Source organism: Haloferax namakaokahaiae (assembly GCF_042663225.1).
GTDB classification, from domain to species: Archaea; Halobacteriota; Halobacteria; order Halobacteriales; family Haloferacaceae; genus Haloferax; species Haloferax namakaokahaiae.
Window position 1 is genome coordinate 162,821 of the sequence record NZ_JBHTAA010000001.1, and the last position, 110,626, is coordinate 273,446.

Here is a 110,626-nt window from a genome sequence, read left to right on the forward strand (position 1 = left end):
AACCGCGACCAACACTTCCTCGTGGACGACCGCGTCGTCGATCGAATTCCGACGTACCTTCCGGACGAGGCGGACCGCTCGCACGTCCTCGAAATCGGCGGCGGCCCCGGCGTGCTCACCGACCGCTTGCTTCGTGCCGCCGACCGCGTGACCGTCGTCGAACAGGACGAGACGTTCGCCGCACACCTCCGACGCGAGTTCGCCGAGGAGGTCGAAGCCGACCGGCTCACCGTCGTCGAAGGTGACGCCCTCGACGTCGAACTTCCCGAGTTTACGGCGTGTGTCTCGAACCTTCCCTACAGCATCTCCTCGGAGATTTCGTTCCGGTTGCTTCCGACCGGCAAGCCGCTGGTGTTGATGTTCCAGAAGGAGTTCGGCGAGCGCATGGCCGCCGACGCCGGCACGTCAGAGTACGGCCGTCTCTCGGTGAGCACCCAACACTACGGTGCTGTCGAGGTCTGCGAGCACGTTCCGCGCGAGGCGTTCGCGCCGAAACCGGCCGTCCAGAGCGTCATCGTCCGCATCACGCCTCGGGAACCGGATTACGAGGTGGACGACGAGCAGTTCTTCCTCGATTTCGTCAAGGCGTTGTTCACCCAGCGCCGCAAGACGATTCGCAACGGCATCCGAAACACCGCACACATCTCGGGACTCTCCGACCCCGAGGCGGTCGTCGAGGCGGCCGACGAGGACGTCCTGCGAAAACGCGCGGGCAACATGGCACCCGCCGACTTCGCTCGACTCGCCCGACTCGCCGCCGAAACCGGTTTGTAAGCTATGGCCCTCTTTACCGACATCGCAACGTTGTTCTCGACGACCGAAGCACGCATCGCCGCGACAGTCGTGACGGTCATCGTCGTCGGACTGGTCTGGGCGGTCTCTGCCCGACTCCACGAAAAGGACGTCGAAGCCGTCTCCGGGCCGTTTTGGCACCTCGCGGTGACCTTGCTCCGGCTCTCGACCGTCCTCGGCGGCGGGGTCGTCCTCGTCGGCATCTGGGCGAGTTCGCCTGCCGTCGGTACGTTCGTCTCGCAGTACAACGTCGGGAGCGAGATGGTCGTTCAGGCGGGTCTCTCGGTCGCGTTCGTCGTCGGGGCGTACATCGTCACGTCGGTTCTCGCCAGACTCACGAAGGAAGTTGCGAGCACGCGACCCGAGATATCCGACCACCAGCGCGAGATCATCTACCGAATTTCGCAGGTCGCCGTCTACCTCGTCGTGTTGGTTCTCATCCTCGGCGTCTGGCGGGTTGACCTCGGCGGTTTCCTCGTCGGTGCGGGATTCCTCGGTATCGTCGTCGGGATGGCCGCCCGTCAGACACTCGGTGCGGGTATCGCGGGCTTCGTCCTCATGTTCTCCCGACCGTTCGAAATCGGCGACTGGGTCGAGATTGGAGACCACGAGGGCATCGTGACCGACATCACGGTCGTGAACACTCGCATCCAGACGTTCGACGGCGAGTACGTGATGGTCCCGAACGACGTGGTGAGTTCCGAGAGCCTCGTCAACCGGAGCCGAAAGGGCCGACTCAGACTGGAAATCGAAGTCGGCGTCGATTACGGAAGCGACCTCCAGCACGCCGCGGAAGTCGCCCAAGAGGCGGTCGAAGAACTCGAAGAAGTCCTCTCGGTCCCGAAACCGCAGGTCGTCGCCAAGCGCTTCGGCGATTCGTCGGTCGTACTCGGCGTCAGACCGTGGATAGACCGCCCGAGCGCTCGTCGGCGGTGGCGCGCACAGACGGCCGTCATCGAGGCTATCCACGACGCGTTCGCAGAGGAAGGTATCACCATCCCGTTCCCACAGCGCGAACTCTCTGCGCGCGAGGACTCGGGCCCGGTCTCGCTCACCGAACCCGCATTCATCGGGTCCGAACCGAACGACCGGTCTAGCGGGGGCGAGAACCGATGAGAGACCTCGCAGAACGACGCGGGATGAACATCTCGGTGTACCAACCCGCCGAAGACTCGGGCCTGCTCGCACGGGCCGCAATCGACAGGGTACAGGGGCGGGTCCTCGAAGTCGGCACCGGCTCGGGGTGGGTCGCCGCCCAGATTGCAGAGCGGACCGACGCCGACGTCGTCGCCAGCGACATCAACCCGCACGCCTGTCGGCAGGCGACCGAGCGCGCAGAGAAACTCCGCGCCGAGGGCCAGCGGGGATTCGACGTGGTTCGCGGCAACCTCGTCGAACCGTTCCGTGACGAGGCGTTCGATACGGTCGCGTTCAACCCGCCGTACCTCCCCGAGCACCCGGACGGGACGCCGCAGGACGACTGGATGGAACAGGCGCTCACCGGCGGCGAAGACGGCCGCGCCGTCATCGACCCGTTCCTCGATTCGGTGGGTCGCGTGCTGAAACCCGACGGCGAGGCGCTCTTGCTCGTCAGCAGTCTCTCGGGCTACGACGAAGTGCTCGCCCGCGCCGAGGCGAACGGGTTCGACCACGAGGTCGCAGTCCAGGAGTCGTATCCGTTCGAGACGCTCACGGTCCTCGCCCTGAAATAACTGGCATGCATTTGTTGGGATAGGAAATATTATACTCCGTCATTTCATAGCGGAGAGTGATGACCGAACTCGTCTCGACCACACCGGGACTGTATCCCCTCCCGGATTGGGCGAAACAGGACCTCTCCGACCTCAAAGGTCACCAGAAACACGACCTCATCTCCGGCGACGAAGGCCCGGAGATCGTAGACGTGTACGACCGTGCCCGCGAGGAAGTCGTCTCCGAGCAAGTCGATGCGGGACTCGACCGCATCGTCGAAGGCCAACTGCGCTGGGACGACATGCTGGCACACCCGTTGACCGTACACGAGAACGTCGAGACCGGCGGTATCGTCCGCTACTACGACAACAACAACTTCTACCGCGACCCGCAGGTGAAAGGCGAACTCACCTTCTCCGGCGACGTCGCGGCCGAACTCGACGCGACGAGCGAACTCCTCGACGACGAGGCACTGCAGGCCGTCCTCCCCGGCCCGTACACGCTCGCAGAACTCGCTACGAACGAGTACTACGACGACGACGCTGCCTTCCTCGACGCCGTCGGCGAGTTCCTCGCCGGTGAGGTCGATGCCTTCCCGGAACACGAGACGCTGTTCCTCCTCGAACCCTCGCTCGTCACCGACGCACCCGACGAAGACCTCGACGAACGCGTCCCCGACGCAATCGACCGCATCGTTGATGCGACCGACGCCGACGTGGTCGTCCAGTCCTACTGGGGCGCACTCGAAGAGAAAGTCTACGCGCACCTCATGGACGCGAACGTGGACGCACTCGGCTTCGACTTCGTCGCCGGCGACCGCGACCAGACCCTGTACAACATCAACGAGTACGGCACGAAAGACGACATCGCACTCGGTCTCGTCAACGGGCAGAACACGCTCGTCGAGTCGCCCGAGACCGTCCACGAGCGCGTCGAGTGGACGCTCGACCGCATCGCCAACAAGTCGTTCGACCGCGCGTACGTGACGACCAACACCGAACTGTTCTACCTGCCGGAGAACCGCGCGACCGAGAAACTGACCGCCCTCGCTGAAATCGCCAACATCCCGGAGGTGAAAGCATGAGCCGAGACGTCGAGAACCGCGAGCAGTTCCGCCCCGACGACCACGAATCCGACCACTTCCTCCTGACGACGGTCGTGGGTTCCTACCCGAAACCCAAGTGGCTCAACCGCGCCACCGACCTCGCCGACGACCCGGACTCCAAGTTCACCGACGAGCACCTCCACGAGGCCCACGACGACGCCTGTCGCGTCATCACCCACGAGCACGAACGCGCCGGACTCGACACCGTCGTGGACGGCGAGATGCGCCGCAACGAGATGGTCGAGTACTTCGCCCACCGAATCCCCGGCTACGAGTTCAACGGGCCGGTCAAAGTCTGGGGCCACAACTACTTCGACAAACCATCCGTCGCCGGTGAGGTCGAGTACGACGAACCGTGGCTGGTGGACGAGTTCGAGTTCACCCAGAACGTCGCCTCTCGCCCGGTCAAAGTCCCAATCACGGGACCGTACACCCTCGCCAGTTGGTCGTTCAACGAGCACTACGATTCTGAAGCAGAACTCGCCTACGCGCTCGCCGACCTCGTGAACGAGGAGATAGAGAAACTCGTCGAAGCGGGCGCTCGCTACATCCAAATCGACGAACCCGCGCTGGCGACGACGCCGGACGACCACGCCATCGTCGGCGAGTGTCTCGAACGCATCGTCGCGGGCGTCCCCGACGAGGTTCGCATCGGCCTGCACGTCTGTTACGGCGACTACTCGCGCATCTACCCCGAACTCAACGACTACCCAATCGACGAGTTCGACGTGGAACTCTGCAACGGCGGCTACGAGCAAATCGACGTGTTCACCGAGCCAGAATTCGAACCCGACCTCGCACTCGGCGTCGTGGACGTCCACACCGCCGAAGTCGAGACGGTCGAAGAGATTAAGGAGAACATCAAGCAGGGTCTCAAGGTCGTTCCCCCGGAGAAACTCACCGTCTCGCCCGACTGCGGTGTGAAACTCCTGCCCCGCGAGGTGGCTTACCAGAAGATGGAGAACATGGTCAAAGCCACCCGCGAAGTCGAAGCCGAACTCGACGCGGGCGAAATCGACCTCGCCGCGCCGGTTCCGAAGGCGGACTAAGCCAGTCTCTCTGCGGTTTTTGTTTCATGCCGATTTCGTCGCCCGAATAGACAGCGTCATCGGGATGTCCGGTTCCCCGCCGGGGAAGCGCCACCACCCGTCGTCACCTTCGACGAGATTCGGGAAGCGCTCGTAGCATATCTTCGGGAACTCGTGGACGAACTCGATATCGAGACCAACCCCGATGAGCGCGTTCAGGATATCGCCCGTCGTGTGTGCCCAGAAGAAGGTCGTCCCGTGTTCGATTTTGTCGTCGCTGGCATAGCCCTCGTCGCCTTCGTATCGGTGGACTTCGTCGGAGAACTACGGATACTCGAACTTGGCCCACTGTTCCCTCGTCTCTTCGATCGCGCCGACGACGGGGTGGATTTCGGCGATGTAGAACGTCCCGCCGGGTTTCAGGAAGTGGTCGATGATTTCCGCCCACTGGTCGATATCTGAGAGCCAGCTAATCGCGCCGTAGGAGGTGAACACGACGTCGAACTCGCCATCGAGATTCTCTGGGAGTTCGTACACGTCGCTCTCGACGAACCGGGCTTGGTCGGCGTCGATTCCCGCCTCGTCGCGGAGTTCGCGGGCCATCTCGATTGCCTTCGGTGAGAAGTCGATTCCCGTTACGGTCGCGCCTTCGCGCGCCCACGAGAGCGTGTCCATGCCGAAGTGACACTGGAGGTGGAGGAGGGAGTTACCTTCGACCGAGCCGAGTTCCTCGCGTTCGAGGTCCATCAGGCTCGATTCGCCAGCCAAGAACCCGTCTACGTCGTAGAGCGGTGTGGTGGGATGGAGTTCGGCCAACTCGTCCCAGTGGTCGCGGTTGGTCGCGCGAAAGTCGTCCATACGTCGCCACCGCAACACGGGAATAAGTGCTTTGTCCGGTGTCGAGTGTCCCCGCGGCACACACCGGAAAGACGGATTCGAGACGGTCGAACGAAGAGAGCGCGGACGCGTGCAACCGTAGCGGTTGCTCACGACCGAGAAAAACGGAAAATGCGACGGTAGTCGCGTTCGCTTATTCGTAGAGCCAGCTCGCGTCGATGCGCTCGTAATCGACGAGTTCGTCCTCGTCGAAGAAGAGTGCAATCTCGCGCTCGTTGGCGCCCTCGTCCTCGTGGTCGGAGCCGTGGATGACGTTCCGGCCGAGGTCGAGTCCGTAGTCGCCGCGGATGGTTCCGGGGGCGGACTCTGCGGGGTCGGTCTCGCCCATCATGCGGCGGACCTGTCGCGTCGCGTCCTGTCCTTCCCAGACCATCGCAAAGACTGGGCCGGAGGTGATGAAGTCAACGAGACCCTCGAAGAACGGCTTGCCCTCGTGCTCGCCGTAGTGTTCGTGGGCGAGTTCCTCGTCGATCTGCATGAACTTGCCGCCGACCATCTTCAGGCCGCGGTCTTCGAAGCGAGCGACGATGTCGCCGATGAGGCCGCGCTGGACGCCGTCCGGCTTGACCATCACGAAGGTTCGCTCGTCGGACATCTAGTTGTCCTCCGACCGGCCGCGTGCGCGGCGGCCTGCTTCCGTCCACTCAAGGTCGCGGGCTTCGCGCCCGAGGAAGTAGTTCTTCTCCGCCTTGGAGTCCTTGAAGTGGAGCACGGTACCGTCGTTCTTGACGTACATCGTGCCCGTGCCGGGCTCGATTTCGTCGCCACTGTAGTCGCAGGTACGTTTTTCCACCATGATTACTGTCCTCCGATGGAGTCAGCGTCACGCTGGGTCTCACGGAGCTGCAGGATGTCGCCCTCTCGGACGGGACCCAGCACGTTTCGCGTGATGATACGGCCCTGGTTGGAGCCTTCCTGGATGCGGCATTTGACCTGCATGGCCTCGCCGTGCATCCCAGTCTTTCCAACGACTTCGATGACTTCGGCAGACGTCGAGTCGTTGGCTTGTTCGTCCGCGCTCATGGTCGGTTATCGAAGGTCCTCGACCTTGGTCGCGATGTCTTCGACCTGCTCCGAAGCCTCGCCGGAATCGACGATGGCCGCGGCAGCACTGCCGACTTCGAGGCCGGCGGCGTGGCCGATGTCGTCCTGCGTCTCGACGAAGATGAACGGAATACCCTTCTCGTCTGCAATCTCGGGGAGGTGCATGACGATCTCTTCGGGCGAGACGTCCTCGGCGATGAGCACGAGCTTCGCGTTGCCACGCTCGATGGACTTGGTCGTTTCGTTGGTTCCTTTCTTCACGATACCAGTATCTCGGGCGACCTCGAGCGCCTCGACGGCGCTGTCAGCGAGGTCGGCCGGTACGTCGAAGTCTACGTAGACAGCCATTGTTGTTCACCTATGTTCCTGTTCGCGGGCTCGACTCCCTCGCCGGCGTCACCGGTCGGTCGGTCGCAACCGGTGGGTACGAGTATATCCCTTACGGCGAGGAGATTCATCAACCCCGGACAGGCTGTACCCGTTCCTTACTCAGGACCCCATAAAAGCGCTTTCAAAATCTCATCGCCGTGCGAGAGGCCAACACGCACCGAGAGAAACGCCCTTTTCGGCTGACTCTGTAGCGAACGTATGAACGGTCCCGGCGACGACGCCCGCGACGATACCACGCCTTCTCACATCGGCACCGACGTGGACATCGAAGCGCTCGCAAGCGCCTGTCGTGACGACGCGATGGCGACGAACCAACGCCGCGTACTCGTCTTCGCAGGCGACAGAGACGCCGGTATCGACGCCGCCTTCGATACCGTCCGCGGTGCCGACGTGCCAGACGACGAAGTGACGTTCGTCACGAGTCGAGATGGATTCCGCTTCCACCGAGTCGAACCCGTCCACGCCTCGAAACTCCTCGGCACCACGCGAAGTATCGTCGTCCTCGATTGCCACGACGCCTTCTCGCCAAACGCGCTCGGCCGCGTCGCCGGCGCGGTCGATGGCGGCGGCCTGCTCGTCTTGCTCACCCCCTCGCTCGACGAGTGGCCCGCGCGTCACGACCAGTTCGACGAACGTCTCGCCGTCCCGCCCTACTCGCTCGACGACGTGACCGACCGCTTCCGAAGTCGCCTCGTCGCCACGCTTCGGGATCACCCCGGCATCGCGGTCGTGAACCTCGACACGCACACCCTCGAACGCGACGGAACTCACGAACAGGGACTCCACTTCGACGTGCCCGACGCGTTCGTCCCGACGAAGCACGTCTTTCCCACTCGGGCCTACGAGGACTGTCTCACCGCCGACCAGTCGGAGACGCTCGCCGCGCTCGAAGCCCTTCGAACGCCCGGCAACGCCGTCGTGGTCGAGGCCGACCGGGGGCGAGGGAAATCGAGCGCCGCCGGCCTCGCCGCAGGGAGTCTCGCCGCCGAGGGAAAGCGCGTCGTCGTCACCGCTCCCGGCACGCAGAACGCCGCCGAGGTGTTCGAGCGCGCCGAGCGGCTGCTGGCCGAACTCGGCGAACTCGCATCGAGAGAGCAGTACGGTCTCACTTCGAACGCGGGCGGGCGCGTCCACTTCGTCCCACCGACCGACGTCGAATCCGCGCTCGACGATTGCGACGCGCTCGTCGTGGACGAGGCGGCCGCGCTCTCGGTTCGCTTGCTCACGTCGTTCCTCGACGCTCCTGCCGTTGCATTCTGTACGACCGTCCGCGGCTACGAAGGCGCGGGACGCGGGTTCGCCGTTAGATTTCGTGGCCACCTCGACGACTCCGAATTCGACGTTTCGGACGTTCGACTCGACCACCCGATTCGCTACGCCGCGGGCGACCCGCTCGAATCGTGGACGTTTCGGGCGCTCTTGCTCGATGCCCGGCCCCCAGTCGGCCAACTCGTCGCCGACGCGACGACCGAATCCGTCGAATATCGCACGTTCACGGCCGACGACCTGCTGGCCGACGAGCACCTGCTTCGAGAAGTGTTCGGACTCCTCGTCCTCGCGCACTACCGGACCGAACCCGACGACTTGGCCCGCCTGCTCGACGCGCCGAACCTCACGATTCGGGCGCTCACGCACGAGGGCCACGTCGTCTCCGTGGCGCTCCTCGCACGCGAAGGTGGATTGGACGAGGAGACGCGCGACCACGTGTACTTCGGCGGGCGCATCCGCGGGAACATGCTCCCCGACGTGTTCACCAGCCAACTCCGCGACGAGGACGCCGGAATCCCAGTCGGCTATCGCGTCATGCGCATCGCCACCCACCACGCGGTTCGGAGCCACGGACTCGGCTCTCGACTCCTGACCGAGATTCGCGGCGAGTTCGCAGGCGAGGCGGATTACCTCGGCGTCGGGTTCGGTGCCACACCCGAGTTACTCTCGTTCTGGGAGGACAACGACTACGGCGCGGTGTACCTCTCGACCACCCGCAACGACACCAGCGGCGAGCACTCGGTGCTCATGCTCCGTCCGCTCTCCGAGGCGGGCCGCGAACTCGCCGACCGCCACACGGGCTATTTCGAGACCCGGACCATCGACATGCTCTCGGACCTCCTCTCGAATCTCGACCCCGACGTGGTTCGCGGCGCGCTTCGGGCGACTCGCTCGCCGTACACGCCCGAGCTATCGGCCTACGAGTGGCGAACCGTCGCCAGCGCGGCCTACGGACCGGGACTGTCGAGTATCGCCCTCGGTGCGTTTCGGCGACTCGCCGTCGCGTACCTCACTTCCCCCGGTGAGTTAGACGAGCGCCAAGAGCGCCTCGTCGTTCGAAAAGTCCTCCAAGCCCACTCGTGGGACGACGTCGCCGACGAGTTGGAGTACCACTCCACGAGTCAGGCGATGCGGGCACTCGGGACGGCGTTCCAGCCGATTGTCGATAGATTCGGGACGCCCGAGGCACACGGCGAGCGGGACCGGTATCTGGACTGACTGGGAGCACCCCTGCTTGTCGCACTGCATTTCTGCGGTACAGCGATGTGGCTCCGTGACGAGTATCGACCATGGAGACGTGTAGCGAAGACGACTGCGAGAACCCCGCCGCCGTCAGGCTCTACATCCCGTGGGACGAGGACAGAGACGTCTGTACGGCCCACGGCCGCGTGCTCGCTCAACGAGACGGCGTCGTCGCCGAGCCACTCGACGGCGCAGAAAAGTTCTGGAAGTAGCGGAGAGACCACACGGAGCGACCGATGGCGCGAGTGTACCTCTATCGGAGTGAGACGGCCATCATCACTTCGTTGACGTACTCGTCGTCGATTTTGTAGTGGTCCTCGCGGACCGCTTCGGTCTCCCAACCGTGGTCTTCGAGGAAGGTAATCGCGCCCTCGTTCGTCGATGGGATACTGTTGTAGAGTTTCTCGAACCCGTGGTCGCGCGCCCAGTCGGTCCCTTGAGCGAGGAGTTCTTTCCCGATGCCGTGGCCACGATAGTCGGCGCGGACGCCGACGGTGAGTACCGCCGTGTGGCTCAGTTTCGCGGCTTCTGGCAGGTCGAGGTGAACCCATCCCGCGAGGTCGTCGTCCACGGTGGCGACGAACACCATCCGCGAGGAGAGTTCGTTGTGGCGCAACACGACTTCCTCGTGGTCGAGCACGTCCGCGACGGTCTCGGCTTCGATGTAGGTCCCCTCTTCGGCGACTTCGTTGATGGCGTCGATGAGGCTCTCCAAATCCACGTCCTGGGCCATCCGAATCGTGACGTCGAGGTCGCCTAACTCGACCGTTCGCTCTTCTTCTGTCGCGTAGGCGACTTCGACGTGCTTGCCTACTTTTCTGATGTAGCCGTCGCGGCGCAGAATCGTCAGGTGCGTCCCGAGTGCCGCCGGTTCGAAGTTGAGCGCTCGTCGGACCTCGTCTTCTCGGACGGAGCCGTGTCGCTCGATGTATTCGTAGATGTCTTTGCGGTCCTTGTGGTCGAACGTTAGCGTGTCAGTAACTTCCATGGTATCGTATCACAGGCCTAGTTATTAATTGTTATTCGTGATATTCTAGACAGACACAGCGTTTCGTAGTGGACGACGACCCAACTGCGACGGTCCCTCTCCCGTCAGTTTCGGGCGGGAACGCACGTCAGCAGTTGTGCCGTATCGAGGGCGCTGTGCGTCCTGAGCAACAGTTCTGCGGCCTCTCTGACGGTGAACTCGGGGTCGTACTCGACGCCGTAACACCGAACGTAGAGCGAGAGCCAGTCGTTGAGCGCCCGTTCGAGCAACCGAAACTCCTCGGGGGTGAACTCGACCATTCGCCCGCCGGTTCGCGCCTCGATGTAGAGGGCGACGACCGGGCCGACACCGTCGCGGGCGTAGGCGAGCGCCTTCGACTCGGCTGTACCTTCACCCTCAGTCGCACCTTCGTCCTCTCCGTCGTCCACTGGTGGTTCGAACGACTCGCGCGCCCGTCTGGCCTCGGCGGCCAGCGCTCGCACGCGCTCGCCGAACCGGACGTGTTCCGGGTCGCGGCGTCTCTCTTTCCGCCTCGCGTGCTCATTGTCGGCCATCGTCTTCGACTCAGCCCTCCGTGAAGTCCACGCCCTTGCCACCGCGGGGATGCGTCCACTTCGTCTTGGCGACGATGGCGCACGTCCCACACTCGACGCAGGGTTGGGTGTCGAGGCTGACGACGTGTTCCTCGGAGCCGTTCGTCTTGATGACCTCGTCGCGGTAGCATCCGCCGCCGAATCCGACCGCAGAGACGGGACAGGCCGTGACCGCCGCGCCGCTCACGTCGTAGGAGTTGTCGAGCAGTTCGATGTGCGGCGACCCGATGTCGGTGTCGTATCGCAACTCGCCGATTCTGGCTTCGAGCGTCGGCGGCGTGACGTTACTCGTCTCGCGGATTTGGACGCCGAGTTCCTCGCCGATGACCGTCGGGAGGGTGACGTAGGGCGTCCGCGTGTCCGGAATCAGCGCCGAGAGCGCGGGCGTGTTGTAGAGGCGTTCGAGTTGCCCCGAGAGTCCGCGAATCGCCGCGCGGCCGACGAACGACGTGAGGACCGAATCGACCGTCTCGGTCACGGACTCGTTCTCGGTCAGACCGCGGAGCGTGTCGTAGCCTCTCGGTCGGAGTTTCCGCATGACGCCGTTGTCGCGGAGTTTCTTCGCGTAGAGTTCGCCCGCCCCTTCGGGGTCGTTGCGCGACTTCGCCTGCGCGTAGGCTTCGGCGGCGAGCGCGCCCGCGGTCACGGCGTGGTTCATCCCCTTGATTATCGGGCCTTGGGCCTGCATCTGGCCGGCGGCGTCGCCGACGACCATGAGGCGACCCGCGTGCGGTTCGCGGAGTGCCACCTTCTTCGAGTCGGGGACGAGTTTCGCGCTGTACTCCAGTTCGTGGTAGTCGTCGCCCAACCAATCGGCCAAGAGCGGGTGCGTCAACAGCGCGTCGAGGAGTTCGTGTGGTTCGGCGCGCTCGGCCACGAGGCTGTCGAGGTGGAACACCGTCCCGATAGAGAGGGTGTCCTCGTTCGTGTAGAGGAACCCCCCGCCGCGAACGTCTTCGAACAGGTCGCCCGAGAACAGGTGTGCGACACCTTCGTCGTCGTCGATGTCGAATCGCTCGGCGATGACGTCGTGCGGCATATCGACGACGGCTTTCACGCCCTGGAACCACTCGCTCGGGTCTTCCCAGTCCATCAGGCCGGCGTCTCGCGCGATTTCTGAGTTCACCCCGTCGGCGGCGATGATGACGTCGGCGGTGATGGGGTCGAGTTCGTCCATCGTCACGCCGATTATCTCGCCGTCTTCGCGGAGCAGGCCGTTGACGCGGACGCCCGTGAGGACGCCACCACCCGTCTCGCGTGCGCGTTCGTGGACTCGGTCTTCGAGCCACGAGTCCATCTTCCGGCGGAGGACCGCATCACACCACTCGGTGTCGTGTTCGTGGAGTCGAGTCAGGTCGAACGACTCGACTTTCGTGCCGGCGATGTTGTGGATGCGGTAGTCCGTGACGGGTCGTTCTGCGGCCTCCTCGCGGAATCCGGGAAAGAGGTTGTCGATGGTGTACGGCGAGGACTCCTCGGCGTAGATGAGACCGCCGGAGACGTTCTTCGACCCGGCTTCGACACCGCGTTCGAGGACGAGCGTCTCGATACCGTAGTTAGCGAGCGTTGCCGCGGCCGCCGCGCCGCCGGGACCCGCCCCGACGACGATTGCTTCGTAGTGTTCGTAATCAGTCATTCTGCATCACCTCTTTTTTCGCCGCCGTCGCTCGCAATCGCGGCGCTGAACGTTCCCTGTTTGAGCGCTTCCGTGAGTTGCGGCAGGACCTCGAACAGGTCGCCTTCGATGAAGTAGTCCGAGAAGTCGCGGATGCGGGCGTTCGGGTCGGTGTTGATGGCGATAATCGTATCCGACTCGTCCATGCCGACCTTGTGCTGGACCGCACCGGAGATGCCCGCCGCGATGTAGAGTTTCGGCGCGACGACCTGTCCGGTCTCCCCGATTTGTCTGTCTTCGTGCGTGTACTGCTCGACGTGGCCGTCGAACTTGAACGACCCCGTGACGATGCCGCGCGTGACACCGATTTCGCTGTCTTCGAACTGGTCTGCGAGCTCCTTGACGAGTTCGACGCCGCGAGTCGGGTCGTCGCCGATACCGCGGCCGAACGCGACGATGACCTCGTGGCCCGAGAGGTCGATACCCTCGTCCAATTGGTCGTAATCGGTGACCGAGACGCGGAACCAGTCGGAGTCGAGCGGTGCCTCGTGCGTGACGACGAGTCCCTCGCGGTCCGGGTCAGCCTCGGGAATCGGGAAGCTCCCCGGGATGACCGACGCGCCCTGCGGGTGGAACTCCCGAGTCGGGTTGTCGATACAGAGAATCGTCGAGTACTCGAATCCCGAGAAGTCGGGGCGCTTCATGTGAAGCACGCGGCTGAACTCCTTCTTCTCGCCGGCGACACCGGTCTTGACCGGGTTCGAGATGACCTCTTCCGTGATGTACAGCCCGGAACAGTCGCTGGCGAGACCCGAGTCGAGTTCGGCTTGGACGAGCGCCGACAGGTCGCGGCCGTTGTTCGTCGCCGGGAAGAGGACGTACCGCGGCTTGTCGTAGCTTCGCCACGCTTCGTCGCGGCCGCCGTTGCTCTCGTTTTCGGTGTGGGTCGCGCCGCCGCGCGCCATGTCGCAGAAGATTTCGGTGTACGGTTTGTGCTGGAACCGTTCGAGTCGCGGGTCCTCGCGGACGACGACGACATCCGCCCCGTAGGCGATGGTGTCGGCCACGTGCTTTTCCACGTCTGAGCCGATGAGGACCGCGATGACGCGCTCTTCCGCATCGTAGTCCTCGTTGTACTGGTCCATCAGCGCGCGGGCCTTCCCGAGCATCTCCTTCGACACGTCCACGAGTTCGCCCGCCTGCGTCTCGCAGTAGACCCACATGTCGCGGTAGACGCCGTTGTGGAGCGCGCGGATGTGGCGCTTGTCGCGCGTCGGGTGCGAGAGGTCCGGGTGTCGCTCTTCGGCCGTCTTCTCGATAATCTCCTGTTCTTTCTCCCCCTTGTCGCTCCCTTGGAGGGAGTCGATGCGTTTGTTGATGAGCCGTTTCACCGAATCTCGGTCTTGGCCCGCCTCCTCTCGTTCGACGAGCGATTCGAGGTCGGCGACTTCGTCGATTCCTTGAATCGCGTTCCCGACCTCGGCCGTGCTCATCGAGTCGAGGTCCAATCCCTCCACGTCCTCCGGTTCGTCGTCTTCGGTGAACTTCTCGATTCGACTCTCGATAAGCGCAATCGCGCCCGCGCGGTTCTCACCGCGGTGTTCTGCTTGCAGTATCTCCTCTAACTCGCCGACGTCTTCGATGTCTTTGATAGCCGGGCCGAGTTCCGAGATGTCGTAGTCGCCCGGGTCGAACTCAGTCATCGCCCGCACCTCCTGCGGCCGCGGCGCTCTCGCCACTGGCAGATTGCATCACGTCGAGCACCTCGCTCATCGACTCCACGTCTGCGGGGTCAACCATGGTCGCCTCGCGCTCTGCGGGTGCTTTCGGAATCGGGTCCACCGACGAGACGATGGTGGGTGACCCGTCGAGTCCGATGTAGTCCGGGTCAACGTTGATGTCCGCGTGGTCCCACACCGTCAGGTACTCCTCGAAGTTCGCCGCGCGCTCCTGTGTCTCCGCGCGCAGGTCTTTCAGCGTCAGTCGCTCGCGCGCAGAGCGGTACGAAGCTTCGAACTCGGGGTCGGCGACGACGAACGCCGGCAGCGACGTTTCGACCGTCTCTATCTCCGCGATGTCACCTTCCACGAGTCGTTTCGCGCGAACCGTTCCCTCCGCTTCGTCCACGTCGAGCGAGATGACGTGGGTGAGAAGCGGCATGTCCAGACACCAGTCCGTCTGCGGGCCGGTGTGGCCCGTCTCACCGTCTGCAGTCTTGAAGCCCGCAAACACGAGGTCTGGGACGCCGAGTTTCTCGATAGCCGAACTGAGCGTAATCGCCGTCGCCCACGTGTCCGCGGCGGCCATCTCGCGGTCAGAGACGAGATACAGGTCGTCGGCGTACGCGGACGACATCGCCTCTTGGAGGACCTCTTTGTACCCCGGCGGGCCCATGCTCATGACGCTGATTTTTCCGCCGTGTTGGACGCGCATCTGCAGCGCCGCATCCAACGCGAACTGGTCGTTCGGGTTCATCACCGTCGGCGTCTTCCCGCGCTCCAAGTGTCCTTCTTCGTTGAACGATACCTGTCCCTCTCGAAAGTCCGGGACGCCCTTCGTTAATACCACCATGTGCATTGAGAACAACCTCCATTTAGTGCTAGCTCATATTCATAATAATTGTTTGTGTCTAATGGGAAGAAATTCAGCCGTTGCTGACTACGTATTCGGTCGCAGAAAGAGGGAGTCGCGTTCAGATGCGGCCGGCGCGCCCCGGGTCCACGTCGATGGCATCGACGGGACAGACATCGACACAGAGCATGCAGTCGATACACTGGTCCTCGTGGGTCGGTTCGGCCTTGATTTCTGACTCGGGGTGTCCGGGTGTGTCCACCCACGTGAACACGTCCACGGGACAGTCTTCGAGGCACGCGCCGTCGGCGAGACAGATGTCGAAATCGACCGCGACGTGTGTCCCGTGGATACCCAGTTTCTCCGGTGGGTCAACCGGTCCCCACACGGCTACCGGGCCGTCGTCGTCGATACGCTCTCGGTTCTGCTCGAAATTCGGGTCAATAGCCATGGCGTTTGTTAACGTTCAACTGAGAGAACAATAAATCATACTCCCGCTCGGGCGGGGCGGTGGGGTGATATCCCTCCGACGCGAAGGTGACGACTGATGGAGCCGTTCCTGTGGATTGCGCTCGCCCTACTCGTCCTCGGCGTGGTTGGAAGCATCCTTCCGATGCTCCCCGGCGCGCTGCTCTCGGTCGTCGGTCTCCTCCTCTACTGGTGGTCCACGGGCTACTCCGAACCGGGACTCCTCGCGCTCGTCGGCCTGCTCCTCGTCGGACTGACCGCGATGGCGGCCGACTACGGCGGTGGCGTCATCGCCGCACGGTTCGGCGGAGCCTCGACTAAAACCTCGATTCTCGCGGGCGTCGTCGGACTCGTCCTCCTGTTCGTCCTCGGCCCGCTCGGCATCTTCGTCGGCGTCGCGGGAACCGTGTTCGTCGTGGAGTACCTCGACCACCAGGACGCCGAACGCGGCGTACAGCGCGCGGCAGTCGCAACTGTCGGCGTGCTCGCAACGGCCGTCGTTCAAGTGTTCTTGACGCTCGCCATGCTCGTCGGCTTCGTGCTCGCGGTGGTCGTCTGAGCACGCGCCCCGCCGAGTCCAACTCAGACTTCGGCGACGACCCGCGCCGGCGCGCCATCGGCATCGACCCGAAGCGGCATCACGAACAGGGTGAAGGGACGGCCAGTCGGAAGTTGCGCCAACCCGCATAGGTTTTCCACGATGACGTTTCCCGCCCCCAGTACCGCGTGGTGAACCGGAACGTCGCCGCCGGTCGGGTCGGGACTGAGCGCGTCGATGGCGACCGACCAGTCGCGCTCGGCGCAGATGTCCCCCACGTCGGCCGACAGCGACGGGTGGTCGGTCATTCGGTCGGTCCCCCACTCGGCTTCCCACCCTGTTCGGAAGACGAGGCAGTCGATACTCGAATAGTCGATGTTCGAATCCACGTCCGGCACGTACTCGGGCGTGATTTCTTCGCCCGCGCCGACGCCCCGACAATCGACCACCTGCGCCCGCATCCGCAACTCCTCGACCGAGTACGAATCGAGCGTGTCGCCGTCTGGCTCCGTGTGCGCCGGCGCATCGACGTGCGTCCCCGCGTGGCTCCCCAGTTCGAGTCGTGAGACGCGGTAGCCGTCGGATTCGAACGTCGCGGCCGGTTCGACGGTGACCGCCGGGTCACCGGGATAGGTCGGCATCTCCGACTCGATTGGTCGCGTGAGGTCCACGAGCGTCACGCGTCGGGCCACCGCTCGATGTAGACCGTCTCGTCGGTGTAGAACCGAATCGCGTCGTCGCCCTGGGCGTGCAAGTCGCCGAAGAACGACGCCTTCGCCCCGCCGAAGTGGAAGAACGCCATCGGAGCCGCGGTGCCGACGTTGACGCCGAGGTTGCCCGCGTCCGCCTCGTGGCGGAATCGCTGTGCTTCGCCACCCGAGGTGGTGAACAGACTGGCGGCGTTGCCGAACTCCGAGGCGTTGACGACGGAGAGCGCCTCGTCGAAGTCGGCGACGCGAACCAGCGCGAGCACCGGCCCGAAGAGTTCGTCGCGGGCGAGCGTCGAGTCCGGCGACACGTCGCCGAAGACGGTCGGCCCGAGGAAGTGGCCGCCATCGGGAACCTCGGCCTCCCGCCCGTCGAGCAGGAGCGTCGCACCCGACTCAGTCGCCGCGTCGATTGCGTCGATGATACTCTCGCGGTGCGCGCCGGTCGTAAGCGGTCCCATCTCGGTCTCCTCGTCGAGTCCGTCGCCGACGACCACCTCGCCCGCGCGCTCGACCAGTCGCTCGGCGAACTCGTCGTAGATGCCGTCTTCCACGACGGCGACGGGATTGGCGAGGCATCGCTGACCGGTGTTGGCGAAGGCCGACCCGACGGTTCCCTCGACGGCCGTGTCGAGGTCGGCGTTCGCCGTGACGACGACGTGGTTCTTCGCGCCGCCCTGTGCCTGTACGCGCTTGCCGTGACTCGCGGCAGTCTCGTAGACGTGGCGGGCGATTGGCGTGCTTCCGACGAAGGAGATTCCCGCTACGTCGGGGTGCGAACACAGCGCATCGACGGCGGTCTTGTCACCGTGGACGAGCGAGACGACGCCCTCGGGGAAGCCCGCTTCGTGGGCCAACTCGACCAGTTTCGTCGGTGTGAACGGGTTGCGCTCGCTCGGTTTGAGGACGAACGTGTTGCCGGTGGCGACGGCGTAGGGGAGGAACCACAGCGGAATCATCGCCGGGAAATTAAAGGGAGTAATGGCGGCGAAGACGCCTAACGGCTTTCGTACCGCCGTCTCGTCGATGTCGGGGGCGGCGTGTTGCAGGTGGCCCGCCTGCATCATCGTCGGCGCACCGCAGGCGACTTCGACGTTCTCGATACCCCGCCGAATCTCGCCTCTCGCCTCCGAGAGCGCTTTCCCGTGCTCGCGGACGAGTTCGCGGGCGAGTTCGTCTTGGTGCTCCTCCAGCAGTTGCTTGTACCGAAACAGCGGTTGGAGTCGGTCTTCGATTGGCGTCCGCCGCCACGACTCGAACGCCTCCGCGGCGGCACTTACGGCGTCGTCAACGTCCGACTCCGTACTGAATCGAACCTCGCCGAACTCCTCGCCGGTCGCCGGGTTCTCGACCGGTCGTCCCTCGGCCGACGGCGTGGTCCACGCGCCGCCGACGAAGTTCCGCGCCTGAACGGGTTTGTTATCATCAGTCATGACAAATTGTGCCGCACGTCGAGACAAAGAAGTATCGCTGGCAGTCGAATCAGTCGCTTGTCGCGGAAGAACGAAAAACAGCCCTCCCTAATGTGTAGAATTTGGTGAAAGTGGCGTGATACAGACAGAGGATGAGTTCAGCAAATCGAGAACGGTCTGACCGAGGGTGGGGTCACACCCTCTCGCAGAGAAAACGATTTACAGGTACGTCAGCAACTACGGGCAATGGGTAGCTACGCAACGCCGCCGAATTGGACTGACGACTCGTCCGACAACGACGAACCACGGCTTGGCGACCTACTATCAGGCCGACTTGCAGACGTGGATATCGAACCAATCACACTGGGGTAGTACAAGAAATCACGGCGGGAGGACCAATTCATGACGAATCGAGTTTCCAATCGGCTCGGTTTTTAATCCGACACCCAACTTCTGGTCTTGCCACCAAGAGCCTCAGAACGAGCTATCAGGTTACGTCAAGCCGAAAGTATAACCGATATTTCGTACTGACCGACTCGTGCCCAGTATTCAGTACACTCTCTACAAACCATCAGCGACAGAGGGTTTCAACGGAGCCAAAAGAGCAGCAGTCTGGATAGACTGTCGGACTACTTGTGCGCGAAGTACGTGACCGTCTCGTCGTCGCCTTTGGAATCGACGCGAGCGAAGCCGACGCGCTCGAACTGGACGAGTTCGTCAACGGGAAGGTCACCGAAGTCGGGTTCGGCCACGCCAGTCACGTCGCCGTCCATGGTTCGCAGACGGACGGGGACGCCGTCTTCAGGTGCCCAGTGGATGACGGGAACGTCGCCCTCGCGGACCACGTCTAAGTCGTCGCCCGTGGCGACGAGCGTGTCGTCCTCGCGGCGGACCGCACCGAAGCCCTTCAGCCAGACGCGCTCACCCTCGGCGGGCACGTCGCCGGATTCGAGCAGGACGCTCCCTTCGACCGGAATCGTGCGAGTGCCGCGGTCTTCGTGGTCCGGATGGAGCGGCGGGTGGGCATCGGCTGGACCGCCTTCGACGGCGAACGCCTCAGACGGGCCAGACACAGTCTGGCTGTCCGCCGAGGCTCCCTCGGCGACGTCTCGGACGAAGAAGTAGCGGTTCGCCTCGTCGTCCACGAGGTCGCGGTTGTTGGCGTAGACCGACGACATGGCGAGGTCAACGTCGGAGGTGGACATGCCGAGTTCGACCATCGCGTCCACGATTGCCTGTCCGCGGATTCCGCGCCGGCGGACCGACTGGATGGTCGGTGCGCGCGGGTCGTCCCAGCCGTCGAGTTCGCCCGCGTCGATGAGTTCCTTGATGGTCGAAGTGGACATCTTCACGTCGTAGGCGTCGAGTTGGACGTGACCCCAGTGGAGCACCTCGGGGTACTCCCAGCCGAAGTAGTCGTAGACGAACTGCTGGCGCTTGGCGGAGTCCTGCAGGTCGATACCGCGGATGATGTGGGTGACGCCGGTCAGGTGGTCGTCCACGCCGGACTGGAAGTCGAGCATGGGCCACGCGCGGTAGTCTTCCGCCTCGGGTCGCGGGTGTGGGGTGTCTATCATGCGGAAGGCGACCCAGTCGCGGAGGGCGGGGTTCTTGTGCTCGATGTCGGTCTTCACTCGCAAAACCATCTCGCCCGAGTTGTACTCGCCATCGACCATCGCTTCGAACTCGTCGAGCGTCGTCTCGATGTCCTTGTCGCGGTGGGGACACGGCTTGCCGTCGTTCTTCAGGTTCGAGAACTCCTCGCCCGAGCAGGAACAGGTGTACGCGCCGCCCTTCTCGATGAGGTCGCGGGCGTAGTCGTAGTAGGTCTCGACACGGTCAGAGGCGCGAATCACGTCGTCGGGTTCGAAGCCGAGGAACGCGATGTCGTCGAGGATGGCGTCGTAAGCCGAGAGGTCCGGGCGCTTCGTCTCGGGGTCGGTGTCGTCGAAGCGGACGATGAAAGAGCCGTCGTACATGTCCTTGTACGTCCCGATGACGGCGGGCATCCGCGCGTGGCCCATGTGCCACGGGCCGTTCGGGTTGGGTGCCGCGCGCATCCGAATCTCGTCGTAGTCGTCGGCGTTCGGGAGGTCGGGAAGCAGTTGGTCGTCTTCCTCCTCCTCGGCTTCCATCTCGGCGAGTTCCTCGGGTGCGAGTTCGCCGATTCGCTCGCGCTTCTCGTCGGCCGAGAGTTGGTTAACCTTCGCAACGACGGGGCCGATGAGACCCGGAATCTCGCCGCCGTGCTGTCGGAACTCGGGATTCTCGCCCATCAGCGGACCCATAATCGCGCCCACGTCGGCGTCGCTCTCGTGTTTGACCGCGTTGAGGAGGGCGTGTTTCTCCGCCTCTCGCTCGACGCGCTCTCGAAGGTCGTCGTCCATTATCCTCCGATTCCGCGTCACGCCTAAAAACAGGCCCGGATTGCAGGAAGGGCGTTCCTCTCGCGGGCAGGGGTACGGGCTGTGTTAACACGTCTACACGGTTAGCCGTTGTGGCGCACGGACGTGTATGGATGCATGAGAAGAGTAGTGGGCGAGAAGACGCACTGCCCAAAACGGTGGGCGTGCCGTGATTAGTAGCCGCGGGTGATGAGGTAGTCCGCGATATCACACAGCAGGTCGCGGGACTCGTTGTCCGGCAGCACGTCGAGGCGTGCTTTCGCCTGCTCGGTGAGGTCTTCGGCCATCTCGCGGGCGTAATCGATGCTGCCCGCGTCGTCGAGTTCATCGACGGCGGCCTGTACTTCCGCCTCACTGAGTTCGTCCGCGGTCTTGGCTTCGACCAGATTCTCCACGTCCACGCCCTGTTGACGGGCGTGCAGGAGGATGATGGTCTCCTTGTTCTCGACGAGGTCGGAGCCTCGTTGTTTGCCGAGTTTCTCCGAGGGGACCGTCAGGTCGAGCACGTCGTCTTGAATCTGGAACGCGCTTCCGGACTCGATGCCGTACTGGTAGAGCGCCTCGACGACGTCGTCGTCCGCGCCCATGAGGACCGCCGGAATCGCCGCGGCCGTGCCGTAGAGGACGGCCGTCTTGAGTTCGATCATGTTGAGGTACTCGTCGGGGAGCACCCCGTTCCGGTGTTCGAACTCGATGTCCAGTGCCTGCCCCTCGCAGATGCGGATGCAGGTGGTCGCAAGCCGTCGGACGGCTTCCAGCCCGTTGGCCGGGTCCGCGCCGGTCTGGGTCAGGAGTTCGAACGCCTTGGCGTAGAGCGTATCGCCCGCCAAGATTGCGGTCTCGGTGTCGTACTCCTTGTGAACTGCCGGGACGCCGCGGCGCAGGTCGTCGTCGTCCATGATGTCGTCGTGGATGAGCGTGAACGACTGGATGACCTCGATGCTCGCGGCGGCGGTCATCACGTCGATGGACCCTCCGGCGAGCGTCGGGAACGCGCGGTAATCTTCCGACATCGGCTCAACGTCGGCGAGCGCTTCCGCCGTGAGCAGGGACACCGTTGGCCGCAGGCGCTTGCCGCCCGCTTTGAGTAAGTACCGGGAGGCCTCGTAGAGACGCTCCGGCTCGGCCATCGGGACGTCCGATTCGAGTGCCTCGTTGACGAGTTCGCGCCGCTGGCGAATCGCTTCGAGCACTCGCTGTTCCGTCGCGTCAGGAGTCATCAGTCCACCAGTTGGATCATGTTGCCGTTACGCGTGACGTGCACGTCTCGGCCCAGGGCGTAGCCCTGACTCTCCGCGAGGTCAACGTACGGTGCGAAGCCCTTGAGGTTCTGGTGGGCCGGGATGACGTGCTGGGGCTGAAGCGCCTGCAGCATCTCGTAGTGGCCCTCCTCTCGAAGGTGACCGGAGACGTGGATGTCGTCGAAGATGCGAGCGCCCTGCATGCGCAGGAGACGCTCGGACTGGTAGCGCTGGCCCTCGTTCGTCGGTTCCGGGATGACGCGAGCCGAGAAGATGACTTTGTCACCGTCGTCGATTTCGTACGGCGTCTCGCCGCGGCCCATGCGCGTCAGCATCGCACGAGGCTCGCCCTGGTGACCCGTGACGATAGGCAGGTAGTTCTCCTTGCCCTCTTTCATGATGCGCTTGAAGGTGCGGTCCACGGACTTGCGGTGGCCGTACATGCCGAGGTCGTCGGGGAGGTCCACGAAGCCGAGGCGTTCGGCGGTGCCGGAGTACTTCTCCATCGAACGGCCGAGCAGCACTGGCTGGCGGCCGATGTCGTTGGCGAACTCCACGAGCGAGGAGACACGCGAGATGTGCGACGAGAACGTCGTCGCAACGATACCGCCGTCGTAGTCCTCGACGGAGGTCATCACGTCTTTGAGGTGACGACGAGCGACGGACTCCGAGGGCGTTCGGCCCTTGCGTCCGGCGTTCGTACAGTCCTCGATGTAGGCGAGGACGCCGTTGCCCTCGCGGCCAATCTCGCGGAAGCGCTTCATGTCGATCGGGTCTTCGAGGACCGGCGAGTGGTCCATACGCTTGTCGAGACCGTAGACGATTGCGCCTTCCGGCGTGTGGAGGACCGGGTTGATGGCGTCGATGATGGAGTGGGTGACGTGAACGAATTCGAGTTCGACCTGTCCGGAGTCGCCGATGGACATCGTCTCACCGGCGCTCATCTTGATGAGGTCGTTGTTCACGTTGAACTTGTTCTCTCCCTCGATTTGCTGTTTGACCAGCTCGATGGTGAAGGGCGTCGCCACGACGGGTGCGTCGTAGCGGTGTGCCAGTTTGGAGATGGCACCGATGTGGTCGAGGTGACCGTGGGTGGGGACGATAGCCTGCACGTCACCTTCGAGGTCGCTCATGACCCGGTCGTCCGGGATAGCGCCCATGTCGATGAGGTCGAGGCTATGCATTTTCTCGGTTTCAACGTTGTCGTGGATGAGAACCTGCGAGAGGTTCAGACCCATGTCGAAGACGACAACGTCGTCACCGGCGCGAACGGCCGTCATCTGACGGCCGACTTCTTCGTAGCCGCCAATGGTTGCGATTTCGATTTCCATGGTTGGTAATCTCGATATTCCGAGCATCGAAAGCCACAATGAGTGGCGAGGGTGCTCACGGAAAGACGGGTGTCTGGGGGCCACCGGCCCCGGCGTCTTGCAGCTCGTCGGTCGAATGACCCCGCGTGCGAGACGCCCCGAGTCGTATGATTTCGAGGCATCCGCACTTACCCGCGGGTTTCTGGTAGTTGACCGTACTCACTGGGGTATTAAAAACTACATGGGTTGACCGCGCCCGCGTGGTCGCACCAAGAATGTCATCGTGGAAACACTCATGTGCGTTTACTCGAGACAGTATCGGTAGTCGAACATGAGCGACCAGTCGGCCGAGACCACCATCGCACTCGAATCGATACCAGCGATGTGTGCTATCGTCCGAATGGATGAGGCTCCGTCCTTCGAAGCCTGCAACTCGACGTTCGAAACTGCGCTCGGTGTCGAAGCCGAGTCGCTCACCGGTTCGAATCTGCTGCAGTACGTTCACACGAACGATACCGAACTGGTTAGCGGTGGTCTCTCACGTGCGGTCGCGGGAGACGAAACGAGGTTCGAATGCCGGATTCGACACGCGACCAGTGGGTGGGCCACGTTCGAAGTTCGCGCTCGCCCTCACTCGGAGCGCGTGTTCATCCTCGTGCGCGACGTCACCGACCAAGCACGTCGCCGCGAGCATCTCGGCGTCCTCAATCGCATCCTCCGACACAACGTCAGAAACGACTTCAACGTCATCGACGGCCACCTCGAACTCATCGCCCGGAAGACCGACGATACGCAACTCGAAGACTCGTCCGACGTCGTCCGCGACGCCATCGACCGGTGGTTGCTGCTCACCGAACAGGCGACGCGTATCGAGCAACTGTTCAGCGAAACCGCGGAGCGACAACTCCCGATTGCCCAACTCGTCCAAGGGGTAGTGACCGCTAGCGGTCTCACCTACCCGGATGCAACGTTCTCGGTCTCGGTCGATTCGCAAGTCTCCGGGACGACGTCCTCGCTGCTCGAAGAAGCGGTCCACGAACTCTGTGAAAACGCGGCCAAGCACACCACCGACTCGCCGGTCGTGTCGGTCACAGTTCGACCGGGACCACACCGGAACTCCGCCGAAATCGTCGTCGAAGACGGCGGTGACGGGCTTCCGTTGCACGAGATTTCGGTGCTCGAAACCGGCGAGGAGACGCCACTGGTCCACGGCACGGGTATCGGTCTCCAACTCGTTCGGATGGTCGTCGAGCACGTCGGCGGGACGGTTGCCGTCGATACGGCGGCATCTGGCGGGTGTGTGAGGCTGGTAGTTCCAACAGTTCCGCCGGTAGAGGGCTGAGAGCGGCCAAAATCACGGTCGTTCGTCCGGTTCGGCACATTTAAGATACTAACGAGACGGTTTTCAAGCATGAGCGGCCGACCTCTCGACGTTCTCGAGGCATCTTTGAACGAACCGGTGACGGTTCACCTCAAGGACGGCGACGCATACTACGGCGTACTCGCTGGCTACGACCAGCACATGAACGTCGTGCTCGAAGAAGCGCTTGACGACGAGGCAGTGCCCGGAGATATCGAACTCCGGCAAGTCGAAGACACAACCATTATACGCGGCGATAACGTCGTCACCATCAAAGCATGACGGGTGCAGGAACCCCTAGCCAAGGAAAGAAGAACAAGACGACGCACGTCAAGTGCCGACGCTGTGGTGAGAAATCCTACCACTCGAAGAAGAAAGTCTGTTCGTCCTGTGGCTTCGGTAAATCGAAGAAGCGTCGAAGCTACGCCTGGCAGTCGAAGTCCGGCGACAACTAAGCAACCACTGACGGTCACTTGACCGTCACCCTGTCTTCTGTCTCGTCTCACTGGGGCGAGCATCGACAGCAACCCTCCTGACACCTACTCTGAGCAACCGACCGTGCGATTAGTTCGCAGTCCGCTCGATTTTTCTACTCTACGCTCGATTTTTCTACCGTGCACCGTGCGTAGACGACACGCCGCGAGTCGAGCGCCGACATTATTCTCGCTCGTGTACCGATAGTTCGATGGAAAAAGTCCGGCGGTCGCACTCCACTATGTGTCAACTATTCTGGGTAATGTATGCACAACAGTGCATATCCAAACCCGTGAATACCGGCGGTTACTGCATAAGGACGGGTTTTTTACCCCTTGCATCCCCTACCGACGTGTATGACTCACGGGCGGGACGATTCCCACCATCTCGGCGGACCAACGGAGAAGTGTGGCGTCGTCGGCGTCGCACTCGGAAGCCGAAGCGCCGCACGACCCCTGTACTACTCGCTGTACGCCCTCCAGCACCGAGGCCAAGAGTCGGCAGGTATCGTCACTCACGACGGGTTCCAGCAGCACAGCCACGTCCAGATGGGACTGGTCGGTGATGCGTTCAGCGCCGACGACCTGAACGAACTCAACGGGTCGGCCGGCATCGGCCACGTCCGCTACCCAACCGCGGGCGACGTCTCGAAGTCCTGCGCACAGCCCTTCGCCGTCTCGTTCAAGTCCGGGTCGCTCGGACTCGCACACAACGGAAACCTCGTCAACGCCGACGAACTCCGCGACGAATTGGAGAACTACGGTCACGCCTTTACCTCCACGGGCGACACCGAAGTCATCGCCCACGACCTCGCGCGCAACCTCCTCGAAGAAGACCTCGTTCGCGCCGTCAAGCGAACCATGGAGCGCATCCACGGCTCGTACGCGCTCACCATCATGCACGACGAGACGGTCCTCGGCGTACGCGACCCCGAAGGCAACCGCCCGCTCTGTATCGGGAAACTCGACGACGGCTACGTACTCGCCTCCGAATCGGCCGCCATAGACACGCTCGACGGCGAACTCGTCCGCGACGTGAAACCGGGCGAACTCGTCGTCCTCGCCCCCGACGGCTCCGGGTTCGACTCGTACCAGCTCATTGAACAGGAGAACACGGCCCACTGCTTCTTCGAACACATCTACTTCGCCCGCCCGGACTCCGTGATGAACGACTCGCTCGTCTACGAAGTTCGCCGCGGACTGGGGCGCAAACTCTGGGAGGAGAACGGCGTTGACACCGACGTGGTCATGCCCGTTCCCGACTCCGGGCGTGCGTTCGCCTCCGGGTACGCCGAGGCCGCCCAAGAAGACGACGCGACGGTCGAATTCGCCGAGGGCCTGATGAAGAACCGCTACGTCGGCCGAACGTTCATCATGCCCACGCAGGACGAGCGCGAGCGCGCGGTCCGTCTGAAGCTCAACCCAATCAAGAGCACCGTCGAAGGCCGGTCCGTGACCATCATCGACGACAGCATCGTCCGCGGAACCACCTCGAACCAACTCGTCGAACTACTCCGTGAGGCAGGTGCCGAAGAAGTCCACATGCGCATCGGCGCGCCGCCGATTATCGCCCCGTGTTACATGGGCATCAACATGGCCACCCGCGAGGAACTCATCGCCTCCGACAAGTCCGTCGAGGAGGTCCGCGAGACGATTGGCGCAGACAGTCTCGCGTATCTCTCTATCGACGCCGTCTCGGACGTGCTGGAAAAGTCGCGCTCCGACCTCTGTCTCGGCTGTGTCACCGGCGAGTATCCGTACGATATCGACGGCGAGACCACCGACCGCGACGTGAGCCGACCGGTCGTCGGGAGCAACGCGCCGACGCAGTAAGCAGCGCCCGTGTTCAATTCTGCCCGTCTTCAGTACACCACGTAAAGCAACAGATAGACGACGTTGCCGAGGACGAACGAGACGAGCCACAGTGACGCCGCGATTCGGCCGACGCGGGCGTGTTTCGTCCCGAAGACTTCGGAGAGTGGTCGCGTCAGCGCGAGCAACATGACGTAGTAGAGGAGCGGAATGCAGGCGATTGCCAACAGCATGTGAATCGCCAGCGTCGGGAGGTAGACGAACGTGTAGACCGCTTCGGGGCCGAGGAATTCGCTCGTCCCCTTCACCGCCACCTTGTATAGATAGAGCACGAGAAACGACGCGAACAGGACGAACGAGGTGAGCATCATGCGCTGGTGTTTCTCGGGTTCGCCGCGTCGGATGTACCGGACGCCGGCGACGATGGTCACGATTGCGACGGTGCTGATGACGGCGTTGACGTGCGGAATCGCATCGAAGACGGCATCCGACGCCTGCGGAATCGCGGTCCGGGGAATCGCCCCGAGCACCGCGCCGAAGACGAGCGCGAGCGAGACGAGAGTGAGGAGGGCCGTGAGACCGTTGACGTGGTTGCGTGCGCGAAACTCCATGGACGTAGTGGGGAACTGCCGAGGCAAAACCGTTCGGTCGAATACCGCGGTACGGTGCCTGCAAACGCCCGACATTGTCGAGCCGAAAGGAAAGTCATTTAAATTACCGCGGGATAACTGAGAGTGCACACAAGACACAGCGGGCGTGGGTAGCCAAGCCAGGCCAACGGCGCAGCGTTGAGGGCGCTGTCCTGTAGAGGTCCGCCGGTTCAAATCCGGTCCCACGCATCGCATGTGCGGACTCACAGTCCGCAATGAGGCGACACCGTCGCCGAATGATGCAGGTGATTTCCTACAAGGACATCACCCACGCACAATCCTTCAGCACACTACAACCCACGAGAGACAGCTCTCTGTGGGTTTGCTGTCTACATTTCGCTGAGCGACGGCGCTGTCCTGTGGAGGTCCGCCGATGAGAATCCGACGTGTCGGATTCGAGTAGACCAACGCGACTCGGGAGGGCCACAACTGTCACCCAGCCACCAAATTAATCATCGACTGCTGTGACCTGGTTCGTAGCATTACGCCAGAATATGCCCAACCCAGCCGAATCTCTCAGCCTTCTCGTCGTGCTCGAATTCGTCGTCGTGGCGTCGATAGTGCTGCTGTTGGTTCCGTTCGACGTTGCAGCGCCGTTCGTTCCGCTTCTGTTGTTCTTCGTCGTCGTACTGTACCTGTATCGCACCTGAACCACTCGCGGTGGACGGTGTGGCTAAAACCGTAGCGCGGAGCGTATTTCGCCCCGCAGTGCCGCGAGTTTAAAAGGGTCGAACGTGTAACACGGCACATGGCCAAATATTCCACAAACCGTGGTGGTGGCGGTTCCGATGGTGAGAACTGCGAACTCTGTGGCCGAGCCTCCGGGAAACTCCGCCGCGCGAACGTCGCGGGCGCGGACTTGCTGGTCTGTCCCGACTGCGCCCCGCACGGCGAGAATCGCAACCGCGACAAGAAGCACGCCGACACGCAGCACACGCGCGACAACTCCGAGCGCAACCGTCGCAAGCGCGCCGCCCAGCGAACGGCGAAGATGTACGACCAAGCGAAGGGGAACGCGAAACACTGGGAAGAGAAGGGGACGAACTACGAGAAAGACCGGCTCCCCTATCTCGTCTCTGGCTACGGCGGTCTCGTCGAGTCCGCTCGGCAGGACGCCGGCCTCCAACTCGGTGACCTCGCCGAGGAACTCGAAATCAAAGAGAACCAGTTGCTCGCAGTCGAGCAGGGCCGCGCCACGAGCGCGAACATCGGTGGCTCCGTCATTCGCGCGCTCGAAGACCGACTCGACGTTCGCCTCGTAGACGAGTAGCACGATTTTTCTCCTCGGGGCGTCTCGACGCCCTCATGACACACTCTCTCGCGCCAGCACACCCCACGGTGCGGACCTTCGACGCGACGGTCACCGCTCTCGACGGCCGCGAAGTCACGCTCGAAGAGACCTACTTCTACCCCGAAGGTGGCGGTCAGCCCGCAGACAGAGGCGTCCTCGGCGGCGTCGATGTCGAACACGTTCGGTCGGTCGAAGGAGACGTCGTCCACGAACTCGCCGCAGAACCCGAGTTCGCCGTCGGCGACGAGGTGGCCGGCGTCATCGACGACGACTTCAGAACGTACTGCATGCGCGCTCACACTGCGAGCCACGCACTCTACGGCGCGGCACGCCACATCTTCGACGACCTCGGTTACGGCGGGTTCGACATCTCCGACGAGAAGGTGCGCGTCGATTTCGAGACGAGTACGACCGTAGACGACGACGCGCTCGCCGAACTCGGCCGTCTGGTCAACCGCGCCGTGTGGGACTCACGCGAGGTGTCGTGGGAGGAGATTCCGGTCTCTGAGGCCCGCGAGCGCGAGGAAATCGCGTTCAACGTCAAGACCGAAGAGGGCGTCTTCGCCGACGAAGACGAGGTCCGAATCGTCACCATCGACGGCTGGGACTGGGGTGCCTGCGGCGGGACGCACGTCGCCAACACCATCGAAATCGGTCCCGTCGAAATCTACGGCCGGTCGAACCCCGGCGAGGGGCTGACTCGCGTCGAATTCGCCGTCGGTCCCGCGGCAATCGACCACCGAGCGACGGTCGAGGCGCAAGCCCGCCGTGCGGCCGCGACGCTCGACTCGAACCTCGAATCACTCGGCGAAGCAGCCACCGACGCACGTTCGACGCGCGCCGACCTCGAAGCGGAACTCGCATCGCTCAAAGGCGACGTGCTCGAAACCCGACTCGCCCAATTCGAGACCGTCGAACGCGACGGCGTCACGTGGAAAATCGGGTCGCTCTCCGGGTTCGAGGCGAACGACGTGGGCGAGGCCGCGAAAGCCGCCCGCGACGGCGTTGACGTGCTCGTCGCCGTCGGCGAATCGAGTGCGCCCTTCATCGTCGTCGCCAGCGCGGGAGACGTCTCGGCGGGCGACGTCGTCGCAGAGGTGACCGACGAGTTCGGCGGCGGTGGCGGCGGGAGTCCGACCTTCGCACAGGGTGGCGGACTCGGCACGACTGCCGACGAAATCGTGACGTATCTCCGCTCCTGAACGGCAGAGTCGTCGGTGCGCTGACGTTCGGTCGGCGATTCAATCATCTTTTTCAATTATCGTTCGAACATTTGAGCATGGAACGCACAGGGTTTGCTTCGGGCCTGACCGACGAACAACGGGCGATTCGGGACGTCGTCCACGAGTTCGCACTCGAAGAAGTTCGGCCGACGGCACACGAGGCAGACGACAAGGAATCCTTCCCCGAGGACGTGTGGGACGGTCTCGCGGAACTCGACCTCACCGGTCTCACGGTCCCCGAGGAGTACGGTGGGTTCGGTGCCGACCGAACGACCTACGCCCTCGTCAACGAGGAAATCGCCTACGGCCAACTCGCCGTGGCGACGGCGCTGTCGGTTCACTGTCTCGCAACCGAGTGTATCGCCGAATTCGCCTCCGACGAGCAGAAAGAAGAGTGGCTTCCGAAGATGGCGAAGGGCCGCCCGATCGGGATGTTCGCCCTCTCCGAACCGGAGGCGGGGTCGAACCCCGCCGAGATGTCCACGGTCGCCACGAAGGACGGCGACGAGTACGTCATCAACGGCAAGAAGCAGTGGATTACGAACGGCCAACGCGGCGGCGTCTGCATCCTCTTCGCCAAGACCGACCGCGACGACCCCGGTTCGGTCACGCAGTTCTTGGTCCCCAAGGAGGCGGGCTACGAAGTCGGCAAGAAGGAAGAGAAGATGGGTCTGCGCGCGTCTGACACCACCTCGCTCATCTTCGACGACGTTCGCATCCCGGCAGAGAACCGCCTGACTGAGGAAGGAAAGGGTCTCTCCGCGGCGTTCCACATCCTCACCGGTGGCCGAATCGGTATCGCGTCGCAGGCGACGGGTCTCGCGCAGGCCGCCCTCGACGACGCCGTCGAGTACGCCAACGAGCGCGAACAGTTCGACAAGCCCATCTCGAAGATTCAGGCGGTGCGCCACAAAATCGCCGACATGGGAACGCAGGTCCACACCGCCCGGACGCTGGTCCGCGAGGCCGCCCGCGTCGCGGACGCCGGCGAAGACCCGCGTATTCCCGCGTCGATGGCGAAGTACTACGCCAGCGAGGCGGCAGTGGACGTGACGAACGAGGCCGTCCAAGTCCACGGAGGCTACGGCTACACGACCGACTTCGACGTCGAACGCTACTACCGCGACGCCAAAATCACGACCATCTACGAGGGGACGAGCGAGATTCAGAAGGAAATCATCGCGCGTTCGTTGCTCGACTGAGCACTCCCGCGTACGACGTTTTTACACGAGCCGTGTGTCTATGAGACTGTTTCTCACATAGGAGCGCTAATGAACCTCGCATCTGTATTCGGCGCCAATGCTGGTCCCTGACCTCTCCGAGTTCGACGCCATCGTCTACGACCTCGATGGCACGCTCGTAGACCTCCGCGTCGATTGGGACGGGGCGATGGCCGAGATGGCGTCGGCGCTCCAAGACGCCGGTGTCGATACTCGGTCGATGGGCGTCTGGTCGATGGTCGATCACGCATCGCACGTTGGGCTTGGCGAGCGAGTCGAACGTATCCTCGACGGTTACGAGCGAGCGGGTGCGCTGAAGTCGAAGTGTCTTCCAGCCGTTGACGTGCTTCAGTCAGACGGCGTCTCCTCGGGCGTCTGCTCGCTCAACTCCGAAGGTGCGTGCTGGACCGCGCTCGACGTCCACGACCTCGACGACCACGTCGATGCCGTCGTCGGCCGCGACACCGTCGCAGCGCGCAAGCCCGACCCCGAACCGCTCTTGGCGACGCTCGATAGAATGGGCGTCGGGACCGAGTCGGCGGTGTTCGTGGGCGACTCGTACCGTGACGAACTCACCGCTCGGCGGGCAGGCGTCGCCTACAGATACGTCGGATGGCGTTCTATCGGCGTCCTCGATACGGTGGTGAAGACACTGCTCGGACAGGAGCGCTAATCCACAGATTACGCCCGAAACGCCTTCCCGTCCGGGTTTCCATTGCTCGGATATGACACACACCGAGTTCGCCGACTTCGAGGCAATCGTCTACGACCTCGACGGCACGCTCGTTGACCTCCGAGTCGATTGGAACGAGACGGCGAACGACGCCGTCGCCGTGCTTCGAGACCACGGTATCGACGCTCGCTCGATGGACCTCTGGCGAATGCTCGACGTCGCCGACGAGGAGGGGCTTCGAGACGAAATCGAGACGGTTCTCGCGCGTCACGAACGCTCGGGGGCGCGCGAATCCGACCGCCTCCCGCTCGCAGACTTCCTGCCGGACGACGACGTGCCGTCGGGCGTCTGCTCGCTCAACTGCGAAGCGTCGTGTCTCGTCGCACTGGACGTCCACGGCCTCGACGACCACGTCGATGCCGTCGTCGGCCGCGACACCGTTGCGACTCGCAAACCCGACCCCGAACCGCTCTTGGCGACGCTCACGCGGATGGACGTATCTCCCGAATCGGCGGTGTTCGTCGGCGACTCGCACCGCGACGAGGTGACCGCCGACCGTGCGGGCGTCGCGTTCCGCTACGTCGATGGCGGACCATCGGGTCAGTAGGAGAGACGGATGTCGGTGGGGCGGACAGGCGACACGTGGGGTTCCGTGGAGCGGTGTGTCGCACACCCGCGGTTCGCCCCACGACAGTTCTCAACGCATAGCGGGGCTGGTCCCGGCTTCGGGTATAAACCTCAGCACCCGTCGGCGAGAGGGTTAAACCGGCCGAGNCACCCGTCGGCGAGAGGGTTAAACCGGCCGAGTCCTACGCTCTCGACATGGGATTTCCGGTCTCGTACTACTGCCCCCATTGCGGTGCAGTCGTCGAACTCGAACGCGATGGCTACCTCGCCGACAAGTCGGTGACACCGTACCCGCTCGAAGGGTGGAACTACGCCGACCCGGACGACTCGTTCGAGGACGCGGAGGGCGTCCACTTCGTCTGCGGCGAGAGCGAGGCGACTGGTGTGAACTGGACCAGCGACGTGAGCGAGGCCGACGACGTGGAGAACCCGATGCTCGACTCGCCCTGTGGCCGCGAGTTCTACCTCTCGTTCGTGAAGTACGAAGACGGCCGCGAAGTCGAAGCGGTTCCCGAGAGCGACTACGTGACTATCGGCGGGCAGGGACCGGCGACGACTCGTGGTCCGTCCGGTCCGCGCGGGCCGACTGGAAGATAGTTCACCGATAGCACGCCTCCCTGCGAGTTCATCGTCTCAACGAGCGAATGTGATGGCGTGAACCCACTACAGATTACAGAGATGTTCGAGGGGTTGATTTTCTTCCTCCCGTTCGTCCTGCTCGTAGTGGTGATGCTCGCATTTCTCGCCGGCATCGCCTACTTCGAACACAAGAAAGAGATGGCGCTCATCGAGAGCGGCCAGTACCTCGCTGCCGACCGCGACCCGCGCGCGTGGATTCTCGCCGGCGGTCTTGTCGTGCTCGCACTCGGTCTCGGCGACGTCGTCTCGTCGCTCCTCTCGGGGACCGACTTCAGCGGCGGCATCACCGCTGTCTTCCTCGGTATCGCCGCGCTCGCGTACTACTTCTACAAACGCCGCGCGCTCGCCGCGACGACCGTCGCGTAAAAACTGGGTGGGTCTCAGCCTTTGATGTTGCAGACGGGGAACGTCCGGGCGACTTTGTCACCGATGCCGAGTTCGTCGGAGACGCGGACGACTTCGTCAACGTCTTTGTAGACGCCGGGTGCTTCCTCTGCGACCGTCGCGCCGGACTGCGCTTTCACGTAGATTTTCTCCTGCTCGCGGAGTTCTTCTTGGACAGTCTCGCCCCAGTACTCTTGCTTTGCTTTCGTTCGGCTCATGAGGCGACCCGCGCCGTGGGCCGTCGAACCGAACGTGAGGTCCAGCGAGTTCTCGCCGCCGCGAAGGACGTAGCTTCCCGCACCCATGCTACCGGGGATGATGACGGGTTGCCCAACGTCTGCGTATGCCGGTGGGAGTTCGGGTCGCCCGGCTGGGAACGCTCGGGTCGCACCCTTTCGGTGGACGTAGAGTTCGCGTTCCTCACCATCGACGTCGTGGACTTCCTTCTTGGCGATGTTGTGCGCCACGTCGTAGAGGAGGTCCATCTCCATGTCCTCCCAGTCGCGCTCGAAGACGTTCTCGAAGACCTGCCGGGTGCGGTACATGATGAGTTGGCGGTTCACCCACGCGAAGTTGATGGCCGCGCACATCGCGCCGTAGTACTCCTCGGCGAGTTTCGACCCGGCGGGTGCGGCGGCGAGTTCGCGGTCCGGGAGCGATTCGAGCAGGTCTTGGTGTTCTTTCTCGATGCGCCGGAGGTAGTCGGTACACGTCTGGTGGCCGAGTCCGCGAGAGCCACAGTGGATGAGGACGACGATTTGGTCTTCTTCGAGACCGAATTTTTCCGCAACGTCGTCGCGGTAGATGTCGGTGACGCGCTGGACTTCGAGGAAGTGGTTGCCAGAGCCGAGACTCCCGATTTGGTTGCGGCCGCGGTCCTTCGCTTTCTTCGAGACGTACTCGGGTTTCGCGTCGTCGCGGAAGCCTTCGTCCTCGCAGTGCGCGAGGTCGTCTTCGGTCGCCCAGCCTTCGTCGAGCGCCCACTGCATCCCGCGTTCGAGGATGCCCTCGATGGTGTCCATGTCGCCTTTGACGACACCGCCGCCGCCGAGACCGGACGGAATCGCACGGAAGAGCGCGTCTACGAGTTCTTCTTCTTTCCCCTGCAGGTCCTCGTAGGTGAGGTTCGTCTTCATCATCCGCACCCCGCAGTTGATGTCATAGCCGACCGCGCCGGGGGAGATACACCCGTCTTCGCAGTCGGTCGCGCCGACGCCGCCGACGGGGAAGCCGTAGCCTTGGTGGCCGTCGGGCATGCAGATGGCGTACTTGCTGATTCCGGGGAGGTGCGTCGCGTTCTGCAACTGTTCGAGCGTCTTGTCTTGGCCGATTTGCTCCAGGAGGGCTTCGGAGGCGAGCACCCGTGCCGGTGCCCGCATCTCGTCCGATTCCGGGATTTCCCACACGTTCTCTCGAACCTGTCGCAGTTCGATATCGCCGAACTCGCGCGTCGTCATGGTAGAAAGTTCGAGACGGCGACTGAATAGGATTCCGTCCTGTGTCGCTCACTCGACGGTCGGCCGCGACGGCCGCACCGACTCCTCGTCGCTGTGGAGTAGCGCATCCACAGAGAACGGACCACCGCCCGCAATCAACAGCGCCGAGACGAGACCGAACAGCGAGACGTGTGCGAGCACGGGGTCGTCCGGGAGACCGAACAGGGTGGTAGTAAAGAGCAGAATTGCGACTGCCGAGGCCGCCCGCGTGAAGGCCCCGGCGATGAGGAGGACGCCGACGAGCGCCTCGGTCAGGCCCGCGCCCACGACCCACAACTCGGGTGCGACGGGGACGACTGCCGTGAGGTCGTACTTTGCCACGACCGCCAGCGCGTCGCCGGGGGCCATAATCTTCTGCGTGATGCCGAGGTAGATGAACGCGATGCCGAGACCGATACGGACGATAGTCGGCACGAACGCGGTGAGGTGACTCGTCCGTTCGACGAACGGTTCGGCGACGCGGCGATAGAACGGGTCGATCTTCGAGTAGAGCGTTCGGTCGTCCGCGGCCATCGAGGCGATGACGTGGTCGGCGCTCGGTTTCCCCCCGCCGACGAGGGCGATAGCGAGGAAGCCGGGGACGTACTCGAATGCGAGCAAGAGCGCGGGTTCGAGCGCGAGACCGACGAGGTAGGCGAGGAGACCCACGCCTGCGACGAGGCGGGTCCCGAACCCGAAGAGGATGAGGAAGCCGACGGTGATGCCGAACAGTCGCGTGAACGTCGGCGACCCGGTCTGCACGATGGGCGAGAAGAAGTAGCCCGCGAAGCCAGCGCCGACCAGCGGCAGCCCTACCGAGAGTCGAAGGAGCCACGGCACGAGGTTCTGGTACGAACTCATCGTCTCTCTGAAGGTCCGCACGTCGTTCGGGAACGGTCGGAGTTGGAGGTAGACGCCACCGAGTCCGGCGACTGTCACCGCCCCGCCGAGAAGGACTGCGACCGCGAAGGGGTCGGTCAGCACCGACTGGACGAACTCGGCGACGGCCACGGGGTCGCTTCCGGGCGTGACGTACTTCACGTGGGCGCTCGCTCGCCCCACCGCGACGAGAACGAGTGCCATCGCCCCGGCGAGTGCGGCCGCACCGCGAACACGACTGGACATACTCGACGTTGCTCGTCGTGGGGGATAACAGCCACGGATAGATTCTCCGAAGAACTGGTGATAGAAGGTATGAAACGATTGAATTCGTGGTTTACACGTCGAAAACGACGTAGGCTTCCCACCCGTCTTCGCCAGCTTCGATGCGCATCTCGGAGTACGTCACCGCCTTCACGTCGCGGGCGACCACGTCGGCCAGCGGAACGCCGCGGTACGTCGCTTCGACGACCCACTCGTCGCCGTCTTGGCGCACGCTCGCGGCGTGGTCGGTCGGGAGCACGGCGCGCACGTCGCGCTCGTAGATGAGTTCGTCGAGGTAGTCGAAGAGGGCGGCCTCGCGGTTCTCAGCGCGGACCGAGAGGGCGAACTCGTCGCCCACGTCGGGGATGTCGTCGCACATCGCGGCGGTGAGTCCCGCGGCGACGGCGGCGAACGCGTCGCCGAGCGTGTCGCCGCTGGCTTCCACCGCGACGTCGGCGGTGTGTTCGCGGAGCGAAAATTCCATACCTGACAGAGTGCGGTGGGGAACCCTCGTCCTTTCGGTCTGGGCGTCAAAACGGACGGTGGAGTTATATTCTCGCTCCGGTTACCTCCGACTGTGAGCGTCAACGTGGAGATGCGGGTTGACGGTGCCGGCGACGCCGAGTACGGGGAGGCGGCGTGGGACCTCAAAGAACGCATCCGAATCAACGAGGGGCTGTTAAAGCAGCGTCGCGGATTCTTCATGGACGCCTACCGCCGTTCGACGACGTATCTCCTCTTCGAGAACGACACGCTCGTCGCCTTCGCATCGACGCGGCGCGACGGCTACATCCTCTTCTTAGCCGTCGCACAGGAGGCACGCGGTCAAGGCTACGGGAAGCGACTCGTCGCAGAAGTCGCCGACAAACATCCCGTCGTGACCTGCCACGCACGAACGACCAACACCAGCGCAATCGACTTCTACGAACGAGTCGGCTTCACCATCCGCCGCCGCATCGACAACTACTACGAAGACGGCGGTGCCTCGTACTACCTCCGACTCGGCGAGGAAGCGGGCTTGCGAGAGCGACTCTCTGAGTTCTTGCGGCGATAGCCACCGACTTCTTTCGATAACGTTCCCTGCTTGCAGATATCCTTAATTTTTATTCGCTTCGTAGTTGTAGCCTTGCGTATGTACATCGGAGTGCTCACTGTCCCACTCGGGAACGAATCGCTCGACGACGCGCTCGACTATCTGTCGGGTATCGGCGTCGAGGGCGTCGAACTCGGCGTCGGCGGCTGGCCGGGCGAAGACCACGTTGACCGTTCTGCCGTCCTCGCGGACGAAGACGCGCAGGCCGACCTGCGAGAGGCCGTCGAATCGCGCGACATGCAAATCAGCGCGCTGGCGACCCACAACAACCCGCTCCACCCCGACGAGGAGACCGCGGCCGAAGCGGACACGGAACTCCGCGAGGCTATCGAACTCGCCGACGCGCTCGACGTGAACACCGTCACCTGTTTCTCCGGTCTCCCGGCCGGCGGCCCGAACGACGAGGTGCCGAACTGGATTACCGCGCCGTGGCCGACCGAGCACGCCGACGCTCACGAGTACCAGTGGGACGTCGCCATCGACTACTGGTCCGACCTCGCCGCGTTCGCCGACGACCACGGCGTCGATATGGCCATCGAGATGCACCCGAACATGCTCGTCTACGAACCGACGGGCATGCTGAAACTCCGCGAGGCGACGAACGAGCGCGTCGGCGCGAACTTCGACCCCTCGCACCTCTACTGGCAGGACATCTCGATTACGGACGCCATCCGATTCCTCGGTGAACAGGACGCCATCCACCACTTCCACGCCAAGGACACGAAAGTCTACGAACCCAAGTCGCGCGTGAAGGGCGTCCTCGACACCACCTCCTACGCCGACACCGCCGACCGCTCGTGGCTCTTCCGCTCTATCGGCTACGGTCACGGCGAAGAACACTGGAAGGACGTGGTCTCCACGCTCCGGATGGTCGGCTACGAAGGCGCGCTCTCCATCGAGCACGAAGACGCGCTCACCTCCTCGAACGAAGGTCTGGAAAAGGCCGTGGACGTACTCGGCCGCGCCGTCTTCGAAACGCAACCCGGCGAAGCATACTGGGCTGAATAACGATGAGCAACGATACCTCCGAACCCCTCAAAGTCGGCGTCTTGGGTTACAGATTCATGGGCAAGGCGCACTCGAACGCGCTCGCGCGCCTGCCGATGTTCTTCCCCGAAGCGCCGGAAATCGAACGCACCGTCATCGTCGGCCGCGACGAGGAGGCGCTCGCGGACGCCGCCGAGCGATTCGGCTTCGAATCGACCGCGACCGACTGGGAAGACATCATCGACGACGTGGACGTGTTCTACAACCTCGGCCCGAACCACCTCCACGTCGAACCCTCCGTGGCCGCGCTCGAAGCGGGCGTCCACGTCTTCTGTGAGAAACCGCTCGCGCCGACGCTCGAAGGCGCGCGCACGATGCGCGACGCCGCCCGCGACGCCGATGTCGTCGCCGGGTGTGCCTTCAACTACCGCTTCGTTCCGGCCATCCAGTACGCCAAGGGACTCATCGAAGACGGCGAACTCGGCGAGATTCACCACGTCCGCGGACGCTACCTCCAAGACTGGCTCGTGGACCCCGAAGCGCCGTGGGCGTGGCGCATGGAGAAGGAGTACGCGGGTTCCGGCGCGCTCGGCGACCTCGGCGCGCACACCGTGGACCTCGTACGGTTCCTCGTCGGCGACACAGCCGGCGACATCGAGCGCATCTCCGGCCACCTCCAGACGTTCGTAGACGAGCGCCCCGTTCCCGGCACGGACGAGTACAAGCCCGTCACCGTGGACGACGCCTACACCGCGCAGGCCGAGTTCGCCAATGGGGCCATCGGCTCGTTCGAAGCCTCGCGCTTCGCCAACGGCCACAAGAACGACCACACCATCGAGATTCACGGCTCCGAGGGGAGCCTGAAGTTCTCGCTCGAACGCCTCAACGAGCTAGAGGTGAAGACGGGCGACTCCCGCGGCTACGAGACCGTGCTCGTCACGGACGAGAGCGACCCCTACATTGAACACTGGTGGCCGCCGGGCCACGTCATCGGCTGGGAACACACGTTCGTCCACGAGAATGCGGACTTCCTGACGGCAGTGGCAGAAGACGGCGAGTTCCACCCGTCGTTCGAGGACGCCTACGAAGTCCAAGAGATTCTCGACGCCATCGAGCGCTCCGACGACGAGGGCGTCTGGGTCGATACCGAGTAGTCGGCACTCAGCGCCACGGTTTCTTTTTGCAAAACAGTGAGCGTCCGCGTTAGCAGTGAGCGACGGCCTCAGAACTCCACGACGCCCGTGTCGGTGATGACCCGGTCGATGAGGTCCACGGGTGTCGCGTCGTAGGCGGGATTTTCCAACTCGATGCCTTCGACGGGTTCGAGCATGACCTCGCTGGGCGAGCGAATCTCGTTCTCGAAGCGGAAGCCGCCATCGACGATTTTCGCGCTGGAACCGACGACGGTGACGGGGACGCCGACGCGGTTGGCGGTGGCGACGAGCGGGAACGTCCCGACGCGGTTGTAGAGCGTGCCATCGACGATGCAGTCCATGCCGATGACGACGTGGTCGCACTCGGGGAGGAAGAAGCCCGATGCGCCATCGACGATGAGGTGCGGTTCGACGTCGTCGAGGGCGGCGAGTTCGCGGGCGAACTTTCGGCCGAGGAACCGCGGGCGCGCTTCGGTGACGAACGCGCGCATCGACGCGCCGCCCTCTACCGCGAGTTCGACGGACTCCTTGACCGTCGAAGAGTAGTCGTGGGTGAGGAACGTCTGGCCGTCTTCGAAGATTTCGGCGGCGTTCGAGGCGGCGCGGCGCTTGCCCATCTCCACGTCTTCGACGACGCGCTCGATGGTGTCGAGTGTGAGCGTCCGAGCGTCTTCGAGACCGTCGGCTTGGCCTTGGACGCTCGAAAGCACCTCTTGGAGCGCGTTGTAGAGAGAGGCGTGGGATGGATTCGCGCGCTTGAGTGCCCCGACGTTTCGTTCGAGGTCGCGCTCGAACTCCTCGACGGTGGCGTAGTCGCGCTCGGTCAACTCCGCGAGCGCCTGCGTCGCCTTGACTGCGACGACCGAGGAGCTGTGCGTCTGCATCTCACGAATCTCCTCGATGGTCTCGTCTATCATACGCGAACGTCGCCGTATCGGCTGAAAGAGTTTCCGGCACCGACTCGGCCGCGTCCCAGACAGTTCCAGCGCGTCGGCTACGCCTCGGACCCGCTCTCGGCGTCGGATGCGATTTCGTCCGGGTCCGAGCCGCCGTCGCCCGCGTTGGTCCGCTTGGCGTAGATAAACAGCGCGACGGCGGTGATGAACCAGATGACTGCACCGACGCGGATGGCGAACTCGGCCCGTGCTCCCCACGTCTGCAACCCGGCGTTCAGCGAGAGCAACGCGACGATTGGTGACCCGACGAGGATGGTCGTCACGAAGGTCATCTGCATGACCCACCCGTAATCGACGCCTTCGGGGTTCGACTTCTCGACTGGTTCCACAGCTATCTCTTCGATTCGGGTGGCTAATGCGTGCCGGTTTCGTCAGCAGTTGGGACTCACGGCGTTTGGCTCCGACGGTACCACGTAGTCGAGTAGCGTCCGCGACGACCCGTCTTCGTACTCGATGACGAGACGGTAATGTTGTCCGGCCTCGCAGATTGGGACGAGCACGCTGTCGGAGCCTTCGCCGTCGATGTGGGCGTACTCGCCCGCCGGGCCGACCACTTCACCGCCGGTCCACACGTCTTCCCACGCGATGCTGTTCCCCTCGCCATCGACGACCTTTACCTGCGACCCGTCTTCGATACTGCCGACTTCGTGGGTGACGTTGATGTACGCGCCGTTCCCGCTGTTGTCCTCGCCGTCGGGGTGGTAGGTGACGTCGAACGACACCGCCGGCCGCGGCTCGACGAGCGAGTCCGTGAACCCGGTGGCGAGCATGCCGAGGACGGCCGCGAGGAGGACGACGATGACGACCATCAGCGCGACGCCGACGACTGGCGAGAGGCCGCGGCGACGAGTTGAGACCATTAGTTGACTAACCGACATGCTGGAGCGTGGTAAATCCTTACCTCAACGCACTGCCAGAATCGGCCGCCACACAAGAGTGAGTCTCTTAACCCAGTCGTGCGAACTGCGGCCATGGTCACGGTACGGGCGCTCCGAGCGAAGAAAGGCACGGCACCGATTACGATGCTCACGGCGTACGACGCACCCACGGCACGACTCATCGACGAGGCGGACATCGACATCATTCTGGTCGGAGACAGCATGGGAAACACCGCGCTGGGTTACGAATCGACGCTTCCGGTGACGATAGACGAGATGCAGAGCCGAACGTCGGCGGTGGCGCGCGCGACGACGGACGCGCTCGTCGTCGCCGACATGCCGTTTCTCTCTTTCGGCGTGGACGAAGCCGCCAGCATCGAGCACTGCGGACGCATGCTGAAAGAAGCCGACGCGGACGCGGTCAAACTCGAAAGCGGCCCGCACACGGTCGAACTGACCGAGCGACTGGTCCAACTCGGGATTCCCGTGATGGCGCACCTCGGCCTGACACCGCAGCGCGTGAAAGAAGTCGGCTACAGCAGACAGGGGACCGACCGCGACGAGGCCCGCGAAATCCTCGAACTCGCCGAGGCCCACGCCGAGGCGGGCGCGTTTTCGCTCGTCCTCGAACACATCCCGGCGAATCTCGCAAAACAGGTGACCGAAGCCATCGACATCCCGACCATCGGCATCGGCGCGGGCGCGGGCTGCGACGGACAGGTGCTCGTCATCGACGACGTTATCGGCCTGAGCGAGCGCGCTCCACCGTTTGCGAGGCAGTTCGGTGACGTGAAATCCGAGATGGAGAAGGCGATCGAAGGTTACCGAGACGCGGTGACAGGTGGCGAGTTCCCGGCCGACGAACACAGCCACGTCGAGTCCGACCTGGACAAACTGTACTGAGCGCCCCGATTGGGCTGTTCTGTCTCGTGACGATTCGTTTTTCTGCCCACTCAGAGACGACGCGAGAGGAAGTCCGAGACGGCAGCGTTGAACGCGGCGGGTTGTTCGAGCATCGCCAGATGAGCGGCGTCTTCGATAGTCGCCCGTTCGCAGTCGGGCATCTCCTCGACGAAGTAGTCGTGATAGCTCGGCGGGGTCAGACGGTCGTACTCACCGACGAGCGCGAGCGTCAGCACGTCGATATCGCCGAGTTTCGAGCGCACGTCGAAGGTGTGACAGGAGTTGAAGTCTCGACTCGTGACGGCCTGTCCGGCGTCGTACATCGCTTCTTTCGACGCTTCGATGACGCGCTCGTCGTCGGTGTGGAACAGTCGGTCGTCGCCGTGGAGGAACGCGACGGCGCGGTCGAAGTCGTCCTCCAACCAGTTCAAGAGGTCGTCGAGGACCGAGAGTTTCGCACCGGTTCCCGCGAGGACGAGGGCGTCGAGGTCGAGGTCGCGCTCCAAGGCGAGCGTCATGGCGACCGCGCCACCGAGCGAGTTGCCGACGACGATGCTCGCGTCGGTCTCCTCGGCGACGGCGACCACGTCATCGACGTACGCGGAAAGCGTCTCGTAGCCATCGTCGGCATCGACGTCGTCGCTCTCGCCGTGCCCGCTCAGGTCGAGCGCGGCGACCGAGTAGTCGCTCGCAAGTCGGTACTGGCCGCGCCACACGTCGCTCGACCCACCGCTCCCGTGTACGAACAAGACGGTCGGTGCGTCGGACTCGCCGCGTGCCTCACGGAGCCGATACGCCGTCGTTCGCCCGTGGTGCTCAGTCGTCAGAACGTCCATAGTCTAATCTGCACACCACGAGCGGATAAAGCCGACTCCGTTCCGTACGGTACCGCAGATACGTTGAGACAGCCCCAATCGAAAATCTATTCTTACTTTGATATGTCGAATTGGACATGGTCTCCCTCGAAAATTGGCGTAAATTCGGTTCTCGTGAGTCGCTCGACTACACGCACACAAAGACGTTTGCGCTCGGGATCGTCCACGTCGGACTCGCCGTCGTCCAGTTCGGTTTGATTTTCGCGTTGGCAAAGTCGCTGCGGGTCATGACGCGCACGACGCTCGATGCGAGACCGGACTCTATCGTCCTCGCCCTACTGCTCGGCATCGTGCCCGGAGTCGTCTTTGGGGCAGTCGTTCCGTTTCTGTTCCAGTATTTCGACTATTTCAGCCAGTTAAGTAGTAGACCAACTGTCAGGGTACTCGTCTCGCTGCTGACGGTTTGCACGTACTTCGCCCTCTTCTTCTACCACCCAGTGACGAGCGTGTTGTACGCCGCCGCGTACGTTTCAAGCCGAGTCTTCGTCCTCACGGGAATCTACGGTGGCCACCGAATCAGAGCCACCCTCGCCTAAGACGCTGCTATTCGCCCGAATCGACATACCCGCCAACTAGCGTCGAATTTCCGAGGCCACTACTTTGACATTGGTTGCCAACGAAGTAGCGACTGCTATCGCATGGATGTGAACCACAATTCGACCGTATCATGGTCGAACTCCGTGCCGTACGGCGATTAACTGGCAGAAAGATTTAAATACTGAAAACACTAACCTTGTGTTAGACTTATCATGAGCATGCAACAGTTCGCCGGTGGTAACGAGCGGTTCATTCGCCGGTACGAATACGATGACAGCTGGGTCATCGCAGCGGATGTCGGTCTCGACGAGGACGACATCGACGTCGATATCGTCGGTTCGACGGCCATCATCGTGGCCGACACCGGCGAGCGCGTGACCGAGACGGAGTTCGAACTCCCGTCCGCGGGCGACGCGAGTATAGACATCCACAACGGCGTGCTCACCATCACCATCCAGAAATAAATGAAACTCATCGTCAAACCTCTCAAGCAGAAGGACGCAGGCCGCGGACTCGCCGCAATCGACCGAGCGGCGGCCGCCGAGTTGGGTCTCGAAGGCGGAGACTTCATCCGCATCGAAGGTCCCAACGACGGCACCGCCATCGCTCGCGTCTGGCCGGGCTACCCCGAAGACCAGAACACGGGTGTCATCCGCATCGACGGCCGACTCCGCCAACAGGCCGGCGTCGGCATCGACGACCGCGTCGAAGTCGAGAAGGCGGACGTGAAACCCGCTCGGCAGGTCACGATTGCACTCCCGCAGAACCTCCGTATCGGCGGGAACATCGGGACCTACATCCGCGACAAACTCTCCGGACAACCGGTCACGAAGGGCCAGAGCGTTCAGCTTCCGCTGGGCTTCGGCTTCATGACGGCCTCCAGCCAGTCGGTCCCGATAAAAATCGCGGCGACCAACCCCGACGGAACCGTCGTCGTCACCGACAGCACCGAGTTCCAAGTGAGCAAGAAACCCGCCGAACAGATTCGAGAGTCCGCCCCCGGCGACAGCGCCGGACCCTCCGTCACGTACGAAGACATCGGCGGACTCGACAAGGAACTCGAACAGGTCCGCGAGATGATCGAACTGCCGATGCGCCACCCGGAACTGTTCAAGCGCCTCGGTATCGAGCCGCCGAAAGGCGTGCTCCTCCACGGCCCGCCGGGCACCGGGAAGACCTTGATCGCCAAGGCCGTCGCCAACGAAATCGACGCCTCGTTCCACACCATCTCCGGGCCGGAGATCATGTCGAAGTACTACGGGGAGTCCGAAGAGCAACTCCGCGAAATCTTCGAGGAGGCGACCGAGCAGTCGCCCGCCATCGTCTTCATCGACGAAATCGACTCCATCGCGCCCAAGCGCAGTGAGGCCGGCGGTGACGTGGAACGCCGCGTCGTCGCCCAACTGCTCTCGCTGATGGACGGTCTCGACGAGCGCGGCGAAGTCGTCGTCATCGGCGCGACCAACCGCGTCGATGCAATCGACACCGCACTCCGCCGCGGCGGTCGGTTCGACCGCGAAATCGAAATCGGCGTCCCGGACCGCGACGGCCGCAAGGAGATCCTGCAGGTCCACACGCGCAACATGCCGCTGATGGACGACGTGGACCTCGACTCCTACGCGGACAACACTCACGGGTTCGTCGGTGCCGACCTCGAATCGCTCGCCAAAGAGTCGGCGATGCACGCCCTGCGGCGCATCCGCCCGCAACTCGACCTCGACGCCGAGGAGATAGACGCCGAAGTGCTCGAAAGCCTGCGCGTCACCGAAGACGACTTCAAAGAGGCGCTCAAGAGCATCGAGCCGTCCGCACTGCGCGAGGTGTTCGTCGAAGTCCCCGACGTGACCTGGGAAGACGTCGGCGGTCTCGAAAACACCAAAGAGCGCCTCCGTGAGACCATCCAGTGGCCGCTCGAATACCCCGAGGTGTTCGCCCAGATGGACATGGACGCCGCCAAGGGCGTGTTGATGTACGGCCCGCCGGGGACGGGGAAGACCCTCCTCGCCAAGGCCGTCGCCAACGAGGCCGAGTCGAACTTCATCTCCATCAAGGGTCCCGAACTCCTGAACAAGTTCGTCGGCGAGTCCGAGAAGGGCGTCCGCGAAGTGTTCAAGAAAGCCCGCGAGAACGCCCCGACGGTGGTGTTCTTTGACGAAATCGACTCCATCGCAACCGAGCGCGGCCGCGACTCGACCAGCTCCGGAGTGACCGAGCGCGTCGTCTCGCAGCTGCTCACGGAACTCGACGGGCTCGAAGCCCTCGAAGACGTGGTCGTCATCGCCACGACCAACCGGCCGGACCTCATCGACTCGGCGCTCCTGCGTCCGGGCCGACTGGACCGCCACGTGCACGTTCCAGTCCCCGACGAAGACGCACGTCGCGCCATCCTCGAAGTCCACACCCGCAGCAAGCCGCTGGCGGACGACGTTGACCTCGATTCGGTCGCCGCCAAGACCGACGGCTACGTCGGTGCCGACCTCGAAGCGCTCTGCCGCGAAGCCTCGATGAACGCCTCCCGCGAGTTCATCCAGAGCGTGAAGAAAGAGGAAATCGGCGAGAGCGTCGGCAACGTCCGCGTCACGATGCAGCACTTCGAAGACGCCCTCGACGAAGTCGGCCCGAGCGTGACCGAGGACGTCCGCCGCCGCTACGAGGAAATCGAAGAGCGCTTCCAGAAGAGCGAGGTCGAGCGCGACCGCGAGTCCGAAATCGGCCGCACCTTCCAGTAGAGACCGGTCTCGACTTCGAGTAACCCGCGCGTTCGACGCCGCGACTTCTCGTCTTCACCCTCTACCGTTCCGCTCCGAATTTTCTACCGTTCCGTTCCAGATTTCCCACCGCTCTGTCCCAAAATTTCCGCGACAATTCCCGCATTCCGATACGTTCATATGTATCTTGTCCACTATGTAGCGGTACGCAGGATTTCGAACACGAAATTCAGAACTCGTTTGCTGTTTATTTCACCGGAAATGCGGTGTGTTACTCACCGTTTGTCAAAAAGATACTCGAGCCGTAGTAAGTGAGTCCGAACCGCACGCCGTACCCTATTCTCCGGCGAGCGCGTCGAGGAGTTCGTCGGCGTGACCGTCGGGAGAGACGCCCTCGTAGACGTGTTCGATGGTGCCGTCCGGGCCGACGACGTAGGTGTTCCGAAAGACGCCGTCGAACGTGTTGCCGAACATGTTCTTCTCGCCGTAGGAGTGGTACCGTTCGGAGACTTCGCCGTCTTCGTCGGAGAGGAGTCTGAAGGGGAGGTCGTACTTCTCGGCGAACTTGTCGAGGTCGGAGACGGGGTCGTCGCTGATTCCGAGGACCGGCACGTCGCGTTCTTCGAACTCGTCCCACGAGTCGCGGAAGCCACAGGCTTCGGTCGTACACCCCGGCGTGTCCGCTCGGGGGTAGAAGTAGACGACGACGTGTTGGCCGCGGTAGTCAGAGAGCGAGACCGAGTCTCCGTGCTGGTCGAGGAGTTCGAAATCGGGGGCAGTATCGCCAACAGCGAGCATACGCTGGCGTTGGACCGCCCCTACAAAGGTTCTTTCTTAGTCCAGTTTCTCCGCCGCGCCGCGCTCGACGAGTGGTCCGGCGTTCGCACTGGGGAGCGTGACGACGTCCTCCTGTGCGAGGTCGTACTCGCGTTCGTCGATGCCGAAGATGGTTCCCACGTCCGCCGTGATGCGAACCGTCGTCCGGTCCGAATCGAGGTCACTCGTCGATTCGGTCGCCGTCGATGACTCGGCAGACGCCACCGGTTCGTCGCCGATGACGACCGTTGCTTCGTCGGTCGGGCGGTCCGTCTCGGGAGTCGATGAATCGGCCGCTGTCGCCGGCGCATCCGTCGTGGCGGCATCGGTCGAAGTCTCGTCCGTCGTCGCGCCGGTGTCGTCCGACCCGGTTCCCATCGCGTCGGCGAGGATGTCGCCCGCGGCGTCCGTCGCGTCGGCGCTCTCACCGACTTCCGGGTCGGGGTCGTCCGGCGGGATTGGTGGCGAGTCGTCGGGTTTCGCGGCGGGAGAGGGTTCGGTCTGTGTCGTGGTCGGCTCCGGGCGCTGGGAGTCGGAAGCGGTCGCCGACCCGCCTGAAGTCGGTGTCGTTCCGGCCGCGGCCGACACGTCTTCGAGCGTCGAGAGCACGGTACTTCGGTTCTCCTCGATTCGGGCGACGAGGTCGTCGAACAGGCGTTTCTCCTCGTGGGTCAGCCCGTCCGTGTCGGTGGGCATGCCCGCGGCCGCGAAACTCGCGGCTTTGACGACCTTGCCGACGCGGCGCTCGTAAATCGAGGTGACTATCTCCTCGGTAGTCTCGATTTCGTCCGTGATGCGTCGAATCTCGGAGGAGTAGTGCGTTCCGAGTTCCTCGGCGCGCTGTTCGCGCCGGGCTTTCTGCTCTGCGATGAGTTCGGCGACGTCCTCGTAGAACGATTCACGAAGATGCTGCAAGCTATCTTTCTGTCGCTCCGTCCGCAGCACACTCCTGAGTTCGTCTACGTTCATTCTGTCACCTTCTCAGCGCGCCCTCGGGCCATGAGGAAAATCCCGACGCTTTCGCTTATTGACTGAACACCCGAATCAAGTGTAAATGTATCGCCATCGAAAGTAACCGGTCCGGGGTCGGTGACGCGAACGGTGATGTCGCGGCCGCGGAATCGGTCGGGGACGGCATCGACCAGCGGGTCGAACGTCTCGAACTCCTCGCGTGTGAGCGGTTGCACGACGAGTCCGGACCCGCCGTGGAGGCTCTTGGGGAGTCGAATCAGCCGCTTCGTGTCCGTCGTGACGGGTTCGTCGATGGGCGCGGTTTCGGACTCGACGACTTCGTGCGCCAGCGCGTCCACGAGGGTTCGGACGCCCGGCCCGCCGGCCTCGACGTTCCCGGTGCGAATCGCCTCGGGGTTGTTTCGGAACGCGCCGAGAATCGTCTTCGCGCGCCCTTCGCCGACGCCGTCGAGTTCCTGGAGGCGGCTCAACGCGGCTTGCTCTTCGAGTTCCATGAGTTCGTCAACGAACGCGAGGAGTCGGTCGTGGGTCCGTTTGCCCCAGCCACCTTCGGTTCGAAGGACGCGCTGGGTGATGCCGCGGTTCCCGGCGCGCGTCTCGATGAGACCCTCGAAGTCGAGGTCGATGGCGCGGATGTAATCGACGATTTCGCGGCGCGCCTCGCTGTCGAGTCCGCGAACCGCCTCGTCGCGGACGTGCACGTGATAGCCGCGGCCGCCGGAGAAGACCACCTGCATGTCGTCGAAGTCGAAGTCGTCGTCGAGGAGGGACAGCAGATTCGCCGTCGCGTCTTTCCCCGCCGCGAGCATCTCGGCGTACGACGTTTCTTCGGGGTCAACGCCCGGGAGGTGGTCGGCGTCGATGTCGAACACGAGGTCGGCCTCGCGCCAGTCTTTGTCGTCCATCGAGGACGCGCCGGGGTCGGCAAAGCGGGCCGACGAGAAGTAGACGTGCCGGGGCGCGGTCCGTGCGAGATAGTCCTCCAGTTCCCCGAGGTCCAAGAGCGACTGGTGGCGGTGCATCCGAGTTCCGCCCGCCGACCACGGGATGACGCCCCACTCGCGTTCGTCCGGTGCGGGTGGCAGGGGAACCGTGGCGCTCCGGTAGTAATCACCGAAGCGACCTTCGAGGTACTCACGTGTGCGCCCGTCCATACACTCCGCGTTCCGAAGGCGCGGGTAAAGCGGTTGCGTCTCTCTCCGGGACCGAGAACTGTTGACAGTCAACCGCTATCTTAGCCGCTCAGACGCGTGTTAGCGAGGATACAGGAACACCCGGTTCGACACAAAATAGACAATTCACTAACGAGTGAATTTTTACGAACCTGCTATTTTCTCGGTGGAAATTAGAATAAATTCCGCACAATAGCCTTTTGGTCAGTAAATCTTGACAAGCAGTTTACTACCACAGCGGTAGTAGCCGTCACCAAAAGTATAAATAATCATTAAATGTAGATTACAAACTGTAATGGTTGATGCTGACTCACGCAAGGGCAAGCGCACTGGCGTCTCTCGACGCAACTTCGTGAAGGCCGCTGGCGCATCGGGCGTCGCTGTCGGTCTCGCGGGATGTATTAGCACCGGCGGCGGCGACGGCGACGGTGGAAACGGCGGTAACGGCGGTGGCGACGGCGACACCGACACGCCGATTAACACCGAAGCACCCACCGATGACATCACCGTCCAGTGGGCCGCTGACACGCGTATCGCAGACGCAGAAGAGGAAGTTATCCAGGCACTCCGCGACGCCGGACTGCCGGAGAACATCTCCATCGAAATCATCGCTGGTTCGCAGGTGACCGACAACCGTCAGGCACAGTACCAGCAGTGGCTGTCGGGCGGTCGAGAACAGCCGACGCTCCTGATGATGGACAGTGGCTGGACGATTCCGTTCATCGCACGGAACCAGCTGCAGAACCTCACGCAGTCGCTCCCGTCGGAGATGACTGACACGATCAACAACGAGTACTTCGAAGCGTCCGTCGCAACCGCGACCGGCTCGGACGGCGACCTCTACGGTCAGCCGCTGTTCCCCGACTTCCCGACGATGCAGTACCGCAAGGACCTGCTTCGTGAGGCGGGCTACACGGACGAAGACTTCGAGACGTGGGCGACCGAGTCCATGTCGTGGGAAGAGTTCTCCGCAATCACGAAAGAAGCACTCGACGCGAACGACGTCCAGTACGGATACACCTTCCAGGCGAACGTCTACGAAGGGCTGTCGTGCTGTGACTTCAACGAGTTCATGACCTCGTACGGCGGTGCCTACTTCGGTGGCCGCGAGAACCTCTTCGGTCCCGTCGGCGACCGACCGATTACGGTCGAAGAAGAGGGCGTCATCAACTCCATTCGGATGGTCCGGACGCTCATCCACGGTGAGGACGACGAGTACGCACTCGACGGCATCACGGGTGGCATCGCGCCCGAGGCCGTCCTCCAGTGGACCGAAGAGCCGTCCCGTCAGCCGTTTACGACAGGCAACGCGGTCATGCACCGCAACTGGCCGTACTCCATCGTCATCAACGGCGCAGAACCGTCCGCAGAGAACGACCAGACCGGCTTCGGCGAAGACCTCGGTGTCATGCCGATTCCGTACGGCGTCACGCCCGAGGAAGCCCAATACGAGGGCACCGGCGGTCCCGTCGCCGCACTCGGTGGCTGGCACCTGACGATGAACCCGAACTCGTCGGACGAACAGAAGCAGGCCGGTGTGCAGGTCATGAAGGCCATGCAGCAAGAGCAGTTCCAGCTCGACATGTTCCGCATCATCGGCTGGATTCCGCCACGTCCGTCGCTGCTCGACTCCGACGAGGCGGCAGAAGTCGATATCATCGGTCGCTACCTCCCTGCCCTGAAGGTCGCTGGCGAGAACGCGATTCCGCGTCCCGTCACGGTCGTCTGGCCACAGGAGTCCGGTCGCGTGTCGCAGGAAGTCAACGCCGCGTACGCCCAAGAGAAGTCGCCCGAGCAGGCGATGTCCGACCTCGCGTCCCAACTCGAACAGATCGAGCAGAACGCGTAACACCACGTCTTGAGTAAGACGTAACCATACTCACACGTTATCATTTGACATGGCTACAGAACAACAATCGGGGGAGGGACTTTCTGATACCCAGCGAAGCGGCCCGTATTCGTCCGCCGTAAACTGGATGGAAAACCTGTCCGAGACGCAGTTCGCGTACCTGCTTCTCACGCCCGCACTCATCCTTTTGGGGGTAATCGCAATCTACCCGCTGGTCTCGACGTTCAGCATGTCGCTGTTCGCCGACCGACTGACGGGTACTGCACGACTGGGTGAGTTCGTCGGGTTGCAGAACTACATCGACCTGTTTACCGGCGCGCGAAACTACGCGCTTCCATCGAGGTTCCTTCCGACATTCACAACCGAGTTCCCGTTCGTCACGAACGTGTACTCGAGCGCGCTCATGGTGACGCTCATCTTCACCGTGTTCAGTGTGCTCTTCGAAACGCTCATCGGCTTCGGTCAAGCACTCATCTTGGACCAGGATTTCCGTGGTCGGAGATGGGTCCGTGTCGCCATCATCATCCCGTGGGCCGTGCCCATCGTCATCCAGGGGATGATTTTCTTCCTGATGTTCCAGCCGAACATCGGGTTCCTGGTCGGCACGCAAGGTGACCCGGCGCTGTTGAACCAACTCGGACTCATCGGAACGACGCCGCTGCGGGACACCGCAGACTCGCTGTTCCTCATCATCGTCGCCGACGTGTGGAAGACGAGCGCGTTCATGGCGCTGCTCATCCTCGCCGGGATGCAGAGCATCGACCGCTCGCTCTACGACGTTGCGAAGGTCGCCGGCGCGTCGCGCTGGCAGCAGTTCAAGCTCATCACCTTCCCACTCATCCTGCCGACGGTGCTGGTTGCGATGCTGTTCCGCACCATCGACGCGATGCGTGTGTACGGTATCATCGAGACGATGGCCGGCTGCCAGACGGTTCCGTCGCTGTCGTGTCTCGTCGTGACGACGTTCAACACGCCACTGTACGGCACGTCTGCGACGGTCGCCTTCGTCACCGCCGCCATCATCGGTGTCGTGGTGTCCGTCTACATCGTGAACTTCGCAAGTGAGGGTGTCTAAGATGTCAAGCGAAACTTCGACAACCGGAATGGGGCGCGACGACGCAGAACTGAAGCGTGGACCGCTCGGTCGCTGGGTGAACTCCGCAATCGGAAACCCGGACAAGGCCTACAGCGCGATGTTCTACGTTGCGACGGTGTTCTTCCTCGTCACGACGCTGTTCCCGTTCTACTGGCTGCTCGTCTTGGCGCTGACGCCGAACAACCTCATCGCCAACATGGGACTGGTTCCGAAGGGATTCAACCCGACGGTGTTCATCGAGATGTTCCAGCGGGTGCCGTTCCACTGGTACATGTTCAACAGCTTCGTGCTGGGGATTACGACGACCATCATCGTCCTGCTGCTCGCCAGCCTCGCGGGATACGTCTTCGGACGACTCCGCTTCCCCGGGAAGGGACTGCTGATGCTCGGCATCCTCGCAATCTCGTACTTCCCGCCAGCGGCGTTCCTCATCCCGCTGTTCGAGTTGTTCACGGGGAACACGGCAATCGGGTTGGGTCCGGTAACCATCTCATCACCGGACCTGTTCAACACACCGGCACCGATGGTGTTCCCGTTTAGCGCGCTGTTCTTGCCCCTGTCGGTCTTCATCCTGACGACCTTCTACGGGCAGATTCCGGACGGGCTGGAAGACGCAGCGCGCGTCGAGGGGACGACGCGACTCGGCGCACTGTTCCGCGTCATCGTGCCGCTCTCGGCTCCGGGTGTGGCGACTGCGGGCGTGCTGACGTTCATCGCTGTATACAACGAGTTCTTCTTCTCGTTCTTGATGAACAACGGTGAGGCGTCCTCGTGGGCACCCATCGTCGCTGGTATCCTGAAGTATCAGGGCCAGTTCGACACCCCGTACAACCTGATGGCCGCCGCTTCCATCGTGGGAGTCTTACCCGTGGCCATCCTTGTCATTATCGCGCAGGAACGCATCGTCAGTGGACTGACTGCAGGAGCACTGAAGGAGTAACCATGGGAGACGTTAAACTCGAACACGTAAGCAAGCACTACGACGAAGTAACGGCAGTGGACGATATGAACCTCGACATCAAGGACGGCGAATTCATCTGTCTCGTCGGCCCGTCGGGGTGTGGAAAGTCCACGACAATGGAGATGATTGCCGGGCTGACCATCCCCTCGGAGGGACAGGTCTTCATCGGCGACCGAGAGGTCACGAACCTCCCACCGAAGGACCGCGGGGTTGCGATGGTCTTCCAGAACATCGCCCTGTTCCCGCACATGAACGTGTACGACAACATCTCGTTCGGCCTTCGACTCCGTAACTACGAGAAAGAAGAGATCGACCGGCGCGTCAACCGCGCCGCAGACGTCGTCCAACTCGAAGGCATGCTCGAACGCATGCCCGACGAGATGTCCGGTGGCCAGCGCCAGCGCGTCGCCATCGCGCGTGCAATCGTCCGCAATCCCGGCGTCTTCCTGATGGACGAACCGCTCGCAAACCTTGACGCGAAGCTTCGCGTCCACATGCGAACGGAACTCCAGCGCCTCCACAAGGAACTGGATACGACCATCATCTACGTGACCCACGACCAGGCGGAGGCGATGACGATGTCCGACCGCATCGCCGTCATCGACTCCGGCCAACTCCAGCAGATTGCGCCGCCGCTGACGTGTTACAACGAACCGGCGAACCTGTTCGTCGCGGGCTTCATCGGGTCGCCCTCGATGAACTTCCTCGACGGCGAAATCACCAACACTGGGTTCGAATCGACGAACCTCGACGTCGATTTCGACCCCGCAGACCTCGGTGTCGAAGTCGGCAGTCACGTGACGATGGGTGTCCGTCCCGAGGACGTGTACCTCGCGGGAGACGAGAACCTCGCGGCCAGTCCCGGTCACCCGTTCGACGCGACGACCGACGTTCTCGAACCGATGGGTGACGAAATCTTCGTCTACCTCAAGCTGAGCGAGGAAGTCGAATCCACCCTCGACGAAGAGGACACCGGCGCGACGAACGACCAGTTGCTGATGAGCGTCGCTCCCGATACGGAAATCGAAGAGGACCAAGACGTCTCGGTCGTCCTCGACCGGTCGAAACTGCACTTCTTCGACACCGAAACCGGACAGGCAATCAGCCACGGTATCGAAAGCGCCGTGCAAGCGAGCGGTGCGGCCGGAACAGAAGCAGAGAGCGACGACTAACCCGAACGCGCGCCGACGCTCAGTCGGCCGCACACAACGTTTATCCGACGCACACTGCTTCTACTAGCCATGGTCAACGAACTCGGTTGGTTCTATCTCGGTGGGATGACCGTGCTCTTTTTCTTCTGGGCGTACGGCATCGTCTCGTTCGTTCTGGACGTAAAGAACAAGTTCATCCCAAAGGGCCGACAGTACCTCCGCGGGCGGAAAAAGCTCAAAGAAGAAGAGCGCCGCGAGGAAGAGCGCAAAGAACGCGAAGAGCAACTCTATTGACCTGGACAGTGCCCATCACAGAATACCCTCGATTGTCTGAAACGTCTCCCCGTCGAGATGGTTCGACTATCGAACGAAAACCCACCGCACCCTACGTACGCTGTCGATTCGCTCTCACCACTGGCAAATCAGCCATGATAACGAGAAACTTAACACATGTTGTAGTTAAAGACTGATTCATGAGTACCGCGTCATCTGTCCGTGTCGGAATTATCGGACTCGGAAACATCGGCCACCACCACGCCGACCGTCTCGTCGATCTCGGAGCAGAACTCGTCGGCGGCCTCGATATCCAAGCAGAGGCACGTCATCGGTTCACCGAGAAGTACGACGTGAACACCTACGAAGACAAGAACGAACTCTTCGACGAGGTTGACGCCGTCATCATCACGACGCCAAACCGATTCCACGAAGAGTACGCCGTCGCCGCGCTCGACGCGGGTCTCGACGTGCTTCTCGAAAAGCCACTCGCCCACTCGCTCGAATCCGCACAGAACATCGCCAAGGCCGCAGAGAACGCCGACGGCTTCTGTATGGTCGGCTTCAACAACCGGTTTGCGAACCCGGTCGAAGTGTTCAAACACCACTACGAGGCGGGCCGCTTCGGCGACATCAACCACATCGAAGCCAACTACGTCCGACGCCGCGGCATCCCCGGCCGCGGGTCGTGGTTCACCTCGAAGGAAATCGCCGGCGGCGGGGCGCTCATCGACATCGGTGTCCACGCGATCGACCTCGCACTCTACTTCCTCGATTTCCCCGACGTGGTCGAAGTCTCGGGCGTGACGCGCTCGCAGTTCGGCGACAAAGAGGACTACACGTTCGTCGAGATGTGGGGCGACGACATCGGGCCGGAGGGTTTCAACGTGGACGACTCCGCGACAGCGTTTATCCGCTGCGCGAACGGGACGACCATCTCGCTCGAAGTCGCGTGGGCGACGAACCGCCCGACCAACGACGAGTTCTTCCTCCGCGGTACCAAGGGCGGTGCCCGATTCGACCGCGCCAGCCACGAACTCAACTTCTACGAGGGTGACGTCGGCGGCAGCAACCATCTCACGACCGCGGACATCGACACGCAGGTCAACGACACGCACAAGACCGAACAGAAACTCTTCGTCGAAGCCGTCGCCGCTGGCGAAGCCCCCGGCCGCAACACGGTCGAAGAGGCCATCTCCGTCCAGCAGGTCATCGACGCCATCTACCGCTCGTCCGAAGAGGGCCGCGCGGTGAAAGTCAACTCGGTCGAAACGCCGGCCGTGAAGTAGTTCCAATACTGAACTAACCCCAACAGGGAAAGGCTCCCACCCCTATTGTCTCGTAACATGTCTCTCGTCGATTCTCTCAAACGACCCGAGTACACCGGCCAGAATCGGTGTCTCCCGTGTACCGTCGTCAACAGTGTCATCGTCCTCGTCGTCGCGCTCGCACTCGGCATCTTCTCGCCGTTCGTGGGTCTCGTCGTCCTCGTCGGCGGCGCGCTCGCGGTGTATCTCCGCGGATACGTCGTCCCTGGCACGCCGGAGTTCGCGCCGCAACTCGTCGCGGCCGTCGGTCTCAGCCACGTCTTCGGCCACGACGACGAAGGTGAACTCCGCGAATCAGAGTCGCTGACGGCCGACGTGAACCCCGAAGTGATGCTCTCGACGCTCCTCGATGCGGGCGTCCTGTACGAGGAAGAAGACGGCCTGTATCTGGCCGACCACGTCCGCGAGGACTGGGAAGAGACGATGGCCACGCTCCGGAAGGCGGACGACGAAGAACTCGCGGACACCGTCTCGACGGCCGTGCCGTTCGACGCGGAGGTCTCACCGCAGTTCGACGGCATCGGCATCGACGGTCCCGACATGTCCGTCTGGATGTCGCGCGCGCAGGCAATCGCCGACGTGGCGACTATCTTCGCGCTCTCCGAACAGGGCGTCCCCGCGAGCATCCGTCTCGCGGCAACCGAACCGATGCGGATGTTCGTCGAAGTCTGTCCCGACTGCGGCGGCCCCGTCGAGGAGACGACGGTCAGAAACTGCTGTGGTGGCACCGCGGGTCTCTACGACAGCCCCGAACACGCAGTGCTCGCGTGCTCCGAGTGTGACGCCGTGGTCTACGAACTGGACGAATAGAAACGCGGGTGCCGATTAGGCGAACTGGTCGCGGTCCGGCACTTCGTCGCGGCCGAGCAGGATTTCTTGGCCTTCGACGTCTTCGAGCGCGGCGACTAACCCACCGACTTGGACGACGCCTTCGTCGGTTTCGATGTGGAGCGACGCGACTTCTTCGGTGTCTTCGAACGCCGTCTCGATGACGCGTCCCTCGACGACGATCGGTTCGCCACTCTCTATGTCGCGGCCGGAGACCGAGGCGTAGAAGTCGCCGTCGATTTCGCGGATGTCCTTGACGGCGCGACGGATAGACGCGTAGCGACGCGGGAACGGACGGCGCTTGCCGTTGGCGACGATGGTCTCGGCGGTGGACCAGAGCACCGTCCCGAAAAAGCCGCTCACGAGGAATCCGAGCGCGGAGCGGTTGAAGATGACGCCGTAGCGGTCGCGGTCGTCGCGCAGGGCGTCCTGCGTGGCGTACATCGAGTACTCACCGTCGGCGACGGCCAAGACGGGCGAGGTGATACCGCGGCGGGCGCGGGCGATAGTCGCCACGTCGAGGTAGTTGAACTCCGACGGGTCGGGAGCGCGAGAGGCGGGCGTGACAAGCAGGTCGATGCTCACGCCGTCGTCGATTTGTGCGGCGAGGTCGTCGCGGAAGCGCCGCAGCAGGTCGGGCGTCAGCGAGAGGACGAGTTCGTACTCCGCGGACTCGATAATCTCCTCGATGTATCGAAGGATGGTCGAGCGCGACTTGACAAGCGACACTGCCTCGGTGTCGCGGGCGGGCGCGGTATAACGCGCTTCGAGTTCGGAGATGAGTTCGTCGAGCGACGTCTTGACGTTCGAGAAGGCGTCGTCGGGGTCGATAGCGACGATTTTCATCGGCCGCGACTCTCGGAGTTCCACCAGCCCGCGGTCCGAGAGGCTCCGAACCGTGTCGTAGACGCGGGGTTGGGGGATGCTCGTTCGGTCGGCGATTTCGCTCGCCGTCAACTGTCCGTGTTCGAGTACAGCCAGATACGCATCGATTTCGTACTCTCCGAGGTTGAAGCGCTCACCGACACGCTCCATAGTCAGCCGGAGTTCGTCAGCCATGTTCGTGACGAATACCCCCTCACCTAAGTCATTTACTGAAAACCGAGTAGCACCCCATTCCGTAATGTCGTGGTATTGTATCGTTGAGTGTCACCCGAACAGGAGTTGCAGCACCTCCGCACAGTGTGGGAATCGAGTATCGGAGTGGCAACCCTTTTTTCAGCGCTCACCGTTGCGAGTGGTATGCGTCGAGACGATGACGTGGCCCACTCGCTCGCTCACGCGGACTATTCCGCAGGTGGGGCGGCGGCCAGTCCGTTCTTCCTCCAATCCGAGATTGCGGGGGTTACGCTCCCCGAGTGGGTCTCCAGCCCGGGCGTTGACCTCCTTCTCGCAGTGTTCGTCATGCTCGCCAGCGTCGTCGTCTCGAAGTACGCCGTTCGGTTGCTCGGCCGACCGGTCGCACGCCGGTTCCGGCGACAGAGCGTCGCTCAGACCGTCCTCCGGTTCGTCAGACTGACCATCGTCATGGCGGGCGCGGCGGTCGCGGCGAACATCCTCCACCTCGAAGTCGGGCAAATCGTCCTCTCGGTGACGGTGTTCTCCGCGGTGCTCGGTATCATCCTCGCACCCATCGTCGGAAGTATCATCAACGGCGTGTTCGTCCTCGCCGACCAGCCGTACGAAATCGGCGACATGATAGAACTCGACAACGGCCGCAAGGGGTTCGTCGAGGAGATTACGCTTCGCTACACGAAGATGTTCACCCTCGACAACACCTTCCTCGTGATGCCGAACGCGAGCATCCGCGAGCGCGACGTCATCAACTACTCGGCCGAAGACGAGCGCACGCGCCTGACGCTCGACGTGCTCGTCACCTACGAATCGGACATCCAAGCGGCCCGCGACCTCATCGAGCGGGCGGCCCGCGACAGCGACCAGGTCATCGAAGGCGGCCCGGACATCCGCATCGGGAGCGCGCGATACCCCGCTAAACCGACCGCGTACATCGACAACTTCGCCGACAACGGCATCCTCATTCGCCTGCGCTTCTGGGGCGAAAAGCCGTACAAAATCGGCACCATCAGGTCGAACGTCCAGACGCGACTGTTGGAACTGCTCGAAACGAGCGATGCGAACGTCGAGTTCGCCTACCCGCACACGCACGTCATGTTCGACGAGACGAGCGGCGAACTCCACGTCGGCGAGACGAACGGCGAGACGTCGTCACCCGTCGCGCCGCCGCCGGGGCTTTCGAACACGAGGGATTCGGGGACGACGCAGAGAACAGAAGGCCGCGGCACAGCGACGGGCGACGGAGAATCGAAGGACGGCGCGGGCGACGCGGACGACCCGAAGACAGAGTAGCGTTACTCGGGTCGGACCGTAATCACGGTGCAGTCGAGTTTTTCGCGGAGGTACGAGTCGATATCGGGGTCGTCGAGGAACCGACGGAGCATGCGCCGCCAGCGACTCGCCTGTTTCGAGCCGATGACGACGATATCCGCCTGTTCGGCGGCGACTTCTTCGAGAATCGTCTCCTCGACGAGGAACCCACGGTGGACGACGTAGCGCGCTCTGACAAGCGGTCCGAACTCTCGTTCGACCGCTCGCTTGAGTTCCGTCCGGGTCACACTGTGGTTCGACTGATAGAGGTCAACGTGGAGGATCGTCAACTCCGCATCGCGCTCTCTGGCGATACGGACCGCCTCTTCCAGTGTCGCCCGCGAATGTTTCGTCAGCGGGTACCGAACTGGAACCACGATACGTGTCATAGTTGATGGTGACTCGTTGGGCGTGCCTCAACTTTTCCCTCTCGGACGACTTCGCCGCGGTGGGTACTAATCGGTAGCCTGCACCGCTGGTCGGCGCACGATTCGCCCCTCGATATCGGCGTCGAAGCCCACCTCGCGGGCGTAGCGCGCCAGTGCCTCGTGTTGGATTTCGAACTCCCCCGCGCGGTGCTGTTGGGTGAGCGACGGGAACTCCTGTGCGCTGTGGAGGAGGTAGTCGCTCGTCGCAATCGTGTACAGTGCGTCGGGGTCGATTGGGTTGCCGCCGACTGCTGCTTCGATGACCTCGTTCGACTCGTCGTCCCAGACGACGCGCACGCCGCTGAGGTGGGCGTGCCACCAGTCGGGTTCGCCGAAGCCCATCTGCTCGCCCCGCGCGGTGCCGAGAATCGTCAGCAACTCCTCGCCAGTCACCTCGGCGAGGACGATGTGCTCTTCGAACGGGACGAGACTCACGAGGTCGGCGTGGGTGATATCGGGACCGACCGGCGGGCCAGAGCGAATTCCGCCGCTGTTCTGAAGTCCGATATCCGCACCCGTCGCCCACCGGTAAGCGTCGGCGATGGCGTTGCCGACGCGGCACTCACCGGCGGCGACAGTCGCTTCGGAGCGGTCCATGGGTTCGCCGATAGTACAGAGCACGTCGTCCAGTCCGGCGCTATCGACGCGCCCCAGGAGCGATTCGACGAGCGACTCGTCGGGGTCGTAGTCGGCCGTCTCGTGACGCGTGGGGACGATATCGAAGTCTCCGTCGCCGTCGGCGCTCAGTGAGACTTCCCACACCACGTGGCCGTTCGCGCCGGGGCGGAGAATCGGAACGCCATCGACACGCTCGTTGCGCTCGGCGTGGACGTGCCCGCCCAGAACGAGGTCAACGTCGCACCGTTCGGCGAGTTCGTCGTCACCGCTGCCGAGGTGTGAGATGGCGACGACGAACTCCGCACCCGCGTCGCGGGCGTCAGCAATCGCCTCGCTCGCCGCCTCGTAGGGGTCGGTGAACGTCAGCTCGACGGCTTCGGGATTTATCGAGCCGGTCGCCGGGTCGGTGACGCCGACGAAGCCGACGGTGAACTCGTCGCGTTCCTCGATTGCCCACGGAATCGCGCCCTCTTCGCCGGCGAAGGGGTTCCCGCGCTCGTCGTAGACGTTCGCCGAGACCCACGTCGGGCGACTCGCGGCGACGAGTTCCCGGGTTCGAACCGGGCCGTAGTCGAACTCGTGGTTGCCGAAGGTATCGTAGTCCGCGCCGACCGCCTCGTAGAAGTCGAGCACTTGCCCGCCGCGTTCGACCAACGAGAGGACGCCGGGGGCGCTGTTGTCGCCCGCGCCGACGACGAGCGCATCGTCGCCGTCGAGGGAAGTGACGCATCCGGCGAGGCGACCTGCACGCGCCGGGTCGTCGAAGACGTTCTCGATATCGGCGTAGTGGAGGAGACGGAGCATTCGCTTCTCGAATGTGCCGTGTGCCGTGAGTAAGAATGCGTCGGGACGTCGCCGCGAGGGCGACACGCGCGGTTATTCCTCTGCTTCGAGTTCGAACGCGACTTCGACTTCTGCTTGGTACTCGCGCGTCTTGACCGAGGCGAGTTCGACGCCGAGTTCTTTCACCTCGACCCAGTGGACGCCCGCTAACGTCTCTTGGGCGCGGTTAATCGCGTCGTCCACTGCGGCGTCGAAACTCTCGCTACTCCGACCGATGAGTGTGATTTTTTTGTACACCATCTCGTCACACCATTCGTCGTACTATCACAAATAATAGTCCCTGAGTTGAGAGGTCTGGTGGTGTGGTGTGATGTGATGTGATGTGATGTGATGTGCGCGGTCGCTTCGCCTAGCGTGAGTTTCGCGCTCGCCCGTCGAATCTGGTCCTGAGTGCGCCGACGACGTCCGAGAGGTGGGCTGTGCCCCACGCCGCGACGACGACGCCGCCGATAGCGTCGAACACGAGGTCCAACATGGTGTCGTCGAGACCGTACTGCGTCAACACCGACCCGGTGCCGGTGAGCGCGGCGATACCGCTGATGGCGAACTCGATGACCTCCCAGAAGACGCCGAAGGCGAGGACGAACAACAGGATGAAGACGAACATGAACCGCGGCGGGAAGTAGACGGCTTCCGTGTGTTCGTCGAACGCGCGGGCGGTGGCGTAGCCCGCGGCCGCGACGACGGAAGACGAGAGCGCGTGGGTGAGGTGGTCCCACCACCAGACGCTGGCGTAGAAACTCGTCTCCGACCCCGGCAGGCCGACGGTTCCGACCGCGTGGAGGAACGCTGCCGTAGAAATCCAGAGCGTCAGTCCGGCGTCCATCGGAATGCGGTAGTCGCGTTCGAGGAATGCGGGCAGATACGTCACGCCGAGTCCGACTGAAGCGTTGACGACGATACCGAGGTTTCGTCGGTCGAGACCGATGAAGATGAGACCCAGGAGAATCACCTGCATCGCCCGCGAGAGTTGTCGCTGGCGGTGCTGGTCGATGTGGAGTACGTCGCGGACCCTCACCGCGTCTCACCCGTTTCGACGACTTCGTCCGGAAGACGGATTTGCGAATCCGCGTAGCGGCGGAAGTAGTACTCGAACAGCAACCCTGCCATCAACCCCGAAATCGTCGCGGCGACGAAGTCCCACATGAGCGCCGTCTCGACGACTTCCTCGGGACGACCGTTGAGCAACAGACTCGTTCCGAGATAGATATCCGAGAACCACTGCACGACGGCCCAGACGCCCGCGGCGGCCATCGTTGCGATGACGACGAAGAAGACGGCGAAGGACTCGTTCATCCGAACCGGGGTGAACACGTCGAGTTCGACGGCGACGATGAGCGCGACGGCGGCGACGGCGAGATACGTCGAGAGTCGGCCGGTGAAGGTCACCCCGCCGATGGTCTGGCCGCTCACGAGGACGCGCGCGACCAGCGGGAACGACGCGAGCGCGACGACTTCCCACGGGAGCATCGCGCGTGGTTCGCGGTACGAGACGGCTGGAACGAGTGCGAGCGCCGCGACGACCGCGGCGAATCCGCCCCAGACGAGGTCACCGCCGGTCAAGACGGTCCAGACGGCGACCCCGCCGAGAAACACGATAAACAGCCAAGAGAGCGCCGCATTGAGTCTGCGGCTTCTTACGAGACGGCGGAGACCCGCCTGAACATCGCCAGACATGCCTCTCCGTATGTAAGCAACTGGGAAAACGTTTCGGCGTCGTCGCCGACTTACGCGTGCGTTCCTTGGACGACGTTATAGTCGGACCCGTCGTCCGACACTCCGATAATGGCCCACTCGTACGGGAGGTCGATCCCCGAGAGTCGTTCCCGAAGTGCCTGCATCTGGTCGTCCCACGTGACGAAGCACCGGAGCTGGTGACCTGCGTTGTTTCCCCCATCCGCAAGTACCGGTCGGCACTCTGTCGCGTCACTGGACCGAAGTGCAGTTATCTGTACGGTCCGCCATTTGCGCTCGGCCACCATCTCAGCGCCGTTACCCGAAACGACGTATCCGAGTTGGCCGAATATCGACCGAGCCTCCTGAACCGGAGGCATCGAAGCCTGGGCCATGCGAGTCGATGTAACACGGCTGTCAGCATAAATATTGCCACGGTATACCATACCATTCGATTACGTGGCTCGAAGATTCCAGCTACTCGTGCGCAGCGTCCCACTCTTCGGGCTTGCGGACGTTGCCGCACCCGTTGCACTCGATGCGGCCCATCGTGTCCATCGCCGTGTCGAACGACCCGCAGTTGCTACACTTGTAGCCCCAGCGGTTCTCGGCGTCTTCGCTCGCATAGACGATGTAGAACGGTCCTTTCGACCCGATTCGGGGTTCGTCGGTTGCGACGAAGACGGTCTTCCCACTCGAAACGGTCGCAGTCGTGAGTTCTGGCATACCCCTTGGTTCGACAGCGGGGGGCTTAAGAAATATGTCCCTACGTCCGGAAGGATTCGCCGCACCCGCATTGGCTCGTCGCCTTCGGGTTTTCGACGTGGAAGCCAGCGCCTTGCAGGCCGCCTTCGTAGTCGAGTGTCGAACCACCGATGTAGTTCATACTCGCGGGGTCCACGAAGACGCGCAGGCCGTGCATCTCGACGACGGCGTCGTCCTCTTCCGGTTCGTTGTCGAAGCGCATCCCGTAGGACAACCCTGCACAGCCGCCTTGCTGGACGAACAGTCGAAGGCCGGCGATGTCCGTGTCCATCGACTCACTTTCGAGGAGGGAGACCGCTTGGTCGGCGGCCTCGGGCGTAACCGTGACCGGCGATGAGCCGGTCGCTGGCTCAGTACTCATGACCCATCCTAATCTGTGCGAAGGGTTAACTGTGGCGCTGGTCCGAAGAAAATGCCGCTACTTCGTGTCGCTTACTCGTCGAATCGCTCGCGGACGCTCTGTGCGTGGGCGTCCAACCCCTCCGCCTCAGCGAGCGTCGTAATCGTCGGTTCGAGCGCAGAGAGGGCGTCCTCGTCCAGTCGCTGGACCGTCGTAGGGCGGAGGAAGTGGTCCACCGAGAGACCGCCCTGTCGCTTCGCGCCGCCGTCGGTCGGGAGGACGTGGTTCGTCCCCGACGCGTAGTCTCCGGCGGCGACGGGCGTGTACGGCCCGAGGAAGACGCTGCCCGCCGAGTCGATGCGGTCGAGCAGCGCCTCGTCGTCTTCTGCTTGGATGGACAGGTGCTCTGCGGCGTACTCCTCGGCGAAGAGGACGGCTTCGGACATCGAGCGCGCGAGCAGGACGCCCGAGGCGTCGTTTTCGAGCGCCGATTCGATGGTCTCGGTGCGCTCGCGTTCGCCCGCCTGCCGTTCGACTTCGGCGACGATGGCGTCCGCGAGGTCGGCGTCGTCGGTGACGGCGACGACGGAACTGTTCGGGTCGTGTTCGGCCTGTGCCACGAGGTCGGCGGCGACGAATCGCGCGTCGGCGGTGTCGTCGGCGACGACGAGAACCTCCGAGGGACCGGCGAGGAAGTCGATGTCCACGTCGCCGCGGACTTCGGCCTTCGCGGCGGTGACCCACTTGTTGCCCGGGCCGACGACCTTCTGGACGGCGTTGACCGTCTCGGTGCCGTAGGCGAGCGCGGAGATGGCCTGCGCGCCGCCGACCGAGTAGATGGCGTCGGCGCCCGCGACGTGGAGCGCGGCGAGCGTGACGGGGTTCATCTCGTCGGCTGGCGGCGTTGCGACGGCGACGTGCTCGACGCCGGCGACCTTCGCTGGGACGACGGCCATGAGGGCGCTCGATGGGTAGGCCGCGGTCCCGCCGGGGACGTAGGCACCGACGCGGTCGAGGGGCCGGTAGCGGCGGCCTAACTCGCGCCTTCCGGGAGAGCCTTCTCCCGACGTAACGTTCGCCCCGCTCGCGTCACCACCGAAATCGTCGCGCCAGTCTTCGGGCACCTGTCGCTCGTGGAACTCGCGGATGTTGGCGGCGGCCGTCTCGATGGCCTCGCGCATCTCGTCGTCGATGTCGTCGTAGGCGCGTTCGGCGGCGTCGGTCACGTCGATGTTGCCGACTTCGACGCCGTCGAACTCCCGAGAGTACTCCCGAATCGCCACGTCACCCTCGCGTCGGACGCGCTCGACGATGTCGCGCACGTCGGACCGAATCTCGGAGATGCCGGCGTCTCGCTCGAAGAAGGCGCGGCGAGCGTCGGGACCGAGGTCGGCCAGTTCCCGGACTTCAATGTTCATACCCGGCATTCGAAGTGGGCGCGAAAAGTCGTTGCGGATGCGGCCGTCCCACGCGAGCGAGAGCGCGTTCGATACGTTCGTCCCGAGACGCTCGAAACCGGGGAGAGTGTCGAACTCGTTCGTCTCGAATCGCCGACCGGAACTCGACGCGGTTCAGGTGACGTCTCGACGCTCTTTGTACGTCAGCGTCTGGTCGTCCGTCTCGATGGTCGTCTGGACCGTAATCCAGCCACCGGCCTGTTGGACGGCGAACGCCTCCGAGTAGCTGAGTTCGACTCGTTTCGTCGTCGAGTAGGACTCGCCGGCCGACAGCGAGCCGACGTCTTCGCTCCCTCGCCAGACGACGTCGTCCGGGTCGGTGCTGTTGCCGACGAAGATTCGGCTGTAGACGGTGACGCCAGTCGCCTTCTCGTCCTGCCGGTTCGTGACCGAACTCGTCACGTCGCGGCAGGTCTGGCCGCACTCTTCGATTTGCTTGATACTGAAGCGATACGGTGGGGTAGACTCCGAGTTCGTCCCGCCGTCCGTGCTTCCGTCGCTGCTACTGTTGGTCCCGGCGTCACCGCCAGTACTGCTCCCGCCCGAACCGCCGCTCGCTGCGGCGGTCTGTGTGGGGAAGTCGTCGGCTGACTGGCCGTCGGCGCTCGCCCCGGTGGCGAACGGGCCGACGCCCGCGACGAAACTCGCCCCGACGCCAGCGACGACGAGGACGAACACCGCGGCCGAAACGAGAAATACGCGTCTCATGATTCGGAAGATGCCTGTTTGGGTATGTGGTGTTTGTGGCCGATTTGCTTACCTATCTGCCGACGTGGGAGGCGACTGAGACGAACCCGTCACGTCGTTCACGGCGTCACCGAGCGACCCGTCGAGCGCGCCGTCGAGGAAGTCGCTCACCGCGTCGTGAATCGACGACACGAACTCCGGGACCGGGTCGGGTAACTCGCTCGGCGGTCCCTGCTTGGCTGCGTCGTCGCTGTTCGAGTCTTGTGCGTTCGCGCCGGGCGTGGCGGCGGCGACACCTGCAGTCGCAACGAGGACGGCGAGTGCGACGCCGACGATTGTGTGTAGCTTCATCGTGATTCGCTCCGGTCACACCTCACGACGCCACCCACATGAATGGGTGAAACCGTCGGCTCGATTTGGCCCGGTTTTCCCGACCATTCAGCCGAATTAACGCCAATTGACGGCGGTTACCTGCTGATTACAGGTCGAACCGGCGCGCTCGTCGGCTGGAAAACGAAAATCCGGAGTGACGGCTTACTCGGCGAACTGCTCGCGCATCGCCGCGAACCCGGCCTCCACGTCGATGTCGGCACCCTGTGCTTCGAGTGCCTCACCGAGCGCGCTCATGAGGAACGCGACGTTCTTCTCCTGTGCGGAGTGGCCCATACAGCCGATACGGAAGATGTCGCCGTCGAGAGCACCGAGACCGCCGGCGATTTCGAGGTCGTAGTTGTCGAGGACGTAGCCGATTGCCGCGCCCGCATCGACCCCGTCGGGGACGAGCACGGCGTTGAGACTCGGCAGCCAGTAGTCGTCTTCGGGGTTCAGTCCGAGACCCATCGCTTCGACGCCCGCTTTGAGGCCGTTGGCGACGCGCAGGTGGCGGTCCCAGCGTTCTTCGATGCCTTCCTCGGCGACGAGACGAAGCGCCTCACGAATCGCGTAGACGTTCGTAATCGGCGCGGTGTGGTGGTAGGCGCGCTCGTCGCCCCAGTAGCCTTCGAGCAACGAGAGGTCGAGATACCACGAGCGCGGGTCCTCCTCGCGGGAGAGCACCTTGTCCATCGCGCGGTCGTTGAGCGTGAGCGGACTCGCACCCGGCGGGCAGGAGAGACACTTCTGCGGGCCGGAGTACGCCACGTCGATATCCCACTTGTCAACTTCGAGTTCGACGCCGCCCAACGAGGTCACACAGTCGGCGACGACGTAGGCGTCGTGGCTGTGGGCGATTTCGGTCAGTTGCGGTACGTCGGGTTGTTTGACGCCCGTCGAGGTTTCGGCGTGGACGAAGCCGAACACGTCGGGTTGGTACTGGTCGAACGCGTCCTGAACGTCTACGGGGTCGAGCGGTTCGCCCCACGGCGCATCGACGTAGACGACGTCGCCGCCGGCGCGCTCGGCCATCGACGCCATTCGGTCGCCGAAGTAGCCGTTCGTCGGAACGAGCATCGTATCGCCCGGTTCGACGAGGTTGGCGATTGCGGCCTCCATCGACGCAGAACCAGTTCCCGAGACGGGAATCGTCCACTGGTTGTCCGTGCGGAAGGTGTAGCGAAGCAACTCCTGCACGTCGTCCATGATGTCGATAAAGGAAGGGTCGAGGTGACCGACCAGCGGCGTTGACATCGCCCGCAACACGCGGGGGTGTACGTCGCTCGGGCCGGGACCCATCAGCGTTCGCGTCGGTGGTGCCAGTTCGCCGACTGATGGAGCGTCAGTCATGGTCTGTCGTCACATGCCACCCGAACGTGTAAAAACAGTATGATTGGAGAAAATCACGTTCGGTGATGCGAGCGGTAGACCTACCCGGCGAGTGCCTCGGCCACTTTCTCGATTGGATGTGGCGGGCGCTGTCCGCTGTGGTCGCCGAGTTGCGTCCGACACGACGCGCCGGGTGCGACGACGGTGTCGCCCGGACTCGCCGCGACTTGGTCGAACAGGATGCGCCCGATTGCTTTCGAGAGGTCGTAGTGTTCTTCCTCGTAACCGAAGCTGCCGGCCATGCCACAGCACCCCGAATCCAGCGGGTCAACCTCGTAACCGACGCGCCGGAGCACGCCGACGGCGTGGTGGTCCCTGTTCAGCGCCTTCTGGTTGCAGTGGCCGTGGTAGGTGAGCGATTCGAGCGTGCCGCCATCGACCATCGCCGGTTGCGCGCCCGTCTCGCCCTCCGCTCGCTCTCCGATTCGAAGCGGCAGGGACTCGTCGATTCGGTGCACGTCGAGGAACTCCATCACCTCGTAGACGGACGCGCCGACCCGTGCGACGTCCGTTCCCGAGAGCAGGTCGCCGTACTCGTCTTGGAACATCACCGCGTCGGCGGGTTCGAGACAGACGACCGACCACCCGTCTTCGACCCGCGGCGCGAGCACCGAGACGTTGTGTTCGGCGCGCTCTCGGGCGACGTCGAGCATCCCCATCGAGTAGGCCGCCCGACCGCTCGGTTTGATTCCGGTTGCGAGTTCGACGCGGACGCCCGCGGCTTCGAGCACGCGAACCGCCGCCTTCCCGATTTCCGGGGTGACGTAGTTGGTGTAGGTATCGGGGAACAGGAGGACACGCTGGGTCGCGCTCTCTTCTGAGACCGTCGGCGTGCGGTCGTCCATCCACCGAGTCAGGCTGTGCCGAGTGAATCGCGGCAGTTCGCGTTCTGGCGCGATGCCGGCGAACCGTTTCATCACGTCCCGTGCACCGGGAATCTCGCTCGCCACGTTCGAGATGGGCGCGAGCAAGCTCCCGACGCGGGCCGCGGTGTCGATGTTGGCGAAGAGTCGGTCCCGAAGGGTCAGTCCTTCGCGCTCGTGGTACTGATGTTTCACCTCGGCTTTCAGCTTGGCGAGGTCAACCCCGGTCGGACAGTCGTTCTTACAGCCCTTACAGCCGACACAGAGGTCGAGAATCTCGCTCTGGAACCGCTCGGAGTAGAGTTCGTCTTCCGGCAAGTCGCCGCTGATGGCCGCTCGAAGCATGTTCGCCCGCCCGCGGGTCGTCTCGGCCTCGTCGCGGGAGGCGCGGTAGGTCGGGCACATCGTCCCCGACCCGGTTTGGCGACAGGTCCCACAGCCGTTGCAGAGTTCGACGAGGTGCGAAAAACCGCCGTCGTCCTCGAAATCGAGCGTCGTCGTCGGTTCGAGAGAGCTGTAGGCCGGTCCGTAGCGGAGGTTCTCGCGCATGTCGGCCGGGTCGTCGTCGGGGAAGACGACTTTCCCCGGATTCATGCGCCAGTCGGGGTCGAACGCAGATTTGACTTCTTTGAACGCCGCCCAGAGGTCCGGGCCGTACATCTTGGGGTTCCACTCGGTTCGGGCGAGTCCGTCTCCGTGTTCGCCCGAGAACGACCCGTGGTGCTCCAACACGAGGTCCGTAATCGCATCGGTAATCGAGTGCATCGTCTCGATTCCCTGGCCCTGTTTGAGGTTGAGTATCGGGCGGATGTGGAGCGTGCCGGACCCGGCGTGCGCGAAGTACGCCGCCGACGTGCCGTGGTCTTCGAGCACGTCTTCGAACGCCTGAACGTACTCGGCGAGTTCCTCCGGCGGCACGCTCGCGTCCTCGATGAACGGGTAGGGTTTCGGGTCGCCTTCGAGCGACATCAACAGCGGAATCGCCGCCTTCCGCAACTTCCAGAGGTCGGCCTGGTCGGCCGGGTCGTAGGCTTCGATAGAGGCGAACGCCTTGCCTCGCTCTTCCGTGTCGCCGTCGCGGAGGAAGTGCTCGGAGGCCGCACCGATTGCCGCCTCGAAGTCGTCGTGGAGTTCCGAGTCGAATTCGAGCATCAACGTCGCGGCCGTTCCGGCGGGAATCTGCTCGGCGTACTGGGCGTACTCGCTGGACTCGCGGGCCATCCTGAACACCTCGTCGTCCATGAGTTCGACCGCGCTCGCGCCGAAGTCGAGGGCGTCGGGCACGGCGACCATGGCGTCGATGAGGTCGTCGAAGGCGAAGAGGACGAGCGCCGACTCCTCGGGAACCGTCACGAGCGAGAGGGTGGCTTCGACGACGACGCCCAGCGTCCCCTCGGACCCGACGAGGAGTTTCGAGAGGTTGATGACCTGCTCGCCGTCGCGCTCGAAGACGACCTTGTGGAGGTTGTAGCCAGACACCGAGCGCTTGAGCTTCGGATACTGGCGCTCTATCTCCTCGGCGTTGTCTTCGACCAGTCCGCGGACGGTTCTGTAGAGGTGCGCCTCCCGGTCGTCTTTCTCGACTATCGCGTCCCACTCGTCGCTGTCGAGCACTACGTCGCGGGTGTGAATCATCGAGCCGTCGGCGAGGACGACCCGTAACTCCTCGGTGTAGGCGTCGGTGATTCCATATCTGACCGAGTGCGCGCCGGTGGAGTTGTTGCCGATGCCGCCGCCGATGGTCGCCCGATTCGCGGAGGCCGGGTCGGGCGCGAACTTCAGCCCTTCGGACGAGAGGTAGTCGTCGAGGTGGTCCTGGACGACGCCGGGTTGGACCGTCACGCGACGCCCCTCGGGGTCGAACTCGAGGATGTCGTTCATGTACTTCGAGAAGTCGAGGACGACGCAGCCGGGACCGACGGCCTGTCCCGCGAGCGACGACCCCGCTCCTCGGGGGAGCACCGGCACGTCGTGTTTCGCCGCGAGTTTCACCGTCTCCTGTACGTCCGAGATGTCGCGCGGAATCACCACGCCCGCCGGTCGCGCACGGTAAATCGACCCGTCGGTCGCGTACAACACCTGCGCGTACTCGTCGAACCGCACCTCGCCGGCGACCGCCGCGCGCAACTCGCGTGCGAGGTCTGTGTACGCCTCAACGTCCGCGACCTCGTAGTCACGGCTCTGTTGAAACGTCTGGAAATCGCTCCAATCACGTTCACCAATCATCATAATGATAAATAGTGCACGTCGGCAAAAATGTGCGTGTGACCCTCACGCCGAGTGTACCGTCACCCGATGAAGGGAGTCGGCGATGAAACTCAGGCCGCCGACTCTCCTGTCTCGCCCTCTCCGCCGACTTGAGACTCGACGAGGACGGCGAAATCGAGGGCGAACGTCTCGACTTCGTCCCAGTCGGTGAACTCGTGGTCCCGCGACGTGTCGGTGATTCCGAGATTGTTTCGTGCGATGCGTTTCATCACGTAGCGAGTGATGAACCCGTACTTCGAGTAGCGGAGTGCGCCGCCGAAGACGCCGATTTGGTCGGGTTCCCACCCCGTCTTCTCGACGAACTCGTGGATGTAGGTCACCGTCTCGGTCTGTCCGTCTTCGTCGTCTGGGTCGGCCGCCGAGAGCGAGACTTGGAAGAACCCGTTGGGCCTGACGGCGAGTTCGTCACGGTGGTCGCGCACGAAGCGAATCATCTGCTTCGCGTGCCGTCCCAAGTGAATCGAGTCGCCGAGGAGGACGGCGTCGTAGTCCGCTATCGAATCCGCGCTCGACCATTCGGTCACCGATATCGTCCGCACCTCGTGGCCTCGCTGTTCGAGCGCCGACGCGACCCTGTCGGCGACTTTCGCGGTCTGTCCTTCACGACTCTTGTACCCGATGAGGAATGACGCCATGGTCTGTCACCACCACCCCATTCGTGCGCGTCGGGCATAACCGGGGTAGGAGGCTCTCAGCCTCCAAGAACGACTAATTTGCCTACCTGTTCGAGGCGAGCATAAGCGGTGGAACTATTGTCGCCCCGTGAAAAATCACCAGAGAATACAACTCATGAATACCACATTGAACACGTACCTCGTCACCCAGTCGGACCTCTCGGGAGAGCGACCGACCGTCGAAGTCGTCGAAGCGGCCCTGCGCGGCGGCATCGACGTGATTCAACTCCGCGAGAAGCACGCCAGCGCACGGACGCGCTACGAACTCGGCCAGACTATCCGCGAACTCACTGCCGACGAAGACGTGCTGTTCGTCGTCAACGACCGCGTCGATATCGCCGTCGCCGTCGATGCCGACGGTGTCCACCTCGGCGACGACGACCTGCCGATTCACGTCGCGCGCGAGCAACTCCCAGCAGACGCGCTCGTCGGGCGTTCCGTCTCCACCGTCGCCGGGGCGAAAGAAGCCGAAGACGCCGGCGCGGACTACCTCGGCGTCGGCGCGGTGTTCGCAACCGACTCCAAGGACACGAAAGCCGAGCAGTCCGAAATCGGTCTCGACCGAGTCAGAGAAATCGCCGAGACCGTCTCGATTCCCATCGTCGGTATCGGCGGCATCACACCCGACAACGCGGCGGATGTCGTCGCCGCCGGGGCCGACGGCGTGGCGGTCATCTCGGCCATCACGGCCGCCGAAGACCCGACAGACGCGACGAGGCGACTTGCGACGGCGGTCTCTCAGGGGAGGGTCGCCCAATGAACGACTTCGACTTCGAGGGCGGGCTTTCGGCGGTCGCCGAGACCAAACCGCTCGTCAACTCCATCACGAACAACGTGACCGTCAACGACGTGGCGAACATCACGCTCCACTGGGGCGCGTTGCCGGTCATGTCCGACGACGAGCGCGAAGTCGCAGACATGGTCTCCATCGCCAGCGGGTGTCTGCTCAACATGGGCACCGTCAGCGAGACGGGTGAAGCGACGATGCTCACCGCCGGCGAGGCCGCGAACGAACACGGCGTCCCGCTCGTCGTGGACCCTGTGGGCGTCGGCGCGACGCCGACTCGCTCGCGCGTCGCCGACCGCCTCGTCACCGAACTCGACGTTGACATCCTGAACGGCAACTACGGCGAGATAAGCGCCATCGCGGGCGAAGACGCCGAGGTCAAAGGCGTCGAATCGGTCGGCGAGTACGCCGATATCGCCTCGACGGCCATCGCCTGCGCGCGGAAGACGGGCGCCGTCGTCGTCGCCTCCGGGGAGACGGACATCGTCGCCACCGACTCGGTCGCCTACGAGGTCCACACGGGTCACGAGATGATGGGAACCGTCGTCGGCACCGGCTGTATGCAGGGCGTCACGCTCGCAACGTTCGCCGCCGCGATGGACGACCCGCTCGAAGCGGCGCTCGTCGGAACGGCCGCCTACGGCGTCGCCGGTGAACTCGCCGCGGAGGGCGCATTCGGCGACTACAACGGCCCCGCGAGCTACAAAATCGCGTTCCTCGACGCGGTCGCTGGTCTCGCCGGCGGGTCGCTCCCGGCGGGTGTCGATGCGTCGATTCCGACGCTCAGCGAGCGACTCGCACGAATCGAGGTGCACTGATGACGCTCGCGCCCGACCCGCAACGCCCGCCCTACGCGCTCACTATCGCCTCCAGCGACTCCGGCGGCGGCGCGGGGATTCAGGCCGATATCAAGACGATGACGCGGTTCGGCGTCTACGCGGGGTCGGTCATCGTCTCGGCGACGGCGCAGAACACCCAGGGCGTCAGCGACGTCCACGTCTTCCCCACCGAGTCGATTCGCGCCCAGTGCGACGCGGTGTTCGAGGACTTCGATATCGGAGCCGTGAAACTCGGCATGTTGGCGACCACAGCGGTCGTCGAGACGGTCGCGGACGTGCTCGCCGACTACGACGGCCCACTCGTCGTGGACCCCGTGATGGTCGCAACCTCGGGCGACGAACTGCTCGAATCTGCGGCGGTGGATGCCTACGACGACCTCTTCGCGCAGGCGACGCTCGTCACGCCGAACGCCGACGAGACCGACGTGCTGACGGGAACCGTCCCAGACTCGCCCGCCGCGAGTCAGGAGGCCGCCGAGTGGTTCTTCGAGCGTGGGACCGACGCGGTGCTCCTCAAAGGCGGCCATGTCGCACCCGACGACGAGACGGTCGTCGATACGCTCGTCACCCCAGAGACGACGACGGAGTTCGTCCACACCCGTATCGACTCCGACATCACCCACGGCTCTGGGTGCACGCTCTCCAGTGCCATCGCGGCCGGTCTCGCCCGCGGCGAATCCCTCTCCGATGCGGTCGAACAGGGTATCGACTTCACGCACACGGCGCTCGCGTCACCCGCCGACGTCGGCCGCGGACCCGGCAGTATCAACCACCTCGCCGGACTCGGTAGTTGGTCCCGCGACTGACGACACTCTCCTCCAACGGACGTTCAGGCCCTTCATCACGTCTGTACCACTCTTTTTTCGCACTACGTGTCGTACAGCCACCATGACAGCACACCAACCGGTCAACCGACTCAAAGCGACGTTCGAAGACGGCGGCGTCGCACTGGGCGTCCTCGACAACACCTACTCGCCGACGCTCGTGGAGTTCTACGGCGACCTCGGGATGGATTTCATCTGGCTCGACCTCGAACACGGCGGGCCGAGTCCGTGGGACGGGCCGACCATCGAGAACCTCCTTCGCGCCGCCGAGCGAACCGACACCGAGTTACTGGTTCGGCTGCCGACGACCGAACCCCAGACGGTCCGAAAGTTGCTGGACCTCGGCGTCCGCAACGTGTTCCTCCCGCGCGTCGAGACGGCCGCCGAAGTCGAAGCGGCGGTGAAATCCGCGCGATACGAGTTCGACGCAGGCCCCGGAAATCGCGGTCTCGCCTCGCCGCGAGCGAGTCGCTGGGGACTCGGAGACGACTACGTCGCACACGAAGACGACACGATTCTCGTCGGCGCGACCATCGAGACCCCCGCTTCGCTCGTCGAGTTGGACGAAATCCTCTCGATTCCCGAACTCGGGTTCGTCTTCGCCGGCCCGTTCGACCTCTCGGTCTCGCTCGGCCACCCCGGCGAGTTGGACCACCCGGAAGTCGAAGAGGCGATAGAGCAGATTCGATACGCGGCAGTCGATGCGGGCGTTCCCCTCGGCGGGCTCGGCTTCGGCATGGACGACGTGAACGAAAAAGCGCGAGACGGCTACCAGATGCTCAATCTCGGGAGTACGACCGGCGCGATAAAGGGCGTCGTCGAAGAGTGGTTCGACGCCTACGAGGGCGAACGATAGTTCGACGGACGTCAGTGCGACGGACATCCGTCCAGACGCCGAAATCGTCAAACACGCATCCACCGATACGAAACTGTGACCGAATACGACGCGGTGCTGTTCGACAGCGACGGCGTGCTCGTCGAGCCACCGACCTACGAACCGATGGCCGATGCGACTCGCCGGACGTTCCGCTCGATGGGTGTCGGGGACGTGGCGCAGCCGCACATCGACGCCGTGGTTGACGACGAATCCCTCGACGCTGACAGTCTCGCAGAACTCTGTGCGGGCTACGACATCGACCCCACAGAATTCTGGGAGACCCGCGAGCGCTACGACGAGCAGTCGCAAATCGAGGCGTTTCGTGCGGGTACTCGGACCAGATACGACGACGTGTCGTCGCTCGCCGACGTTCGACTGCCCTGCGGCGTCGTGAGCAACAACCACCACGCGATTATCGAGTTCAAACTCGACTTCTTCGAGATGGCACCGCTGTTCGAGACGCACTTCGGTCGTCCGCGGACGGTCGAGAGTTTGCGGTTGATGAAACCGAACCCGCACTACATCGAGCGGGCGATGGCCGACCTCGACGCGAGTTCAGCGCTCTACGTCGGCGACAAAGAGAGCGACGTGCTCGCCGCCCATCGCGCCGGGTTGGATTCGGCGCTCATCCGCCGCGACTCGCTTCCGGCGGTGGAGTGCTCGGTGACGCCGACGCACGAAATCGAGACGCTCGAAAGCATCTCTGAACTGGTGACGTAGCCTGAACTGGTGACGTAACGACTCACTCCGCGGGCGCGACGTTCTGGTTCAGTCGGAACAGGTTGTCGGGGTCGTATTTCGCTTTAATCTCCGCCAACCGGTCGTAGTTACCGCCGAACATCGTCTGTGACGGGTCTTCGCCGAATCCGGGGAAGTTACCGTAGGCACCCGTCGTCCCCGCCATGCCGCGGAGTTCGGTGATGCCGTCGCGGACCCACGCGACGTTCTCGTCGTCCATCGCCGGGTCCTCCCAGTTGGCTTCGAAGGTCACCATGAACTCGCTGTTCCGGTGCCAGAACGCGGTTTCGTCGGGTGCGACGTCGCTGATTGCGCCGCCGAGGTGCCAGATATCGACCGTCGAGAGCGACGACGGACTGTCGTAGCCGTAGCGCTCGACGAGTTCGACGATGTCGTCCGAGAGGTCCTGCACGTAGGTCGCTTTCCAGTAGTAACGCAAGCCGTCGGGGTAGTCCTCGTCGAGCATCGACTGGAGTTCGGTGTACCGCATCGGCCCGCTGAGGTCGGCGATGGGCGTCGTCGTCTCGCGCAAGGCGCGGAACTCGTCTTCGGCATCGGTTCGGGACCCGTCGTAGCACCCGAGGAACGCGACGGCAGGCTCACCCCACGCCTCCTCCGGGAACTCCTCCATCTCGGGGACGAGGAGGGAGAACGCCAGCACGCTCCCGTCTCGTGACGCAGACTCCGTGTAGTCGCGGAAGGCACGCAGGGCGGTCGTCGCTTCGTCACCCGGATGGAGGACGAACAGGGCGTTCACTTCGGGACCCACGTCGTGGAGTTCGTACTCGAAGGAGGTGACGACGCCGAAGTTGCCGCCGCCGCCGCGAATCGCCCAGAAGAGGTCGGGGTGCTCGGTCGGGCTCGCCGTCCTGACGGTGCCGTCCGCGGTGACGACTTCGGCCGCGGCGAGGTTGTCCATCGAGAGACCGTACTTCCGCCGGAGGTGGCCGACGCCGCCGTTGAGCGTGAGACCGGCGATGCCCGTCGCGGAGACGACGCCCAGCGCAGTGGCGAGACCGAACAGTTGCGTCTCTCTGTCCACGTCGCCAATCGTCGCGCCGCCCTGTGCTCGCGCCCGCTTTTCGTCCGCATCGACGAACACGGCGTTCATCTCCGAGAGGTCGATGACGAAACCGTCGTCGCAGATGGCGCTTCCGGAGACGTTGTGGCCGCCCCCGCGGACGGCGACCCGCAAGTCGTGATTGTGGGCGAACGTGATGGCGTCAACGACATCTGCAGTTCCGGCGCAGCGTGCGATAATCGCCGGTGACTTGTCTATCATCCCGTTCCAAATCGTTCGCGCCTCGTCGTACCGGTGGTCAGACGGGAGAATCACGTCGCCGTGGAACCCGTCGATGAAGTTCGAGAGGTCGTCTGCGAACAGTCCACCGCGTCTTTCGCTGGGTCTATCACTCTCCGATGACATGTCATACAGTTCGTGAGAGGTGCGAATAGGCTAGTATGCAGACTCGGTCGGACAGTCACACCCCTGCGAACGACACCACTCAAATCACATCTCTCGTGGTCGTGTTCCGTCCACCGTCGAATTTTCGGCCACACGTTCCGCCACGAAGTGTCGGAGTTGCGCGGTGACGAACTCGGGGTTGTCGAGGTTCGAGGCGTGGCCCGCGTCCGGGACCTCTTGGACGACGACGTCGGGCAGTTCGCGTCCCAACTTCTCGGCGTGGCGTTTGACGAACGCCAGTTCGTGTTCGCCGTAGAGGACGAGCGTCGGGACGGTAATCGCCGAGAGGGAAATCGGAACCTCGTGGAACGACGCGAGGGCACGGATGACCTTGGCGAACTCCTCGGTGTCCATCTTCGGACCGTCGCGTCGGAGCGCCTCGACGTTCTCGTAGTCGCCGCCTGCTCGCCGCCCTTCGATTCGCTCTTGGAGCCACACCATCACCTTCTCGACTCGCTCGTAGCCGACGAGTCGGACGGGAAGAATCGTCGCCCGCAACAAGAGCGACCGCTGGAACCACTCGCGCCGGTCGAACAGTTCGGGCGTGAACGTATCGACGAGCACCAACCCGGAGATTCGGTCGGGGTACGTTGCGGCGTACGCTTGGGCGATACACCCGCCCATCGAGAGGCCACAGAGGACCGGCCGGTCGAGGTCGAGACCCGTGATGAACGCGTCGAGGTCGGCGACGAACGTGTCGATAGAGTATCGCCGACGGACCGAGCGGCCGGTTCGGCCGTGGCCGCGAACGTCGTAGGCGAGCGTCCGATAGTCGTCTGCCAGGGCGTGTCGCTGGACGTCCCACTGGCGGTGGTCGAGAATCGCGCCGTGGACGAATACGATTGGATGCCCGCTCCCCGCCTCGACGTAGTAGGTGGTGGTGTCGGCGGTCTGAACGGATGGCATGCTCCTTCTACGCGACGCTCCGATTTGAGCCTATCTCGGAAGCGTTCGAACACCGACGGAGAACGGCTATCGTGCCCCGTCGCGTACGATTACGGGAGTGTCTGTGATGGCTCAGTTTGTCCTCTCGTTGACGGAGACGGCGGCGGAAGCAGCCGAGCGAACTGGCGGGAAGGGAGCGAACCTCGCTCGGTTGGTCACCGCCGACCTGCCGGTCCGGTCGGGGTGGTGCGTGACGACCGACGCTTACCGAGCACTCGCGGACGACCCCGAAATCCAGACCGCACTCGCGTCGCTGGACGAACTGGAACCGGACGACACAGAGGAAGTCGCACGACAGAGCGCCGAACTCAGAGCGACTTTCGAAGCGCAGTCACTTCCACCAACCCTCCGAGAAGAAATCACGGCTTCCGTCGGCGACGACCAGACGACCTACGCGGTCCGGTCGAGTGCGACTGCCGAGGACCTTCCGACGGCGTCGTTCGCGGGCCAACACGAGACGTACCTCGGCGTCGGGAAAGCCGAGTTGGTCGAACGCGTCCGCGACTGCGTTGCGAGTCTGTTCACCGAGCGCGCCGTGACGTACCGGCTTCGAAACGGCATTTCGAACGCCGAGGTAGCGATGGCCGTCGTGATTCAGGAGATGGTCGATGCGGACGTTGCGGGCGTGCTCTTCACCGCCGACCCGGTCTCCGGAAACCGCCACGTCGCCTCGGTCGATGCCAACTTCGGTCTCGGCGATACGGTCGTCGCCGGCGATGTGTCGCCCGACAACGCCCGAATCGACCGCCGAACCGGCGAGGTTCTCGACTACGAAATCGGCGAGAAACAGCGCGTGCTCCGACAGGTGCAGGGTCCACACGGCGGGACCGATTTGGTTCTCCTGTCGGCCGAGGATCGAGCGTCGCGGGCGCTCTCGGACGCACAACTCCGCCGTCTCGTCGCGCTCGGCGAACGTGTCGAAACGCTGCTCGAACGACCGCAAGACATCGAGTGGGCACTCGTGGAAGATGAGTTCGTGCTCTTGCAGGCGCGGCCGATTACGTCGCTGTATCCGCTTCCGTCGCCGGTGCCGGACGACGGACGACTCCACGCCTACCTGAGCTTCGGACACGTGCAGGCGATGCCCGAGGCGTTGCCGCCGCTCGTCCTCGATTTCTGGATTGGGTTCATGGAGGGCGATGCGGACGCGTTCCGACAGAACGAGGGAGACGGACAAAGCGAGGGAGACGGACAGAACGAGGGAGACCCACGCTGGGCGGTCGAAGCGGGAAGTAGACTCTACGCCGACCTCACGCCGCTTCTCCGAATCGGGACGCTTCGCCGAGTCCTGCCCGGCCGAGTCGCGTCGGTGAGCGAACCCGCCGCCGACGGACTGCGCGAACTTCTCGAAGACCGGCCCGACGCGTTTCCCGAACGCGGCCGAGTCGCGGATGCTCGCACGATTCTCGGCGCGGTTCGACGCGCGCCACAGGACGTTCGAGCGGCGATAGGCGGATTCGTGAGACGGGGGACGAAAACGTTCCTCGCCGGTCCCACGGACCCGAAGACCGAACGACGGTGGGTCGAGAACTGGGGACGCGAGTTCGCAACGACTGTCCGCGAACCCGCGACGACTTCCGAGCGCGTTCGCGTCGTGTTCGACGACCTCGATTTCTCGATGGTTCTCGTCGGCCCGCTCGCTCGAATCGGGTCGCAACTGATTGCCGCCGTGGTCGCACGGAGACTCCTCGTTCGTCTCGTCCCCGACGCAGACGCCGACATCGACGAGATTGGGAAGGGATTCGACACCGAGCTCGTCACGCAGATGAACCAGCGTCTCGGCGACATCGCCGACCTCGCCCGCGCGTCGCCGGGGGTCCGAGACGCCCTCAGAAACGACGCCTCGCTCGCCGAACTCGAATCGGTTGCGGGCGGCCCGGAATTCACCCGCGCGCTGGACGACTTCCTCGCCGACTTCGGTCACCGTGGGAGCGGTGAAATCGACCTCAGTCGCCCCCGCTGGAACGACGACCCGGCGACGTTGCTTCGAACCGTTCGGAGCAACCTCGAACGGACCGAGTCGGGGACACACCGCGACCACTTCGAGCGATTGGAACGCGATGCGGCGGCGGCGAGCACGAGGCTCGAAGCACGCACCGGACGCGGCCGACTCGGTCCATTCAAGGCGGCGCTCGTTCGGCGATTGATTCGAACGTATCGGGGTGCGATTCCGTTCCGGGAGTACCCGAAACACGGCGTCGCGCACCTGTTCGCGGCCATCCACGAGACGCTCGCAGATGCGGGCGAGGAGCTCGCAGACGCGGGCATTCTCGACTCCCCTACCGACGTGTGGTACCTCCGGAAAGACGAACTGCTCGCCGCGCTGGAGTCGGGGACTGCTCCGACGGCCGATATCGACGCTCGTCGCAGAAGGCACGCCCGTCACGCGTCGTTGACGCCGCCAGCGTTGCTCACGAGTGAGGGCGAGACACCGATGGGCGCGAGTGTCGCAGACGTACCAGAGAACACGCTCACGGGGACACCCGTCTCGGCGGGCGTCGTCGAAGGCGTGGCACGCGTCGTCCGCGACCCGGCGGGGGAGACACTCAACCCGGGCGAGATTCTCGTCGCGCCATCGACCGACCCCGGATGGACGCCGCTGTTCTTGAATGCCGCGGGGTTGGTCATGGAGGTCGGCGGGCGAATGACCCACGGTGCGCTCGTCGCCCGAGAGTACGGCATCCCGGCCGTCGCCGCCGTCTCCGGTGCTACCGCGTCGATTCACTCCGGCGAACGAATTCGCATCGATGGGACACGTGGAACGGTCGAACTGCTCGACAGCACGTGAACGGGTCTATCGACGCTTCGAGAGGCAGTACACCGATTCGTGAACGTCGGGAGTTGTGGCACGTGCGTCAATAGCTAACATCTGACAGTGCGTATCTCAACTAATCCTGTACCGCGAGGTATCACACGCAGGTAGTGCGCAGAGTGCGACAGAACGCGGAGAAAGTGGAGTCACAGGCTATGGCAACAGCAGCAGGCGACGACAGTGGAGCAATCGAACAACTACAGCAGCAACTGAGAGGCGAACTCATCCAACCGGACGACCCCGCCTACGACGAGGCGCGGACGATTTACAACGCGATGATAGACACGCGGCCGCGCTTTATCGCCCGATGTACCGACGTTGCGGACGTGATTGCCGCGGTCAACTTCGGCCGGGAGCAACAACTCGATACGGCGATTCGCAGTGGCGGTCACAACGGTCCCGGTCTCTCGCTGGTCGAAGACGGCCTCGTCATCGACCTCTCGGAGATGAAAGGCATTCAGGTGGATGCCGACGCGCGGACCGTCCGCGTCGAACCCGGGTGCACGTGGGGCGACGTGGACCACGCGACACACGCCTTCGGACTGGCGACGGTGAGCGGCGTCATCTCGACGACGGGCGTCGGCGGACTCACCCTCGGCGGCGGACACGGCTATCTGAGTCGGAAGTACGGACTGACCATCGACAACCTTCGGAGCGCGGACGTGGTGTTGGCAGACGGTCAACTCGTCCACGCGAACGAAGACGAGAATTCGGACCTCTTCTGGGCGATTCGCGGCGGCGGCGGCAACTTCGGCGTCGTCACCTCCTTCGAGTTCGACCTGCACCCGGTCGAGAACGTCATCGCCGGCCCGATGTTCTGGCCCATCGACCAACTCGAACCGACGATGCGGTGGTACAACGAGTGGTTACCGCAGGCCCCGGAAGACGTCTACGCGTTCTACCTCATCGCAGAGGTTCCGGGCGACCCGTTCCCGCCGGAGATTCACGGCGAAAAGGTGTGTGGCTTGATGTGGTGTCACCTCGGCTCGCAGGAGGCGGCCGACGAAGCGTTGCAACAGGCCCGCGAAGCGGCAGAACCGCTGTTCGAACACGTCGGCGAGATGCCGTATCCGGCACTCCAGAGCATGTTCGACGCGCTGTATCCGGAAGGCGACCAGTGGTATTGGAAAGGCGACTTCGTCCGTGAAATCACGGACGAGGCAATCGAAGCACACGAGCGCTTCGCCGAGGTTCCGACGCCGCAATCGACGGCCCACCTCTACCCAATCGACGGGGCCGTCCACGACGTTGACCCGGACGAGACCGCGTGGGCCGAACGCGACGCGAACTGGTCGATGGTCATCGTCGGCGTCGATTCCGACCCATCGAAAGCCGACGAGATAACGCAGTGGACCAAAGACTACTATGACGCGGTCCACCCGCACACGGAAGGTGCGGCGTACGTCAACTTCATGATGGAGGAGGGTGCCGAGAGAATCCAAGCGACTTACGGCGACAACTACGACCGCTTGCAGGAGGTCAAATCGAAGTACGACCCGGATAACTTCTTCCACGTCAACCAGAACGTCACGCCCTCGACGTGAGAGGGGAGTTCTGGTCGATGAATTTTTCCACGCGAGTACGGTGGTCGTGAGACGCTGTTGGGCGACTGATAATTTCCTATTAAGCTATCTTTCACGCCCGAACGATATTCAAATTTGATTGACTTCTAGTATTAATGGGCATATATTGCAACCGACTACGTTTTATTGTACGATTACGGACCAAGGACCAATCGAGCATGAACGGCGACAAACCCTACGAAGACCCGATTGCTGCGGCTATCCTCGGCGACTCTCCCTACGAACGCCTCCGCGTCGGGCGGTATGCGCTCTTCAAACAGCCCCTCTCACGAAAACTCGTCTGGCAGAGCATGATCTTCTCCACGTTGGCGCTCGTCGTGCCGCTGACGATGACGTTGCCGACATCGACCCAGCAACTCTTTTCGAGCGACGACCTCCTCCTGGCGACGCCGAAGATTCTCCTGCTCGGTGCGTTCGGCGTCGGCGTCGTCTCCGTGTCCGCGCTCGCACTGACGTACGTGGGCTATCGCCGCGTCACGGCACCCGACGGCTTGACCGAACGCGAGGCCTGCAAACTGCTCGATATCGAAGACGCCGCCTCGGTCGTCAGCCTCGTCACGGGCGCGCTCGCCGTCGGTATCGTCGTCGGTATCTTCCTCCTCGGACTCGGCGGTGACGCAGCGATGTCGATGTTCCTCTCGCTGGGCGGCGAGAACCCGTTCGCGCCGACGGCGATGCCGGTGTCCGTCCTCGGTGTCGGTCTCGCCACGAGCACGTTGGCGGTCGTCTTCTACGCCCTGAGTCGGTTGTTCGACCGGCGTCTCTCGGCCTGAGACAGCTTTCGACGCCGTTTCGCTCTCGGGTTCGACAGCGTGGGTGGCAACCGAACGGTATCAGCGTCATCTACCCCCCGTTCGCTCTCCGGCTTCATCGTTCTCGTCAGCGGTCTCGTGGACGCCGCCAGAGAGAATACACGAATACGGCGCGAGGTGTCTATCTATTGTCCATACGTTCCGAACTAATTGGCGAAATACCTAACACATCCTGCGTTGACCACACTGCTATCGACATATGACTCGTCACCGGGACGGTTGCTGAGGCTGTGCCAGTGTCGATGTCCGACCAACGATGACGTGTTCATCCCCTCGGAGAATGCCTGAATACCACGAAATATTCGAAAAAATCCCAGACGGCGTCGTCATCCACGAGCCGACGACTGGGGCAATCGTCGATACGAACGAGCAGTTCTGTCAGATGCTCGGCTACCGCCGCGAAGAGCTTCTCGAACTGAACTTCGCCGAGATACATCCAAAAGACGGGCAGTACACGGCCCAAGAAGCCGAGGACCTGGTCCGAAAGGCGGCGTTGGACGGAACACAGAGCTTCGAGTGGGAGACGATGACGAAGTCGGGCGACGTACTCCCGGTCGAAGTTCACCTCCGCGAGACGACCATCACGGGTGAAAAACGGGTTCTCGCGGTCGTCCGGGACATCACCGAGCGAAAGACACGACAGCAGGAACTCGAACTCCAGAACGAGCGCCTCGAACGGTTCTCCAGCATCGTCTCACACGACCTTCGAAACCCGCTCAACGTCGCCCAAGGACGACTCGAACTGGCGCGAGAGGTGAGCGACAACGACCACCTCGAAATCGTCGCACGAGCACACGAACGGATGGAGACGCTCATCGACGACTTGCTCTTGCTCGCTCGTGAAGGGACGACGGCGATGGAGACCCAAACCGTCGAACTCGCCGACCGCGCGACGACGGCGTGGTCGAACCTCAACTCCGGGGGTGCGACGTTAGACGTCGGCGTAGACAGCGCGATTCACGCAGACCCGAGACGCCTCGACCAACTCTTCGAGAACCTCTTTCGAAACGCGCTGGAACACGGCAGGACGGAGCAAGCGGTCTCGGACGGCGGCAACGGTGACGACAGCGTGACCGTCACCGTCGGCACCACCGACGACGGCTTTTACGTCGGAGACGACGGTCCGGGCGTCCCCTTCGACCAGCGCGAACAGGTGTTCGAACCCGGCCATTCGACGTCGGCCAACGGGACGGGATTCGGTCTGAGCATCGTCTCCGAAATCGTCTCGAATCACGGGTGGGAGATTCACCTCACCGAGAGCGACGGCGGTGGAGCACGCTTCGAGATAACTGGTGTCGAATTCATCGAGTGAGGTTCGCTGGACGACGGCGACGAGACAGGTCCCGTGGTGAGGAGTGACGGAATCAAAAGTACCATGCCACCGCGCGACACAGAACACCGTACGTAGGTGGTTTCTGTGACAAAGAAACGCGAATACAAAGACGACTATCCCCGGAAGAAACTGTATATTCCCGGCCCGACCGAGGTGCGCGACGACGTCATCGAGGAGATGGCCCAACCGATGTTCGGTCACCGCATGGACCGGATGACCGACCTCTATACGACTATCGTCGAGGACACAAAGGAGTTCCTCGGGACCGACCACAAACTGATGGTGCTCACGGCGTCGGGCACGGAGTTCTGGGAAGCCTCCACACTCAACCTCGTAGACGAGAACATCCTCTGTACGACGTGTGGGAGTTTCAGCGAGCGTCACGCCAACGTCGCCGAGCGACTGGGCAAGAACGTCGATAGACTCGAATACGAGTGGGGACAGGCCGTCAAACCCGAAGACGTGCGCGAAGCGCTCGAATCGAGCGACAAACACTACGACGTGGTCTCCTGCGTGATGAACGAGAGTTCGACGGGCGTCCGCAACCCAATCGAGGAGATTGGCGACGTCGTCGCCGAATATCCGGACACGTACTTCGTCGTGGACGCCGTCTCCGCACTGGGCGGCGATTACGTCGATATCGACGAGCACAACATCGACGTCATCTTCGCCTCGACGCAGAAGGCGTTCGCCATGCCACCGGGGCTCGCCGTCTGTGTCGTCAGCGAGGACGCGTACGACCGCGAAGTTTCGAAGGACTCCGCGTCGTGGTACGGCGGGTTCCAGCGCGCGTTCGACTACTACGACCGCAAAGGGCAGACGCACTCCACGCCGGCGATTCCGGTCATGCTGGCCTACCGCAAGCAGATGAAGTACATGCTCGAAGAAGGCCACGAAGGGCGGAGTGACCGCCACGCCGAGATGGCCGAGTACACCCGCGACTGGGCCTCGCAGTACTTCGAGATGTTCCCCGAGGAGGGCTACGAGTCACAGACGGTCGCCTGTATCGAGAACACGCAAGGCATCGACGTCGCCGGAACCATCAAGCAGGTCAACGAGGAGTACGACATGGCCTTCTCCAACGGCTATGGCTCCGTCCTCGGCGAGAAGACGTTCCGCATCGGCCACATGGGCGAACACGACGTGGACTCAATCAAGGAACTCACCGACGCTATCGAAGACGTGGCTGGATTGTAAGCGCGCCTCGAATTTTTTCTGCTCGGTCACGCTTCGGCCGGCGCGTAGGACCCATCGGGAAGTTCGAGCGGGAAGCCGTACTCCGGATTCGACAGGATTTCGAAGACAGCGGTGTCCTGCGTTTCGACGGCTTCGCTCGTCGCCAGTCGCCACTCGTGGTCAATCTCGGCGGGGCGACTTCCGACTGCTTGTGCGCCCATCGCCGACGTGCCCGCCCAGTAGGTGTACTCCGTGATCTGACAGCCGTAGTCGCAGGTGTCGTCGTCGTAGGTGTACCACGCCTCGTCGGGATAGCTGTTCGGTACGTCTTCGAAGTGACCACCACGAGCAATGTCCATCGCGTCGGCGATTTCGGACCCCGACTGCTCGCCGAACACGTCGGGATAGACTGACGAAAAGCCGACGTGGGTGACGAGGTGCAGCACCTCTTCGAGCGTCGCATCGAATCGGTCGCCCGAGGTAGAGTGGGGGAGTCCTTCCGGGTGGATTTCGACGGCGTGGAGGTCCTGGACCGACTCCGCGCGGGACGGCGGCAGTCGCGTCGAGAGGAAGTCGAACGCCTCCTCTAACTCCCGCTCGTCGTAGGGGACGATGAGCGTCGCCTCCTGAGCGACGAGTTCGTCCACGACGGCGGGGTTGTCGGGAACGCCGTCCTCGTCGTTGTCGAGATATTCTGCCATGACCGCGCCAGCGTGACGGAGTTTTGCTTCCGAGACTCGTTCGGTGCCGACGAGACGAACGCCGAAGACGACCATCGACTTGTCGAACATCGGTTGGAAGTCCTCGGGCGGTTCGACGAGTTCGAGTGTCGGCACGTCGTACGCCGGGTCCTCGGGCGTCGGTTCCGGGGTATCCGTCTCGGTCGTCGTCGGCTCTGCGGTCGGTTCGGGGGTCACTGTGGTCGTCGATTCCGCCGTCGGCGGCGTCTCTGTCGTCGCTCGCGTGGTCGATGCGGGAGTGGACTCGGAACTCTGGCCCGAACATCCGGCGAGCACGCCCGTTCCGACGACCGACAGGAGGGACCGCCGCGTCCACGAAATCTCCTTTTCTGACATTGACCGGTAAATGAATGTCCCGCAATTATAGCTATCTGCGAAAGAATCTAATTTGAAAATTAGCCTCGACCAGCGAGACTACTGAATAATACAACTGGCTCATAACACTTTTCGACCCGACGCCCGTCTCACCAGTATGGCATTCACAGACGACGTTCGAGCGGACGCGGAGGACATCTGGGAGGCGATTCTCGACCACCCGATGGTCCGCGAACTCGGGGAAGGGACACTCGACGAAGCGCCGTTTCGCTACTGGGTTCGACAGGACTACGTCTACCTCGTCGAGTACAGTCGCGTCTTCGCGCTCGGTGCCGCGAAGGCACCCTCGCTCGGCGAGATGGGGACGTTCGCCGAACTGCTCGATTCGACGGTCAACGTCGAGATGGACCTCCATCGCTCCTACGCCGACGAGTTCGGAATCACGCCCGCCGAACTGGAAGCGACTCGGCCGTCGCCGACGACGCGCGCGTACACGGACTTCCTCCTTCGCACCGCGACACTCGGGAGCTTCGGCGACATCGTCGCCGTGCTGTTACCCTGTATGTGGGGATTCAACGAGACGGGACTGCGACTCGCCGAGCGGGGGATGCCCGAAGACGACCGGTACGCCCAGTGGATCGAGATGTACGCCGGTGACGAGTTCAGCGAACTCACCGACTGGTGTAAGACGCTCATGAACGAGGTCGCCGCGGACTCGACCGACACCGAGCGCGAGCGCTACCGAGACCTGTTCGAAACGTCGGCGCGCTACGAGTACCGGTTCTGGGACGCCGCGTGGCGACAGGAGGGGTGGAACGTATGACCGCCGAGACGTTCGACGAGTACGCCGCAGAGCACTCGGACGCGCGGTTCACCGACTGGCTTCGGGAGCGAGCACGACCCGACTGGACGGCGGCCACCGAACATCGGTTCGTGCGTGAACTGACCGGCGGCACGCTCAGCGACCCGGCGTTTCGGCGCTATCTCGTACAGGACTACGCCTTCGTCGAGACCCTCACGAGCGCGTTCGGCTACGCCGTCGGGCAGGCACCGACGATGCAGGCGAAAAGAACGCTGACCGACTTCCTCGGGACGTTGACCGACGAGGAGAACGACTACTTCGAACGGTCGTTCGACGCGCTCGGCGTTCCCGCCTCGGACCGGACTGACCCGGTGAAGACAGCCGTAACCGAGACGTTCGAGGACCTCCTCCTCCGGGCCGCCTTCGAAGGCGAGTACGAAGAGACGCTCGCCGTCCTGTTGCCGGCCGAGTGGGTCTATCTGACCTGGGCGACGGAGCCGACGGGGATGCCGGACGAACCCCGCTACCGCGAGTGGGTCGAACTGCACGACAACCCGGCGTTCGAAGATTTCGTCTCGTTCCTTCGGGACGAACTCGACACGTACGGGCCGTCGGTGAGCGAACGCCGACAGCGGCGTATCGACCGCCTCTTTACCCGAACTGTCGCGCTCGAAGTCGCGTTCTTCGATTCCGTCTACGAGTGACGCTGCCGCCAATGTGGCGTGAAACCCCGACTCGCCGCCGGTAGCACCCCCCAACGAGCATTATTCATCAGTGGTATCACCAAGTGTTAGATTTATACCGTGGGGTGAGAAAGGGCACGTATGGGACAACGCGAAACGAGACACGGTGTTTCGGCCGTAACGGATGGGAGTTGGCGGGGCTATCTCTCGGAGATGGGACCGTCGTGGGTCGCCGGCGCGATAGCCGTCGGCCCGGCGACGATGGCGAGCGTCATCACCGCGGGTGCGACGTTCGGCTACACGTTGCTCTGGGTCGTCCTGCTCTCGGCCGTTCTCGGGGCGGCCGCGCAGTACCTCTCGATGCGCCTCGGGCTCTTGACCGAGGAAGGTATCGTCACCGTCGTCGAGCGCCACCTCGGCGAGTCGTGGGCCTGGATACTCGTCGTCGATGCGGTCTTGGCGGCGGGGCTGGCACAGTTGGTGATTATGAAAGGTCTCGCGGACGTTAGCGCGACGGTCACGAACGTCGATGCTCGCGTGTGGGGAGTCGTCTGGGCCGTCGTCCTCGCAGTCGGCCTCGCGGGCCGTGGCTATCGATTCCTCGAACTCCTGGCGAAGGTTCTCGTCACGGGCGTCGTCGTCGCGTTCGTCGCCTCGCTGACGCTCGTTCCGATTGCGCCCGTAGAGGCCGCCGCCGGACTCGTCCCGCAGATTCCCGCGGGCGTCGATGGCGCGCTCGTCGCCGCGGGCATCCTCGGCGGTGCCGTCCACATCACGCTGATTACGATGCACTCCTACACGATGGGAGCCAGAGAGTGGACCTCGCGCGAGTACGGACTGGCGACGTTCGACGTGGGCACGTCGATGCTCGTCGCGTTCGGCGTCTACAGCCTCGCTATCTTCCTCGTCGCGGCCAGCGTCCTCCACTCGCCGGACGTTGCCGCGGGCGAACTCACCGCCGTCGCGGCCGCGCAGGCACTCGGTCCCCTCGTCGGGTCGAACGCGCAGTGGCTCTTCCTCCTCGGCCTGTGGGGCGCGGCCGTCTCGACGCTCGGCGGCAACACCATCGTTCCGCCGTACCTTCTGGCCGACAAACTCGGCTGGGGGACGGACGTTTCCGATACCCGGTACCGCGCCCTCTTGGCCGCCTTCGCGTTGCTCTCCGGCTTGGGCGCCTTCGTCGGCGGCGCGTTCTTCCCGCTGCTCGTGTTGGTGCTCGCGTTCGGTCTGGTCGGCACGCCCTTCGCCATCGCCGTCGTCCTCTACCTCCTCAACAGCGACGCCGTGAGCGAGTCGAACTCGACGCTCGCCAACCTCGGTGGCATCGTCTTGCTCGCCATCACGACGATTCTCGGGGCGAATTTCGTCCGGACCAACGCGCTCGCCGACTTCGGAAATCCACTGTCGATATTCGTCGTGGTCTTCGCGGTCGGACTCGGCGCGGCGACGCTCGCACTGCTCGGGAAGTTCGCTCGGGAGACCGTCGGGACGGCTTCGACGGCGTAGCCCGAAAAGTCAGAGACGGGACTGCCGAAATCGACTTCCGGCTTACAGTTCGGGCACGTCCGACGGTATGTCGAAGTCGTGGTAGTACTCGCCTTTCTCCTTCGAGAGGATGTCGAGGACGGCCGCCGCACCGTCGCCGGCGGCGATGACTGCCTGCCACTTCTCGGCGCGACCCATCGCACCCGTCGCGTAGACGTTCTCGACAGAGGTCTCCATATCGACGGTCACGTCCACGACGTCCTCGTCGGTGAACGCACAGCCGAGGTCTTCGGCGAGGTCGCGGTTGCCGCCCGTGGCGAGGACGACGTAGTCCGCGTCGTACTCCTCGCCGTCCGCGGTGACGACGAAGCCGTCGTCCGACTGCTCGACCGACGTGACTGCTTCATCGACGAGTTCGGCACCGCGGTCACGACTCTGGCCGCGTGCAATCTGCAGGAACTCGTCGCCGCTGATGCTTCGGACGGCCGGATAGTTGAACAGGTGGGCCTTGTGCATCCACGACTCGTCGGTGTCGAAGACGACGGTTTCGAGGTCGTTCTTCGCGGCGTACATCGCTGCGCTCAGTCCGGCGGGGCCGCCGCCGACAACTGCTACGTCTACCATATTCGGGTATACGAGACTCTGTGAAGTAAGGGGTTTACCAAGCGGTAAAACCGTGGGGAGAACTGTACGTTCGTTATGAAAATGAGGGAGAATGTGGGACCAGATGGAATCGTGTCCTGCCGGCGTGTCAGATTGATTCAATTTTGTTCGAACACACATTCTGTATCGAGTACATATATTAGTACTTTGACATCGAATGGACGAATGTAGGTCGAGCGACTCGACTCGCCCCTCCCCCTACGTATTCGATCATGATTCCTATCGTCGATATCACGGTCCGCGCTGACGACTTCGAACTCGGCCGCTTACTCGAAGAACTCCCACAGATTCACGTCGAACTGGAGCGCATCGTCCCACTGCAAGATTCGATCATTCCGCTGTTTTGGACTTCCAACGGAAAGAGAAACGAAGTCATTTCGATTCTCGAACAGTCTCCCCTCACCGAGGAGGTTCGATACTTGACCGAGGACGGAAAACGTCAACTGTTCGAGGTGCGCTGGAGTGCAGACGTGAACGGACTCATCCAGAGTATGGTAGAGACGAACGCCCGGCTCCTCGAAGGCGAGAGCATCGGTGAGGGCTGGGACTTTCGCCTTCAGTTCCCGAGTCACGACGAGTTGAAGCGATTTCGGGACTCGTGTACCGAAAAGGAGATTCCGATTATTCTGCGGCGAATCTACAACCCCCACTTTCCGACCGAAGGAAACGCGATGACCGCTGAGCAACACGAGGCAATCCTCACGGCGTACGAACGAGGGTACTTCGACGTTCCGCGTGGTACGTCGTTGTCCGAACTCGCAGGTGTGTACGGGATAAGTGATAGTGCGTACTCTCAGCGACTCCGACGAGGTATCTCGTCGCTCATCTACTCGACGATGGTCAAGAGATGACGTTCTGGTAAAAATTCGGAGGCGGTGAATCACGAGATGAGTATATATACACCTTTAGTACCGAAGGAAGCACTCATGCCCGAATCCCGTCTATTCTTGAACGGGTGAAGGAAGTCCAAGCCGCCGTTGGCACCGACTACCGACCTGATTACGGTCGAACACGGTACTCGTCTCGTTGGCCGACGAATGCGGACGACGATTGCTCGCGGCACCCGAATAAAACACCCATCAACGACGGTTACAGCACGCAGATGCAAGTCGGGGCAACTATCGAACGTGAAGCGTTCGAATCAGCAAGGGTCGCCGACTGGGGATAGAGCGGACTCGAACGCTTCGACGGACGAACGCACGAACAGTTCGTCGAGCCTTCGAGTAGAGGCACGAACGACGTGAACTATCCAACGCGCTACGCGCGGCGGTTCTCTCGGGAAGACCCGCCGAAAACCGGTCTGTCAACGCGGTCGAAACGCCGTGTTGTCGAACCACCAAGGAACCAAGGATAAGCGATGACTCGGAAACTAAACTCGTATGCAATCTTAACCGAACGCCGCCCCGCCCACGACGACGAAGAGACGTTACTCGAACAGATACTTCGCTGTGTCGCGGTGGCGAAAAACACCCCTCCGACAGAACTGCCACCGATGTACGACGTCATCGACCCCGACGCGCTGGATTCTCTCGATTCGGCGTGTCAAAATGGTCTGTGCAGTCTCACGATTCACTACGCAGGGTTCGACGTTCACGTGCGGAGCGGTGGGCGTATCTGGCTTATCCCTCGTTCTCATGGTGAATAACTCTCCCAGAGATTCGCCGCAGAGCGGACGAACTGTCGCTTAGAACGCGAGCGCCCGACAGACTTGTTTCGACTTCTCTCCGACGTCGGCGAACTGCCGGCTGACGACCGCGGCCACCGACGAGGAGAATCAAGCGACTTATCTTCGATGCAACCAACCCGGAAAGACGCGACAGTGGCCACTGAGACATCCGACGACGAAATCCCCGAAGACGAACGCGAGGCACTGCTGACGATTGGACACGGTGCGGTCGTCACCTCCGGTGGCCAGTCCCTCCAACAAGCGCTGACGACGGCGACCGAGTACGCACTCGCGCAGGGACTCGGACCGGTCGTCTACGGCGTCTACGCGTTCGCGTGGCGAATCACCCAACTGTTGTTCCGACTCGTGAACGTCGGGTCGATTGCGACGCTCCAGCGCTATCTCTCCGCGTACAGTGACGACCCGGACAGACAGGGCCGAGTCGTGGGGTTGGCGTACCTGACGACGCTCGTCGTCGGCATCGGACTCGGTGGCGGAGTGATTCTCGCCAGTGGCTGGCTCAACGATGCGACGGTCTCTCATCCCGATTTCCCGCCGACGATTCAGTTATTTGCGGCCCTCATCGTCCTCGTCGGGATTGTCAATATCCACGCAGGCGTCTTCAGAGCGGTTCAGTCGGCCCGCGGCGAGGTCCTGTTCAATCGCGTCCTCCGTCCGGCCGTCAAGCTGGCAGGCGCGGTCGGCGCGATAGCGCTCGGCTACTCGGCGGTCGGCGTCGCCGGCGCGTTCGTCCTTGGGATGGCCGTGCTCGTCGTCGTGGGGTTCCCGATGGTCGTCTCGGCGAGTGGTATCCGGCCCGTCTTCCGCGGCGTCCGCTCGGAGGCTCGACGGTTCTACAACCACTCGGGACCCATCGCCCTGAGCAGCCTCGGCAAAGTGTTCCAGAACCGCGTGGACGTGATGCTCGTCGGTTTCTTGCTGACCGCGAGTGCGGCCGGCGTCTACAACGTCGTGCTCGTCCTCGTGACGCTGGCGTGGATTCCCCTGCTCTCGTTCAATATGCTCCTCCCACCGGTCGCATCGGGGTTGTACGCCGACGGCGAGATGACGACGCTCAACGCGGTGTACACGGCGGTGACTCGTCTCATCGTCACGTGCGTCGTTCCGATTCTCGCCGTGCTGGTCGTCTACGGACGGGAGGTTCTGTCCGTCTTCGGCCCCAACTTCACGGCCGGCTACGTTCCGCTCGTGATATATCTCGGCGGTGTGCTGGTCGGGAGCGCCGTCGGTGCGACCGGCTGGTTACTCATGATGACCGACCACCAGTACGCCCGAATGGGTCTGGACTGGTTGCTGGCCGTCCTGAACACGGTGCTCACGTTCGCGTTCGTCGAAGCGTTCGGCCTGCCCGGTGCGGCACTCGGCACGGCCATCGCCATCGCCGTCCAAAACACCATCCAGGTCTTTCTCCTGCGTCACTTCGAGGGACTGTGGCCCTTCGACGCGACGTTTCTCAAACCGCTCGGGGCCGGCACCGCGACGGTCGTCGTCATGCTCTTCGCCCGCGAGGTGCTGGCGGGGGTCGGGGGAGTCCTTTTTGGACTCGTTGTGGGCGCTGTCACTTACGTCGGGACCCTCGTCGTCCTCGGCGTCAACGACCGCGACCGACTCGTGGTGACGGCGCTCGCCGCCCGGTACCGTCGAACGGTATCAGCGGCCATCGACGAGCGGCGCTCCAATCGGTCGCAGGACGGGTAGGAACTGTTGCTTGCCTCCGGTTATCGGGGCACATCCGACGGGGAGACATCGAACCGTTTGAGGAACTTCTGTACCGCCTCGTCACCCCCGACGATGGTTATCCGTTCGTCTCCGGAGAATCGCCACTGCGGGTCTATCGAAACCGTTTGCCCGTCTCCGTTCTCGATGGCGATGACGCGACAGCCGGTTTGTTCGTAGATGCGGGAGTTTTCGAGCTTCACCCCCGAAAACGGCGTGGCCGGAACGCGAACGAGGCGAATCTGACTCGCCGGCGCGAGCACGTCCTCGCCTCGAAGTTCTTTTGCGACCATCCTCGCGCTCACCCGCGGGACCGACAGGACGTAGTCGGCCCCGGCGGTGAACGCTTTCTGAGTGGCCTCTGCGTCTCCGACGCGGACGAGGACCTCTATGTCGGGATTGAGTGATTGTGCCAGCACGGTCGTCAAGAGCGCAACCGAGTCGTCCGGGACACCGATGATGATGGCACCAGCGCTCTCTACTCCTGCGGCGAGCAAAACCTCCCGGGACCCCCCGTCACCGACGATATCGACGCCTTGTCGGTCTTCGGTGTCGATGGCGACGACTTCACCACCCGACTCTTCGATGACCTCCTTGGCGGCTTGCCCCACTTCTCCCACCCCGACGAGGACGAAGCGCTCGTGTTCGGTGAACGACCGGGGTGGCCGCGTGAACTCGCTCAGTTGCTTGAGTGCGGCCTCTTCACCCGACACTAACAGGACGGTGTTCGGGCGGATGACCGCGTCCGGACTGGGGGGCAGTTGCAACTCGCCATCGAGCCACGCACCGACGATGTTGGCTCCGGTTCGCTCTCTGACCTTGGTCTCTCGGATGCTGCGCCCGACGAGTTTGCTCGAGTTGGAGACGGGGAGTTCCATCAGTTTCGTGTCACCGCCGAGTTCGATGGTGTCTCGCAACTCGGAACTGAACGAGGCGATGGCTTTCTCTGCGAGGCGGTGTCCCAAGACGCCGTGCGGTGACAACACGGTATTCGCGCCGACGGTGCGCAGTATCCCCTCCATCTCGCTGTCGTCGGTCAGCGCGATGACGTCGATATCCGGCCGCACCCCTCGCACGGTGAGTATCGTGTTCACGTTCGCGTCGCCGGCGTCCGTGATGACCGCCCGCGCAGTGTCGATGCTGGCTCGCTCGAAGGTCGATGCCGCCTGCGGAGAGCCGTGGATAGCGGCGTAGCCGCGGTTCGAGAGCGACTCGGCGTCCTCCCGTGAAGAGGAGATAAGCACGTATTCGATGCCGAGTTCGCGGAGTTCGTCGAGGAGAATCGCAGAGTCCCGGCGGTATTCGCAGATGACGACGTGGTCGGATTTCGGACTGAGCCGGTCGTCGAGGTTGACCTCAGCACCGGTAAAGAGCGGGATGATGATGAGACGGAGCGTGAAAAAGCCGATTGCGATGCCGGAGATCTGAATCAAGGCGACGAACAGAAACATCAGCGGATGGCTCCAGATGTCCGAATCTTGACCGTACCCCGTGGTGGTCATCGTCTGGATGACGAACTCGAACGAGGCGAAAATCGACTGTTCGACGCCTTCGAGTCGTGCCAGCGTGTAGTTGTACGCGAGCGTGTACAGGAGTACGAGCAACACGAGTCCGGTGAGGTAGTAGATGACGTGTCTGATTCGACGGCTTGGTTCGAACCGGCGAACCGACTCGGGGAGAGAGAACATGTTCGAATACGATAGTAGTACGGAGACCGAGAAAACAGTACGTGCCCATCGGGGGCACCGAGAAAGGTTCGAGCGTGGTCGTAGAACCGAGTGTTATCCGAACGCAACGAATTGGTCACGGCTTTGGATTCGCACTGCGCGGGCGCGAACGCTTTTGCTTCGACGGGGAGAAACTTGTGTGATGCATCACCCGAGGTCTGACAGGCCCGTCCTTGTCGGAATCGAGAGCTTGGATGACGTCCAGCAGTTGGTGCGCACCGCTGGCGACCTCGCCGACCTCGGGGCGGGCACCGTGCGGCTCGTGACCGTCGCAGTAAAGCGGTCAGACTCCCCGTTTAGTGTGTTCACCGACGAGACTATCGTCCGGGAGTTCGCCGACAACAGCCACGAACTGCTCGACCGGGCGACCACACCAACGGGTGTCACCATCGAACGCGACGTACTCGTCGCGCGGTCGGCCGCGAGGGGATTGCTCGCGGCGGTCGAGGAGACCGACCCAACCGCGCTCGTCGTCGGCTGGCGCGCGCAGAAACGACGAACCGACGCCGTCTTCGGGACGACCATCGACGCGCTCGTCGAGCGTGCACCCTGCGACTTGTACGTCGAGCGGGTCGGCCACGAAGCGAACGGCGTCGATTCCGTCCTCCTCCCGGTGGCGGGTGGCCCGCACGTCGAGACCGCCGCTCGGGCGGCGATCGCTATCGCAGCCCGGAACGACGCCCGCGTGGTCGTGTTTTCGGTCGAGACATCCGGCGACGCCGCGGCATTCGTCGCCGAGGGGCGCGAGGCGCTGGCCGACGTGGACGTCCCCGACGTCCCGGTCGAGACGACGGTTCGGGAGAGCGACGACGTGACCGACGCCATCGTCGATGAGGCGGCCGCCCACGACGTGGTCGTGATGGGAGCAACCCGGCGGGGTCACCTCCGGCGGAAACTCGTCGGGTCGGTCCCTCGACGGGTCGTCAATCGAACTGACCGGACGGTAATCCTCGCTCGAAACGGCGACGTAGTCGGTGGCCCGCTTCACAGCCTCGGTCGATTGCTCCGACGATGACGGTGGCCGTGTTCTGGGTACTCGTCGGGCTCGCAACCGTCACCAGCTTCGCCACGGCGTGGACGCTCGGTGCGAACAGTAACTCGCCGCCGTTCGCCCCTGCAATCGGCGCGAACGCCGTCTCGACGATGCGTGCGGCCTTCCTCATCGGCATCCTCGCCGCACTTGGCGCACTCACGCAGGGAGGCAGTATCTCCGAGACCGTCGGGTCGGGACTCATCGATGGTGTCGCGTTCACCTCGTTGGCGGCCATCACCGGACTCCTGACCGCCACCGCCTTCATGGGGTTCGGTATCTACACCGGGTACCCGGTTCCGGCCGCATTTGCGACCACGGGTGCGATGATCGGCGTCGGGCTGTCGCTCGGTGGCGACCCGGCGTTCGATACGTATCGGCGCATCGTGACGTTCTGGGCACTCGTACCGCCCGTATCCGGCGGGCTGGCGTATCTCACCGCCAAGCTGTTGCGGCGTGACGACATTCCGGAGACGGTGGCGATTCCCCTGTTGGCGAGTATCGTCGGTGGCATCGTCGCAAACATCCAGTTGGGTATCATCCCCTCCCCGACCGGCGCAGCACAGGAGTCGGTAGCCGGGTTCGTCTCGGGAACCCTCCCGGCCCTGACCGTCGCAGGCATCGACATCGCCACCGTCGTCGTGACGCTGCTCTTCGCCGCCGTGAGCTTTCGGCTCATCCGACGGCGAACCCAAGCGTCCATCGACAAGGGGGTCAAGACGTTCCTCATCGTGCTCGGAAGCGTCGTCGCGTTCTCGAGCGGCGGAAGTCAGGTGGGACTGGCGACCGGGCCGCTGGAGAACATCTACCGGGCCGAACTGGGCCTGCCGGCGATTGCGCTACTGGCACTCGGGGCGGCTGGCATCCTCAGCGGAGCGTGGATGGGTGCACCGCGTCTGCTCCAAGCGACGTCCCGCGAGTACGCACAGCTCGGCATTCGACGCTCTATCGCCGCGTTAGTGCCCGGGTTCATCATCGCACAACTCGCCATCACCCTCGGCATCCCGATATCGTTCAACAACATCATCATCTCCGGCGTAATCGGTGGCGGGCTCGCTGGTGGCTCCGCGGGCGTCTCACGTCGAAAAATCGGCTTCACGCTGGGCTTTTGGGTCCTCACTCTGGGTATGTCGATACTGATTGGATTCGAACTCTACCGGCTCTTCGCCGCGGTTCTCGGGGCGTGATCACTTGATGACCGTCACCGGCACGGAGGACTTCCCAACGACGGTCGAAGCGACAGTCCCGAGGAGCCGACGGCTGAGCGCGTTCCGGTCTCCTTCGTGTCCACCCATGACGATGTGGTCAATCTCGTGCGCATCGACGTACGCGAGGATAGTCTCCGCTGGGTCGCCCGCTTCGACCGTGGTATCGACGCTGTGGCCCGTCTCCGCTACCCGTCGTTTCGCGTCTGCGACGAGGGTTTCGGCCCGTTCGTGAGCGGCTGCCTCCCGTGAGTCGCCGACGCCGAGTATCCCCCCTTCACTCATCGTGCCATCGAGGGGCGTCACCACGTTCAACACCGTTACCGGACAGTCGAACGTGGCGAGTGCGTGTGCTAACGCGTCGTCTGCGAGCGGCGACCCGTCCAGTGGGACGAGGACGTGAGATGGATCCATACGCACTCTCGGCGGCCGAAACACAAGTATACCGACGGTGCTCGCGGTGCGCGACGATACTGCTTCGGGGTCTGCACAATCTCGGAATAGTCTAAGAGCGTCTCTGAAATGTCGCCCAGGACACTACCGGGCGAGAATCTACTAATGGAAAACGACGCTGGTGCGTCAATCAGCTAATTCAAGAACCAGACACTGGAATTATTCCGGGTGTGTGGATGCTCTGAGTACGTTCGATTCGAACTGGGCGACCATTTCCAAGCACGTCTCTCGTGCCGTCTCGATATCGAGTGAGAGGTCCTGGGTGCGCGCACCTTCGATAGCACCGAGGAGGAACACGGCAGCGTCTGTTGGGTCGAACTGCCGATACGTGCCATCATCGATGCCTTCTTCCAAAATTCCAGCAGTCAACGCGACCAGATATTCGCGGTTTCGAGTGAATCGCGCTCGAAGGTCGGAGTCGTGGACCGCCAGTGCTTGAAGTTGGTTGATTGCGATGTAGTAATGGCGACCGTTTTCATCTACTCCACCGGGGCCGTACGCGTGGAATTCCAGTACTGACCAGAGTTTGTCGCTCGGTTCGTCTTCGTCGTCAATTTCCAGCAGGCGTTTCGTCCCGTCGAAAATGTGATCCAAGAGTGACCGGAGGAGGTCTTTCTTGGAATCGAAGTAGTAGTGGACGAGCCCCCGGTTCTTGCCAGCCCGTTCGGCTACTTTTCTGAGCGTGAGTCCATCATACCCATCCTCTGCGAGTACCCACACTGTCGCTTCCATAATCATCTCGTGGGTTTCGAACTGTTCCCAAAACTCATCGCCCGGTTCCGGCATAGGAGGCGATACTCGCCATAGACAATTCAATCTGCATATTTGTGGGACGTGGACCACCGGAAGGCTTATGAAACGAAAGCCGAATTCTGATTTAGCCGCTTGGCTAAAAGCGGTCATGGAGAAAGAAGATGTTTCAAAAACTATCGATGGTGACGCGAATCGTAACGGACCAAGAAGAAGCACTGGCGTTCTATAGAGATAAACTTGGATTCGAAATCACCAGAGATTTCGATGGTCCACACGGCCGGTTTCTGTCTGTCGCTCCGGCGGGTGGCGAAAGTGCCGACCTCGTACTGATGACTCCGGATGCGTTCAGCGAAAAAAGCGAAGAGTTAGCCACCGTAATCGGGAACGATATCGGTCTCATCTACGAGGTGGATGACTGCCGGGAGACCTACGAAAACCTGACCGAGAAGGGAGTAACGTTCCAAGGGGAACCAGAGCAGATGCCGTGGGGGATTCAGGCAGTCGCGTTCGATCAGGACGGAAACGACATAGTCATTCAAGAGTCGGTTGCGCCGAATTCGGCCTGACTTCGAAGCGATAGCTACTCTATTTCTGGATTTGGAAATGTCGCCCAGGACACTAACGGCCGGTCTCATCCCTTGGCGGCGTGCCGCGTCAACCGGGAAACCCTCGTGCCAGGCGGTCCGTCTTTCGGGCGCGGACGTTCCGAAGTACACCGGTGTTCACCGGCCAGTAGATATCGCACACCCGGGTTCTCCGTGCTGTCATCGCTCCCGAAGTGGGAGTACTCGGACGGGGATTTGAGGTGCGCACCGACTCTAGTGCGTGGAGGATAAAACGAGTTCCGACCGAGTCGCGTGGGAAAATCCGTCGTGCCGGTTACAACTCGTACTCGTCTTCGGTCAGTTGGACGTACTTCCCGTTACGGTACTTGAGTTTCGTCTTCTGGTACTGCGTGGCGAGTTTCGCCGCGCTGAATCCGGCGGTGAACTTGCTCGCGGTGAACGCCTTGTAGCCCTCGTCGTCGGCCAGCAGTTTGCGGGCCGCTTTGAACGTCTTGTCCCACTGCTTGGGCGTGTAGTCGTGGACGATTTCGGCCATCGCCACGTTGCGGAGAATCTCGTCGCCGATGGCGTCTTTCCAGCGTTCGTTGTACTCGGAGAGGTCGCCGGCGGCGGCGAGTTCGCCCGCGATTGCGCCGGTTCGGACGGCGACGTGGTCGCCGCCTTCGTGGAATGCGGAGGTCGAACCCATCGCACCGCCGGTGACGGCGATGCCGGCCTGCACGGGAGAGTCGATCGGGCGCGTCGAAGAGATAGAGTAGGTTTCGGTGCCCTTGGTCTTCCCGCGGTCCTCGACGAGCGGGAAGTCTTCGTCGATGTCGTACTCGTCGCCGTACTCCTGTTCGAGCAAGCGGCGGATGTACTCACGACCCTGCGGGATGCGCTCGTCCTCGGGACGGAGGAGTTTGTAGTCGTCGCGGTCTTCGACCTCGTCGATGTCCATCCCGATGGGCATCGTCAGGCCGACGCGGCAGACGTTGTTGTCGTTCGGGAAAATCCACGGGTAGGCCGTGTGGCCGGGCATGTAGCCCCACCAGAACTTGATTGCACCGTCCACTTCGTCGAACAGTTCGGGCGGGAACTCGCGGTGTTCCTGATAGGCGATGTGGTTGACCTTGGGCGCAGCGAGGCGGTCGGTAATCGGGAAGGGGAGGTACTCGTCGAGGACCTTGTTCGTCACCGTGCGCTGGGGACCGTCTGCGAGGACGAGGAAGTCCGCGCCGATGTTGTCGCCCCGTGCGAGGCTGACGACGTGTCGGGGGTCACTCCCTGCGGCGTCGAGGTCCGTCTCCACGTCGCGGACGGAGGCTTTGAGGCGGTACTCGGCACCCGCCTCCTCGGCGCGACTCCGCATCCAGTCGTCGAACTTCGCACGGTGGAAAGTGTACCCGAATTCGTCGTACGACGAGTCGATGCCCGTACTGCGGAGGGTGACAGATTCGGTCGGGCCGATGAACTCGGCGCGGTCGAGGTGGTCGAGGAGGACGCCATCCGGGAACTCGTCCGGGTGGATGCCCATGATATCGACCCAGTAGTCGAGGATGCCAGCGGCGTCCGTCGAATCCGGACCGAGACCCTGTCGGTCCGCACGAGGGACGCCCTTTTCGAGGACGACGACGGAGGCACCGGCCGATGCAGCGGCGTGTGCCGCCGACGTGCCCGCCGGGCCACCGCCCACGATGGCGACGTCTACGCGTTCCATACCGGTACAGGTCTCTGGGCGTCTATTAAACCCCCTGAACCGTTTCGGGAGGTCTGTGTGGTGCGTTATACGACACATGTAGCCCCGATACCGTTGTTGATAACCGGGGGCGGAGGTTTATCAAACATCTCGCCAGATTTCAGAGGAAATGAGCATCGACGACTCCGAGCGAAATCGAGAGCCGGTCGTCTTTCGGGACGAGACTGGCGATTTCGTCTTCGTCGAGAGCGGTGCCGCCCCGCAGGGGTATGCCCCCGTCGCGTGGAAACTCGGCGACGACGGTTCCCGATTCGTCGTCGATGCGTCGGTCGATGCGGTCGAAGTGACACGGCTCATCTCACGGGGCCGAACCGCTCTTCGAAGAGACACGTCCCACGAACCCTCCTCGTCACCCGCACTCTCACAGTCGAACGAAATCGAACAGATTCATCACGCAATTAGCGAACAATCGAGTATGAGCGAGCCAGACATCGTCGTCCTGCGACAGAAGATACACGGCCTTTCAGCAGAAGCGTACGCCGAAGAACTCCGCAAGCGCCTCCCAGAACGCACGGTGGCACTCGCTCGGACGCCCGAAGAAGAACGCGAGTTGCTGGCGAGCGCACAGGTCGCAACCGGTTTCACGATTCCCGAAGACGTCATCGAAACCGCGGCGGACCTCGACCTCTTCGCCTGCGTCTTCGCCGGCACCGGACACCTCCCCATCGAAGCGTTCGAGTCGAAGGAAATCGCCGTCACGAACGCCTCCGGCGTCCACGGGCCGAACATCGCCGAACAGGTCGTCGGGAGCATCCTCTACTTCACGCGACGATTCCACGTCGCCGAGCGCCAGCAGCGCGAGAGCCACTGGCAATCCTATCAGACGTTCGAACTCGAAGGCTCCACCGTCTCCATCATCGGACTCGGCGCGATTGGTCGCGCCATCGCCGAGCGCCTCGAACCCTTCGGTGTCGAAACCATCGGCGTTCGCTACACGCCCGAGAAGGGCGGCCCGACGGACGAAGTCGTCGGCTTCGACGACGAACAGGGCGTCCACGACGCGTTCGCCCGCTCCGACTACATCGTCGTCGCCTGCCCGCTGACCGACACCACTCGGAATTTCATCGACGCGAACGCGTTCAAGTCGATGGAACCCGATACCGTCCTCATCAACATCGGTCGCGGGCCGGTCGTCGATACCGACGCCCTCCTTGCGACCCTCCGAAACAACGGCATCCGCGGGGCCGCACTCGACGTGACCGACCCCGAACCGCTCCCGTCGGACCACGACCTCTGGAACTTCGAGAACGTGCTCATCACGCCCCACAACTCGGGCCACACGCCGAAGTACTGGGAACGCATGGCCGACATCATCGCCGAAAACGTCCACAAACTCGACGAGGGCGAGGAAGACTTCCGAAACCGAGTGGCGTAAGCGCCGGCAGCGACGAAGGTCTCTCAGATTTCACCCTCGCTTTTCTCCCTCGGTAGTTTCAATTAGTTGACTCTCCTCGGTGAGTCAATGGACTTCTCCGAGTGGCAGTGGAGCCGCATTTTTGCGTTCGTCGCGGGGTTCGGAGTGCTTGCTCTGCTCTCGTTGGGAGAACTATCTCAAACGCTCTCCGACCCGGTACAAACAGTGCTACTTGCGAGTGCGGCGGGGTTGGTATTCAACGGATTTCCCGCGATACCGTGGCGACGTGCCGCGGCCTTCGTGAACCGCTCTGAGAGCGAACGAAACCGCCGCGATTAGTCCCGCTTCACGGCCGGATTCGTCACCGCGCCGTTCGCGGCCGACCCGAAGTCGCGGGCGTACTTCGCCAGCACACCGGACGTGTAGGCCGGCGGTGCAGGTTCCCACTCGTCTTTTCGCTCGGCGAGTTCGTCGTCCGAGAGGTCCACCGAGAGTTCGCGGTTCGGAATGTCCACGGTAATCTCGTCGCCGTCCTCGACGAGGGCGATTGGGCCGCCTTCGACCGCTTCGGGCGCGACGTGGCCGACCATCGGCCCGCGGGTCGCACCGGAGAACCGACCGTCGGTGAGGAGCGCAACGTCGTCTTCGTGGCCTTGGCCCACAACTGCGGCCGTCACGCCGAGCATCTCGCGCATCCCGGGACCGCCACGTGGTCCCTCGTTGCGGATGACGATGACGTCCCCCGATTCGATGTGGCCTTCCTGCACGTAGCGCATCGCCTCCTCTTCGCTCTCGAAGACGCGTGCCGGGCCGGAGTGATGGAACGCGTCGTCGCCGGTGACCTTGAGGACCGACCCGTCGGGCGCGAGGTTGCCGGTGAGAATCTTGATTGCGCCCTCGGCCTGATACGGTTCCTCGACGGTGTAGAGGAAGTCCGCCTCGATTTCGTCGTCGTCCGGCAGGTCCAGTTGGGCGAGTTCCTCTTCGATGGTGCGGCCGGTGACGGTCATGGCGTCGCCGTGGAACAGACCGGCGTCGAGCAGGCGACGGATGACGACCGGCACGCCGCCGACTTCGTGGAGGTCGTTCATGACGCGCGTGCCGCCGGGTTGGAGGTTGGCGATTTTGGGCGTCCGACGCGAGATTTCGTCGAACTCCTCGATGTCGAGGTCCACGCCCGCCTCGGCGGCGAGCGCGAGCAGGTGGAGCACGGCGTTCGTCGAACCGCCGATAGCGACTTGGAGCGCGATGGCGTTCTCGAACGATTTCTTCGAGAGCACGTCGGAGGGACGCAGGTCGTTTTCGACGCACTGGAGGACGGCCTCGCCGGCGCGGCGGGCGACGTCGTAGCGAGCGTCGGACTCGGCCGGAGCCGAACACGACCCGAGCGGTGCCATGCCGAGTGCTTCCGAAATCGACGCCATCGTGTTGGCGGTGAACATCCCGCCGCAGGACCCTGCACCGGGGCAGGCGTGGCGTTCGAGGGAGTCGAGTTCGTCGGCGGTCATGTCGCCCTCGGCGTAGGTACCGACGCCCTCGAAGACGTTCTGGACCGTGACTTCGCGGCCTTCGTGCTGGCCGGGCATGATTGACCCACCGTAGAGGAAGACGGAGGGCAGGTCCGTGCGGATGGAGGCCATCATCATGCCGGGGAGGTTCTTGTCGCACCCGGCGACGGTCACCAGTGCGTCCATTCGCTCGCCGAAGGAGACGAGTTCGACGGAGTCGGCGATGACTTCGCGCGAGATGAGCGAGGCCTTCATGCCCTCTGTACCCATCGAAATCGCATCGGAGATGGTGATGGTGCCGAACTCGATCGGCATGCCGCCGGCGTCTTCGACGCCCTCGATGGCGGCCTGCGCAACGTCGTCGAGGTGGACGTTACACGGCGTGATGTCCGCGGCGGGGTTCGCCACGCCGACCATCGGCGACGAGAAGTCTGTGTCGTCGAAGCCCATCGCGCGGAACATCGCGCGGTGTGGCGCTCGGTCCGGTCCTTCTGTGACCTCCGAACTGCGGAGGTTCGGGTCCTTCCCGCTGGAGAACACGTCGTCGTCCTCTTCGCGTGGGGACTGCTGGCTCATACCTCTCTCGAACGTGTGCGCGTACTTAAATGACCGCGACTGGGCAGACGTTGCAGTTCGGTTGGGTTGGAACGGTTATAGTCCGAATCGACCGGGAAAAGAGTGAAGCCCGCGCTGTGAGGGCGTTCAGTATGGAATCGTTGGACCTCGAATCCCTCTTCGACCTCCGTACGCCCCGCTCCGTCGCGCTCTCGCCGGACGGGTCTCGCGCCGCGTTCGTCGTCTCCGAATTCGACACGGGTGCGGACGAACGCCGGAACTCGCTGTTCGTCGTCCCCACCGACGGCTCGCGCGACCCGCACCGCCTCTCCCGCGTTTCGAGCGCCGGAAACCCAGCGTGGAGTCCCGGTGGCAACCGTCTGGCCTTCATCGCTACCCGCGAGGAAGATATCGAACTCGCCGTTCAGTCGAGCGGCGACGAGACCGACGACGACGCGGACGGTAACGACGACGGAGAGGGCGAAGACGACGAGACCGACTCAAACTCGGACGACGAACCGAAGCCACAGGTCTGGCTGTTCGACCTCGCACTCGGCGGGGACGCCCGCCAGGTCACCGAGTTCGACGAAGGCGTCTCCGACTTCGATTGGGGACCGCGAGGCGAGCGACTCGTCGTCGCCGCGCGCGACCCGACCGACGAGCAACGAGAGTATCTCGACGCCCGCAGAGACGACGGCCCGATAGAGCTGACTCGCATCCAGCACAAGGTGAACGGGCAAGGATGGCAAGACGACGTGCGAACCTACCTGTTCGTCGTCGATGTCGAGACGAGAGAAGCAACGCGATTGGACGACGCGTACGCTCGTGGTGCGCGGGCGGCACAGTTCGGGCCACAACCCGCGTGGGGGCCAAGCGACCGAATCGCGTTCGTCTCCTACTTCGGCGACGACCCCGACGAGACGTACGTTCAAGACCTCTACACCATCGCTCCGGATGGCTCCGAGCGTGAGCGGCTGACCGACGGCACGCTTGCGGCCGGGGGACCACGGTGGAGTCCCACGGGTGACAGAGTCGCGTTCACGGCGGGCGATGCGACGAACGCCTGCGCACCGACCGAGGTGTACGTCGCAGCGGGCGCAGGCGACACGGACGAGAACACCGAGGTTCGCTCTGTCTCGCACTCGCTCGACCGGACGACGCTCTGGCCGCCCGTCTGGACCGACGAGGACACGCTGTTCGCACAGGTCACCGACGGCGGCCAAGCGCGTCTCGTCGCCCTCGACGCCGGGGCAGACGACCCCGTTCGAGTGTTCGAGGCGCAGACCGACGGCCGCGACCTGCTCGATTTCGATGCGATGGGGAAAACGACAGTCGCCCTCCTGAGTCATCCGAGCGAAGGGATGGACCTGTTCGCCGCCGAGACGGCCAAACTCCGTGACGACACGTCCGAGAACGACACCGACTGCGACCCGACCCGCCTCACCGAGTTGAACGAGGCGCTCCTCTCCGATGCGGCGCTCCCATCGTGCGAGCGCGTCACCTTCGAGAACTCCGACGGCGACGAGATAGAGGCAATCGTCCACCTACCGGCGGACTTCGACTCCGCCGACCCCGAACCACGGCCGACCATCGTCCACATCCACGGCGGGCCGATGTGGTACGACGCGCCGAAGTTCAGTTTCGACTACGCCTACTGGACCGGGAAGGGCTACGTCGTCTGCAACGTCAACTACCGCGGGAGCATCTCCTACGGGCAGGCGTTCACCGAGACCATCCGCGGGCAGTGGGGTCCGCGCGAAGCAGACGACATCATCTCGGGGGTCGAAGCGCTCGTCTCGCGTGGGTGGGCCGACCCAGACCGACTGTTCGTCAGCGGATTCTCGCAGGGGGGTATCAACACCCTCCACGTCGTGACGCGAACCGATATGTTCGCCGCGGCCGCGCCAGAACACGGCATCTACGACTTCTATTCGAACTTCGGGACCGCCGATATGCACCAGTGGTACGTGAACGACTTCGGCTACCCGTGGGAGAACCCAGACGGCTACCGCGCCATCTCCACGATTCAGGACGTAGACGAGATTTCGACGCCGCTGCTCATCACCGCCGGTGGCGAGGACTGGCGCTGCCCGCCATCACAGGCCGAGCAGTTGTACGTCAGCGCCTCGCGTGCGGGCGTCGAGTCGAAACTCGTCGTCTATCCGAACGAGCACCACGACATCGGCGCGCCCGAGCGAGCGAAACACCGCTTGGCGGCGCTCACCGAGTGGTTCGAGTCACACGATTCAGTAGAGGAGTAACCGAACGCGGTTCAATCGAGGCGTAGTCGAGTCTCTCACTCGTCGCGTCGAGCGAGTCCCGCGAGATGCGGTGCCTCGGGGACGATTATCGACTCGGCACCCAACCGGGCGGCGTTCTCGCTTCCGGGGAGACAGAACGTGGGCGTCTCGTCTACGATGCCGGCAGTGGCGCGGGTGCCGACGACGCGCGTGCCGATTTCGTCGAACGACAGTCGTCGAAAGAGTTCGCCGAACCCGGGAAGCGTCTTGTCGAACAGGCGTTCGACTGCCTCGACGGTCACGTCGTCGGGGGTGACGCCGGTTCCACCGGTCGTGACCGTGATGTCGATATCGCCGCGTTCGCCCATGCGGGAGACGACCGACTGTATCTCGTCGTAGTCGTCGCCGACGACGCGCCGGACGCCGACCGAGTGACCCTCGTCGTGGAGAGCGGCGACGATGGCGTCGCCCGCCGGGTCGTGGTCGGTCGTTCGCGTCGAAGAGATGGTCAGCACTGCCGCAGAGAGGTCTTCGAAGTCGTGATGGTGGTGTTCGTGATGGTTCGAATGGTCGTGGTCGTGGTCGTGATGACCGTCACCTTCCTCGGAGTGGACGCCGTGGTCGTGGCCCTCGTGGCCCTCGTGGTCGCTCATTACCGAGGGTTCGAACGCGGTCGATAAAACTTCGGTGCCGGGCTACGACTCGTGGGGCTACGCTTCGCCGATATCGGAGAGCGTCATCAACGTCGCATCTTCGTTGAGGGCATCGAACATCGACTTTGCCCACGAAATAGCCTTATCGGAGTCGTTGAGCGCGATTCCACCGATGCCGGTGTCGGTGTACACGACGACGCCCGCTTCGTCGTCGCCCGCCCAGAGACCGTAGCCGAATGGAATCGAAGCGGTGTAGATGTTGGTACGCTCCCGGCGGACACTTTCGACCATCACCTGTCGAGAGTCCGGTGCCTGGAGTAAGCGTTCGAACAGCTGTTCGTCGATTATCATCTCGACTTGGGTCCCGCCTGCGGTCGCAGCGTCGTAGAACGCCTCTAATTGCCCGACGATAGCGACGGGTGCGATTCCGTACAGTTCGTCCGAGTGCTCGATGCTCTCGAACAACTCGTTGATGACGCTGTCTGGAATCTCCGGGGACGAGGTGTGTATCTCCGCGTCCGCTAAGAACAGTGGGTCGATCGACGCGTCCGCCGGAAGCATCGAGAGCAACGGTTGGGCGCCTATCACTCCCTCGATTTTCTCTTCGAACTCGGAGTACACGCTCAGCGCGCACTTCCCCGTGAGTGTGAGTTCGTACGTATGGTCTTGATATGTAACGAACTGTGCACTCATGAGTTCGCGTAGCGCGCGGTCAACAGTTGACCGTGAGATATTGAGATCTTCGGCGAGTGCTCGTTTGTCACGGGGCGAATCTGAAAGAACGCGCAAGAACGCTGAACGTTGGGCTAATAGTCGAAATGCTTCTTGGGCCTCTGGTGTATCATTCATGTATTCTTCGAAGAAACTTTTATCGTATTTATACACGCCATACCATGTGCATTGGTGGCGTGTAGCCCAGTCAGTTTCGTACAAAATTACACAATACTGCCTATTGAATGTACCTTTCCAGTTAGGTCCGTCTTGAGCCGTTCATGAACGATTCTTGCCCCGGGTTCGTCACTTGTCGAAAAAGAGGTAATACGATTGGCGTAAACCTACACTTTTATCGTGAGGTTACATGGGTGGAGACGAGATGAAAGCGGTCCAACTCGCAGAACACGGTGACAGAGACGTTCTCGAATATGGTGACTTCCCAGACCCCGAAGTCGGGCCAGAAGAAGTCCTCGTCGATGTGAAGGCCGCATCGCTCAATCACCTCGACATCTGGACGCGGCGCGGGCTTCCGGGCGTCGAACTGGAGATGCCACACATCCCCGGCAGCGACATGGCCGGCGTCGTCACCGACGTTGGCGAGCGAGTCACGCGATTCGAGGAAGGCGACCACGTCGCGCTCATCGCGGGTGTCGCAGACGGCGGCGACGAGTTCTCGCGCAAGGGCGATATGACGCTCGCGCCCGACTATCGAATCATCGGCGAGCACACCCGCGGCGTCCACGCCGAGTTCGCGGCCATCCCCGAGGAGAACCTCGTGCCCGTCCCCGACGACGTGCCGTGGGAAATCGCAGGCTCCGCCTCGCTCGTCTTCCAGACGGCGTGGCGCATGCTCATCGAGCGCGGAGACCTCACCGCCGGTGAGAAAGTGCTCGTCCTCGGTGCGTCCGGCGGTGTCGGCCACGCCGCCGTTCAAATCGCCGACTACGCCGGCGCGGAAGTGTACGCGACGGCCTCGACCGACGAGAAACTGGAGTACGCCCGCGAGTGCGGCGCCGACCACGTCATCAACTACGAGGAAGACGACTTCTCGAAGGAGATTTACAAACTCACCGACGGCCGCGGCGTCGATATGGTCGTAGACCACATCGGCGATGCGACCTACCAGCAGTCGCTCAAGAGCCTCTGCAAGGGTGGTCGCATGGTCACCTGCGGTGCGACGACCGGCCCGAACCCCGGCGCTGGTCTCAACTACATCTTCTGGAACCAACTCTCGGTCATCGGTTCGACGATGGCGACGCCCGGGCAGGCCGACGAAGCGCTCGAACTCGTCTGGGACGGCACCTTCGAACCTCGTATCCGGGAGACGCTCCCGATGAGCGAGATTCAGACGGCCCACGAACTCATCGAAGAGCGACAGGGCTTTGGCAAGGTGGTCGTTATCCCCGATAGTGAGCTCTGACACCACCGGACAAGACGATACGTACGTGCATCGGCCGGGGAACACGGACCCGGTCGTCGGCGCGAACGAACCCGAAGCCACGGGCTTCGGTTCCCGAGGCTGGGTACTCGTCGGTGTCGTCGCGCTCTGTTTCGTCGGCATCCCCGGTGCGATTTACCTCGTTCCGTCGCTTCCAGCGCTCGCAGGGTTGCCCTATCTCGCCGCGATGCTCGCACTGCCGATGATTCCGGCAGTCCTGCTCGGACTCGTCGCCGTCTGGTCGATGACCGCGGCGACCCGCGGCGGCGACTGACCGGCGTTTTCTTCCCCGTCTCGTTCTCCCGTTTCGCTCTCACATCTGGTAATTTCGACCGGACAAATTGCAGTTCGTTATAAAGAATTCCGGTAAGGTTTATCCGCGGCCATGTCCCACGTTAACATGAACCGATGTTCGAACGATTCTCCAGCGGCTACTACCTCGGGCGGTTCTACGTGGAACCCTACGAGGGAACGACTGCGGCGATTCACAGCAGTGAGCACGAACGCCTGAACGAGCACCTCTATGCCACCGGTGAGGGCATAGACCGACTCGACACACCGCTCGTCATGAAACTCGAACGTGCACACTTCCCCGTCCTCGGCAACGAAGGGGTGCCGACGGGGACGCTCGCCGTCCCGTACGAACTCGCCGAGGAGTGCTCGCTGCCCGACGACAGACCGGTCCTCCTCGCCGACGCCCCCCGCGCCCGCGAACTCCTCCGCTACGCCGGGTACGAAACGCCCGATGCGACCTGACCGTCTTCGCGCCGTCGAGGTTTAGTCTCGCGTCGGCAACTCGCCCGCCGGTACAATCGTACACTCCGGGAGTTCTG

At 63.1% G+C, this 110,626-nt stretch carries 113 protein-coding genes and 1 tRNA gene (2 of these 114 cut by a window edge); 60 read left to right on the forward strand and 54 right to left on the reverse strand.

The window, feature by feature from the left end:
* The 5 genes in view from ACFQJC_RS00930 to ACFQJC_RS00950 are tightly spaced (at most 59 nt apart) and all read left to right on the forward strand, a layout consistent with a single transcriptional unit that may run on beyond the window.
* Positions 1 to 774: the 3' portion of a 16S ribosomal RNA methyltransferase A gene (locus ACFQJC_RS00930; protein ID WP_390221369.1), read on the forward strand. It extends 87 nt beyond the left edge of the window; the window shows 774 of its 861 coding nt (coding positions 88–861); the start codon falls outside the window, past its left edge; the stop codon is at positions 772 to 774.
* 3 nt (positions 775 to 777) lie between these two features.
* Entirely contained in the window at positions 778 to 1,908 is a 1,131-nt protein-coding gene (locus tag ACFQJC_RS00935) for a mechanosensitive ion channel family protein (protein WP_390221370.1), read from the forward strand.
* A complete protein-coding gene (locus ACFQJC_RS00940; protein WP_390221371.1) occupies positions 1,905 to 2,504 on the forward strand; it encodes a HemK2/MTQ2 family protein methyltransferase in 600 nt (199 codons plus the stop codon). Before ACFQJC_RS00935 ends, ACFQJC_RS00940 begins: the two co-directional genes overlap by 4 nt.
* A 59-nt stretch (positions 2,505 to 2,563) precedes the next feature.
* The gene (locus ACFQJC_RS00945; RefSeq protein ID WP_390221372.1) at positions 2,564 to 3,568 is read left to right on the forward strand and encodes a 5-methyltetrahydropteroyltriglutamate--homocysteine methyltransferase; all 1,005 of its coding nucleotides are present in this window, start codon (positions 2,564 to 2,566) and stop codon (positions 3,566 to 3,568) included.
* Positions 3,565 to 4,638, forward strand: coding sequence for a methionine synthase (locus ACFQJC_RS00950; protein WP_390221373.1), 1,074 nt, complete (start codon positions 3,565 to 3,567; stop codon positions 4,636 to 4,638). Before ACFQJC_RS00945 ends, ACFQJC_RS00950 begins: the two co-directional genes overlap by 4 nt.
* A 303-nt stretch (positions 4,639 to 4,941) precedes the next feature.
* Here the strand turns inward: ACFQJC_RS00950 and ACFQJC_RS00955 are convergent, their stop codons facing one another.
* From ACFQJC_RS00955 to rpl7ae, 5 genes are all read right to left on the reverse strand, one after another.
* Positions 4,942 to 5,475, reverse strand: a complete 534-nt coding sequence (locus tag ACFQJC_RS00955) for a class I SAM-dependent methyltransferase (RefSeq protein WP_390221374.1) — start codon at positions 5,473 to 5,475, stop codon at positions 4,942 to 4,944.
* A gap of 172 nt (positions 5,476 to 5,647) precedes the next feature.
* On the reverse strand, positions 5,648 to 6,109 hold the full coding sequence (gene ndk, locus ACFQJC_RS00960) for a nucleoside-diphosphate kinase (protein WP_390221375.1): 462 nt from the start codon (positions 6,107 to 6,109) through the stop codon (positions 5,648 to 5,650).
* Positions 6,110 to 6,310, reverse strand: coding sequence for a 50S ribosomal protein L24e (locus ACFQJC_RS00965; protein WP_390221376.1), 201 nt, complete (start codon positions 6,308 to 6,310; stop codon positions 6,110 to 6,112).
* A 2-nt stretch (positions 6,311 to 6,312) separates the two neighbouring features.
* A complete protein-coding gene (locus ACFQJC_RS00970; RefSeq protein ID WP_390221377.1) occupies positions 6,313 to 6,537 on the reverse strand; it encodes a 30S ribosomal protein S28e in 225 nt (74 codons plus the stop codon).
* A gap of 6 nt (positions 6,538 to 6,543) precedes the next feature.
* Positions 6,544 to 6,906, reverse strand: coding sequence for a 50S ribosomal protein L7Ae (gene rpl7ae / locus ACFQJC_RS00975; protein WP_390221378.1), 363 nt, complete (start codon positions 6,904 to 6,906; stop codon positions 6,544 to 6,546).
* A 240-nt stretch (positions 6,907 to 7,146) separates the two neighbouring features.
* On the opposite strand from rpl7ae, the gene tmcA reads away from it, so the two are divergent.
* Positions 7,147 to 9,435 (forward strand): tRNA(Met) cytidine acetyltransferase TmcA, encoded by a 2,289-nt coding sequence (gene tmcA / locus ACFQJC_RS00980; RefSeq protein WP_390221379.1) that lies wholly within the window; start codon positions 7,147 to 7,149, stop codon positions 9,433 to 9,435.
* A gap of 71 nt (positions 9,436 to 9,506) precedes the next feature.
* A complete protein-coding gene (locus ACFQJC_RS00985) occupies positions 9,507 to 9,671 on the forward strand; it encodes a hypothetical protein (RefSeq protein ID WP_390221380.1) in 165 nt (54 codons plus the stop codon).
* A gap of 41 nt (positions 9,672 to 9,712) precedes the next feature.
* Here the strand turns inward: ACFQJC_RS00985 and ACFQJC_RS00990 are convergent, their stop codons facing one another.
* The 6 genes from ACFQJC_RS00990 to ACFQJC_RS01015 all read right to left on the reverse strand — a co-directional run bounded on the left by ACFQJC_RS00990 (position 9,713) and on the right by ACFQJC_RS01015 (position 15,677).
* Entirely contained in the window at positions 9,713 to 10,447 is a 735-nt protein-coding gene (locus ACFQJC_RS00990) for a GNAT family N-acetyltransferase (protein WP_390221381.1), read from the reverse strand.
* Positions 10,448 to 10,551: 104 nt separating this feature from the next.
* A complete protein-coding gene (locus tag ACFQJC_RS00995) occupies positions 10,552 to 11,001 on the reverse strand; it encodes a hypothetical protein (RefSeq protein ID WP_390221382.1) in 450 nt (149 codons plus the stop codon).
* A gap of 10 nt (positions 11,002 to 11,011) precedes the next feature.
* Positions 11,012 to 12,676, reverse strand: a complete 1,665-nt coding sequence (locus tag ACFQJC_RS01000; RefSeq protein ID WP_390221383.1) for an FAD-dependent monooxygenase — start codon at positions 12,674 to 12,676, stop codon at positions 11,012 to 11,014.
* Entirely contained in the window at positions 12,673 to 14,358 is a 1,686-nt protein-coding gene (locus tag ACFQJC_RS01005) for an electron transfer flavoprotein subunit alpha/FixB family protein (RefSeq protein ID WP_390221384.1), read from the reverse strand. The genes ACFQJC_RS01000 and ACFQJC_RS01005 overlap by 4 nt, the downstream gene beginning before the upstream one ends.
* The gene (locus tag ACFQJC_RS01010) at positions 14,351 to 15,232 is read right to left on the reverse strand and encodes an electron transfer flavoprotein subunit beta/FixA family protein (RefSeq protein ID WP_390221385.1); all 882 of its coding nucleotides are present in this window, start codon (positions 15,230 to 15,232) and stop codon (positions 14,351 to 14,353) included. The genes ACFQJC_RS01005 and ACFQJC_RS01010 overlap by 8 nt, the downstream gene beginning before the upstream one ends.
* 115 nt (positions 15,233 to 15,347) lie before the next feature.
* A complete protein-coding gene (locus ACFQJC_RS01015; protein WP_390221386.1) occupies positions 15,348 to 15,677 on the reverse strand; it encodes a 4Fe-4S dicluster domain-containing protein in 330 nt (109 codons plus the stop codon).
* A 96-nt stretch (positions 15,678 to 15,773) separates the two neighbouring features.
* Between ACFQJC_RS01015 and ACFQJC_RS01020 the strand changes: the two genes are divergently transcribed.
* Complete coding sequence (locus ACFQJC_RS01020) at positions 15,774 to 16,253, forward strand: DUF456 family protein (protein WP_390221387.1); 480 nt, start codon at positions 15,774 to 15,776, stop codon at positions 16,251 to 16,253.
* Positions 16,254 to 16,276: 23 nt separating this feature from the next.
* Here ACFQJC_RS01020 and ACFQJC_RS01025 read toward each other — a convergent pair whose 3' ends face one another.
* From ACFQJC_RS01025 to ACFQJC_RS01045, 5 genes are all read right to left on the reverse strand, one after another.
* On the reverse strand, positions 16,277 to 16,912 hold the full coding sequence (locus tag ACFQJC_RS01025; RefSeq protein ID WP_390222315.1) for a cyclase family protein: 636 nt from the start codon (positions 16,910 to 16,912) through the stop codon (positions 16,277 to 16,279).
* Positions 16,909 to 18,372: a CoA-acylating methylmalonate-semialdehyde dehydrogenase gene (locus tag ACFQJC_RS01030; RefSeq protein WP_390221388.1), complete on the reverse strand. Its 1,464-nt coding sequence runs from the start codon at positions 18,370 to 18,372 to the stop codon at positions 16,909 to 16,911. The genes ACFQJC_RS01025 and ACFQJC_RS01030 overlap by 4 nt, the downstream gene beginning before the upstream one ends.
* Positions 18,373 to 18,980: 608 nt before the next feature.
* A complete protein-coding gene (locus ACFQJC_RS01035) occupies positions 18,981 to 20,738 on the reverse strand; it encodes a glutamate--tRNA ligase (protein WP_390221389.1) in 1,758 nt (585 codons plus the stop codon).
* Between the two features lie 191 nt (positions 20,739 to 20,929).
* A complete protein-coding gene (gene idsA3 / locus ACFQJC_RS01040) occupies positions 20,930 to 21,976 on the reverse strand; it encodes a geranylfarnesyl diphosphate synthase (RefSeq protein WP_390221390.1) in 1,047 nt (348 codons plus the stop codon).
* Positions 21,976 to 23,328 (reverse strand): RNase J family beta-CASP ribonuclease, encoded by a 1,353-nt coding sequence (locus tag ACFQJC_RS01045; protein ID WP_390221391.1) that lies wholly within the window; start codon positions 23,326 to 23,328, stop codon positions 21,976 to 21,978. Before ACFQJC_RS01045 ends, idsA3 begins: the two co-directional genes overlap by 1 nt.
* Before the next feature lie 310 nt (positions 23,329 to 23,638).
* On the opposite strand from ACFQJC_RS01045, the gene ACFQJC_RS01050 reads away from it, so the two are divergent.
* The 4 genes from ACFQJC_RS01050 (at position 23,639) to purF (ending at position 26,973) form a co-directional block, all read left to right on the forward strand.
* Positions 23,639 to 24,649, forward strand: coding sequence for a sensor histidine kinase (locus ACFQJC_RS01050; RefSeq protein WP_390221392.1), 1,011 nt, complete (start codon positions 23,639 to 23,641; stop codon positions 24,647 to 24,649).
* Positions 24,650 to 24,718: 69 nt separating this feature from the next.
* Entirely contained in the window at positions 24,719 to 24,949 is a 231-nt protein-coding gene (locus ACFQJC_RS01055; RefSeq protein WP_390221393.1) for an LSM domain-containing protein, read from the forward strand.
* Entirely contained in the window at positions 24,946 to 25,122 is a 177-nt protein-coding gene (locus ACFQJC_RS01060) for a 50S ribosomal protein L37e (RefSeq protein WP_390221394.1), read from the forward strand. Before ACFQJC_RS01055 ends, ACFQJC_RS01060 begins: the two co-directional genes overlap by 4 nt.
* Positions 25,123 to 25,497: 375 nt before the next feature.
* A complete protein-coding gene (gene purF / locus ACFQJC_RS01065; protein WP_390221395.1) occupies positions 25,498 to 26,973 on the forward strand; it encodes an amidophosphoribosyltransferase in 1,476 nt (491 codons plus the stop codon).
* Between the two features lie 29 nt (positions 26,974 to 27,002).
* Here the strand turns inward: purF and ACFQJC_RS01070 are convergent, their stop codons facing one another.
* Positions 27,003 to 27,563, reverse strand: a complete 561-nt coding sequence (locus ACFQJC_RS01070; RefSeq protein ID WP_390221396.1) for a DUF420 domain-containing protein — start codon at positions 27,561 to 27,563, stop codon at positions 27,003 to 27,005.
* Positions 27,564 to 27,706: 143 nt separating this feature from the next.
* Here ACFQJC_RS01070 and ACFQJC_RS01075 point away from each other — a divergent pair.
* The 9 genes from ACFQJC_RS01075 (at position 27,707) to ACFQJC_RS01115 (ending at position 33,641) form a co-directional block, all read left to right on the forward strand.
* Positions 27,707 to 27,791, forward strand: a tRNA-Leu gene (locus tag ACFQJC_RS01075).
* 305 nt (positions 27,792 to 28,096) lie between these two features.
* Positions 28,097 to 28,252, forward strand: a complete 156-nt coding sequence (locus ACFQJC_RS01080) for a hypothetical protein (RefSeq protein WP_390221397.1) — start codon at positions 28,097 to 28,099, stop codon at positions 28,250 to 28,252.
* 98 nt (positions 28,253 to 28,350) lie between these two features.
* Entirely contained in the window at positions 28,351 to 28,872 is a 522-nt protein-coding gene (locus ACFQJC_RS01085) for a multiprotein-bridging factor 1 family protein (protein WP_390221398.1), read from the forward strand.
* A 35-nt stretch (positions 28,873 to 28,907) separates the two neighbouring features.
* Positions 28,908 to 30,095: an alanyl-tRNA editing protein gene (locus ACFQJC_RS01090; protein ID WP_390221399.1), complete on the forward strand. Its 1,188-nt coding sequence runs from the start codon at positions 28,908 to 28,910 to the stop codon at positions 30,093 to 30,095.
* Between the two features lie 77 nt (positions 30,096 to 30,172).
* Positions 30,173 to 31,318, forward strand: coding sequence for an acyl-CoA dehydrogenase family protein (locus tag ACFQJC_RS01095; RefSeq protein WP_390221400.1), 1,146 nt, complete (start codon positions 30,173 to 30,175; stop codon positions 31,316 to 31,318).
* A 97-nt stretch (positions 31,319 to 31,415) separates the two neighbouring features.
* Positions 31,416 to 32,009, forward strand: coding sequence for an HAD family hydrolase (locus ACFQJC_RS01100; protein ID WP_390221401.1), 594 nt, complete (start codon positions 31,416 to 31,418; stop codon positions 32,007 to 32,009).
* A gap of 52 nt (positions 32,010 to 32,061) precedes the next feature.
* Positions 32,062 to 32,616, forward strand: coding sequence for an HAD family hydrolase (locus ACFQJC_RS01105; protein ID WP_390221402.1), 555 nt, complete (start codon positions 32,062 to 32,064; stop codon positions 32,614 to 32,616).
* A gap of 215 nt (positions 32,617 to 32,831) precedes the next feature.
* Positions 32,832 to 33,233 (forward strand): hypothetical protein, encoded by a 402-nt coding sequence (locus ACFQJC_RS01110; protein ID WP_390221403.1) that lies wholly within the window; start codon positions 32,832 to 32,834, stop codon positions 33,231 to 33,233.
* A 57-nt stretch (positions 33,234 to 33,290) separates the two neighbouring features.
* A complete protein-coding gene (locus tag ACFQJC_RS01115; RefSeq protein WP_390221404.1) occupies positions 33,291 to 33,641 on the forward strand; it encodes a hypothetical protein in 351 nt (116 codons plus the stop codon).
* Between the two features lie 14 nt (positions 33,642 to 33,655).
* Here the strand turns inward: ACFQJC_RS01115 and ACFQJC_RS01120 are convergent, their stop codons facing one another.
* From ACFQJC_RS01120 to ACFQJC_RS01130, 3 genes are all read right to left on the reverse strand, one after another.
* On the reverse strand, positions 33,656 to 35,116 hold the full coding sequence (locus ACFQJC_RS01120) for an RtcB family protein (protein WP_390221406.1): 1,461 nt from the start codon (positions 35,114 to 35,116) through the stop codon (positions 33,656 to 33,658).
* A 48-nt stretch (positions 35,117 to 35,164) separates the two neighbouring features.
* Positions 35,165 to 36,259, reverse strand: a complete 1,095-nt coding sequence (locus tag ACFQJC_RS01125) for a DoxX family protein (RefSeq protein WP_390221408.1) — start codon at positions 36,257 to 36,259, stop codon at positions 35,165 to 35,167.
* Positions 36,260 to 36,350: 91 nt separating this feature from the next.
* Positions 36,351 to 36,761, reverse strand: a complete 411-nt coding sequence (locus tag ACFQJC_RS01130) for an archease (RefSeq protein ID WP_390221409.1) — start codon at positions 36,759 to 36,761, stop codon at positions 36,351 to 36,353.
* 93 nt (positions 36,762 to 36,854) lie between these two features.
* Here ACFQJC_RS01130 and ACFQJC_RS01135 point away from each other — a divergent pair, with 93 nt between their 5' ends.
* From ACFQJC_RS01135 to ACFQJC_RS01145, 3 genes are all read left to right on the forward strand, one after another.
* Complete coding sequence (locus ACFQJC_RS01135) at positions 36,855 to 37,331, forward strand: GNAT family N-acetyltransferase (RefSeq protein ID WP_390221410.1); 477 nt, start codon at positions 36,855 to 36,857, stop codon at positions 37,329 to 37,331.
* A 78-nt stretch (positions 37,332 to 37,409) separates the two neighbouring features.
* Complete coding sequence (locus tag ACFQJC_RS01140) at positions 37,410 to 38,378, forward strand: sugar phosphate isomerase/epimerase family protein (RefSeq protein ID WP_390221411.1); 969 nt, start codon at positions 37,410 to 37,412, stop codon at positions 38,376 to 38,378.
* Positions 38,379 to 38,380: 2 nt separating this feature from the next.
* Complete coding sequence (locus ACFQJC_RS01145) at positions 38,381 to 39,511, forward strand: Gfo/Idh/MocA family protein (RefSeq protein WP_390221412.1); 1,131 nt, start codon at positions 38,381 to 38,383, stop codon at positions 39,509 to 39,511.
* A 68-nt stretch (positions 39,512 to 39,579) separates the two neighbouring features.
* Here ACFQJC_RS01145 and ACFQJC_RS01150 read toward each other — a convergent pair whose 3' ends face one another.
* The 3 genes from ACFQJC_RS01150 to ACFQJC_RS01160 all read right to left on the reverse strand — a co-directional run bounded on the left by ACFQJC_RS01150 (position 39,580) and on the right by ACFQJC_RS01160 (position 41,327).
* Positions 39,580 to 40,428 (reverse strand): eIF2B alpha/beta/delta subunit family protein, encoded by an 849-nt coding sequence (locus ACFQJC_RS01150; protein ID WP_390221413.1) that lies wholly within the window; start codon positions 40,426 to 40,428, stop codon positions 39,580 to 39,582.
* A 77-nt stretch (positions 40,429 to 40,505) separates the two neighbouring features.
* Entirely contained in the window at positions 40,506 to 40,745 is a 240-nt protein-coding gene (locus ACFQJC_RS01155; protein WP_390222316.1) for a DUF5822 domain-containing protein, read from the reverse strand.
* Positions 40,746 to 40,838: 93 nt separating this feature from the next.
* Positions 40,839 to 41,327 carry a type IV pilin domain-containing protein gene (locus ACFQJC_RS01160; RefSeq protein WP_390221414.1) on the reverse strand — a complete coding sequence of 163 codons (489 nt, stop codon included), beginning with the start codon at positions 41,325 to 41,327 and terminating at the stop codon, positions 40,839 to 40,841.
* A gap of 111 nt (positions 41,328 to 41,438) precedes the next feature.
* On the opposite strand from ACFQJC_RS01160, the gene panB reads away from it, so the two are divergent.
* Positions 41,439 to 42,248 carry a 3-methyl-2-oxobutanoate hydroxymethyltransferase gene (gene panB, locus ACFQJC_RS01165; RefSeq protein WP_390221415.1) on the forward strand — a complete coding sequence of 270 codons (810 nt, stop codon included), beginning with the start codon at positions 41,439 to 41,441 and terminating at the stop codon, positions 42,246 to 42,248.
* A 50-nt stretch (positions 42,249 to 42,298) separates the two neighbouring features.
* Here panB and ACFQJC_RS01170 read toward each other — a convergent pair whose 3' ends face one another.
* Positions 42,299 to 43,084 carry an alpha/beta fold hydrolase gene (locus ACFQJC_RS01170; protein WP_390221416.1) on the reverse strand — a complete coding sequence of 262 codons (786 nt, stop codon included), beginning with the start codon at positions 43,082 to 43,084 and terminating at the stop codon, positions 42,299 to 42,301.
* Positions 43,085 to 43,200: 116 nt separating this feature from the next.
* Between ACFQJC_RS01170 and ACFQJC_RS01175 the strand changes: the two genes are divergently transcribed.
* The 3 genes from ACFQJC_RS01175 to ACFQJC_RS01185 all read left to right on the forward strand — a co-directional run bounded on the left by ACFQJC_RS01175 (position 43,201) and on the right by ACFQJC_RS01185 (position 46,389).
* A complete protein-coding gene (locus ACFQJC_RS01175) occupies positions 43,201 to 43,659 on the forward strand; it encodes a DUF8100 family protein (RefSeq protein WP_390221417.1) in 459 nt (152 codons plus the stop codon).
* Positions 43,660 to 43,872: 213 nt separating this feature from the next.
* Entirely contained in the window at positions 43,873 to 44,124 is a 252-nt protein-coding gene (locus ACFQJC_RS01180) for a DUF7127 family protein (RefSeq protein WP_390221418.1), read from the forward strand.
* The gene (locus ACFQJC_RS01185; RefSeq protein WP_390221419.1) at positions 44,125 to 46,389 is read left to right on the forward strand and encodes a CDC48 family AAA ATPase; all 2,265 of its coding nucleotides are present in this window, start codon (positions 44,125 to 44,127) and stop codon (positions 46,387 to 46,389) included. It begins immediately after the preceding gene.
* 315 nt (positions 46,390 to 46,704) lie between these two features.
* Here ACFQJC_RS01185 and bcp read toward each other — a convergent pair whose 3' ends face one another.
* Genes bcp through priS form a run of 3 tightly spaced genes read right to left on the reverse strand, consistent with a single transcriptional unit; the run spans position 46,705 to position 49,310 of the window.
* Entirely contained in the window at positions 46,705 to 47,166 is a 462-nt protein-coding gene (gene bcp / locus ACFQJC_RS01190; RefSeq protein ID WP_390221420.1) for a thioredoxin-dependent thiol peroxidase, read from the reverse strand.
* Between the two features lie 36 nt (positions 47,167 to 47,202).
* A complete protein-coding gene (locus ACFQJC_RS01195) occupies positions 47,203 to 48,153 on the reverse strand; it encodes a DNA replication protein (RefSeq protein ID WP_390221421.1) in 951 nt (316 codons plus the stop codon).
* Complete coding sequence (gene priS, locus ACFQJC_RS01200; protein ID WP_390221422.1) at positions 48,150 to 49,310, reverse strand: DNA primase small subunit PriS; 1,161 nt, start codon at positions 49,308 to 49,310, stop codon at positions 48,150 to 48,152. The genes ACFQJC_RS01195 and priS overlap by 4 nt, the downstream gene beginning before the upstream one ends.
* A 313-nt stretch (positions 49,311 to 49,623) precedes the next feature.
* On the opposite strand from priS, the gene ACFQJC_RS01205 reads away from it, so the two are divergent.
* The 7 genes from ACFQJC_RS01205 (at position 49,624) to ACFQJC_RS01235 (ending at position 56,796) form a co-directional block, all read left to right on the forward strand.
* Positions 49,624 to 51,177 (forward strand): substrate-binding domain-containing protein, encoded by a 1,554-nt coding sequence (locus ACFQJC_RS01205; RefSeq protein WP_390221423.1) that lies wholly within the window; start codon positions 49,624 to 49,626, stop codon positions 51,175 to 51,177.
* A gap of 127 nt (positions 51,178 to 51,304) precedes the next feature.
* The gene (locus ACFQJC_RS01210; protein ID WP_390222317.1) at positions 51,305 to 52,252 is read left to right on the forward strand and encodes a carbohydrate ABC transporter permease; all 948 of its coding nucleotides are present in this window, start codon (positions 51,305 to 51,307) and stop codon (positions 52,250 to 52,252) included.
* A 1-nt stretch (position 52,253) separates the two neighbouring features.
* Positions 52,254 to 53,213, forward strand: a complete 960-nt coding sequence (locus ACFQJC_RS01215; RefSeq protein ID WP_390221424.1) for a carbohydrate ABC transporter permease — start codon at positions 52,254 to 52,256, stop codon at positions 53,211 to 53,213.
* 2 nt (positions 53,214 to 53,215) lie between these two features.
* Positions 53,216 to 54,406 (forward strand): ABC transporter ATP-binding protein, encoded by a 1,191-nt coding sequence (locus ACFQJC_RS01220; protein ID WP_390221425.1) that lies wholly within the window; start codon positions 53,216 to 53,218, stop codon positions 54,404 to 54,406.
* 69 nt (positions 54,407 to 54,475) lie between these two features.
* Positions 54,476 to 54,679, forward strand: a complete 204-nt coding sequence (locus ACFQJC_RS01225) for a hypothetical protein (RefSeq protein WP_390221426.1) — start codon at positions 54,476 to 54,478, stop codon at positions 54,677 to 54,679.
* Between the two features lie 179 nt (positions 54,680 to 54,858).
* Positions 54,859 to 55,947, forward strand: coding sequence for a Gfo/Idh/MocA family protein (locus ACFQJC_RS01230; RefSeq protein WP_390221427.1), 1,089 nt, complete (start codon positions 54,859 to 54,861; stop codon positions 55,945 to 55,947).
* A gap of 57 nt (positions 55,948 to 56,004) precedes the next feature.
* A complete protein-coding gene (locus ACFQJC_RS01235; protein WP_390221428.1) occupies positions 56,005 to 56,796 on the forward strand; it encodes a DUF8054 domain-containing protein in 792 nt (263 codons plus the stop codon).
* 15 nt (positions 56,797 to 56,811) lie between these two features.
* On the opposite strand, the gene trmB is transcribed toward ACFQJC_RS01235, so the two are convergent.
* Entirely contained in the window at positions 56,812 to 57,873 is a 1,062-nt protein-coding gene (gene trmB, locus ACFQJC_RS01240; RefSeq protein WP_390221429.1) for an HTH-type sugar sensing transcriptional regulator TrmB, read from the reverse strand.
* Positions 57,874 to 58,056: 183 nt separating this feature from the next.
* Here trmB and ACFQJC_RS01245 point away from each other — a divergent pair, with 183 nt between their 5' ends.
* The gene (locus tag ACFQJC_RS01245; protein WP_390221430.1) at positions 58,057 to 59,181 is read left to right on the forward strand and encodes a mechanosensitive ion channel family protein; all 1,125 of its coding nucleotides are present in this window, start codon (positions 58,057 to 58,059) and stop codon (positions 59,179 to 59,181) included.
* Positions 59,182 to 59,183: 2 nt separating this feature from the next.
* On the opposite strand, the gene ACFQJC_RS01250 is transcribed toward ACFQJC_RS01245, so the two are convergent.
* The 14 genes from ACFQJC_RS01250 to ACFQJC_RS01315 form a co-directional block, all read right to left on the reverse strand.
* Complete coding sequence (locus ACFQJC_RS01250) at positions 59,184 to 59,588, reverse strand: universal stress protein (protein WP_390221431.1); 405 nt, start codon at positions 59,586 to 59,588, stop codon at positions 59,184 to 59,186.
* A 66-nt stretch (positions 59,589 to 59,654) separates the two neighbouring features.
* The gene (locus tag ACFQJC_RS01255) at positions 59,655 to 61,049 is read right to left on the reverse strand and encodes a bifunctional metallophosphatase/5'-nucleotidase (protein WP_390221432.1); all 1,395 of its coding nucleotides are present in this window, start codon (positions 61,047 to 61,049) and stop codon (positions 59,655 to 59,657) included.
* 72 nt (positions 61,050 to 61,121) lie between these two features.
* Positions 61,122 to 61,328, reverse strand: coding sequence for a dodecin (locus ACFQJC_RS01260; RefSeq protein WP_390221433.1), 207 nt, complete (start codon positions 61,326 to 61,328; stop codon positions 61,122 to 61,124).
* 109 nt (positions 61,329 to 61,437) lie between these two features.
* On the reverse strand, positions 61,438 to 62,106 hold the full coding sequence (locus tag ACFQJC_RS01265; RefSeq protein WP_390221434.1) for a DUF2238 domain-containing protein: 669 nt from the start codon (positions 62,104 to 62,106) through the stop codon (positions 61,438 to 61,440).
* The gene (locus ACFQJC_RS01270) at positions 62,103 to 62,765 is read right to left on the reverse strand and encodes a hypothetical protein (protein ID WP_390221435.1); all 663 of its coding nucleotides are present in this window, start codon (positions 62,763 to 62,765) and stop codon (positions 62,103 to 62,105) included. Before ACFQJC_RS01270 ends, ACFQJC_RS01265 begins: the two co-directional genes overlap by 4 nt.
* Before the next feature lie 50 nt (positions 62,766 to 62,815).
* Positions 62,816 to 63,157 (reverse strand): DUF7116 family protein, encoded by a 342-nt coding sequence (locus tag ACFQJC_RS01275; RefSeq protein WP_390221436.1) that lies wholly within the window; start codon positions 63,155 to 63,157, stop codon positions 62,816 to 62,818.
* 82 nt (positions 63,158 to 63,239) lie between these two features.
* Positions 63,240 to 63,488 carry a DUF5816 domain-containing protein gene (locus ACFQJC_RS01280; protein WP_390221437.1) on the reverse strand — a complete coding sequence of 83 codons (249 nt, stop codon included), beginning with the start codon at positions 63,486 to 63,488 and terminating at the stop codon, positions 63,240 to 63,242.
* A 40-nt stretch (positions 63,489 to 63,528) separates the two neighbouring features.
* On the reverse strand, positions 63,529 to 63,888 hold the full coding sequence (locus ACFQJC_RS01285) for a HesB/IscA family protein (protein ID WP_390221438.1): 360 nt from the start codon (positions 63,886 to 63,888) through the stop codon (positions 63,529 to 63,531).
* A gap of 71 nt (positions 63,889 to 63,959) precedes the next feature.
* Positions 63,960 to 65,285, reverse strand: a complete 1,326-nt coding sequence (hisD, locus tag ACFQJC_RS01290; RefSeq protein WP_390221439.1) for a histidinol dehydrogenase — start codon at positions 65,283 to 65,285, stop codon at positions 63,960 to 63,962.
* A 153-nt stretch (positions 65,286 to 65,438) separates the two neighbouring features.
* On the reverse strand, positions 65,439 to 66,032 hold the full coding sequence (locus ACFQJC_RS01295; RefSeq protein WP_390221440.1) for a hypothetical protein: 594 nt from the start codon (positions 66,030 to 66,032) through the stop codon (positions 65,439 to 65,441).
* Positions 66,033 to 66,080: 48 nt separating this feature from the next.
* Positions 66,081 to 66,362, reverse strand: a complete 282-nt coding sequence (locus ACFQJC_RS01300) for a hypothetical protein (RefSeq protein ID WP_390221441.1) — start codon at positions 66,360 to 66,362, stop codon at positions 66,081 to 66,083.
* A 183-nt stretch (positions 66,363 to 66,545) separates the two neighbouring features.
* Positions 66,546 to 67,682 carry a pyridoxal-phosphate-dependent aminotransferase family protein gene (locus ACFQJC_RS01305; RefSeq protein WP_390222318.1) on the reverse strand — a complete coding sequence of 379 codons (1,137 nt, stop codon included), beginning with the start codon at positions 67,680 to 67,682 and terminating at the stop codon, positions 66,546 to 66,548.
* Positions 67,683 to 67,813: 131 nt separating this feature from the next.
* Positions 67,814 to 70,861, reverse strand: a complete 3,048-nt coding sequence (locus tag ACFQJC_RS01310; RefSeq protein ID WP_390221442.1) for an FAD-binding and (Fe-S)-binding domain-containing protein — start codon at positions 70,859 to 70,861, stop codon at positions 67,814 to 67,816.
* Between the two features lie 92 nt (positions 70,862 to 70,953).
* Positions 70,954 to 71,538 (reverse strand): flavodoxin domain-containing protein, encoded by a 585-nt coding sequence (locus ACFQJC_RS01315; protein WP_390221443.1) that lies wholly within the window; start codon positions 71,536 to 71,538, stop codon positions 70,954 to 70,956.
* A gap of 154 nt (positions 71,539 to 71,692) precedes the next feature.
* Between ACFQJC_RS01315 and thiE the strand changes: the two genes are divergently transcribed.
* The 5 genes from thiE (at position 71,693) to ACFQJC_RS01340 (ending at position 75,624) form a co-directional block, all read left to right on the forward strand.
* Positions 71,693 to 72,337 (forward strand): thiamine phosphate synthase, encoded by a 645-nt coding sequence (thiE, locus tag ACFQJC_RS01320; protein WP_390221444.1) that lies wholly within the window; start codon positions 71,693 to 71,695, stop codon positions 72,335 to 72,337.
* Positions 72,334 to 73,182 (forward strand): hydroxyethylthiazole kinase, encoded by an 849-nt coding sequence (gene thiM / locus ACFQJC_RS01325; protein WP_390221445.1) that lies wholly within the window; start codon positions 72,334 to 72,336, stop codon positions 73,180 to 73,182. Before thiE ends, thiM begins: the two co-directional genes overlap by 4 nt.
* Positions 73,182 to 74,009, forward strand: coding sequence for a bifunctional hydroxymethylpyrimidine kinase/phosphomethylpyrimidine kinase (gene thiD, locus ACFQJC_RS01330; RefSeq protein WP_390221446.1), 828 nt, complete (start codon positions 73,182 to 73,184; stop codon positions 74,007 to 74,009). The genes thiM and thiD overlap by 1 nt, the downstream gene beginning before the upstream one ends.
* Before the next feature lie 82 nt (positions 74,010 to 74,091).
* The gene (locus ACFQJC_RS01335) at positions 74,092 to 74,883 is read left to right on the forward strand and encodes an HpcH/HpaI aldolase family protein (protein WP_390221447.1); all 792 of its coding nucleotides are present in this window, start codon (positions 74,092 to 74,094) and stop codon (positions 74,881 to 74,883) included.
* 75 nt (positions 74,884 to 74,958) lie between these two features.
* On the forward strand, positions 74,959 to 75,624 hold the full coding sequence (locus tag ACFQJC_RS01340) for an HAD family hydrolase (protein WP_390221448.1): 666 nt from the start codon (positions 74,959 to 74,961) through the stop codon (positions 75,622 to 75,624).
* Positions 75,625 to 75,646: 22 nt separating this feature from the next.
* On the opposite strand, the gene ACFQJC_RS01345 is transcribed toward ACFQJC_RS01340, so the two are convergent.
* Together ACFQJC_RS01345 and ACFQJC_RS01350 are read right to left on the reverse strand one after the other, a co-directional pair.
* Entirely contained in the window at positions 75,647 to 77,068 is a 1,422-nt protein-coding gene (locus ACFQJC_RS01345; protein ID WP_390221449.1) for an FAD-binding oxidoreductase, read from the reverse strand.
* A gap of 84 nt (positions 77,069 to 77,152) precedes the next feature.
* The gene (locus tag ACFQJC_RS01350; RefSeq protein ID WP_390221450.1) at positions 77,153 to 78,013 is read right to left on the reverse strand and encodes an alpha/beta fold hydrolase; all 861 of its coding nucleotides are present in this window, start codon (positions 78,011 to 78,013) and stop codon (positions 77,153 to 77,155) included.
* A 106-nt stretch (positions 78,014 to 78,119) separates the two neighbouring features.
* Here ACFQJC_RS01350 and ACFQJC_RS01355 point away from each other — a divergent pair, with 106 nt between their 5' ends.
* The 5 genes from ACFQJC_RS01355 to ACFQJC_RS01375 all read left to right on the forward strand — a co-directional run bounded on the left by ACFQJC_RS01355 (position 78,120) and on the right by ACFQJC_RS01375 (position 85,789).
* The gene (locus ACFQJC_RS01355) at positions 78,120 to 80,840 is read left to right on the forward strand and encodes a PEP/pyruvate-binding domain-containing protein (protein ID WP_390221451.1); all 2,721 of its coding nucleotides are present in this window, start codon (positions 78,120 to 78,122) and stop codon (positions 80,838 to 80,840) included.
* A 179-nt stretch (positions 80,841 to 81,019) separates the two neighbouring features.
* A complete protein-coding gene (locus tag ACFQJC_RS01360; RefSeq protein ID WP_390221452.1) occupies positions 81,020 to 82,408 on the forward strand; it encodes an FAD-binding oxidoreductase in 1,389 nt (462 codons plus the stop codon).
* A gap of 197 nt (positions 82,409 to 82,605) precedes the next feature.
* Entirely contained in the window at positions 82,606 to 83,220 is a 615-nt protein-coding gene (locus ACFQJC_RS01365; RefSeq protein ID WP_390221453.1) for a hypothetical protein, read from the forward strand.
* Positions 83,221 to 83,539: 319 nt separating this feature from the next.
* Positions 83,540 to 84,571 carry a two-component system sensor histidine kinase NtrB gene (locus tag ACFQJC_RS01370; protein ID WP_390221454.1) on the forward strand — a complete coding sequence of 344 codons (1,032 nt, stop codon included), beginning with the start codon at positions 83,540 to 83,542 and terminating at the stop codon, positions 84,569 to 84,571.
* 105 nt (positions 84,572 to 84,676) lie between these two features.
* Complete coding sequence (locus ACFQJC_RS01375; RefSeq protein WP_390221455.1) at positions 84,677 to 85,789, forward strand: pyridoxal-phosphate-dependent aminotransferase family protein; 1,113 nt, start codon at positions 84,677 to 84,679, stop codon at positions 85,787 to 85,789.
* A gap of 26 nt (positions 85,790 to 85,815) precedes the next feature.
* On the opposite strand, the gene ACFQJC_RS01380 is transcribed toward ACFQJC_RS01375, so the two are convergent.
* Complete coding sequence (locus ACFQJC_RS01380) at positions 85,816 to 86,844, reverse strand: hypothetical protein (protein ID WP_390221456.1); 1,029 nt, start codon at positions 86,842 to 86,844, stop codon at positions 85,816 to 85,818.
* Between the two features lie 136 nt (positions 86,845 to 86,980).
* On the opposite strand from ACFQJC_RS01380, the gene tenA reads away from it, so the two are divergent.
* The 3 genes from tenA (at position 86,981) to ACFQJC_RS01395 (ending at position 89,814) form a co-directional block, all read left to right on the forward strand.
* Complete coding sequence (tenA, locus tag ACFQJC_RS01385) at positions 86,981 to 87,646, forward strand: thiaminase II (RefSeq protein WP_390221457.1); 666 nt, start codon at positions 86,981 to 86,983, stop codon at positions 87,644 to 87,646.
* A complete protein-coding gene (locus ACFQJC_RS01390) occupies positions 87,643 to 88,329 on the forward strand; it encodes a TenA family protein (protein WP_390221458.1) in 687 nt (228 codons plus the stop codon). The genes tenA and ACFQJC_RS01390 overlap by 4 nt, the downstream gene beginning before the upstream one ends.
* A gap of 192 nt (positions 88,330 to 88,521) precedes the next feature.
* Entirely contained in the window at positions 88,522 to 89,814 is a 1,293-nt protein-coding gene (locus ACFQJC_RS01395) for an NRAMP family divalent metal transporter (protein ID WP_390222319.1), read from the forward strand.
* Between the two features lie 42 nt (positions 89,815 to 89,856).
* On the opposite strand, the gene ACFQJC_RS01400 is transcribed toward ACFQJC_RS01395, so the two are convergent.
* Positions 89,857 to 90,417, reverse strand: a complete 561-nt coding sequence (locus tag ACFQJC_RS01400) for an NAD(P)/FAD-dependent oxidoreductase (RefSeq protein WP_390221459.1) — start codon at positions 90,415 to 90,417, stop codon at positions 89,857 to 89,859.
* A 251-nt stretch (positions 90,418 to 90,668) separates the two neighbouring features.
* On the opposite strand from ACFQJC_RS01400, the gene ACFQJC_RS01405 reads away from it, so the two are divergent.
* The 3 genes from ACFQJC_RS01405 to ACFQJC_RS01415 all read left to right on the forward strand — a co-directional run bounded on the left by ACFQJC_RS01405 (position 90,669) and on the right by ACFQJC_RS01415 (position 93,841).
* Positions 90,669 to 91,307: a helix-turn-helix domain-containing protein gene (locus ACFQJC_RS01405; protein ID WP_390221460.1), complete on the forward strand. Its 639-nt coding sequence runs from the start codon at positions 90,669 to 90,671 to the stop codon at positions 91,305 to 91,307.
* A 506-nt stretch (positions 91,308 to 91,813) separates the two neighbouring features.
* Positions 91,814 to 92,101: a HalOD1 output domain-containing protein gene (locus ACFQJC_RS01410; RefSeq protein ID WP_390221461.1), complete on the forward strand. Its 288-nt coding sequence runs from the start codon at positions 91,814 to 91,816 to the stop codon at positions 92,099 to 92,101.
* Positions 92,102 to 92,248: 147 nt separating this feature from the next.
* Positions 92,249 to 93,841: a lipopolysaccharide biosynthesis protein gene (locus tag ACFQJC_RS01415; protein WP_390221462.1), complete on the forward strand. Its 1,593-nt coding sequence runs from the start codon at positions 92,249 to 92,251 to the stop codon at positions 93,839 to 93,841.
* A gap of 20 nt (positions 93,842 to 93,861) precedes the next feature.
* Here ACFQJC_RS01415 and ACFQJC_RS01420 read toward each other — a convergent pair whose 3' ends face one another.
* Positions 93,862 to 95,547 (reverse strand): potassium channel family protein, encoded by a 1,686-nt coding sequence (locus ACFQJC_RS01420; protein WP_390221463.1) that lies wholly within the window; start codon positions 95,545 to 95,547, stop codon positions 93,862 to 93,864.
* 181 nt (positions 95,548 to 95,728) lie between these two features.
* On the opposite strand from ACFQJC_RS01420, the gene ACFQJC_RS01425 reads away from it, so the two are divergent.
* The gene (locus ACFQJC_RS01425) at positions 95,729 to 96,601 is read left to right on the forward strand and encodes a universal stress protein (protein WP_390221464.1); all 873 of its coding nucleotides are present in this window, start codon (positions 95,729 to 95,731) and stop codon (positions 96,599 to 96,601) included.
* On the forward strand, positions 96,598 to 97,803 hold the full coding sequence (locus tag ACFQJC_RS01430) for an inorganic phosphate transporter (protein WP_390221465.1): 1,206 nt from the start codon (positions 96,598 to 96,600) through the stop codon (positions 97,801 to 97,803). Before ACFQJC_RS01425 ends, ACFQJC_RS01430 begins: the two co-directional genes overlap by 4 nt.
* On the opposite strand, the gene ACFQJC_RS01435 is transcribed toward ACFQJC_RS01430, so the two are convergent.
* The gene (locus ACFQJC_RS01435; RefSeq protein WP_390221466.1) at positions 97,804 to 98,235 is read right to left on the reverse strand and encodes a universal stress protein; all 432 of its coding nucleotides are present in this window, start codon (positions 98,233 to 98,235) and stop codon (positions 97,804 to 97,806) included.
* 198 nt (positions 98,236 to 98,433) lie between these two features.
* Entirely contained in the window at positions 98,434 to 99,060 is a 627-nt protein-coding gene (locus ACFQJC_RS01440) for a TetR/AcrR family transcriptional regulator (RefSeq protein ID WP_390221467.1), read from the reverse strand.
* A 128-nt stretch (positions 99,061 to 99,188) separates the two neighbouring features.
* On the opposite strand from ACFQJC_RS01440, the gene ACFQJC_RS01445 reads away from it, so the two are divergent.
* Positions 99,189 to 99,593 (forward strand): VOC family protein, encoded by a 405-nt coding sequence (locus tag ACFQJC_RS01445; protein WP_390221468.1) that lies wholly within the window; start codon positions 99,189 to 99,191, stop codon positions 99,591 to 99,593.
* A 313-nt stretch (positions 99,594 to 99,906) separates the two neighbouring features.
* On the opposite strand, the gene ACFQJC_RS01450 is transcribed toward ACFQJC_RS01445, so the two are convergent.
* On the reverse strand, positions 99,907 to 101,370 hold the full coding sequence (locus tag ACFQJC_RS01450; protein ID WP_390221469.1) for an NAD(P)/FAD-dependent oxidoreductase: 1,464 nt from the start codon (positions 101,368 to 101,370) through the stop codon (positions 99,907 to 99,909).
* A 376-nt stretch (positions 101,371 to 101,746) separates the two neighbouring features.
* Here ACFQJC_RS01450 and ACFQJC_RS01455 point away from each other — a divergent pair, with 376 nt between their 5' ends.
* On the forward strand, positions 101,747 to 102,706 hold the full coding sequence (locus ACFQJC_RS01455) for a D-2-hydroxyacid dehydrogenase (RefSeq protein ID WP_390222320.1): 960 nt from the start codon (positions 101,747 to 101,749) through the stop codon (positions 102,704 to 102,706).
* Between the two features lie 314 nt (positions 102,707 to 103,020).
* Here ACFQJC_RS01455 and ilvD read toward each other — a convergent pair whose 3' ends face one another.
* A complete protein-coding gene (ilvD, locus tag ACFQJC_RS01460; RefSeq protein WP_390221470.1) occupies positions 103,021 to 104,769 on the reverse strand; it encodes a dihydroxy-acid dehydratase in 1,749 nt (582 codons plus the stop codon).
* Between the two features lie 131 nt (positions 104,770 to 104,900).
* Between ilvD and ACFQJC_RS01465 the strand changes: the two genes are divergently transcribed.
* A complete protein-coding gene (locus ACFQJC_RS01465) occupies positions 104,901 to 107,009 on the forward strand; it encodes a S9 family peptidase (RefSeq protein ID WP_390221471.1) in 2,109 nt (702 codons plus the stop codon).
* A gap of 35 nt (positions 107,010 to 107,044) precedes the next feature.
* Here ACFQJC_RS01465 and ACFQJC_RS01470 read toward each other — a convergent pair whose 3' ends face one another.
* Positions 107,045 to 107,641, reverse strand: a complete 597-nt coding sequence (locus ACFQJC_RS01470; RefSeq protein WP_390221472.1) for a MogA/MoaB family molybdenum cofactor biosynthesis protein — start codon at positions 107,639 to 107,641, stop codon at positions 107,045 to 107,047.
* 57 nt (positions 107,642 to 107,698) lie between these two features.
* Entirely contained in the window at positions 107,699 to 108,490 is a 792-nt protein-coding gene (locus ACFQJC_RS01475) for a helix-turn-helix transcriptional regulator (RefSeq protein ID WP_465261287.1), read from the reverse strand.
* A 244-nt stretch (positions 108,491 to 108,734) separates the two neighbouring features.
* On the opposite strand from ACFQJC_RS01475, the gene ACFQJC_RS01480 reads away from it, so the two are divergent.
* The 3 genes from ACFQJC_RS01480 (at position 108,735) to ACFQJC_RS01490 (ending at position 110,549) form a co-directional block, all read left to right on the forward strand.
* Complete coding sequence (locus ACFQJC_RS01480) at positions 108,735 to 109,775, forward strand: zinc-binding dehydrogenase (protein WP_390222321.1); 1,041 nt, start codon at positions 108,735 to 108,737, stop codon at positions 109,773 to 109,775.
* Entirely contained in the window at positions 109,765 to 110,067 is a 303-nt protein-coding gene (locus ACFQJC_RS01485; RefSeq protein WP_390221474.1) for a hypothetical protein, read from the forward strand. The genes ACFQJC_RS01480 and ACFQJC_RS01485 overlap by 11 nt, the downstream gene beginning before the upstream one ends.
* A gap of 134 nt (positions 110,068 to 110,201) precedes the next feature.
* Positions 110,202 to 110,549: a DUF5802 family protein gene (locus ACFQJC_RS01490; RefSeq protein ID WP_390221475.1), complete on the forward strand. Its 348-nt coding sequence runs from the start codon at positions 110,202 to 110,204 to the stop codon at positions 110,547 to 110,549.
* Between the two features lie 21 nt (positions 110,550 to 110,570).
* Here ACFQJC_RS01490 and ACFQJC_RS01495 read toward each other — a convergent pair whose 3' ends face one another.
* A protein-coding gene (locus ACFQJC_RS01495; protein WP_390221476.1) for a cupin domain-containing protein crosses the window boundary here: on the reverse strand, positions 110,571 to 110,626 show its 3' portion. Its footprint extends 355 nt past the window's final position; 56 of the gene's 411 nt are visible here — the last part of the coding sequence; its start codon lies off the right edge, out of view; it ends in the stop codon at positions 110,571 to 110,573.

What these genes read in the sequence shown, in the direction of transcription:
- ACFQJC_RS00935 (WP_390221370.1), top strand. Translation starts at nt 778, where the DNA reads ATGGCCCTCTTTACCGACATCGCAACGTTGTTCTCGACGACCGAAGCA.
- ACFQJC_RS00940 (WP_390221371.1), top strand. Translation starts at nt 1,905, where the DNA reads ATGAGAGACCTCGCAGAACGACGCGGGATGAACATCTCGGTGTACCAA.
- ACFQJC_RS00945 (WP_390221372.1), top strand. Translation starts at nt 2,564, where the DNA reads ATGACCGAACTCGTCTCGACCACACCGGGACTGTATCCCCTCCCGGAT.
- ACFQJC_RS00950 (WP_390221373.1), top strand. Translation starts at nt 3,565, where the DNA reads ATGAGCCGAGACGTCGAGAACCGCGAGCAGTTCCGCCCCGACGACCAC.
- ACFQJC_RS00955 (WP_390221374.1), bottom strand. Translation starts at nt 5,475, where the DNA reads ATGGACGACTTTCGCGCGACCAACCGCGACCACTGGGACGAGTTGGCC.
- ndk (WP_390221375.1), bottom strand. Translation starts at nt 6,109, where the DNA reads ATGTCCGACGAGCGAACCTTCGTGATGGTCAAGCCGGACGGCGTCCAG.
- ACFQJC_RS00965 (WP_390221376.1), bottom strand. Translation starts at nt 6,310, where the DNA reads ATGGTGGAAAAACGTACCTGCGACTACAGTGGCGACGAAATCGAGCCC.
- ACFQJC_RS00970 (WP_390221377.1), bottom strand. Translation starts at nt 6,537, where the DNA reads ATGAGCGCGGACGAACAAGCCAACGACTCGACGTCTGCCGAAGTCATC.
- rpl7ae (WP_390221378.1), bottom strand. Translation starts at nt 6,906, where the DNA reads ATGGCTGTCTACGTAGACTTCGACGTACCGGCCGACCTCGCTGACAGC.
- tmcA (WP_390221379.1), top strand. Translation starts at nt 7,147, where the DNA reads ATGAACGGTCCCGGCGACGACGCCCGCGACGATACCACGCCTTCTCAC.
- ACFQJC_RS00985 (WP_390221380.1), top strand. Translation starts at nt 9,507, where the DNA reads ATGGAGACGTGTAGCGAAGACGACTGCGAGAACCCCGCCGCCGTCAGG.
- ACFQJC_RS00990 (WP_390221381.1), bottom strand. Translation starts at nt 10,447, where the DNA reads ATGGAAGTTACTGACACGCTAACGTTCGACCACAAGGACCGCAAAGAC.
- ACFQJC_RS00995 (WP_390221382.1), bottom strand. Translation starts at nt 11,001, where the DNA reads ATGGCCGACAATGAGCACGCGAGGCGGAAAGAGAGACGCCGCGACCCG.
- ACFQJC_RS01000 (WP_390221383.1), bottom strand. Translation starts at nt 12,676, where the DNA reads ATGACTGATTACGAACACTACGAAGCAATCGTCGTCGGGGCGGGTCCC.
- ACFQJC_RS01005 (WP_390221384.1), bottom strand. Translation starts at nt 14,358, where the DNA reads ATGACTGAGTTCGACCCGGGCGACTACGACATCTCGGAACTCGGCCCG.
- ACFQJC_RS01010 (WP_390221385.1), bottom strand. Translation starts at nt 15,232, where the DNA reads ATGCACATGGTGGTATTAACGAAGGGCGTCCCGGACTTTCGAGAGGGA.
- ACFQJC_RS01015 (WP_390221386.1), bottom strand. Translation starts at nt 15,677, where the DNA reads ATGGCTATTGACCCGAATTTCGAGCAGAACCGAGAGCGTATCGACGAC.
- ACFQJC_RS01020 (WP_390221387.1), top strand. Translation starts at nt 15,774, where the DNA reads ATGGAGCCGTTCCTGTGGATTGCGCTCGCCCTACTCGTCCTCGGCGTG.
- ACFQJC_RS01030 (WP_390221388.1), bottom strand. Translation starts at nt 18,372, where the DNA reads ATGACTGATGATAACAAACCCGTTCAGGCGCGGAACTTCGTCGGCGGC.
- ACFQJC_RS01035 (WP_390221389.1), bottom strand. Translation starts at nt 20,738, where the DNA reads ATGGACGACGACCTTCGAGAGCGCGTCGAGCGAGAGGCGGAGAAACAC.
- idsA3 (WP_390221390.1), bottom strand. Translation starts at nt 21,976, where the DNA reads ATGACTCCTGACGCGACGGAACAGCGAGTGCTCGAAGCGATTCGCCAG.
- ACFQJC_RS01045 (WP_390221391.1), bottom strand. Translation starts at nt 23,328, where the DNA reads ATGGAAATCGAAATCGCAACCATTGGCGGCTACGAAGAAGTCGGCCGT.
- ACFQJC_RS01050 (WP_390221392.1), top strand. Translation starts at nt 23,639, where the DNA reads ATGAGCGACCAGTCGGCCGAGACCACCATCGCACTCGAATCGATACCA.
- ACFQJC_RS01055 (WP_390221393.1), top strand. Translation starts at nt 24,719, where the DNA reads ATGAGCGGCCGACCTCTCGACGTTCTCGAGGCATCTTTGAACGAACCG.
- ACFQJC_RS01060 (WP_390221394.1), top strand. Translation starts at nt 24,946, where the DNA reads ATGACGGGTGCAGGAACCCCTAGCCAAGGAAAGAAGAACAAGACGACG.
- purF (WP_390221395.1), top strand. Translation starts at nt 25,498, where the DNA reads ATGACTCACGGGCGGGACGATTCCCACCATCTCGGCGGACCAACGGAG.
- ACFQJC_RS01070 (WP_390221396.1), bottom strand. Translation starts at nt 27,563, where the DNA reads ATGGAGTTTCGCGCACGCAACCACGTCAACGGTCTCACGGCCCTCCTC.
- ACFQJC_RS01080 (WP_390221397.1), top strand. Translation starts at nt 28,097, where the DNA reads ATGCCCAACCCAGCCGAATCTCTCAGCCTTCTCGTCGTGCTCGAATTC.
- ACFQJC_RS01085 (WP_390221398.1), top strand. Translation starts at nt 28,351, where the DNA reads ATGGCCAAATATTCCACAAACCGTGGTGGTGGCGGTTCCGATGGTGAG.
- ACFQJC_RS01090 (WP_390221399.1), top strand. Translation starts at nt 28,908, where the DNA reads ATGACACACTCTCTCGCGCCAGCACACCCCACGGTGCGGACCTTCGAC.
- ACFQJC_RS01095 (WP_390221400.1), top strand. Translation starts at nt 30,173, where the DNA reads ATGGAACGCACAGGGTTTGCTTCGGGCCTGACCGACGAACAACGGGCG.
- ACFQJC_RS01100 (WP_390221401.1), top strand. Translation starts at nt 31,416, where the DNA reads ATGCTGGTCCCTGACCTCTCCGAGTTCGACGCCATCGTCTACGACCTC.
- ACFQJC_RS01105 (WP_390221402.1), top strand. Translation starts at nt 32,062, where the DNA reads ATGACACACACCGAGTTCGCCGACTTCGAGGCAATCGTCTACGACCTC.
- ACFQJC_RS01110 (WP_390221403.1), top strand. Translation starts at nt 32,832, where the DNA reads ATGGGATTTCCGGTCTCGTACTACTGCCCCCATTGCGGTGCAGTCGTC.
- ACFQJC_RS01120 (WP_390221406.1), bottom strand. Translation starts at nt 35,116, where the DNA reads ATGACGACGCGCGAGTTCGGCGATATCGAACTGCGACAGGTTCGAGAG.
- ACFQJC_RS01125 (WP_390221408.1), bottom strand. Translation starts at nt 36,259, where the DNA reads ATGTCCAGTCGTGTTCGCGGTGCGGCCGCACTCGCCGGGGCGATGGCA.
- ACFQJC_RS01130 (WP_390221409.1), bottom strand. Translation starts at nt 36,761, where the DNA reads ATGGAATTTTCGCTCCGCGAACACACCGCCGACGTCGCGGTGGAAGCC.
- ACFQJC_RS01140 (WP_390221411.1), top strand. Translation starts at nt 37,410, where the DNA reads ATGTACATCGGAGTGCTCACTGTCCCACTCGGGAACGAATCGCTCGAC.
- ACFQJC_RS01145 (WP_390221412.1), top strand. Translation starts at nt 38,381, where the DNA reads ATGAGCAACGATACCTCCGAACCCCTCAAAGTCGGCGTCTTGGGTTAC.
- ACFQJC_RS01150 (WP_390221413.1), bottom strand. Translation starts at nt 40,428, where the DNA reads ATGATAGACGAGACCATCGAGGAGATTCGTGAGATGCAGACGCACAGC.
- ACFQJC_RS01155 (WP_390222316.1), bottom strand. Translation starts at nt 40,745, where the DNA reads ATGCAGATGACCTTCGTGACGACCATCCTCGTCGGGTCACCAATCGTC.
- ACFQJC_RS01160 (WP_390221414.1), bottom strand. Translation starts at nt 41,327, where the DNA reads ATGGTCTCAACTCGTCGCCGCGGCCTCTCGCCAGTCGTCGGCGTCGCG.
- panB (WP_390221415.1), top strand. Translation starts at nt 41,439, where the DNA reads ATGGTCACGGTACGGGCGCTCCGAGCGAAGAAAGGCACGGCACCGATT.
- ACFQJC_RS01170 (WP_390221416.1), bottom strand. Translation starts at nt 43,084, where the DNA reads ATGGACGTTCTGACGACTGAGCACCACGGGCGAACGACGGCGTATCGG.
- ACFQJC_RS01175 (WP_390221417.1), top strand. Translation starts at nt 43,201, where the DNA reads ATGGTCTCCCTCGAAAATTGGCGTAAATTCGGTTCTCGTGAGTCGCTC.
- ACFQJC_RS01180 (WP_390221418.1), top strand. Translation starts at nt 43,873, where the DNA reads ATGAGCATGCAACAGTTCGCCGGTGGTAACGAGCGGTTCATTCGCCGG.
- ACFQJC_RS01185 (WP_390221419.1), top strand. Translation starts at nt 44,125, where the DNA reads ATGAAACTCATCGTCAAACCTCTCAAGCAGAAGGACGCAGGCCGCGGA.
- bcp (WP_390221420.1), bottom strand. Translation starts at nt 47,166, where the DNA reads ATGCTCGCTGTTGGCGATACTGCCCCCGATTTCGAACTCCTCGACCAG.
- ACFQJC_RS01195 (WP_390221421.1), bottom strand. Translation starts at nt 48,153, where the DNA reads ATGAACGTAGACGAACTCAGGAGTGTGCTGCGGACGGAGCGACAGAAA.
- priS (WP_390221422.1), bottom strand. Translation starts at nt 49,310, where the DNA reads ATGGACGGGCGCACACGTGAGTACCTCGAAGGTCGCTTCGGTGATTAC.
- ACFQJC_RS01205 (WP_390221423.1), top strand. Translation starts at nt 49,624, where the DNA reads ATGGTTGATGCTGACTCACGCAAGGGCAAGCGCACTGGCGTCTCTCGA.
- ACFQJC_RS01210 (WP_390222317.1), top strand. Translation starts at nt 51,305, where the DNA reads ATGGAAAACCTGTCCGAGACGCAGTTCGCGTACCTGCTTCTCACGCCC.
- ACFQJC_RS01215 (WP_390221424.1), top strand. Translation starts at nt 52,254, where the DNA reads ATGTCAAGCGAAACTTCGACAACCGGAATGGGGCGCGACGACGCAGAA.
- ACFQJC_RS01220 (WP_390221425.1), top strand. Translation starts at nt 53,216, where the DNA reads ATGGGAGACGTTAAACTCGAACACGTAAGCAAGCACTACGACGAAGTA.
- ACFQJC_RS01225 (WP_390221426.1), top strand. Translation starts at nt 54,476, where the DNA reads ATGGTCAACGAACTCGGTTGGTTCTATCTCGGTGGGATGACCGTGCTC.
- ACFQJC_RS01230 (WP_390221427.1), top strand. Translation starts at nt 54,859, where the DNA reads ATGAGTACCGCGTCATCTGTCCGTGTCGGAATTATCGGACTCGGAAAC.
- ACFQJC_RS01235 (WP_390221428.1), top strand. Translation starts at nt 56,005, where the DNA reads ATGTCTCTCGTCGATTCTCTCAAACGACCCGAGTACACCGGCCAGAAT.
- trmB (WP_390221429.1), bottom strand. Translation starts at nt 57,873, where the DNA reads ATGGCTGACGAACTCCGGCTGACTATGGAGCGTGTCGGTGAGCGCTTC.
- ACFQJC_RS01245 (WP_390221430.1), top strand. Translation starts at nt 58,057, where the DNA reads ATGCGTCGAGACGATGACGTGGCCCACTCGCTCGCTCACGCGGACTAT.
- ACFQJC_RS01250 (WP_390221431.1), bottom strand. Translation starts at nt 59,588, where the DNA reads ATGACACGTATCGTGGTTCCAGTTCGGTACCCGCTGACGAAACATTCG.
- ACFQJC_RS01255 (WP_390221432.1), bottom strand. Translation starts at nt 61,049, where the DNA reads ATGCTCCGTCTCCTCCACTACGCCGATATCGAGAACGTCTTCGACGAC.
- ACFQJC_RS01260 (WP_390221433.1), bottom strand. Translation starts at nt 61,328, where the DNA reads ATGGTGTACAAAAAAATCACACTCATCGGTCGGAGTAGCGAGAGTTTC.
- ACFQJC_RS01270 (WP_390221435.1), bottom strand. Translation starts at nt 62,765, where the DNA reads ATGTCTGGCGATGTTCAGGCGGGTCTCCGCCGTCTCGTAAGAAGCCGC.
- ACFQJC_RS01275 (WP_390221436.1), bottom strand. Translation starts at nt 63,157, where the DNA reads ATGGCCCAGGCTTCGATGCCTCCGGTTCAGGAGGCTCGGTCGATATTC.
- ACFQJC_RS01280 (WP_390221437.1), bottom strand. Translation starts at nt 63,488, where the DNA reads ATGCCAGAACTCACGACTGCGACCGTTTCGAGTGGGAAGACCGTCTTC.
- ACFQJC_RS01285 (WP_390221438.1), bottom strand. Translation starts at nt 63,888, where the DNA reads ATGAGTACTGAGCCAGCGACCGGCTCATCGCCGGTCACGGTTACGCCC.
- hisD (WP_390221439.1), bottom strand. Translation starts at nt 65,285, where the DNA reads ATGAACATTGAAGTCCGGGAACTGGCCGACCTCGGTCCCGACGCTCGC.
- ACFQJC_RS01295 (WP_390221440.1), bottom strand. Translation starts at nt 66,032, where the DNA reads ATGAGACGCGTATTTCTCGTTTCGGCCGCGGTGTTCGTCCTCGTCGTC.
- ACFQJC_RS01300 (WP_390221441.1), bottom strand. Translation starts at nt 66,362, where the DNA reads ATGAAGCTACACACAATCGTCGGCGTCGCACTCGCCGTCCTCGTTGCG.
- ACFQJC_RS01305 (WP_390222318.1), bottom strand. Translation starts at nt 67,682, where the DNA reads ATGGGTCCCGGCCCGAGCGACGTACACCCCCGCGTGTTGCGGGCGATG.
- ACFQJC_RS01310 (WP_390221442.1), bottom strand. Translation starts at nt 70,861, where the DNA reads ATGATTGGTGAACGTGATTGGAGCGATTTCCAGACGTTTCAACAGAGC.
- ACFQJC_RS01315 (WP_390221443.1), bottom strand. Translation starts at nt 71,538, where the DNA reads ATGGCGTCATTCCTCATCGGGTACAAGAGTCGTGAAGGACAGACCGCG.
- thiE (WP_390221444.1), top strand. Translation starts at nt 71,693, where the DNA reads ATGAATACCACATTGAACACGTACCTCGTCACCCAGTCGGACCTCTCG.
- thiM (WP_390221445.1), top strand. Translation starts at nt 72,334, where the DNA reads ATGAACGACTTCGACTTCGAGGGCGGGCTTTCGGCGGTCGCCGAGACC.
- thiD (WP_390221446.1), top strand. Translation starts at nt 73,182, where the DNA reads ATGACGCTCGCGCCCGACCCGCAACGCCCGCCCTACGCGCTCACTATC.
- ACFQJC_RS01335 (WP_390221447.1), top strand. Translation starts at nt 74,092, where the DNA reads ATGACAGCACACCAACCGGTCAACCGACTCAAAGCGACGTTCGAAGAC.
- ACFQJC_RS01345 (WP_390221449.1), bottom strand. Translation starts at nt 77,068, where the DNA reads ATGTCATCGGAGAGTGATAGACCCAGCGAAAGACGCGGTGGACTGTTC.
- ACFQJC_RS01350 (WP_390221450.1), bottom strand. Translation starts at nt 78,013, where the DNA reads ATGCCATCCGTTCAGACCGCCGACACCACCACCTACTACGTCGAGGCG.
- ACFQJC_RS01355 (WP_390221451.1), top strand. Translation starts at nt 78,120, where the DNA reads ATGGCTCAGTTTGTCCTCTCGTTGACGGAGACGGCGGCGGAAGCAGCC.
- ACFQJC_RS01360 (WP_390221452.1), top strand. Translation starts at nt 81,020, where the DNA reads ATGGCAACAGCAGCAGGCGACGACAGTGGAGCAATCGAACAACTACAG.
- ACFQJC_RS01365 (WP_390221453.1), top strand. Translation starts at nt 82,606, where the DNA reads ATGAACGGCGACAAACCCTACGAAGACCCGATTGCTGCGGCTATCCTC.
- ACFQJC_RS01370 (WP_390221454.1), top strand. Translation starts at nt 83,540, where the DNA reads ATGCCTGAATACCACGAAATATTCGAAAAAATCCCAGACGGCGTCGTC.
- ACFQJC_RS01380 (WP_390221456.1), bottom strand. Translation starts at nt 86,844, where the DNA reads ATGTCAGAAAAGGAGATTTCGTGGACGCGGCGGTCCCTCCTGTCGGTC.
- tenA (WP_390221457.1), top strand. Translation starts at nt 86,981, where the DNA reads ATGGCATTCACAGACGACGTTCGAGCGGACGCGGAGGACATCTGGGAG.
- ACFQJC_RS01390 (WP_390221458.1), top strand. Translation starts at nt 87,643, where the DNA reads ATGACCGCCGAGACGTTCGACGAGTACGCCGCAGAGCACTCGGACGCG.
- ACFQJC_RS01395 (WP_390222319.1), top strand. Translation starts at nt 88,522, where the DNA reads ATGGGACCGTCGTGGGTCGCCGGCGCGATAGCCGTCGGCCCGGCGACG.
- ACFQJC_RS01400 (WP_390221459.1), bottom strand. Translation starts at nt 90,417, where the DNA reads ATGGTAGACGTAGCAGTTGTCGGCGGCGGCCCCGCCGGACTGAGCGCA.
- ACFQJC_RS01405 (WP_390221460.1), top strand. Translation starts at nt 90,669, where the DNA reads ATGATTCCTATCGTCGATATCACGGTCCGCGCTGACGACTTCGAACTC.
- ACFQJC_RS01410 (WP_390221461.1), top strand. Translation starts at nt 91,814, where the DNA reads ATGACTCGGAAACTAAACTCGTATGCAATCTTAACCGAACGCCGCCCC.
- ACFQJC_RS01415 (WP_390221462.1), top strand. Translation starts at nt 92,249, where the DNA reads ATGCAACCAACCCGGAAAGACGCGACAGTGGCCACTGAGACATCCGAC.
- ACFQJC_RS01420 (WP_390221463.1), bottom strand. Translation starts at nt 95,547, where the DNA reads ATGTTCTCTCTCCCCGAGTCGGTTCGCCGGTTCGAACCAAGCCGTCGA.
- ACFQJC_RS01425 (WP_390221464.1), top strand. Translation starts at nt 95,729, where the DNA reads ATGCATCACCCGAGGTCTGACAGGCCCGTCCTTGTCGGAATCGAGAGC.
- ACFQJC_RS01430 (WP_390221465.1), top strand. Translation starts at nt 96,598, where the DNA reads ATGACGGTGGCCGTGTTCTGGGTACTCGTCGGGCTCGCAACCGTCACC.
- ACFQJC_RS01435 (WP_390221466.1), bottom strand. Translation starts at nt 98,235, where the DNA reads ATGGATCCATCTCACGTCCTCGTCCCACTGGACGGGTCGCCGCTCGCA.
- ACFQJC_RS01440 (WP_390221467.1), bottom strand. Translation starts at nt 99,060, where the DNA reads ATGCCGGAACCGGGCGATGAGTTTTGGGAACAGTTCGAAACCCACGAG.
- ACFQJC_RS01445 (WP_390221468.1), top strand. Translation starts at nt 99,189, where the DNA reads ATGTTTCAAAAACTATCGATGGTGACGCGAATCGTAACGGACCAAGAA.
- ACFQJC_RS01450 (WP_390221469.1), bottom strand. Translation starts at nt 101,370, where the DNA reads ATGTGTCGTATAACGCACCACACAGACCTCCCGAAACGGTTCAGGGGG.
- ACFQJC_RS01455 (WP_390222320.1), top strand. Translation starts at nt 101,747, where the DNA reads ATGAGCGAGCCAGACATCGTCGTCCTGCGACAGAAGATACACGGCCTT.
- ilvD (WP_390221470.1), bottom strand. Translation starts at nt 104,769, where the DNA reads ATGAGCCAGCAGTCCCCACGCGAAGAGGACGACGACGTGTTCTCCAGC.
- ACFQJC_RS01465 (WP_390221471.1), top strand. Translation starts at nt 104,901, where the DNA reads ATGGAATCGTTGGACCTCGAATCCCTCTTCGACCTCCGTACGCCCCGC.
- ACFQJC_RS01470 (WP_390221472.1), bottom strand. Translation starts at nt 107,641, where the DNA reads ATGAGCGACCACGAGGGCCACGAGGGCCACGACCACGGCGTCCACTCC.
- ACFQJC_RS01475 (WP_465261287.1), bottom strand. Translation starts at nt 108,490, where the DNA reads ATGAATGATACACCAGAGGCCCAAGAAGCATTTCGACTATTAGCCCAA.
- ACFQJC_RS01480 (WP_390222321.1), top strand. Translation starts at nt 108,735, where the DNA reads ATGAAAGCGGTCCAACTCGCAGAACACGGTGACAGAGACGTTCTCGAA.
- ACFQJC_RS01490 (WP_390221475.1), top strand. Translation starts at nt 110,202, where the DNA reads ATGTTCGAACGATTCTCCAGCGGCTACTACCTCGGGCGGTTCTACGTG.